Source organism: Chryseobacterium gambrini (assembly GCF_027920505.1).
GTDB classification, from domain to species: Bacteria; Bacteroidota; Bacteroidia; order Flavobacteriales; family Weeksellaceae; genus Chryseobacterium; species Chryseobacterium gambrini.
On sequence record NZ_CP115857.1, the window covers coordinates 288,357 to 403,699 of the forward strand.

95 protein-coding genes (1 of these 95 only partly in view) are annotated in these 115,343 nt (G+C 36.3%); 54 read left to right on the plus strand and 41 right to left on the minus strand.

What is annotated here, in order from left to right; translation table 11 throughout:
- Positions 1 to 414: 414 nt before the first annotated feature.
- The 3 genes from PFY09_RS01220 to PFY09_RS01230 all read right to left on the minus strand — a co-directional run bounded on the left by PFY09_RS01220 (position 415) and on the right by PFY09_RS01230 (position 5,910).
- Entirely contained in the window at positions 415 to 2,598 is a 2,184-nt protein-coding gene (locus PFY09_RS01220) for an outer membrane beta-barrel protein (protein WP_271161136.1), read from the minus strand.
- 159 nt (positions 2,599 to 2,757) lie between these two features.
- Positions 2,758 to 3,564 carry a DUF4249 domain-containing protein gene (locus PFY09_RS01225; protein ID WP_185205625.1) on the minus strand — a complete coding sequence of 269 codons (807 nt, stop codon included), beginning with the start codon at positions 3,562 to 3,564 and terminating at the stop codon, positions 2,758 to 2,760.
- 3 nt (positions 3,565 to 3,567) lie between these two features.
- On the minus strand, positions 3,568 to 5,910 hold the full coding sequence (locus tag PFY09_RS01230) for a TonB-dependent receptor (RefSeq protein ID WP_271161137.1): 2,343 nt from the start codon (positions 5,908 to 5,910) through the stop codon (positions 3,568 to 3,570).
- A gap of 749 nt (positions 5,911 to 6,659) precedes the next feature.
- On the opposite strand from PFY09_RS01230, the gene PFY09_RS01235 reads away from it, so the two are divergent.
- Both PFY09_RS01235 and PFY09_RS01240 read left to right on the plus strand, forming a co-directional pair.
- The gene (locus PFY09_RS01235) at positions 6,660 to 7,826 is read left to right on the plus strand and encodes a cytochrome-c peroxidase (protein WP_271161138.1); all 1,167 of its coding nucleotides are present in this window, start codon (positions 6,660 to 6,662) and stop codon (positions 7,824 to 7,826) included.
- 212 nt (positions 7,827 to 8,038) lie between these two features.
- Positions 8,039 to 8,257 (plus strand): hypothetical protein, encoded by a 219-nt coding sequence (locus PFY09_RS01240; RefSeq protein WP_139326077.1) that lies wholly within the window; start codon positions 8,039 to 8,041, stop codon positions 8,255 to 8,257.
- 403 nt (positions 8,258 to 8,660) lie between these two features.
- Here the strand turns inward: PFY09_RS01240 and PFY09_RS01245 are convergent, their stop codons facing one another.
- Positions 8,661 to 11,246 (minus strand): T9SS type A sorting domain-containing protein, encoded by a 2,586-nt coding sequence (locus PFY09_RS01245; protein ID WP_271161139.1) that lies wholly within the window; start codon positions 11,244 to 11,246, stop codon positions 8,661 to 8,663.
- Positions 11,247 to 11,284: 38 nt separating this feature from the next.
- Complete coding sequence (locus PFY09_RS01250; RefSeq protein WP_271161140.1) at positions 11,285 to 13,270, minus strand: T9SS type B sorting domain-containing protein; 1,986 nt, start codon at positions 13,268 to 13,270, stop codon at positions 11,285 to 11,287.
- 785 nt (positions 13,271 to 14,055) lie between these two features.
- Between PFY09_RS01250 and PFY09_RS01255 the strand changes: the two genes are divergently transcribed.
- Complete coding sequence (locus PFY09_RS01255; RefSeq protein ID WP_076390444.1) at positions 14,056 to 14,517, plus strand: Lrp/AsnC family transcriptional regulator; 462 nt, start codon at positions 14,056 to 14,058, stop codon at positions 14,515 to 14,517.
- Positions 14,518 to 14,589: 72 nt separating this feature from the next.
- Here the strand turns inward: PFY09_RS01255 and PFY09_RS01260 are convergent, their stop codons facing one another.
- From PFY09_RS01260 to PFY09_RS01280, 5 genes are all read right to left on the minus strand, one after another.
- Positions 14,590 to 15,627 carry a heme-binding protein gene (locus PFY09_RS01260; RefSeq protein WP_271161141.1) on the minus strand — a complete coding sequence of 346 codons (1,038 nt, stop codon included), beginning with the start codon at positions 15,625 to 15,627 and terminating at the stop codon, positions 14,590 to 14,592.
- Positions 15,628 to 15,664: 37 nt separating this feature from the next.
- On the minus strand, positions 15,665 to 16,471 hold the full coding sequence (locus PFY09_RS01265) for a hypothetical protein (protein WP_271161142.1): 807 nt from the start codon (positions 16,469 to 16,471) through the stop codon (positions 15,665 to 15,667).
- Between the two features lie 68 nt (positions 16,472 to 16,539).
- A complete protein-coding gene (locus tag PFY09_RS01270) occupies positions 16,540 to 18,030 on the minus strand; it encodes a ferritin-like domain-containing protein (RefSeq protein ID WP_271161143.1) in 1,491 nt (496 codons plus the stop codon).
- Between the two features lie 5 nt (positions 18,031 to 18,035).
- Positions 18,036 to 20,099 (minus strand): GMC oxidoreductase, encoded by a 2,064-nt coding sequence (locus PFY09_RS01275; RefSeq protein WP_271161144.1) that lies wholly within the window; start codon positions 20,097 to 20,099, stop codon positions 18,036 to 18,038.
- On the minus strand, positions 20,096 to 20,539 hold the full coding sequence (locus PFY09_RS01280) for a hypothetical protein (RefSeq protein ID WP_271161145.1): 444 nt from the start codon (positions 20,537 to 20,539) through the stop codon (positions 20,096 to 20,098). Before PFY09_RS01280 ends, PFY09_RS01275 begins: the two co-directional genes overlap by 4 nt.
- A gap of 293 nt (positions 20,540 to 20,832) precedes the next feature.
- Between PFY09_RS01280 and PFY09_RS01285 the strand changes: the two genes are divergently transcribed.
- The 6 genes from PFY09_RS01285 to PFY09_RS01310 all read left to right on the plus strand — a co-directional run bounded on the left by PFY09_RS01285 (position 20,833) and on the right by PFY09_RS01310 (position 28,172).
- Positions 20,833 to 21,633: a Cof-type HAD-IIB family hydrolase gene (locus PFY09_RS01285; RefSeq protein ID WP_271161146.1), complete on the plus strand. Its 801-nt coding sequence runs from the start codon at positions 20,833 to 20,835 to the stop codon at positions 21,631 to 21,633.
- Between the two features lie 283 nt (positions 21,634 to 21,916).
- Positions 21,917 to 23,959, plus strand: coding sequence for a CTQ-dependent lysine 6-oxidase LodA (gene lodA, locus PFY09_RS01290; RefSeq protein ID WP_271161147.1), 2,043 nt, complete (start codon positions 21,917 to 21,919; stop codon positions 23,957 to 23,959).
- Between the two features lies 1 nt (position 23,960).
- On the plus strand, positions 23,961 to 25,061 hold the full coding sequence (gene lodB, locus PFY09_RS01295; RefSeq protein ID WP_271161148.1) for a lysine-epsilon-oxidase maturase LodB: 1,101 nt from the start codon (positions 23,961 to 23,963) through the stop codon (positions 25,059 to 25,061).
- Positions 25,062 to 25,164: 103 nt separating this feature from the next.
- The gene (locus PFY09_RS01300; RefSeq protein ID WP_271161149.1) at positions 25,165 to 25,875 is read left to right on the plus strand and encodes a glycohydrolase toxin TNT-related protein; all 711 of its coding nucleotides are present in this window, start codon (positions 25,165 to 25,167) and stop codon (positions 25,873 to 25,875) included.
- 12 nt (positions 25,876 to 25,887) lie between these two features.
- Positions 25,888 to 26,304 (plus strand): hypothetical protein, encoded by a 417-nt coding sequence (locus PFY09_RS01305; protein WP_271161150.1) that lies wholly within the window; start codon positions 25,888 to 25,890, stop codon positions 26,302 to 26,304.
- Between the two features lie 143 nt (positions 26,305 to 26,447).
- Positions 26,448 to 28,172, plus strand: coding sequence for a DUF4041 domain-containing protein (locus tag PFY09_RS01310; RefSeq protein WP_271161151.1), 1,725 nt, complete (start codon positions 26,448 to 26,450; stop codon positions 28,170 to 28,172).
- A 53-nt stretch (positions 28,173 to 28,225) separates the two neighbouring features.
- On the opposite strand, the gene PFY09_RS01315 is transcribed toward PFY09_RS01310, so the two are convergent.
- Both PFY09_RS01315 and PFY09_RS01320 read right to left on the minus strand, forming a co-directional pair.
- Complete coding sequence (locus PFY09_RS01315) at positions 28,226 to 28,642, minus strand: hypothetical protein (RefSeq protein WP_256040698.1); 417 nt, start codon at positions 28,640 to 28,642, stop codon at positions 28,226 to 28,228.
- Between the two features lie 242 nt (positions 28,643 to 28,884).
- Positions 28,885 to 30,078: an MFS transporter gene (locus tag PFY09_RS01320; protein WP_271161152.1), complete on the minus strand. Its 1,194-nt coding sequence runs from the start codon at positions 30,076 to 30,078 to the stop codon at positions 28,885 to 28,887.
- Positions 30,079 to 30,416: 338 nt separating this feature from the next.
- On the opposite strand from PFY09_RS01320, the gene PFY09_RS01325 reads away from it, so the two are divergent.
- The gene (locus PFY09_RS01325; RefSeq protein ID WP_271161153.1) at positions 30,417 to 32,000 is read left to right on the plus strand and encodes a Na+/H+ antiporter; all 1,584 of its coding nucleotides are present in this window, start codon (positions 30,417 to 30,419) and stop codon (positions 31,998 to 32,000) included.
- Here the strand turns inward: PFY09_RS01325 and PFY09_RS01330 are convergent.
- Positions 31,986 to 32,318, minus strand: a complete 333-nt coding sequence (locus PFY09_RS01330) for a hypothetical protein (RefSeq protein WP_076390431.1) — start codon at positions 32,316 to 32,318, stop codon at positions 31,986 to 31,988. The genes PFY09_RS01325 and PFY09_RS01330 overlap by 15 nt on opposite strands.
- 4 nt (positions 32,319 to 32,322) lie before the next feature.
- Between PFY09_RS01330 and PFY09_RS01335 the strand changes: the two genes are divergently transcribed.
- From PFY09_RS01335 to dnaX, 4 genes are all read left to right on the plus strand, one after another.
- Positions 32,323 to 32,475 (plus strand): hypothetical protein, encoded by a 153-nt coding sequence (locus PFY09_RS01335; protein ID WP_175608775.1) that lies wholly within the window; start codon positions 32,323 to 32,325, stop codon positions 32,473 to 32,475.
- 689 nt (positions 32,476 to 33,164) lie between these two features.
- The gene (locus PFY09_RS01340) at positions 33,165 to 34,424 is read left to right on the plus strand and encodes an aminotransferase class I/II-fold pyridoxal phosphate-dependent enzyme (protein ID WP_076390430.1); all 1,260 of its coding nucleotides are present in this window, start codon (positions 33,165 to 33,167) and stop codon (positions 34,422 to 34,424) included.
- Positions 34,425 to 34,431: 7 nt separating this feature from the next.
- Entirely contained in the window at positions 34,432 to 35,061 is a 630-nt protein-coding gene (locus PFY09_RS01345) for a TetR/AcrR family transcriptional regulator (RefSeq protein ID WP_076390429.1), read from the plus strand.
- 98 nt (positions 35,062 to 35,159) lie between these two features.
- Positions 35,160 to 36,245, plus strand: a complete 1,086-nt coding sequence (gene dnaX / locus PFY09_RS01350; protein ID WP_271161154.1) for a DNA polymerase III subunit gamma/tau — start codon at positions 35,160 to 35,162, stop codon at positions 36,243 to 36,245.
- 61 nt (positions 36,246 to 36,306) lie between these two features.
- Here the strand turns inward: dnaX and PFY09_RS01355 are convergent, their stop codons facing one another.
- Entirely contained in the window at positions 36,307 to 36,483 is a 177-nt protein-coding gene (locus PFY09_RS01355; RefSeq protein WP_271161155.1) for a hypothetical protein, read from the minus strand.
- A gap of 121 nt (positions 36,484 to 36,604) precedes the next feature.
- On the opposite strand from PFY09_RS01355, the gene PFY09_RS01360 reads away from it, so the two are divergent.
- The 4 genes from PFY09_RS01360 to PFY09_RS01375 all read left to right on the plus strand — a co-directional run bounded on the left by PFY09_RS01360 (position 36,605) and on the right by PFY09_RS01375 (position 40,487).
- On the plus strand, positions 36,605 to 36,865 hold the full coding sequence (locus PFY09_RS01360; RefSeq protein WP_087709824.1) for a hypothetical protein: 261 nt from the start codon (positions 36,605 to 36,607) through the stop codon (positions 36,863 to 36,865).
- Positions 36,866 to 37,354: 489 nt separating this feature from the next.
- Positions 37,355 to 38,434 carry a chorismate mutase gene (locus PFY09_RS01365; protein ID WP_076390562.1) on the plus strand — a complete coding sequence of 360 codons (1,080 nt, stop codon included), beginning with the start codon at positions 37,355 to 37,357 and terminating at the stop codon, positions 38,432 to 38,434.
- A gap of 164 nt (positions 38,435 to 38,598) precedes the next feature.
- Positions 38,599 to 39,525 carry a ribosome small subunit-dependent GTPase A gene (gene rsgA / locus PFY09_RS01370; protein WP_087709826.1) on the plus strand — a complete coding sequence of 309 codons (927 nt, stop codon included), beginning with the start codon at positions 38,599 to 38,601 and terminating at the stop codon, positions 39,523 to 39,525.
- A 545-nt stretch (positions 39,526 to 40,070) separates the two neighbouring features.
- Positions 40,071 to 40,487, plus strand: coding sequence for a nucleoside-diphosphate kinase (locus tag PFY09_RS01375; protein ID WP_271161156.1), 417 nt, complete (start codon positions 40,071 to 40,073; stop codon positions 40,485 to 40,487).
- A 54-nt stretch (positions 40,488 to 40,541) separates the two neighbouring features.
- On the opposite strand, the gene PFY09_RS01380 is transcribed toward PFY09_RS01375, so the two are convergent.
- The 3 genes from PFY09_RS01380 to chrP form a co-directional block, all read right to left on the minus strand.
- The gene (locus PFY09_RS01380; RefSeq protein ID WP_271161157.1) at positions 40,542 to 42,383 is read right to left on the minus strand and encodes an alpha-L-fucosidase; all 1,842 of its coding nucleotides are present in this window, start codon (positions 42,381 to 42,383) and stop codon (positions 40,542 to 40,544) included.
- 296 nt (positions 42,384 to 42,679) lie between these two features.
- The gene (rpe, locus tag PFY09_RS01385) at positions 42,680 to 43,330 is read right to left on the minus strand and encodes a ribulose-phosphate 3-epimerase (RefSeq protein WP_076390423.1); all 651 of its coding nucleotides are present in this window, start codon (positions 43,328 to 43,330) and stop codon (positions 42,680 to 42,682) included.
- Between the two features lie 39 nt (positions 43,331 to 43,369).
- The gene (chrP, locus tag PFY09_RS01390) at positions 43,370 to 44,443 is read right to left on the minus strand and encodes a chryseobasin maturation metalloprotease ChrP (protein WP_256040689.1); all 1,074 of its coding nucleotides are present in this window, start codon (positions 44,441 to 44,443) and stop codon (positions 43,370 to 43,372) included.
- Between the two features lie 51 nt (positions 44,444 to 44,494).
- On the opposite strand from chrP, the gene PFY09_RS01395 reads away from it, so the two are divergent.
- Positions 44,495 to 45,199, plus strand: a complete 705-nt coding sequence (locus PFY09_RS01395; protein ID WP_271161158.1) for a DUF4294 domain-containing protein — start codon at positions 44,495 to 44,497, stop codon at positions 45,197 to 45,199.
- A gap of 30 nt (positions 45,200 to 45,229) precedes the next feature.
- On the opposite strand, the gene PFY09_RS01400 is transcribed toward PFY09_RS01395, so the two are convergent.
- Both PFY09_RS01400 and mnmD read right to left on the minus strand, forming a co-directional pair.
- Positions 45,230 to 45,646, minus strand: a complete 417-nt coding sequence (locus tag PFY09_RS01400; protein WP_076390420.1) for an NUDIX domain-containing protein — start codon at positions 45,644 to 45,646, stop codon at positions 45,230 to 45,232.
- A 195-nt stretch (positions 45,647 to 45,841) separates the two neighbouring features.
- The gene (mnmD, locus tag PFY09_RS01405; RefSeq protein WP_271161159.1) at positions 45,842 to 46,516 is read right to left on the minus strand and encodes a tRNA (5-methylaminomethyl-2-thiouridine)(34)-methyltransferase MnmD; all 675 of its coding nucleotides are present in this window, start codon (positions 46,514 to 46,516) and stop codon (positions 45,842 to 45,844) included.
- An 84-nt stretch (positions 46,517 to 46,600) separates the two neighbouring features.
- On the opposite strand from mnmD, the gene PFY09_RS01410 reads away from it, so the two are divergent.
- The 10 genes from PFY09_RS01410 (at position 46,601) to PFY09_RS01455 (ending at position 57,192) form a co-directional block, all read left to right on the plus strand.
- On the plus strand, positions 46,601 to 47,671 hold the full coding sequence (locus PFY09_RS01410; RefSeq protein ID WP_108408762.1) for a branched-chain amino acid aminotransferase: 1,071 nt from the start codon (positions 46,601 to 46,603) through the stop codon (positions 47,669 to 47,671).
- A 1,429-nt stretch (positions 47,672 to 49,100) separates the two neighbouring features.
- Entirely contained in the window at positions 49,101 to 49,610 is a 510-nt protein-coding gene (locus PFY09_RS01415; protein WP_185204388.1) for an FKBP-type peptidyl-prolyl cis-trans isomerase, read from the plus strand.
- A gap of 81 nt (positions 49,611 to 49,691) precedes the next feature.
- Positions 49,692 to 50,729 carry a peptidylprolyl isomerase gene (locus tag PFY09_RS01420; protein ID WP_228423085.1) on the plus strand — a complete coding sequence of 346 codons (1,038 nt, stop codon included), beginning with the start codon at positions 49,692 to 49,694 and terminating at the stop codon, positions 50,727 to 50,729.
- 152 nt (positions 50,730 to 50,881) lie between these two features.
- Positions 50,882 to 51,457, plus strand: coding sequence for a hypothetical protein (locus PFY09_RS01425; RefSeq protein ID WP_271161160.1), 576 nt, complete (start codon positions 50,882 to 50,884; stop codon positions 51,455 to 51,457).
- Between the two features lie 172 nt (positions 51,458 to 51,629).
- Positions 51,630 to 51,950 carry a hypothetical protein gene (locus PFY09_RS01430; protein ID WP_271161161.1) on the plus strand — a complete coding sequence of 107 codons (321 nt, stop codon included), beginning with the start codon at positions 51,630 to 51,632 and terminating at the stop codon, positions 51,948 to 51,950.
- Positions 51,947 to 53,137 carry a nucleoside 2-deoxyribosyltransferase gene (locus PFY09_RS01435; RefSeq protein ID WP_271161162.1) on the plus strand — a complete coding sequence of 397 codons (1,191 nt, stop codon included), beginning with the start codon at positions 51,947 to 51,949 and terminating at the stop codon, positions 53,135 to 53,137. Before PFY09_RS01430 ends, PFY09_RS01435 begins: the two co-directional genes overlap by 4 nt.
- A complete protein-coding gene (locus PFY09_RS01440; protein WP_271161163.1) occupies positions 53,125 to 53,724 on the plus strand; it encodes a 7-cyano-7-deazaguanine synthase in 600 nt (199 codons plus the stop codon). Before PFY09_RS01435 ends, PFY09_RS01440 begins: the two co-directional genes overlap by 13 nt.
- A 10-nt stretch (positions 53,725 to 53,734) precedes the next feature.
- Entirely contained in the window at positions 53,735 to 54,664 is a 930-nt protein-coding gene (locus PFY09_RS01445; protein ID WP_271161164.1) for a 5'-nucleotidase, read from the plus strand.
- Between the two features lie 83 nt (positions 54,665 to 54,747).
- Positions 54,748 to 55,314 carry a hypothetical protein gene (locus PFY09_RS01450; protein ID WP_271161165.1) on the plus strand — a complete coding sequence of 189 codons (567 nt, stop codon included), beginning with the start codon at positions 54,748 to 54,750 and terminating at the stop codon, positions 55,312 to 55,314.
- Positions 55,315 to 56,298: 984 nt separating this feature from the next.
- Positions 56,299 to 57,192 (plus strand): hypothetical protein, encoded by an 894-nt coding sequence (locus PFY09_RS01455; RefSeq protein ID WP_271161166.1) that lies wholly within the window; start codon positions 56,299 to 56,301, stop codon positions 57,190 to 57,192.
- A gap of 102 nt (positions 57,193 to 57,294) precedes the next feature.
- Here the strand turns inward: PFY09_RS01455 and PFY09_RS01460 are convergent, their stop codons facing one another.
- The 7 genes from PFY09_RS01460 to PFY09_RS01490 all read right to left on the minus strand — a co-directional run bounded on the left by PFY09_RS01460 (position 57,295) and on the right by PFY09_RS01490 (position 65,322).
- Complete coding sequence (locus tag PFY09_RS01460; protein ID WP_271161167.1) at positions 57,295 to 57,666, minus strand: hypothetical protein; 372 nt, start codon at positions 57,664 to 57,666, stop codon at positions 57,295 to 57,297.
- Positions 57,667 to 58,413: 747 nt separating this feature from the next.
- Positions 58,414 to 59,769, minus strand: a complete 1,356-nt coding sequence (locus PFY09_RS01465; RefSeq protein WP_271161168.1) for a M28 family peptidase — start codon at positions 59,767 to 59,769, stop codon at positions 58,414 to 58,416.
- A complete protein-coding gene (locus PFY09_RS01470) occupies positions 59,770 to 61,176 on the minus strand; it encodes a M20/M25/M40 family metallo-hydrolase (RefSeq protein ID WP_271161169.1) in 1,407 nt (468 codons plus the stop codon).
- A gap of 281 nt (positions 61,177 to 61,457) precedes the next feature.
- Complete coding sequence (locus tag PFY09_RS01475; protein WP_271161170.1) at positions 61,458 to 62,702, minus strand: DUF1015 domain-containing protein; 1,245 nt, start codon at positions 62,700 to 62,702, stop codon at positions 61,458 to 61,460.
- A 3-nt stretch (positions 62,703 to 62,705) separates the two neighbouring features.
- Positions 62,706 to 63,668: a D-2-hydroxyacid dehydrogenase gene (locus PFY09_RS01480; RefSeq protein WP_271161171.1), complete on the minus strand. Its 963-nt coding sequence runs from the start codon at positions 63,666 to 63,668 to the stop codon at positions 62,706 to 62,708.
- Between the two features lie 114 nt (positions 63,669 to 63,782).
- The gene (serC, locus tag PFY09_RS01485) at positions 63,783 to 64,847 is read right to left on the minus strand and encodes a 3-phosphoserine/phosphohydroxythreonine transaminase (protein WP_271161172.1); all 1,065 of its coding nucleotides are present in this window, start codon (positions 64,845 to 64,847) and stop codon (positions 63,783 to 63,785) included.
- Between the two features lie 124 nt (positions 64,848 to 64,971).
- On the minus strand, positions 64,972 to 65,322 hold the full coding sequence (locus PFY09_RS01490; protein ID WP_034682968.1) for a 4Fe-4S binding protein: 351 nt from the start codon (positions 65,320 to 65,322) through the stop codon (positions 64,972 to 64,974).
- Between the two features lie 59 nt (positions 65,323 to 65,381).
- Between PFY09_RS01490 and PFY09_RS01495 the strand changes: the two genes are divergently transcribed.
- From PFY09_RS01495 to PFY09_RS01515, 5 genes are all read left to right on the plus strand, one after another.
- Entirely contained in the window at positions 65,382 to 66,416 is a 1,035-nt protein-coding gene (locus tag PFY09_RS01495) for an acyl-CoA reductase (protein ID WP_271161173.1), read from the plus strand.
- Positions 66,417 to 66,451: 35 nt separating this feature from the next.
- Positions 66,452 to 66,898, plus strand: coding sequence for a peptidylprolyl isomerase (locus PFY09_RS01500; protein ID WP_271161174.1), 447 nt, complete (start codon positions 66,452 to 66,454; stop codon positions 66,896 to 66,898).
- Positions 66,899 to 66,965: 67 nt separating this feature from the next.
- Positions 66,966 to 67,442 carry a peptidylprolyl isomerase gene (locus PFY09_RS01505; protein ID WP_271161175.1) on the plus strand — a complete coding sequence of 159 codons (477 nt, stop codon included), beginning with the start codon at positions 66,966 to 66,968 and terminating at the stop codon, positions 67,440 to 67,442.
- A 26-nt stretch (positions 67,443 to 67,468) separates the two neighbouring features.
- The gene (locus PFY09_RS01510; protein WP_271161176.1) at positions 67,469 to 68,416 is read left to right on the plus strand and encodes a hypothetical protein; all 948 of its coding nucleotides are present in this window, start codon (positions 67,469 to 67,471) and stop codon (positions 68,414 to 68,416) included.
- 21 nt (positions 68,417 to 68,437) lie between these two features.
- Positions 68,438 to 69,124: a Bax inhibitor-1/YccA family protein gene (locus PFY09_RS01515; RefSeq protein ID WP_256039369.1), complete on the plus strand. Its 687-nt coding sequence runs from the start codon at positions 68,438 to 68,440 to the stop codon at positions 69,122 to 69,124.
- Positions 69,125 to 69,343: 219 nt separating this feature from the next.
- Here PFY09_RS01515 and PFY09_RS01520 read toward each other — a convergent pair whose 3' ends face one another.
- The 4 genes from PFY09_RS01520 to PFY09_RS01535 all read right to left on the minus strand — a co-directional run bounded on the left by PFY09_RS01520 (position 69,344) and on the right by PFY09_RS01535 (position 72,109).
- A complete protein-coding gene (locus PFY09_RS01520; RefSeq protein ID WP_271160456.1) occupies positions 69,344 to 70,273 on the minus strand; it encodes an IS256 family transposase, variant Zn-binding type in 930 nt (309 codons plus the stop codon).
- 528 nt (positions 70,274 to 70,801) lie between these two features.
- A complete protein-coding gene (locus tag PFY09_RS01525) occupies positions 70,802 to 71,050 on the minus strand; it encodes a DUF6952 family protein (protein ID WP_087709871.1) in 249 nt (82 codons plus the stop codon).
- Between the two features lie 2 nt (positions 71,051 to 71,052).
- On the minus strand, positions 71,053 to 71,358 hold the full coding sequence (locus tag PFY09_RS01530) for a thioredoxin family protein (RefSeq protein WP_271161177.1): 306 nt from the start codon (positions 71,356 to 71,358) through the stop codon (positions 71,053 to 71,055).
- A 118-nt stretch (positions 71,359 to 71,476) separates the two neighbouring features.
- Positions 71,477 to 72,109 carry a peroxiredoxin gene (locus tag PFY09_RS01535; protein WP_076390398.1) on the minus strand — a complete coding sequence of 211 codons (633 nt, stop codon included), beginning with the start codon at positions 72,107 to 72,109 and terminating at the stop codon, positions 71,477 to 71,479.
- Positions 72,110 to 72,321: 212 nt separating this feature from the next.
- On the opposite strand from PFY09_RS01535, the gene PFY09_RS01540 reads away from it, so the two are divergent.
- Positions 72,322 to 73,149, plus strand: coding sequence for a GLPGLI family protein (locus PFY09_RS01540; RefSeq protein ID WP_271161178.1), 828 nt, complete (start codon positions 72,322 to 72,324; stop codon positions 73,147 to 73,149).
- 31 nt (positions 73,150 to 73,180) lie between these two features.
- On the opposite strand, the gene PFY09_RS01545 is transcribed toward PFY09_RS01540, so the two are convergent.
- Entirely contained in the window at positions 73,181 to 76,120 is a 2,940-nt protein-coding gene (locus PFY09_RS01545) for a M16 family metallopeptidase (RefSeq protein WP_271161179.1), read from the minus strand.
- A 56-nt stretch (positions 76,121 to 76,176) separates the two neighbouring features.
- Positions 76,177 to 77,370 (minus strand): pyridoxal phosphate-dependent aminotransferase, encoded by a 1,194-nt coding sequence (locus PFY09_RS01550; RefSeq protein WP_076390392.1) that lies wholly within the window; start codon positions 77,368 to 77,370, stop codon positions 76,177 to 76,179.
- Positions 77,371 to 77,515: 145 nt separating this feature from the next.
- Between PFY09_RS01550 and PFY09_RS01555 the strand changes: the two genes are divergently transcribed.
- The 5 genes from PFY09_RS01555 to PFY09_RS01575 all read left to right on the plus strand — a co-directional run bounded on the left by PFY09_RS01555 (position 77,516) and on the right by PFY09_RS01575 (position 83,112).
- Positions 77,516 to 78,337, plus strand: coding sequence for a GLPGLI family protein (locus PFY09_RS01555; RefSeq protein WP_271161180.1), 822 nt, complete (start codon positions 77,516 to 77,518; stop codon positions 78,335 to 78,337).
- Between the two features lie 85 nt (positions 78,338 to 78,422).
- Positions 78,423 to 79,058, plus strand: a complete 636-nt coding sequence (rsmG, locus tag PFY09_RS01560) for a 16S rRNA (guanine(527)-N(7))-methyltransferase RsmG (RefSeq protein WP_271161181.1) — start codon at positions 78,423 to 78,425, stop codon at positions 79,056 to 79,058.
- Between the two features lie 413 nt (positions 79,059 to 79,471).
- Positions 79,472 to 79,879: a hypothetical protein gene (locus PFY09_RS01565; RefSeq protein WP_271161182.1), complete on the plus strand. Its 408-nt coding sequence runs from the start codon at positions 79,472 to 79,474 to the stop codon at positions 79,877 to 79,879.
- Positions 79,880 to 79,885: 6 nt separating this feature from the next.
- Positions 79,886 to 80,422 carry a DUF922 domain-containing protein gene (locus tag PFY09_RS01570; RefSeq protein ID WP_271161183.1) on the plus strand — a complete coding sequence of 179 codons (537 nt, stop codon included), beginning with the start codon at positions 79,886 to 79,888 and terminating at the stop codon, positions 80,420 to 80,422.
- Complete coding sequence (locus PFY09_RS01575; RefSeq protein WP_271161184.1) at positions 80,419 to 83,112, plus strand: PD-(D/E)XK nuclease family protein; 2,694 nt, start codon at positions 80,419 to 80,421, stop codon at positions 83,110 to 83,112. Before PFY09_RS01570 ends, PFY09_RS01575 begins: the two co-directional genes overlap by 4 nt.
- Before the next feature lie 54 nt (positions 83,113 to 83,166).
- On the opposite strand, the gene PFY09_RS01580 is transcribed toward PFY09_RS01575, so the two are convergent.
- The 4 genes from PFY09_RS01580 to PFY09_RS01595 all read right to left on the minus strand — a co-directional run bounded on the left by PFY09_RS01580 (position 83,167) and on the right by PFY09_RS01595 (position 88,574).
- Positions 83,167 to 85,113, minus strand: coding sequence for a T9SS type A sorting domain-containing protein (locus tag PFY09_RS01580; protein WP_271161185.1), 1,947 nt, complete (start codon positions 85,111 to 85,113; stop codon positions 83,167 to 83,169).
- A 162-nt stretch (positions 85,114 to 85,275) separates the two neighbouring features.
- A complete protein-coding gene (locus tag PFY09_RS01585; RefSeq protein ID WP_087709898.1) occupies positions 85,276 to 86,454 on the minus strand; it encodes an acyl-CoA dehydrogenase family protein in 1,179 nt (392 codons plus the stop codon).
- Positions 86,455 to 86,574: 120 nt separating this feature from the next.
- Entirely contained in the window at positions 86,575 to 87,363 is a 789-nt protein-coding gene (locus PFY09_RS01590) for an NUDIX hydrolase (protein WP_076390384.1), read from the minus strand.
- A gap of 23 nt (positions 87,364 to 87,386) precedes the next feature.
- On the minus strand, positions 87,387 to 88,574 hold the full coding sequence (locus PFY09_RS01595) for an MFS transporter (protein WP_271161186.1): 1,188 nt from the start codon (positions 88,572 to 88,574) through the stop codon (positions 87,387 to 87,389).
- A gap of 177 nt (positions 88,575 to 88,751) precedes the next feature.
- Here PFY09_RS01595 and PFY09_RS01600 point away from each other — a divergent pair, with 177 nt between their 5' ends.
- The 7 genes from PFY09_RS01600 (at position 88,752) to PFY09_RS01630 (ending at position 100,804) form a co-directional block, all read left to right on the plus strand.
- The gene (locus PFY09_RS01600) at positions 88,752 to 91,652 is read left to right on the plus strand and encodes a SusC/RagA family TonB-linked outer membrane protein (protein WP_271161187.1); all 2,901 of its coding nucleotides are present in this window, start codon (positions 88,752 to 88,754) and stop codon (positions 91,650 to 91,652) included.
- Between the two features lie 11 nt (positions 91,653 to 91,663).
- Positions 91,664 to 93,217 carry a RagB/SusD family nutrient uptake outer membrane protein gene (locus PFY09_RS01605; protein ID WP_271161188.1) on the plus strand — a complete coding sequence of 518 codons (1,554 nt, stop codon included), beginning with the start codon at positions 91,664 to 91,666 and terminating at the stop codon, positions 93,215 to 93,217.
- Between the two features lie 16 nt (positions 93,218 to 93,233).
- Positions 93,234 to 94,088, plus strand: coding sequence for a hypothetical protein (locus tag PFY09_RS01610; RefSeq protein ID WP_271161189.1), 855 nt, complete (start codon positions 93,234 to 93,236; stop codon positions 94,086 to 94,088).
- A gap of 21 nt (positions 94,089 to 94,109) precedes the next feature.
- The gene (locus tag PFY09_RS01615; protein WP_271161190.1) at positions 94,110 to 95,585 is read left to right on the plus strand and encodes a glycoside hydrolase family 30 protein; all 1,476 of its coding nucleotides are present in this window, start codon (positions 94,110 to 94,112) and stop codon (positions 95,583 to 95,585) included.
- A 125-nt stretch (positions 95,586 to 95,710) separates the two neighbouring features.
- Entirely contained in the window at positions 95,711 to 97,933 is a 2,223-nt protein-coding gene (bglX, locus tag PFY09_RS01620) for a beta-glucosidase BglX (RefSeq protein WP_271161191.1), read from the plus strand.
- A 520-nt stretch (positions 97,934 to 98,453) separates the two neighbouring features.
- Positions 98,454 to 99,263 carry a glycoside hydrolase family 16 protein gene (locus PFY09_RS01625; protein ID WP_271161192.1) on the plus strand — a complete coding sequence of 270 codons (810 nt, stop codon included), beginning with the start codon at positions 98,454 to 98,456 and terminating at the stop codon, positions 99,261 to 99,263.
- Between the two features lie 101 nt (positions 99,264 to 99,364).
- Entirely contained in the window at positions 99,365 to 100,804 is a 1,440-nt protein-coding gene (locus PFY09_RS01630) for a glycoside hydrolase family 30 protein (RefSeq protein WP_271161193.1), read from the plus strand.
- A 96-nt stretch (positions 100,805 to 100,900) separates the two neighbouring features.
- Here PFY09_RS01630 and PFY09_RS01635 read toward each other — a convergent pair whose 3' ends face one another.
- The 3 genes from PFY09_RS01635 to PFY09_RS01645 form a co-directional block, all read right to left on the minus strand.
- On the minus strand, positions 100,901 to 101,986 hold the full coding sequence (locus PFY09_RS01635) for a hypothetical protein (protein ID WP_271161194.1): 1,086 nt from the start codon (positions 101,984 to 101,986) through the stop codon (positions 100,901 to 100,903).
- 67 nt (positions 101,987 to 102,053) lie between these two features.
- Positions 102,054 to 102,863, minus strand: a complete 810-nt coding sequence (locus tag PFY09_RS01640) for an enoyl-ACP reductase FabI (RefSeq protein ID WP_047375319.1) — start codon at positions 102,861 to 102,863, stop codon at positions 102,054 to 102,056.
- Positions 102,864 to 102,983: 120 nt separating this feature from the next.
- Positions 102,984 to 103,283: a hypothetical protein gene (locus PFY09_RS01645; RefSeq protein ID WP_076390560.1), complete on the minus strand. Its 300-nt coding sequence runs from the start codon at positions 103,281 to 103,283 to the stop codon at positions 102,984 to 102,986.
- Between the two features lie 674 nt (positions 103,284 to 103,957).
- Between PFY09_RS01645 and PFY09_RS01650 the strand changes: the two genes are divergently transcribed.
- Complete coding sequence (locus PFY09_RS01650; protein ID WP_268053924.1) at positions 103,958 to 105,337, plus strand: hypothetical protein; 1,380 nt, start codon at positions 103,958 to 103,960, stop codon at positions 105,335 to 105,337.
- A gap of 133 nt (positions 105,338 to 105,470) precedes the next feature.
- Here the strand turns inward: PFY09_RS01650 and PFY09_RS01655 are convergent, their stop codons facing one another.
- A complete protein-coding gene (locus PFY09_RS01655; protein WP_256039392.1) occupies positions 105,471 to 106,325 on the minus strand; it encodes a nucleoside phosphorylase in 855 nt (284 codons plus the stop codon).
- A 255-nt stretch (positions 106,326 to 106,580) separates the two neighbouring features.
- Here PFY09_RS01655 and PFY09_RS01660 point away from each other — a divergent pair, with 255 nt between their 5' ends.
- The 4 genes from PFY09_RS01660 (at position 106,581) to PFY09_RS01675 (ending at position 112,765) form a co-directional block, all read left to right on the plus strand.
- Positions 106,581 to 108,407: a cytochrome-c peroxidase gene (locus PFY09_RS01660; RefSeq protein WP_271161195.1), complete on the plus strand. Its 1,827-nt coding sequence runs from the start codon at positions 106,581 to 106,583 to the stop codon at positions 108,405 to 108,407.
- A gap of 198 nt (positions 108,408 to 108,605) precedes the next feature.
- Positions 108,606 to 109,451 carry a tetratricopeptide repeat protein gene (locus tag PFY09_RS01665; protein ID WP_108408675.1) on the plus strand — a complete coding sequence of 282 codons (846 nt, stop codon included), beginning with the start codon at positions 108,606 to 108,608 and terminating at the stop codon, positions 109,449 to 109,451.
- A gap of 211 nt (positions 109,452 to 109,662) precedes the next feature.
- Positions 109,663 to 111,807 carry a PhoX family protein gene (locus PFY09_RS01670; RefSeq protein ID WP_271161196.1) on the plus strand — a complete coding sequence of 715 codons (2,145 nt, stop codon included), beginning with the start codon at positions 109,663 to 109,665 and terminating at the stop codon, positions 111,805 to 111,807.
- 58 nt (positions 111,808 to 111,865) lie between these two features.
- A complete protein-coding gene (locus PFY09_RS01675) occupies positions 111,866 to 112,765 on the plus strand; it encodes a leucine-rich repeat domain-containing protein (protein ID WP_271161197.1) in 900 nt (299 codons plus the stop codon).
- Between the two features lie 143 nt (positions 112,766 to 112,908).
- Here PFY09_RS01675 and PFY09_RS01680 read toward each other — a convergent pair whose 3' ends face one another.
- On the minus strand, positions 112,909 to 113,232 hold the full coding sequence (locus tag PFY09_RS01680; protein ID WP_076390370.1) for a translation initiation factor: 324 nt from the start codon (positions 113,230 to 113,232) through the stop codon (positions 112,909 to 112,911).
- Between the two features lie 236 nt (positions 113,233 to 113,468).
- On the opposite strand from PFY09_RS01680, the gene PFY09_RS01685 reads away from it, so the two are divergent.
- Positions 113,469 to 114,704, plus strand: coding sequence for a DUF2268 domain-containing putative Zn-dependent protease (locus PFY09_RS01685; RefSeq protein ID WP_271161198.1), 1,236 nt, complete (start codon positions 113,469 to 113,471; stop codon positions 114,702 to 114,704).
- A gap of 286 nt (positions 114,705 to 114,990) precedes the next feature.
- On the plus strand, positions 114,991 to 115,343 hold the beginning of the coding sequence (gene gpmI / locus PFY09_RS01690; protein WP_271161199.1) for a 2,3-bisphosphoglycerate-independent phosphoglycerate mutase. Its footprint extends 1,189 nt past the window's final position; 353 of the gene's 1,542 nt are visible here — the first part of the coding sequence; it begins with the start codon at positions 114,991 to 114,993; its stop codon lies beyond the right edge, outside the window.

Consider the following 115,343-nt stretch of genomic DNA (forward strand, 5'->3'; position numbering starts at 1 on the left):
GAATAACGTATCCAAACCATTATTTAACGTCTTCGAAAGAGTAGAGAACGTATCCGAAACCATACACAACGTATCCCGATATCAGAACATACAATTTGACGTTGGGAGCGTGAAAATTAGAGTAAATTAGAAGTTTATAATATTTGATAGCAACCATCGCAATGACGCAAAATATTCATTAAATACCGTCTTGTCTTAAAGCGCAAAGATTTTATCTGCGATAAAATTAAGCATCAATTTTTATTGAAAATCTTCGATTTTCTTGCGCCTTAAAGATTTGAGACGAATAAAAATCCTGCGTCTTTGCGTTTTCCAAAAAGAATATTTTTGTTTTAAAAAAGTTGAAATAAATTCAATAAAAAAAACGGACAATGAAAATTCATCCATCGTCCGTACTAAAATTTAACATTAAAATTATTTTCCGCCGCCGCCGTTTTTCTCAACATCGGTTTTGGTATTTTCTTTTACTTTCTGGTTTCCGAAACGTTTTACAAATGAAATAGATGCTCCGTACCAGTCCCATTTCGAAGCATTTCGGAAAGTTCCTCCCTGCACAAAAGTGGTTGCATCATAATTCGGTCTCTGGAAAATATTCATGAGCTGAAGGCTGACTTCCATCTGGGTTTTCGGGAATATCTTTGTGGCTGAAATATTATGAAAGACGTTTGCTTTGTTCGTCGTGGAATTTCCGTTGTTCTGGTTAGACACTTCTACCCATGCGCTCAGATTGATATTTTTATTAAACAGATTCGTATAGGTAAGGTTGGTGGAAGCACTCAGATAGCTGATGTAATTATTGGCATTTTCCAAACCGTTTTTCTTGTTAAAATCGCTGTTGTCAATATAATACCATCCTAAACCAAGATTCACCGTAAATTTATTTTTGAAAAAAGTCTGGTTCGTATTGGCAAAAACGTAATACTTATGCACTTTCCCGAAAAAGTTGGAGGGCTGCGTAATGGTGATGTTTTGAGGATTTCCGTTGATATCATTAATCGTTCCCGTTACATAATTGGTCCAGTAATCCTGATCGGTAAACATATATCTCGCAGAGATAAAGTATTTTTTATGAATGCCTAACTTCATATAAACCCTGTCGCTTGGGTTAGGTTCCAGATCGATGCTTCCACGGCTGTAGAATCCGTCGCTGTTCGGGATCATGAACGGATTGAATTCCGCATACCACGGTCTCCAGATATTTTTGTTATACGTTAAGCTTAAATCATAATTGTCTGAAAAAGAATATTTCAATAAAATATTGGGCAGCAGTTTTCCGTAAGAATCTCTTCTCGAAGTTCCTGCATTATCCTGACGTATTTTATAATCGATGTATTCATAACGGAGTCCGATCCTGGTTTCCAGCTTTTTGAAGAATGTTTTGCTGTAGTTGGCGTACAGGGAACTGATGTTGTCTTCATAGTGGAAAACATCTCCGGAACTTAGTCCTGTAAGCATATTGCCGTATAAGCTGTTTGGGATCACATTATTATTGAAATCGATCTTACCGCCGACTTCAAAATTTCCGCCTTCTTTTCCGATAGGCTGCGTGTAATCTACTTTCATGTAATAATTTCTGTTTTCGGTATCTGTAAGAACTCCTATTTCCTGTTTTTCATCCGGTTTGGATTTGTACACCATATTTTTTACAAAATAATCGTCGCTCGACTGTCCGTAATAATTGGAACCCAAATTAATGTCAAGGATTTTATTCTTTTCCTTATCATACCATTTATAAAAAATATTGGAGCCGAAGTTTCTGTTAAGTCCCGTAGAATTTTGGTTCTGAAGATAAGAATTTTCGAAGAGTCCGTTAACATTTCTCAATCCGTCTGCATCGGTATTGGAAGAAGAGTTGCTTTGGTAATATTCGAGAATTACTCCTACTGTATTTTTATTATTCAGTTCAAATTCTGAAGTTGAAGAAAGGGAAGGACTTTTGTATCTTCCTATGGTTTTAGAATTTCTGTAGGTTTCAGAATTTTCTGCATCCACTTTATAAAGACTGGAATTGCTCTGTACGTTGGTATTGTCGCTGTAGCTTCCGATGAAGGTCTGTGTAAAGCTTTTACGGTGATAATTTAAATTCAGGTTGGTATACTGAGAGTTTTTGGTGTTCTGTCTGTTGTTTAAGGTAACACTTCCTTTAATTCCTTCATCATCACGCTTTTTCAATACAATATTGATGACAGATCCTGTTGCTTCATATCGCGAAGACGGACTTGTAATCACCTCAATTTTCATCAGATTATCCGCAGGAATGGTTTTCAGGTATTCTTTCAGTTCCTTTCCTGTAAAAACAGACTTCCTGTCGTTGATGTAAACGGTTACGGTTTCTCCTTCAGCTTTTATGGCATCATTGTTATCAATACTTACCAGCGGAGTCATTCTCAAGACGTCCCAAGTCGTGTTTCCTGCGAGAATAGAGCTGTTGGAAACATTAAAAACGGTTCTGTCTACTTTGGATTCAATGGTTGGTTTTCTTACCGTTACGGTAACTCCTTCAATAGCCTTCTCCTTAGATTTTAGAGTATCCTTTTCAGCCTGTGCAAATGTAAATATGCCCGCTAAAAAGGCAATCGGTATCAAAATATTTTTCATGTAAAAAAACTATGTTTCCTACATAAGACACCGTAAAGAGAATATTTGTTACATCACATCGTATTAATTCTATAATAAATTTTTAAAGGCTGAAAGGTCAATTGTTTACAGAAGCTAAAAAAAGCTATCCGGAAAGTACAGATAGCTTTTATTTAATTTTTACTGAATAACAGCGGTTCTTGTTCTTACAGTATGTGCTGAAAAATAGCCCAAAGCGCCGTTGCTGATGTTGCTTGGCGGATTGGCGGGAGTAATTCCTCCGCCGGGACCGCTTCCTGAAAGCTGTAGAAGGGCAGAATAATAGGTATACACTTTATCATCAATACACTGCATTTCTACATGGATCACATCTCCTGCAACCACTTTAATATCATTCGCGTTGCTGTCATCGTTAGGAAGCAGAAGAGGTCTCTGGTTCGGTAATCCGTTGTTCACATTATCGGAAAATTCGGAGAAGAATTTTTTCGGATTGCTGTTTACGGTATACACAAACAGATAACGATTTCCTAAAGTTGCCGGATCTGTGAAAAGCGGCAGAAGCGTATAGCTCGTCTGTCCTGCCACAAGGAAAGAATCCTGCTCCAGACCGTCAAAAGAAACAGCCTGCGGCATTGTACTCTGTGCGGTATATTGTTTTCCTTCTGCATTAATGGTTAACGTATAAATTCTTCCGGGCTGTCCCACAAAGGTGGACGTTTTATAATTTCCGTTTCCGGCATACTGAAGTGTTTCCGTCTGTCCGGTATTGTCACTCAAAACAACCTGCGCATTCGTCACAGCAGGATATTGGTTCGCCTGTGTAAAGGCTACGGATTTGGTAATCTTTACAAAATAAGGTCCTGCCTGATCGGTAATGTTTCCTTCGATCACAATCTGTCCGCTCTGATCTTCGAGATCAAGATCTATTTCTTTTTCGCAGGAAGTGACTAAAAATAAAGACAGTATGATTAAAAATATATTTTTCATGAATTAAAATTTGAAATTATACGTAATGTTTGGAACCCATCTGAACAGGGCAGTCTGCATTGCGCGCGTTGTTCCCGGCTTATCCGGATTGTCTTCAAAAGTGATGGTGTAAGCATTTTCTCTGCCGTAAATATTATAAATTCCGAAAGACCATGATCCTTTAAAGCGTTTGTTGTTTACAGGTTCGTACGTTGCATTAAAATCCAGTCTGTGGTAAGCAGGCATTCTGTCTGCATTTCTGCTGCTGTACTGGAAAACCGTCTGTCCGTTCAGTTCATACTTTCCGGTCGGGAATGTAACTGCATTTCCGGTGCTGTACACAAAAAGCCCTGAAAAAGTCCATTTCGGATTCAGCTGATAAGTGGCAACAACTGAAAGATCATGCGTTTTATCCTGTCTCGCGTTGTACCATTCATTATTATTGATTCCGTCGATTTTTCTCTCCGTTTTGGATAAGGTATAGGAAATCCATCCGGTTAATCTTCCGCTTTTCTTTTTGGCGATGATTTCAAATCCGTAGGCTCTTCCTTTTCCGAACAGCAGTTCGCTTTCTACATCTGCCGCTGTATCGAAAGTAATCTGGGCTCCGTTTTTATAATCGATCTGATTCTGAAGAGACTTGTAGTAGATTTCAGTATTGATTTCATAATTGTTGTTGCTGAAATTTCGGCTGTAGCCCAAACTTACCTGATCTGCAATTTCAGGCTTTACCGTAAAGCTGCTTCCAATCCACTGATCCGTAGGATTTCCGCTTCCGCTGTTGCTTAAAAGGTGTAAATTCTGAGTATTTCTGGAATAGCCTCCTTTAATACTGCTTACTTCGTTAATTCTGTAGTTTGCCGTAATTCTCGGTTCTACATTAACGTATGTTTTCCCGAATTTTCCTTTTTCAACAAATTCAGAATCTGTAAGAACTCCGTTTTCATAGGTGTTAAACACATCACCTCCCAAAACGCTGAACAGGGAAAGTCTGGCTCCGTAGTTGATCGTCAGTTTTTCGGTAGCTTTAAAATCATCATTAATATAGAAAGCATTTTCCCAGGAATATCTCGGATTTCTTGGATAGCTGCTCACACTTGTTCCGGAAGCACTGCTTGGTGTAATCGTATGATAAATAGACTGCAAACCAAACTTCACCGAATGCTTATTCCCAGCAAACCATGAAAAATCCTGTTTCAGGTTCCAGTCTTCAATCTTGGAACTCAGTCCGAAAGTATTGTTATTGCTGCTTAAGCTGACGTTATAATTGTAGTTGCTGTAAATTAATGAAGTATTGGAGAATAATTTGCTGCTGATGATGCTGTTCCATCTTAGGGTAGCCGTCGTATTTCCCCAGTCGCTTGAAAAAGTATCGCCTAATCCCAAAACATCACGTCCGAAATAACCGGATAAATACAAGCGGTTGTTTTCATTGATCTGATAATTGGCTTTTAAGTTCAGATCATAAAAATATAATTTGCTGTCTTTGAAATCGTCTGTTGCTTTTAGAAAAACATCGGCATACGTTCTTCTTCCCGAAACAATGAAAGAAGATCTTTCCTTCTGAATAGGACCTTCCACGCTCAGTCGGCTGCTGATTAATCCCAATCCTCCGTTTAAATTGTATTCTTTATTGTTTCCGTCCTTCATTTTCACATCCAGAACCGAAGAAAGTCTTCCTCCGTATTGAGCAGGACTGTTTCCTTTGATGATGCTTGCATCTTTCAGCGCATCGCTGTTGAACGTACTGAAAAATCCGAGCAAATGGGACGCATTATAAACGGCTGCTTCATCCAGTAAGATCAGATTCTGATCTGTCGCACCGCCTCTTACACTGAATCCGCTGTTTCCTTCGCCGTTGCTTTTGATTCCGGGAAGAAGCTGTATGGTTTTCAGAACATCTTTTTCTCCAAACAGAACGGGAAGTTTTTCAATATTTTTAATGCTTAAGGTTTCGGTTCCCATCTGTGCAGAAGTAAGATTTTTATCTTTTTTTACCCCTGAAATTACCACCTCATCTATTTTTCCGGTTCTTTCTTCCGCTTCGTTTTCTCCGGAACTCAGTTCCAGATCCTGCTTGATATTATCTTCTACGGTAATACTTTTCGTAAAATCTTTAAACCCGGGATTAGAGATCATCAAAGTATAATTTCCTTTGGGAAGAGAAAGCGAGTAGAAACCGTAATCATTGGCTACCACAGCAATCGTAGGATCTTCAGCAACTTTCACCGTAACGCCAATCAGAAGCTCTCCGTTTTTCTTATCTTTCACAGTACCGCTCACAGAATATTTCTGCTGGGCAAAAACTGCCGTACTGAAACAAATTGCTGCTGCGGTAGTGGCAATTTTAAATGATAATGTCTGCATGTAAGTTTGTTTATTATTTGAATAATTCGTTAAATATAAATTATTACATCTCCTGTATGTGAAGAGAGTATAAAATTAATGCTTTAATCTGAACTTTGGCAACGTTCGGTAAAAGTTCATGTGAAAAACGGATTTTAAAGATTTTTATTGGCTTAAAATTTTTAAGAAAACATGATTTTTTTGAAATTTAAATAAAATGGTTTAGACTTTTAAGTTGTTTAAAGTAAAGATTTTTCATAGAATTGATATCTGTAATACAATGTCTTTTATAAAGATAGCGTTCCTACGGAACGCCGAACATACGCTCAATATGATTTCTACACAGATAAAACTCCATAGAGTTTTTTAGCATTTTATTTTAAATTACTTTTTTGTATTCTAATTGAATCTGTGCGGACTTTTTTAAAGAAAGACTTTACAAAAGATTTCAAAGTAAAAATTTTAAATGTTGAGTTTGTTTAAACTTTTTAAAATAAAAATAGTCTTATTGGAAAACGCAAACGCGCAGGATTTTTATTAGTCTCAAATCTTTAAGGCGCAAGAAAATCAAAGATTTTCAATAAGGATTGATGCTTAATTTTTATCGCAGATAAAATCTTTGTACCTTAAGACAATACCGTATTTAATGAATATTTTTCGTCGTTGCTGTGATTATTGCTATTAAGGTAAACAAGTTTGTTTTGTAGATGAATTTAAAGTATTCTAAAAAACAATTAAATATCCTATTTTTGCTAAAACTCCGGATAATCGTGAAGAATATTTTAAGTTGGATTTTGATCTTATTTCTTTTGGTTTCGCTTTTAAACAACTGCTTAAACAGTAAGGTTCAAAAAGAAATCAATCAGAAAAACACATTCTTGGATAATCTGAGAAAACTATATTCTTCAGGTGATTCTTCACAATGGCCAAAACCTGTTCTTGATCCCGAATCTGCCCCAACTTTTGTGGAAATCGGACATTTACCGGAGGTGGAATTTCCAAAAGATAATCCCTATTCTTCCGAAAAAGAACTCTTGGGAAAAACGCTTTTTTTCGATCCCAGACTTTCAAAATCCAATCAGATTGCGTGTGCTTCCTGTCACGATCTGGAATTGGGATGGGGCGACAGCAGAACGGTTTCTTTCGGGCACGACAGACAGCTCGGAACCCGAAACGCAATGACCATTCTGAATGCCGCCTTTGCAAGATCTCTATTTTGGGACGGAAGAGCAAAATCTCTGGAAGAACAGTCGCAGATGCCGATTCAGGATCAGAGAGAAATGAGTGAACATATTGATATTGCGGCAGGAAAAATTGCAAAGATAAAAGGCTATGAGATTTTATTTGAAAAAGCTTTTGGCGATAAAACTGTTACCAAAGACCGCATTTCCAAAGCCATTGCCACGTTTGAAAGAACGATAAAAAGTTCTCCAAGTAAGTTTGATGCGTTTATCGACGGAAAGCCGGAAGTATATACCAATGATGAATTGATGGGGCTTCATCTTTTCAGAACAAAAGCGCAGTGTATCAACTGCCACAATTCGGGATATTTTTCAAATAACCGTTTTGAAAATGTGGGAACTTCTTTACTGGGCGAAAAAGGAGAGGATCTTGGAAGGTATGCACTGACAAAAGTTGCGGATGATGCAGGGAAATTCAGGGTTCCGGGCTTAAGAGAGGTTTCCAAAACTGCACCTTATTTGCACAACGGTTCTATGACAAGTTTAAAAGAAGTAATTGAATTTTACAGCAAAGGAAATCCCGAATATTCTCAGAAAAGATCTACCATTTATGAAGGAATTACTTTGCATTCTCAAAAATCGGGTATGGTGAGAATGCTTGAGCTGTCGGATGAAGAAATTTCACAGTTGGAAGCATTTTTAAAAACTTTATCCTCTAAAACGGAAAAAATAACACTGCCTGAACTTCCAAAATAAAACCTCCGGAAATTCCGAAGGTTCTGGAAGCAGATGCATTTTTACATACCTCTGCGAAAGTAAATATTAATAATTAATTTTTGGTAATTATAAGTTACTTTATACAAACATATTTAAAAACTAATGCTTCCTTTTGGTCGATAAATATTTCTCTAGATATACGAAATGTAAATGGTTTATTTGTATATTTGATGACTAAAAAACATAAAATTATGACTAAATTTATCGAGCTTGATGGCTTTAATGGAAAAGCTATCATTAATACAGCTAGTGTTTCATCAGTACACGAAGAATCTCGTGGTAGAGCAAACTATATAACTGTAAAACTTACAGATGGTTCTACAATATCTGTTGAAATGAAAATTGAAGACTTTCATAAATTGTTAACCGAAGGGGAGACTTCTGAACCTCTCAATGACTGCTTCAAGTAGGATTTCTGAAGTTTTTAAGTCCTCTATCTTTTAAAATATTTATAATTTGTTCAACATCTTTACCGAACTTCTTTTTAAAAATAGTTTCGTTTTGATTTTCCATTTCGTAAAATTTTAAATTAATAAAAAATACCAACTGTCATCGTTGGTATTTATATTAAACTTGTCTAAACTTTTTTTACCGCAAAAGATGCATAAGATTTTAACACTTAAGTTTTTTAAGTTTAATACTTAAATGGAAAAAAGAGCACACAAGTTAAAAAAAAACAAAGATTTTTTCTCTTTGCAGACTTTTGAAATACTTTAAATAAATCCCATAAAGTCTTTTGTCTCTTTTGCGGTTAAATTTAAAATGAGTTTATACAACTTATTTTTAGGTTTGTTTAAGGTAGCGTATAGTTGCCTAATTTTTTACTGCTTTTACGGTATATTGAGAACCGTCTTTCAATCGGATAATCAACAGGTATAATCCTGAATTTAATGTGCTTACATTAATTTCTTTTGAAGGGTTTTCAACAGTTTTAATTATTCTTCCCGAAATATCGCTGATGCTCACGGATTTTACTTTTTCAATATCTGAAATGCTTACGGTATCTTTGAAAGGATTCGGATATACTTTAACTGCATTTTTAGCCGCTGAAACTTCGCCTGTAGCCAAAACAGGGTTCTGTTTTACCTCAACATTGTCCAGTAATACATCATCATAAAAATAACCGTTGCCATTTACATTTTTATCTACCGTAAATCTCACCTGAATGGTTGTCCCGATGTAAGATGAAGGCAAAGGAATTCCTACAGGTCTCCATTGGTTGGAATTGGAGGTATCGCTCCATAGAGAAACCCATCCGCTTCCGCTGTTTACTTCTACTGTAAGTTTGTTGTTATCATAGGTTGAAGGACTCACTGTAGTACTTGTAGAGGTAGAATGATTTTTAAACCATTCAAATGAAATATAAGGAGACGTTAATCCTGCTAAATTTATAGAAGGAGTAACCAGTTGTACTGTATTGGCTCCCGTTCCGCTGTAAGGAGAACTTGCGTCTACCCATGCATAAGTTCCTGCTGCTCTTCCGTTATTGGCAAGATTGGCTCCATAATCGGCACTTCCTGAAAATTTCCATAAAAGATTCGCTGTGGTACTTCCCGGATTGGTATTCGTCCAGCAATTCGGTACGGCTGCATTGTCAAAAGTCTGGGTAAATGGCGCAGATAATGTGGCACATGCCGTTGTAACAGAGATAGGTCCCCACCAGGTGCTTTTATTTGAGCTGCTGCATGCAGATCTTATCCAGATGTTGTAAGTTGTAGCCGGAGCAAGCCCGTTGATGGTTGTTGAAGTAGCTGTACTGGTTCCAGATGCAGTGGTTGCTGCCGTTGGTGCAGTGCTGTTTGTAGAGTAATAATATTCATATCCGCCCGCCGGAGCAGAAGCCGGAGCCGTCCATGAAATTCCTGCGCTGTTTGCCAAAACATTAGACGAAGTTAATGCAGAAGGAGCAAAACATGACGGAAGAGGTTCCCAGTAGACATCATCGTAATAGTAAGATTTTCCGTCTGCTGTATTTCTGATCGCCAGTCTTGCGTTGGAAGGAACTGAAGAAGGAACGATCACTGAATATTCGCTTGTTGAACCGTAGGTAGTGTTGCTGATGCTTAAAGCCTGTAATAATACAAATGTTGAGCTGTTTGCCGGATCCGTAACGTATCCAACATTCAGCGTTCCTGTCGCTGTGCTTACTCTTGCTTTTAATCTTAACCAATGTGTTCCTGCATTAATATTGCTGAACTGAGGAAGAACAACTGTTGTTGGATTTTGCGTTGTTGTACTGTACTGATAAATGTTTCTTACACCTGAAGCCGGCGTTGTGGTTGTAATGGTCTGGGTTCCGTTGGTGTCAATAATTCTTGCCCAGCAATCCGGTACAATGTTTCCTGTGGCATAAGATTCAAAATCCTCAAACATAGAAGTCATGGCTCCGCATAATGTCTTGAATGTACCTGAAAAAGACCACGCACTCTGGCTTGCTGCACCGCTGCAGTTTGCTCTTACCCAATAATAATAGGTGGTATTAGGATTTAAACCCGGAATTGTAGTTGAGGTTCCCGAAACTCCCGGAAGATTAGGTGTTGCTCCCGCAGCCGGAGGCGTATTGGTTGTGCTGTAGTAAATATCATACGTGGTAGCCGTCGTTCCCGTTGCAGGTGTCCATGAAACCGCTGCAGAATTTGCCGTAAGAGTTCCTACCGCATTCAATGTAGGAGGCGCACAAGTGGAATAAGCATCTGCTGAAAATGCAAAAACATTAGTGTAACCCTGTGCGGTTGATGTTTTGGTAATTGTAATGCTTTGGATGGGCTTTGTCTGATTGGCAGCATCTAACGTCAGCAATGTCTGGTACAATCTCGGATTGGTTCCGCTCCCTGATTCCAAAGTGTCGTTTGTTCTGTTGATTCTTCCGAATCCCTGTATTGCGAATCCGGTTCCGTTATACCAGTCTGAAACCGCAACTCCCGTAAAGGTTTGTGAAGTATTATCTGTAAAATTAACGGTTACCGTAACGGTAGAAGCACCGCTTCCGCTGGTTGCAAGCATATATAATTTAAATGCTGCCATCGGCGTTGAGAAAGTTATTGTGCCGGAGTCATTCTGGTTAGCCAGCTTCAGGGAATTGTTTGCACTGTAACTGGCTAATTTATAAGATAATCCCGGAGTTGTGGAAACTACACTGTTTACAATGCCGTCATTCGGTAAACCGTAAGTAAGGGGAGTACTGGAAGAAGTCAGTTGAAAATCTCTCGATACAAAAGCGAATGAAACGCCGTCTACATCGGTGGAGGTAGTTACTGCGGAAGATCCGACTCCGTTTGCAATAACATCGGAATTAAGCCCGGATGAAATGAGCATTGGCTGGAAATTTTGAGCTGCTGCCGTAGAAGCTGCCAAGACGGCTCCCGCATACATTGCTCTTGAAAGTAATTTTAAATTCATGCTAAAAAAATTATAAGGTAATGTTTGTTTTAAATTATTTAGTCACGGTTTTTTACAAGAATCCATCCTGAATATTTTACAGGAGTGTTTTTCTTGTCATTTTCATTCCATGATACGGAGTACCAGTAGTTTCCGGTAGATATTTTTCTTCCGTTTGCGGTTCCGTCCCATTTGTATTTATTAGACTTGTCGGCTTTATGAATCTGTGCACCATATCTGTCGAAAATATTGAAAACAAGATTTTGTTTTCCGGCGAGTGCAGAATAATCAATAAAATCATTTATTCCGTCTCCGTTAGGCGTAATAACATTAATCAGATTTGGAACCAATATATTTACAGTAATAGGATCGCAGTCATAAGCATCTTTTACAAAAATTTTAATGTCGCCTCTCGGTATATTTTTAAACTCGTTAGAATCCTGCCATTTGATCCCGTCTAATGAATACTGATAAGGAACCGTACCGCCGATTGCATGAACCGTAACTTCATTATTTTTAATATCAATACTGGAAATCACGGGCTGTTCCGATGCATATACTTTTACTTCCTGCAATGCCACGCACTGTCCTGTTTTAAGTTTTACCCAATATGTTCCCACGCCCACATTACTGATGGATTGGGTGGTTGCTCCTGTACTCCATAAATAGCCTGTGAATCCGGGACCTGCATCCAAGTTTGTTTTATCTTCCATGCAAATAATTTTATCTTCCAGAACATTGGAAAATACAGGCGGAATGACTTCAAGAGTCACCTTTGCGATGTCATAACAGCCGAAAGAATTGCTTACTCTGATGAATACAACTCCGTTTGGCGCAATATAATTTACAGGATCTGAAATTTCATTGGTCTGATTTTCAGCGTCGGTTAAAGACGGATAGTAATTTTTAATAATACCTGATGTATTGATGACTGAGGCTGTTGTTAAATTAAATAACCCAGTTGCCGGATTGTTTTCCAGAAAGCAGGTTCTCAAAGATGCATCGTTGGTGGTAACGGTAGGAGCAACTTTTAAAGCAATCGTAGCATCGTTGTTGTCGCAAAGAACCTGTGAAGGATCTTTAATTACCACCGATACATTGGTATCTGCACTGTATTGAAAATTGGTAGGATTGGTGATAGGAGAGCCACCTGTATAATAGGCAAAAGTATAGTTATTCGGATTGGTAGTAAGCTGAGAATTTAAAGAAGTTAAGTCCACGGTTGCCATTCCGGTAACATCCGGACATATATTTTTCGTAATAGCTCCCTGTAATAAAGGGATCTTGTCTACATAAACCTTTACATTTTTAATGGAATGTCTGGATCTGTTTCCTCCTGTGGAAGCCGAAAAACCAAAATATCCGACCGTCATTGCAGCAGCAGTTCCGGAAGGAGCAAAAGACTGGTTACAGATGAGGTTTCCGTTGATGGTAATTTTCACAATCCAGTTTGCCGGAGCTGCCGGATCTACCTGTGCGGTCACTTCTACGTGTTTGTAAGACGTTCCCTGAAACGGAAGCGTGGTATTCATATCCGGAGAATGAAAAGAGCTTCCCGGAACATTGAAAAATTCAACATTGTTGGTGTCTGTTGTGTTGACGATCTGTCCGTAACCGACGTGAACTTTGCTCATTACGGCAGTAGTGGTATTGTTATAGGTATCAAATCCTACCACAAATCCTACTGCATTCTGAGAAACGCCAAGACCGGAACCCAGTACACTTGCTACTGGAGGATTGGCAAGATACCAGAAAGCGATACCATCCCCATTTGCGGTCTGGTTAGAATCCATTCTGAAATCGAATTCTATCCTCCATTTATCGCAGTATTTCAGGTTAATGGGCTGATTCAGACGGATGGAACCTGACTGGTTATTGGTATCCGGAGTTAACTGGATAAAATCTGTATTCACAGAAGTAGGCGCTACCATTGTCCATCCGGTGGTATTAACAGGATTTCCTGTAAGCTGATAGGTCTGTGAAAAAAGGAGATTGGAAAATGAAGATAAAATAGTAAATAACAAAAATGAGTAGCTTTTTTTCATGCGCTAAAAGTTTATATAATCTGTGAATAATAATTACAGAGATAACTTTAATTTCATTTTGTGTACAGTTCCCGGATATCATTTTTTAAATTCTAAACAGGAAATGGAATATTTAAAATATAAAAAAGAAATATATATTATATTTTTCTTATAAATTTATGGACAATAGATGTGTTTGTGGTAATTTTGTGATAAATAAGTAAATTAATCTTAATTTTTAATTATAAAAAGTGAAAATTTCTTTAATGTTAATAAAATTTAATTATTCATAGAATAATATTCTTTTTAATACCGAAATTTTAGTGTATGTGAAGTATCTTAATGATTTTGATAATTCCCTTAAAGCTGTACTGAGAAGTTTTATAAGCCGGAAATTTTATTAAAATTAGCGAAATAAAAAACAGTTGCACGATTTGTACAACTGTAGTCCCTAAGATTATTTTAACTAAAAACGTATATTTTTAATTGAAATATTTTTTATAATATTAGCAGATAAATGTATATTTATTGGTTGAAAGAGTAAAAACCGAGGGTTACAAAACGAGACCACTCCCTAATCAGAGTGATCTCGCTATAAAATATTCCCTTTTACTTGTATGTCGTTGTCATTATATTTTGTAACAGTATCTTCATTCTTGGTGTTTGGTTTGAGTAAAAATAGATATTAAGAATAAAATAACAATCAATATCGTATAATTAAGTAAAATAAACTTTAAAATTGTAATTATGTAGAATATAATTCTTTATATTTGGAGAAATAATAACCTCTAAAAGAATAATATTCTATGGAACATCTCGATAGTAAAGACTTACAGTTACTCAGATTACTCCAAAGTGATGCAAAATTAACCGTGAAAGAACTGGCAAAAGAAGTTAACCTTTCTCCTTCTCCTGTTTTTGAACGGGTAAAACGATTAGAACAGGAAGGATATGTAAAGAAATATGCCGCCATTCTGGATGCTGAAAAGCTTAATTTAGGATTTACCGTATACTGCCAGTTAAAATTAAAAAGCAACGACAGTTATCTGGCGGTAGAATTTGAAAGAGAAATTATGGAAATCGAAGAAGTAGCTGAATGTTACAGTATTTCCGGAGATTTTGATTTTCTGCTAAAAGTCTATGTAAAAGATATGAAACAATACCAGAACTTTGTTTTTAATATTCTCGGAGCCGTTCCGTCCATCGGAAGCACGCACAGTACTTTTGTAATGGCTCAGGTGAAAAATACACATGGATTAACCATTTAATTCTTAAGCTGTCTCAGCGTAAAAATAAAACCTCCAGATTTCTCCGGAGGTTTTTTTATGGAATGACAAAATTTAAATTTCGCTTGGAGTAAGTCCTGCCGTAGGATCAAAAGCTTCATTTTCATCCATGCTTCTGAACTGCATCTCTGTTTCTGGTCTTTTTCTCATCGTATTAACCGTTACGTGAGGCCAGTTAATCGGCTGTGCAGAACCTGTCGCCGGAAATACAAGATTGATGGTTTGCGAATACTGAAGAATCTGATCTGCATTTCCATTACTGTCCGTAATATCTTCAATCCAGAAGGTAGCATCCATTTTGGTCGCATTTACATTCATCTGGATGAAAGGGATGTTTAAAATTCCTCCATTAGCGTCCGGAGTGCTTGTAGACATCTCGATTACCGTCATGTTGGTTACTCCTCCTGTAGAACCTACCAGACTTTCCAGAGTAGACTGAAGAAAAGCGTTTGGGTTTACCTGATTAAATTCCGCAAACTGAGGATTTCCGATGATGGGATCCGAATATCCCAGTTGAGTAATTGGTCCTCCATTCAGCATCGTAGGAATGGATGAAGCGGGATCAAAAAAACTTGTTCCCGGATTTTCTGTATCAAAAGAACTTCCCAGAGCCAATAAAGAATTTCCGTGAGGAATGGTCGACATTCTTGCAATCGTATAACCTCCGTTCGGTTGCCCGATGTTTAAAAACAAACCTGTTTCTACGTGTATGGTTGAACCTTTCGGAAAGCCTCTGTCGTTACAGAAGCTTGTTTCGCAAGCACTTACGATCTGCTGTTCGTACAATAATCCGAAAATTAGCTGCTCAACCTGCTGTCCTTTTACAACAGGGCCTCTGTTTCCTGCCTGTACGACTACCGGATTAAAGGTTAAGGTTTCTGTATATGGGATGACCTCGAAAACAAAACCCGTGTCCTGTCCCGGTACGGAAATGGTGTTCCAGCCCGAAGGAGCCTCACTTCCCGGAATCTGAATGTTTTCCCAGACACCGACAAGAGGAGCCAGAGCTCCCAAATCTGATGATGCGACTTTGTGTAACGGAAGAACCTGTGCTCCCAAAGTTAAGCCTCTTACTTTACTTTCTAAATTCATAATAATGGGTTTTTATGGTTAAAGTTTTTTGTTTTCATTAAATATAATATGCTCTTGTCTGAATGGCTGCCGGAGCAGACATGCTTGTTCTTACTGCAAAAGCGGGAGTATTTCCGATAAGGATTTCCATATCTTTTTTCATCGGATGTTCGGAGTTTCCATATTCCATGCTTACACGCTTGCTGCTTTCTTCGGCATTTAAGAAATATAAATTGGTAGGCTGCAGAATATTCCAACGGCAGCCAATCAGTTTTCCTTCATTCTGTCCGTATTCTGTGATGGGCGAAAAAGCCGACATTTCAGGAATAAGATCTGCGACATCTGCTTTACAGGTGAAAATAGTTTCTTCGCTGTTTTCAGGATCGTTGCAGGTTACTGTCCATGTATTTTGTCCCGGAACGTTAAGGGAAGGAATATTGATGGTAAAAGTTGTTTTGAATTTCGGCTCTCCGAACAGTTCTATTCCGGCCTGTATCGCCATATCTGCATCGCAGGGAACATGAACGCGTTTATGTCCCATTAATTTTGTTTGTTCTTCCCCTCTAAGATATTCTTCTGCGGTAACAAAAGCCACGGTATCTTTTTGAGATTCAGGATAGCAGACAATATTCAATTCTATTTCCTGAGTTGTGCTTGCTCCGTTAGGAAATTGCCCTGTATAATTTTGAAAATTAAAACTCACGATAGCTTTTCCGTCAAAATTCGAAGCGGTAAGCCCTGTATTTTCAAGGTATTTTAAAACTTTTTCGCGGTCAACAAGAAAGGCAACTTCGAAATTAAAAAGTGTTGCGTAATAGAAGGGAAGTCCGAATCCTTTCGGAATTGGAGGTAATTGATTGCTCATGGTAAATTGGTTATTAAAATTTTATTGAAAAGCCCATTTATAAAAAACGGGCTTTTTGTTTTCATTTTTTAGTTCGCAGGATACTCAAAAGTTGGTCCTGCATTATATTGGGAAGTCAATGGCTGACTCATCAATCCGATTGCCTGCTCTTTTAATGCATACATATACATGATGGATTTTGCCAGTTCTTCAGAATGTCCTTCTACGGCAGCCTGAATCGCATCCAATAACTTTTTATACGTAACATTAAATTGTTTTCCCTGTTCAAATAACTGCGGATTCGACTGGTAATCTGACATTTTAGGATTCGGTTTCATCGGATACGCTGCGTTCCAGTCAACAGGAAGCGGTTTTCCAACCGGTGGAGTGGTTACAGGCATCATTCCGTTTTCGTCGGTGAACGGTCTGTAATCTCCCCCTAAATAAAAATGTTCATGGAAAATTTCCTTAAATCTGAAATAATGAGCCAGTTCCGCACCTTCCTCAAACTGTGAAGGATCTACATCGAAAATAGAATCATCCGCGCCTTCTCCTTGTCCTTTAATTTCCTGAAAAACAAGAATAACACCTTCTAATGCATCAACAGGATACAGTTTTCCACCGCTTCCGTAGTATTGTTCCGGACGGATCTGTTTTGCGGGATCTCCAGTAAAAATTCCGCCTTTATTTAATTCTTCAAAAGTCTGCGGTAGTTTTCCGTTTGCTTTATAATAAGCAATAATCTGGAATACAACAATGTAAAAGAACACTACATCATAATATTCTCCAATCGTATGAACATTTTTCATGATGAAATCCTTCATGTTTTCCAAGGTCCATAAATTATTTTCCTGAACGGCGCCTCTTGAAAGCATGGCTTCCGGTTGTGCGTCATAATCATATTTCGGTGCTTTTACTAAAGGATTGCTCGGACTTTCGATGGCAATAAAGGTTGCAATGCTGTTGGATGAGAATGTTTCCAGACCTACGTAGAAATCCACATTCAATGGCAGTTTCATCGGGTAATTAGGATAATTCTGCGGTCTGTTTACCGAAGGCTGAATGCTTACTGCGTTCATCACGTTGCAAACCATAATCATATGAAGCATTTCTTCAACCGCTACACTTCGGATGATCTGTGAAGGAAGAATATTCGTTCCGTCTTTAATAGAATATAAAGCCGTTAAATACGGAGGAATTGTGGAATGCTCGATTAAAATCGCAGTCTGAAGCAAATCCTGTAAAATTGGGCGGTAATCCAGATTCTCTAATCCTTTTTTTACCTGAAACGCCTTTTCTCCGGAGAAATCTGCGGTCGGATTAATTTCCGGAACTTCACCGCCAAATTGTGATCTAAGATACCCATTAAACGCATCAATCTGGTTGTTAAGCAAAAGATTGGTTACATTTTTACTGTGGTATTTTATTCCTTCAATCCAGTTTTCTTTGCTGTTTGTGTTGTCGAATAATAACGACTGTAAAGAAATGGCTTCGTCTACAATGGTATTTTTTTCTGAAGAACTTCTTAGAAGGCTGCTGTTTTCCTGAGGTTCTGTTTTATTGATTAGTCTTTGTCTCATGTTTTCTATTTTAATATGTTTTCCAGATCTTTCAGAATAGATTCTACGGAACGGATGGTGAATGCGGATAAAGTAAGAGTAGGGTTGGAAGTTCCCAAAGTTGTCATATTTCCGGCTCCTACAATGTATAGATTCGGATGATCCCACGATTTGCAATAGCTGTTTGTTACAGAGTCGTCCGGATTGTCGCCCATTCTGTGGGTTCCTACAATATGTCCGGCTCCGTTATATGAATATCTTACATTATTATATACAAAAGTATTATTATCTGTCGCATTGTATTTGGTGAAATCTTCAATACCCAGTCTTGCAAACATTTGGTCGGAAGCTAATTTTGCCTGTTCCATTGCTCTCATTTCGTATTCTGTAAGCCCGTAATTGATAACAGGACGCGGAATTCCCAATACATCCAGATACTGGTCGTTAATAGTTACTCTGTTATCCGGATTCGGAAGCTGCTCGATCTCAAAATGGAAAAGCACCTGTCTGGAAAGTCTGTGCGTTAATGCATCTTTTAGTTCTTCTCCAAAAAGCCCGTCATTTAAAAAATCTGAAAGATCTGATCCTGGAGAAGAAGCCGGCCAGCTCCATCCCCAGTTGTCAAGAGGAGAGATCCAGGCAGAAAATTCGCTTCTGAAATTTCCGTCACGGAAAGACGAAATGTTGGTTGTGGAACCGGGACCTCTGTAAGAATAAACAGGATCCGGGAATAATCCCCAAGTAAGCATTACCATATGATCCATCAGGTTTCTTCCCACCTGATCGCTTCTGTTGGCAACAGTTTTTTCAACATTTTGCCCGTTTTCGAAAACAGTGTATTTTGAATTTAAAAGAATTTTCGGGTTTTCAAAAGCATTGGCAGCAAGAATAACGATCGTTTCGTTCGTATCTATAACTTCTTCTACAAACTCTGTTTTCTCTCTTGAAATATATCTTCGGATGTGAACTTTAGAGATTTTTTCCTGATCTGCCACATCTACACTCAGTTTGTACACCACGCTTTGTGCCTGAACCTGAATATTATGATTTCTCTGAAGATTCTGGTTTTTATTAACTTTATATAAAGCTTTTTTCAGCGTTTTCAGAGCGTTGTATTTTGCCTGAACGGGACAGATCGGAACGCAGGATGCATTTCCTTCACAGCGTTCTCCCATATAAGGATTCCATACAGCTCCTAAAGCTTTGTATTCTTCGCTCTCAATATTTTTTAAAGTTAAAGTATATCCCGATTCTGATGCTTCAGCTTTCACTATTTTGGATGTTCCGTAAGCAATATTCGGGGTAGAATTTCTTCCCTGCGGAGACGGAACAAGCATTATCGGATATTCTTCAAAGTTAAGCTGAACCGAAGTTCCTGTCAATCCGTTAATAATCTGATGATCCATATAACTCTGCGGAATTTCTTCCATCGGAAAAACATAATTTTTACCGTAATATTCTTCCATACTTTCCTTAATAGGATATTCCTGCGCTGCAACGTTTCCGGAAACACCGATCTCAAATTCAGCCATTTCATAATAAGGCTTTAACGTCTCATAATCAATCGGCCAGTCCATGGCTCTGCCGTATTGTTCCTTCAGTCGGAAATCGTTCGGAAGCATTCTTGGGGTAGTTCCGAGCCAGTGAAGTGTGGTTCCGCCTCCTACGCGAATGGCATCACTTGCAAAAGGCATCGGACCGAACTGTACCAGATAACCTTTTTTATCCGGAAACGGCGGAACAATCGGCTCTATATCCAGAACATTCGGAGAGGGAGCCTGTTTCAGATTCGGATACGGTGAATTCGGAACTTTGGCTTCTTCTATGTAAAACTTACGGATGTAATCGTTGTAAGTAACCATTGAAGTGGCAGAATCGAGTTCTATTCCGGCTTCAAGCCCCGCTTCATACATCAGAATCGATAGTTCTTTATACGTTTTGGAGTCGTCCGTTTCGGAACGGTGGATCATTTTTTTTGCATCGGCATCAAAAACGTGATCTGTTAAAAGTTTGGCAATCAAAGATCCGGCGATTCCTGTTCCTACGATGATTACATCTTTCTTTTGCTGAGGTTTTTCTGTCTGATTCATGAGTTGCTGTTTACAGGTTTTGTTTCCCAAGATTTAAAGCCCGGCTGTTTTGCTCCCGGCGGATGCGCATGCATTACCGTCCATACAAGACCTTCTTTGTAAGATCTGTCGTTTACGTAAGCGCCCTCCCAGGTTCCCATATACCAAAGGGTAATTAAACTCTGGGCAATTTCCTGAGTTGCAGGATTGGCAATAATTTCTGCGGTGATCGCAATTTTCAGCTGATCCTGACTTGCCGAATTTTCCAGAACATTTTTAGAAATATTCAGAAATTCAATAAAAGTGGCAGTTTCAATCTGGTTGAGAATGTACTTGTAATAAATCTCGGCTAAGCCTGTAGATTGGAGCTCGTTCACGGAAAATCCGGTGAGGGATTCTGAAATCGCCATGAACACGTCGTAATAATAATCGTCGACGTTGAAGATTTTGTTGATAATCATCTCGTTGAATTTATGGTTAAAGTTTTAGATAATTTTTTTCCGGTAAATTGGTTTATCTAATTTCTGATGATAAAGTTATATATTTTTCACATTAGTTAGAATAAATGATATTTATTTAGAATCTTTCAAAAGTAAATGTTTTGTTTTGATGATTGTTGTAAAATAAACGATTTTATCAATCGAAATTTATCAATATGATTTTCTGTTAACCATTTCGTAAAATTGAGAACCTGTAATTTAAAACAATAGCAATATCTTTGTATTATAAATTAGAATTACAGTAAAATATTTTTATGAATGATATTAAAATGATTGTGACAGATATGGACGGAACGTTCCTGAATTCTTCCCATGAAGTAAGTCCGGAATTTCCGAAAATATATGAAGAGCTGAAAAAAAGAAATATTTTATTTGTTCCTGCGAGCGGAAGACAGATGTTGGGAATTACTAAATATTTTGGGGAAATCGAAAATGAAATGGCTTTCATAGCAGAAAATGGGGGTTACGTCATTTATAAGAACGAGGAGCTTTTTGCGGATAAACTTGATCCAAAATACATTATGGAAATTATCGCGGAGATCAGAACAATTCCCGGAGCAACGGCAGTTTTGTCGGGGAAGAAAAAAGCATATTTTGAAACCGAGAATCAGGATTTTATTGATTATGTTTCCCAGTTTTATACAGATAACGAGCGGAGAGAAGATCTTACGCAGGAAATTGATGACAGTATTTTTAAAGTTGCGGTATATCATTCCGGTGGTTCGGAATTAAACGTTTATCCTGTATTAAAAGATTTTGAAAAATATGATTTGGAGGTAGTGGTTTCCGGTCAGTATTGGCTGGATATCATGAACAAGAATATCAATAAAGGAATGGCACTGGAAAAACTGCAGAAAGCTTTGGATATTACTCCACAGCAGACTATGGCTTTTGGAGATTATATGAATGATATTCAGATGCTTGAAAATTCAAAATATTCTTATGCGATGCAGAATGCGCATCCTCTGGTAAAAAAAGCGGCAAGTTTTGAAGCCGGTTCTAATGATCATTTTGGAGTCCTGAAAGTAATTAAAGACTATTTAAACATCAATTAAAACTTTCATTTATAATAATTTAGACCTTCAGATTTTATATCCGAAGGTTTTTTGCTTATTAAACGTTTAATTAATAATGTTAAACTGTTTATGATTGTTGTTAATTTAAAGTTTTCAATTTATTTATAATAATTTCACCAATATATGAGAAAAATATTTTAAATTTATCATCGAAATAATTGCTCGTTTTAGGAGTGATATTTTAAACAAAACTGAACAACCATTTATAAAAGGCGGAACCGAAAAGCCAATAACAGAGTAGGGAAAACTAAATAATTAAACCATGAATCTATCAATTCACCCATCAGTAGGTGTTGCCCGATTAGGGAATAGCACAACTGAAATCTGCCTGTCTCCGGACACCATCGGTGGTTTGCCGTTTGATGCCGATAACAACGGGAATTCCTTAGGTCCAATTACTTCCTTTAAAGATGCTGCAGGTCTTATCAAAAGACAGGGACAGCCTTTTAAAATCCTTTCAGACACAGGAGAAGAAATCACCCTAGACACTCCGAATGTAGCTTCTATCGAATGGACGGTGCATTTGGCAAACAAAAAAGCAGCGTGGTATCAGTACAGCGAGCTTCAGGGAAATCTGTTGTACGGTCAGGAAAACAGCTACGAAAATCAGAAAATTCCTTTTAGAAATCCTGATGTGCCGCAGAATGACAGACAAACTTTAATCGTAGATCCGGGACCCAGAACCATTTCCGGTAAACAAAGTTCGATAGGATTCGATCAGAACAATGTTCCTGCAGGTTATCCTGCGCAATATCCTCCACAGAAAGTTTTATACGGAGTTCCGGTGGTTACGTTGGGAGATCTTCTCACGGATAATTCGGGAAGACTGGTTGTTTTGGGAGGTTTTGGTCATGCGGGCGGAAATTTACCTCTAACAAGTTATGGTGGTTCCAGTACATGGCACGACGATATTTCGGACGGACCTGTTTACTGTACGGTAAACTTTAATGACGGAACGCCTTCGGTTTCTCTCACGGCATGGGTTGTGATCGGATCACCGGATTTCGCACCGGAAATTGTGAATATTTCAAATTTAAGCGATACGATGTTCGATGTTGGGGTAAGAAATTTCAATCTGGTTCCTGAAATGTACAGCAACGGAAATTATAATCCGAACTTTCAGGCAAATTTCCAGAGAGATATTTTACCGATTATCAACAGAATCAGCAAATATCAATGGGTTGCCAATGTACAGTCGATGATGGCTTTTACCAGCAATATTTTTGATTTTACAGACAATTCTGAGGCAAACCGCCAAAACAGGCAGAATTATTTTTCATATTTCAGACAAAATGATGCTCAGCCATCGGTTCCTCCTAATTTACCTCAGGAGCAGCTTCTGAAAGAAAACGGAACCGATATTTTCCCGATGATGCCTTTAAATTCAGGAAGCAACTCGGTGAGCAATATTAATATCATGAAATTCATGGCACTGGATGAAACACAGCTTTTCCTGATGCAGCAGTGGGCGGACGGAAATTTTGTAAGCGATCCGAATTACGAACAATATCCTGTAAATGCTATGGATGCAGCAAGTGTAGGAAATTGTGTAGGACTTCCGATGTGTCCGGGAATTGAAGTAACATGGAATTTACAGAATCCTATTATTTATGCAAATCCTTATAGAATTTTACAGTACGGAAACGAACAGCAATATGCAGCGCAGGGTTTAACGCCTTCTCGTGATGAGTGCGAAGGCGGAGGCTGCGAACCGGGAGATCTTACCAAAAGAATGGCTTGTCCTTGGCAGGCGGATTTCTTCCAGTGTACGATTCAGCTAATCAACTTTACAGATCCGTCTGTGAATAAAGCGGGTTCTCCGGCAGCGCCGCTTCCTCCTACGTACTATTCTTACTGGTGGCCGCCTCAAAGTCCGTGGGATGTTCTGGTTGGCGAATTTACGGCTGAAGGTCAGTCGGCGACCAATGTTCCTGCAGGACAGCAGATGAATTATGCGCGTGGAATCAACAGTTTTACGCAGATGGTTCAGTACTGGTACGCGCTAGGATTTATCAGAGATAAAAATTCTCACAGCGCCGGTTTCCCATTCTTTGTGGAAACTGAAAGAAATAACGAAATATTTACATATGAAAATGTTCCTGTAAGTGAGATCAGCGGAAACGAAGAGGATGATGAGACCACAATTCCGGTTTTCTATATCGAAAAGAAAACGCAGGTGGTTACCGAAAGAAGTGAAAAAGGAAGAATGATGATGGAACATCTGGAAGAGGTAGGATTTAAAGAGATTGCTGTTGCAGCAGACCGTATGCCTTTACCTCGTTCCGGAACGCGAAACAGAAGATAAAATGCAAAACTTGTTAGAAACTAATGTATTAATTGTCGGTGGAGGTCCAGCTGGGACTTCCGCCGCTTTAAGTCTGCTTAAATATTCTGACCTGAAAATAGTTATTGTAGAAGAAACCGATCTGGAATCTGTAAAAATCGGGGAACAGGTGAACTCAAGTATTTTTGATCTTCTCAGCTATATGGGAATCGAAAAAACAGCTTTCGATCAGAATAATTTTATTCAGGGACACAGCAGTACGGCAGCTTGGGGAAGCGAAAGACTGATGGTTCGTGATTCTATCTTTAATACCGAAACCGAAAGTTTTCAGCTGAACCGGGAGGAATTCGATTATCTGCTTCTGAAAAATGTTTCTGAAAAGGGAGGAATTATTTTTCCGAGAACGAAATGTCTGTCTTTTGATCAGGATGAAAACCATCACTGGACGGTAGATGTAAAACATGAAACCAAAGGAAATTTCACCATAAAAGCAGATTATCTGATTGACGCGACCGGAAGAATGGGAAGTGTATGCCGGAAAATAGGAGTTCAGTCACAACGATATGACGAACTTGCTGCGATCGGAAGATTTTTTTATTTTGATGAATATCAGACGATTGAACAGAATATCATTATAGAATCTATTGAAGACGGTTGGTGGTACTGTGCTTCTCTGCCGAATCATAAAATGACGCTTACTTTTTTTTCCGACGCACAGATTATTAAAGAAAAAAGCTCGAAAATACTGAAAACTGGAGTATTATTATCAAAGACAAAACATATTCAGCATAAAATCTCGAAGGCTGCTTCCGAAGGAAAACCCTGGGTGAAAAATGCATTTTCGCAGATTGCAGACATCAGTTCAAGCAAAAATTTTCTGGCGGTGGGAGATGCAGCGGCTTCATTTGATCCTATTTCATCAATGGGAATCGGGTTTGCCATAAGTTCTGCATGTCATGCCGCAAAAGCAATTATTGATGCAGATTCCGGACACGACAATACTTTTTTAAGTTATCAGGAAAACATTAATAGCATTTATCATAATTATCTCAGAACAAAGACATTTTTTTATCAGAAAGAACAGCGCTGGAGCGATTCTGTGTTTTGGAAAAAAAGAATTTAAAGAGGTTGGGATATGAAATTAAATTAGTAATGGACAGCCTCATAAAGATCTGTGAGGCTGTTTTTTGCTTTTACATTTTTAAAATTAATAATTATTGAAATATATGAAAAAACTACTCAATTACATTTCGTTTCTGTCGGTTGTCCTGTTTTCTGTAGCGTGCAGTTCTTCAACTATTGAAGATGAAAATGCACCCAGTGAAGTAACCACGGTGTTTTATAAAAATGCAGATGAACTCGCCGCCACTTACGATCCTTCGAATACGGTAAACCAGACTTTAAGAAATCAGATTTACGATTTATACAGGCAGGGAAAATGGAGCGAACTGGAATCTGTTTTTAAAGCGAATAATCTGAACGGAGGTTGGCCGCCTGCAAACGGAGGTTATAATATTGTGGATAATACAGATTTCACCACTGGACAAAAATACGACCGCTACAGCGGAGCAATAGGAACGTACAGCGGAACCGGAGCGCCGACTCTGGGAGGGAATTTTACCAGTCCGATCATCAATGGCTATGTTTACACTTTTGCTCAACGCGCCCTTAACAAACCGGAAAACGCCTATGATTTCTATTATGAAATAGAAGTTTTGAATAATTTGCTACCTTTCAAGGGACAAACGGCAGACATTATTCCGTGGTTCGGGCAGGTTGGAAAAGGGAAACAGACGATGTGGAAAATTCCTCTTGATCCTTCAACCGGATATACAAAAACATGGAATAAGCTTGCGCAGGAAGGTTATATTAAGATAACGATAAAGAAAAGTCCGAGCGGAAATTATCCTTCAGCGGTTGGAATGGTGATTCAATAAATTTAACTGAAAATGTACGCAATAACGAAGAAAATACAGATCGTAAATAAGGCAATTATTCCGAAAGATACGTTTATCAATGATGAAATCAGTCCGTCTGCGGAACTGAAATTCATCTGCTGCAACTGTACTCATGAAAATCTAGTGAACATTACTCCTTACGAATCAGGGTTTCCGGTTTTTCAACTCTATCATGAAAATAAAATTCTATCTATCAATAATTTACTTAAGGATTCAATGATAAAAGAGACACAAAAGAATATGCTTCATGCCGGAGAATTTACATTTAATGATTTACCGACGTTGTACTTCGGGACAGACTGCGAATCCTGTGCTACAAAATATATCGGAATTTTCAGTTATGGCGAAAAACAACCGGGACTGGAAATACTTTCTGTTTCCGGAATATGGGAATATGCGGAGGCATAATATTTTTTTTAGATGGTGTGTTTCGGCTTCAAATCGAAGATTTGAAGCCTAACTTTTTTATGGAATTATGGAAAACCGTAAGGAACAGCCATTCTAAAGATGTATTATTGCTCCATCTGATAATCAAAAATTCATTTAATTATATGGAAATTTTAATCATCATTATTTTATTGGGTCTGCTGATTTTTGCATTCAGCAAATCAGGTAAGAATAAAAAACAGGCTTCCGAGAAAGAAGCTCAAATTGTAAATCTTAAGAAAGAAATCAATCAGCTCAGAAATGAGATTTCAAACCTCAATTCAGACAAAAAATCTTTGCAGGACAAAATCCAGAGAATAAGAGCCGATTTTTCTAATCTGCAGATTGAAAAACGTTCGGTGGATGAAAAGAATATTCAATTAAAGAATCAAAACGATGCTTTAAGCAAATATCAGGATATTATTAACGTTCAGGTAGAATGCGAATATCTTCTGAAAAGAGCAGAAAGGGACAGTTTAAAATTAAAAGAAAGAGCACAGGCGGAACTGGATAACGCGCAGCTTCAGGCGAAGGAGTCGAGAAGAATGGCAAAGGAACTTGTAGAAAAAAGAACTAGAGAAGTTGAACTGCTGTATGAAAATGCAGTAAGAGAATCCAAAAGAATTATCGATAATGCTGAAGACAAAGCACTTGCCATCGGAGGTGATGCTTACAGAAGTTTACGAGAAGCCAATGAAATTGCCGACAGAATAAAAGCAATGAAAAATGTAATAAAAGGCTACGGAAACGAATATATCGTACCTTCTTACACTTTGCTGGATGATCTTGCCGAAGAATTCAGCCACAAAGAAGCCGGAGAAAATCTTAAAAAGCTTCGACAGAATAACAAATTAATGATCACAAGCCGACAAGCCGGAATCTGCGAATATATGGATGAATTCAGAAGAAATATCGCCATAGACTTTGTAATCGATGCTTACAACGGAAAAGTTGAAACCATTTTAAATTCAGTAAAAAAAGACAATTACGGAATTCTTAAACAGAAAATTGATGATGCTTTTCAGTTGGTTAATTTTAACGGAGAAGCGTTCAGAAAAGCCAGAATTTCGGTAGAATACCACGAAGCCCGTCTTGAAGAACTGAAATGGGCGGTTATTGCTCAGGAGCTGAAATGGCAGGAACAGGAAGAGCAAAGACAGATCAGGGAACAGATGAGGGAGGAAGAAAAAGCAAGAAGAGAATATGAAAAAGCCATAAAAGATGCCGAAAAAGAAGAATTAACGTTGAAAAGACTGATTGAAAAAGCCGAATCGCAGGTTGCAAAAGCTAATGAAGAGCAAAGACTGATCTTCCAGCAGAAACTCGAAGAACTTCAGGGTAAATTAATGGTTGCGGAAGAAAAAAATCAAAGAGCAATTTCTATGGCTCAGCAAACGCGTTCCGGAAATGTTTATATTATTTCAAATGTAGGATCATTTGGAGAGGATGTTTATAAAATCGGGATGACAAGACGTCTGGAACCGCTGGATCGTGTTCGTGAACTTGGCGATGCAAGTGTGCCGTTTGAATTTGATGTTCATGCGATGATTTATTCCGATGATGCTCCGGCTTTGGAAAGACAGCTTCACAAAAAGTTTTTAAAGAATCAGCTTAATAAAATCAATCCGCGGAAAGAATTTTTCAGACTTGGAATTAACGATATTAAAAATTATCTGGAAGATACCGGAATTATCTGCAAATGGACTCTTACCGCAGAAGCCAGACAATATCGCGAAACATTAAAACTTGAAGAGGAAATGAAAACCAATAAGCAGCTCGAAAAAGAGTGGGAGCAATATCAGGAAGAAGCAGATCCTGTAGCTTTGGAAGAAGTATTGGAAGAGGAATAAAAAGACAAAACCACAACCCGAAAGTTGTGGTTTTTTAATGAAAGTATATATTATTAAGATTCGGTGTGCATCAGTCCATAACTTATGGAAGTGGGTTCTTTGCCGAAAAGACAAGAAAAAATATTCTGAAATTCATGGATGTACTTACATCTGATAGAATTCCCGTAGATTTTCAGACCTTCTACAATTTTTCTGGAACTTAGATCAAAATCATATTTAATGAAGGTTTCCGGTCTTTCATAACGAATACGCTGTTCAGAGCTGTAAGTTCTTGAAAATCCGAATTTTTCCAGCCATTCTTCAGTAATCTGAATGGGTTTGATTGATTTTGCCGGAACAGAAAAACTGTGAAAATCATTTTCAATCTGTACAAAATAATCTTTTTCATCATTCTGGAATATTTCAGTAATGGTATAAATCTGATTTTTATATTCCACTAGATTTTTAATTTTTAAATCTGCAACGTTCATAATATTTTGTGGGTGTTTATGTTATTATTCTAAGGTTAGTGAATGCCTTGTGTAAGAAGTTTTGCAAATACTATGCCTTATGTTTGGAATAATAATTAAACTATTGTTAAGAATGATTTTTATTTTTATTGTAAATAATTGATAATCAATTTTTTAAATTAAATTAAAAATTTTAAACAATATTTCAGAAAGTTAAATTTGTGGTATTTGTGTGGTATATTATGTTAAATCGAAAAATTTAATTATTCAGTTTTCAGAGATTTATGTTCAATAGTTAATGCGAATGCGATCATAATGACTGAAATTAATACACCAATAAAAACATTCCATGAAGTAGAGTGGAGCAGATATCCGGTTCCGCTTCCCAGAAAACTCGACCCGAAATAATAGAAAAGCCAGTAGATGGAAGTTGCGGAAGATTTTCCTTCTTTCGCATGCAGCGCCGTCATCTGGCTTGCCATAGTATGGGCAGCAAAAAAGCATAAAGTAAACAATCCCAGTCCGAAAACAACGATATAAATGTTTTCAGAAAGAAGAAGAACAAGTCCCGCTAATAAAAAGAAAATCGAACCCTTCAGAATGTATCTCTTTTCAAATCTTGCAGACAGTCTGCTGGTTATCATGGTTCCCAAAACTCCGAAAGTATACATCAGGAAAATAAATGCAATAAAAACATGACTTAAAGAAAACGGTTCAGATTCTAAACGGAACGTCATATAATTATAGACACTCACAAAAGTTCCCATTAATAAAGCGGCAATGAAATACAAACGCAATATATAAGAATCACGGATCAGTCTTTTCATCTGCTTCATTTTCAAATGATAATCTGTTTTCTGAGGCTTGAAAAATTTTGAATCCGGAAAAAGCTTCCAAAACACCAGTCCCAAAATCAGACTTTGAATCCCGATCATTAAAACAGCATTTCTCCATCCGAATTCTCCTGCGAGAAGAGTTGCCAAAATCCTTCCGCTCATGCCGCCGATGGTGTTTCCGCTGAGATACATACTGATTGCCAAAGCCACCACAGAGATTTCAACTTCCTCCGTAAGATAAGCCAGAGCCACCGAAGAAACACCGGAAATTACAAAACCTTTTACCATTCCAATAATGATAAGGAGTGGTAGACTCGGAATCCATGTTGAAATGATGGTTAAAATTGCCGATACAATCAGAGAAAAAACCATCAGTTTCTTTCGCGAAAAACTGTCTGCGCGGAATGCAAAAAAGAAAAGCCCCAAAGCCATTCCGATCGTTGAAGAAGAAACCAACAGAGAGCTGTCTCCAACCGTCGTATGGAAATGTTCCGCAACCATTGGTAATAACGGCTGAAAAAGATAAAGCTGCGCAAATACCGAAAGTCCCGATAAAAATATACACAGTTTGATGTAGTAAAACCGTCTGCTTTTCCTGTCTGCTTTTTCTGAAATATTCATGATGTGCTTAAAAAATCAAGCAAAAAATTATGGAGTTATTTTTATCTGCTAATTTGATGAAATTTTTTAAATCTTTAAAACGTTCGTTTTTTTATGGGATTGAGCGCAATTTATCATAAATGTAAAAAATAGGTTTCTTTATTGAGTCAAACGCATTTGCGAACTTAAAAAGCTTTTAGCATAAAAAAAACGTGCTGCTTTACAGTAAAATCAAGCATGATGAATAATAAAGGATATTCAATTTTTAATTGATTTTGTTTGAATTTTAGATTAAACTACCATTTTTTCATTTAAAATTTTCACTTTAATACGTACCTTTAGTATTGAAAAAATTTAGAATGCTTGAAAACTTTCCTTATTATCTCTCCTTAATCATTGCCATTGTTTTTATCATTATGATTGCCAACAAAATCAGGGTAGCCTATCCTGTATTGCTGGTTGTGGCAGGATTGTTAATCAGTTTTATTCCCAACGTTCCGGTCATCAGAATAGATCCCGAACTTATCTTTATTATCTTTCTTCCACCCTTGCTGTATGAAGCAGCGTGGGCAATTTCATGGAAAGAGCTCTGGAAATGGAGGCGGATTATAGGAAGTTTTGCCTTTGTTGTTGTATTTCTTACCGCAACGACGGTTGCTTTTGTAGCCAATCATTTTATTCCCGGATTTTCACTGGCTTTAGGATTTTTACTCGGAGGAATTGTGTCCCCGCCCGATGCGGTAAGTGCAGGAGCGATTCTGAAATTTGTAAAAGTCCAGAAAAGGCTGTCCTCTATTCTGGAAGGAGAAAGTCTTCTGAATGATGCATCTTCCTTAATCATTTTCCGTTTTGCGATGATTGCGGTTGCAACCGGACAGTTCATTTGGCAGGATGCGGTTTTCAGCTTTTCGTGGATGCTGATTGGCGGAATCGGAATCGGGTTAATCATCGGCTGGCTGTTCATGAAAGGACATAAACTGCTTCCTACAGATGCCAATATGGACACAATTCTTACCATTGTTGCACCTTATTTGATGTATATTGCAGCGGAAGAAGCGCACAGCTCAGGCGTTTTAGCCGTTGTAAGCGGAGGGTTGCTGCTTTCCAATAACCGTCATAGCTTTCTCAGTACATCGTCGCGTTTACGGGGGCTGAATGTCTGGGAAAGTCTGTCTTTCGTACTCAACGGTCTGGTTTTTATTCTTATTGGTCTGGATCTTCCGGAAATTACTTCAGGTTTGGGAGAAGTAAGTATTTACGCTGCGGTAGGATACGGATTGCTTATAACTGCGGTTTTGATCGTGGTAAGAATTCTGTCGGCTTACGGAGCAGTAGTGGTCACTTTAATTGCCAGAAACTTCATTACCGTTGCAGACAACAGAAGTCCCGGATTTAAAGCTCCGATTCTGTTGGGCTGGACCGGAATGAGGGGAGTGGTGTCTTTGGCAGCAGCGCTTTCAATTCCCGTAAAACTCTATCCCGATGGCCCGGATTTTCCTCAGCGGAATTTAATTTTGTTCATTACTTTTATTGTCATTTTAACAACATTGCTGGTTCAGGGACTTACGCTTCCTTATCTCATTAGAAAAATGGAAATACCTTCCTACAACGATCACCTTCCTGAAGACGAAGCGGAAGAGCTGATCCGTCGTGAAATGGCGAAAATGACTTTAGAGCATCTCAGAAAAAATCATAGCGAATTACTGGAAAAGAGTATGTTTTTGCAGCAGATTCATGAAAAATGGAGAGGAAAAGTGGAAAAAGAGCCCGATATTAAACTATCCTCCGAAATCAAAGACGCTTATCTGGATATTCTCAATGCGCAAAGAGCATGGCTGATTGAGCAAAACTACGACAAAAAGCAGCATTTTGATGAAGATCTTATCCGGAGACATCTCGTAAAAATTGATCTGGAGGAAGAAAGACTCTCACTGATTCACTAAAAAAGTTAAAACTTTCTGCAGATATTCATCCTCTTTTAACACTTTTTCATACGACTGTCTTGCGTACACAGGCGAAAGCTCATAATTCTCCGGTTTTGAATTAATATCTTCATTTTCAATATATTGATTAAGGTGATGCGTGTATTCTTTAATCAGTTTATTGATGGTTTTTCTTTTTATTTTACAGATCGTATTGTTTTTAATCTTTTGCAAAGAATTAAGAATAAAAGATTTATCTCCGTGAAAATTGATCACATTTTTTACATAGGAAAGATTGTGGTTATCCTGCAATACAGAATGGTTTTCTTCAAAAATCATGATAGTGGAAGTTTTTTTAATTGAAAATAGTTTCGGAACACCTGATGATGATAATTGCAGATCAATTGACGGGTATGGTAAAAGACTTTCTCATCATACCGATGATGTAGTCTGTAAGAAAAGAGTACTGAATAATCATAATAATTACTTTAAGTGAATAGGTGAACAATAGCGTTGGCTGTTAATTTTTACCATTCAAATATCTAACCAATTTTTATCGCTTCGTTAAATGTATTGAAAATTTGTAATAAAATACTGAATATGTGTAATATTTTGTTGAGTTTATTGTTTATCGTTGATAATATTGTGGTACGTTCAAATTATTTTTCTTAAAATAATATTTAGAAATCTTAATTTATGTTAAAAAAATATTTATATTTGTTATAATTCCATTAAGGGTGAATTTGATTGAAAGATTAAAATTTTTCTTTTAATGAAATCTTTTAAAGACTAAATTAAATGATTTAGCTTTAAAATAAGTGGACGGTACATTCTAAAAGGACAAATGTTAAGAAAGGCTGACTCTAATGTTCCCAAAAAAATAGATCTCAGCCTTTTTTTATTTCTGATTTTCAATGACAATTTGCTGTAAAAGTTGTAAATTTTCTTTACCAAATCATTACCAAACACACATAATTATTAATTGCTTAATTTTTAAGTGATTGTGAAACTTTTTGTTTTATTCTTTTTTTGTTAATATTTCAATTATTTTATAGATATGAATGTTTTTTAAGATTATTTAATACAAATATTTTATGCATAATAAATTTTAATAGAAAATAAATTTATACTTTTTTAAAATAATACTATATTTGTTTTAACATTAAACAGCTAACAAAATTAAGGATGGACATTAACTTTTCAACAGCAACTTTCAAGGATTTCGAAAATATTCCGGGCTTCGATATGATGGAGCGTGCAGACATTTACTACGACTTTCTGGAATACATGAAATCAAACGGACGGCATCACTACAGATTGCAGAATAACACAGGATGCAGTTCTGTGATGAATGTAGGGACTCACAACGTAACCAGAGAATTTGTAAGCTTCGTTACAAGTGATTATTTAGGGTTTACGCAGCACCCGAAAGTAAAGCAGGCAGCTATTGAAGGAGTGGAAAAATACGGAACCGGAACGGCGGCAACACCACTTATCGGAGGGTATTATTCTTACCACAACGATTTGGAGGCTAAAATTGCGTCTTTTTTTGGACGTTCTCAGGACGAAGCCGTAATTTTTACAACAGGATACACTACAAATAGTGCAACTTTACAAATCCTGCTGCAGAAAGAAGATATTGCGATTGTAGACATGGCAGTTCATGCAAGTGTATATGAAGGATGTATTCTTACCAACAGAAAAACATTCCCGCATAACAATCTGGAGGCTTTGGAACAGATTTTGAAAACATCGGAAAAGCAGTTTCGTACAAAGCTCGTTGTAATAGACGGTGTCTATTCTCAGGATGGCGATACGGCTCCAATTGAAGAAATTTATAAATTAGTAAAAAAATATAACGCCTACCTGATGATTGATGATGTTCACGGGGTAGGCATTTTAGGAAAAACAGGAAGAGGAACCATTGAAGATACGGGACTTCTGGACAAAGTAGATATTATTACCGGAACATTCAGCAAGACATTCGGTAATCTTGGTGGATACGTTATTGCGAATAAAAGTCTTACCAATTTTATAAGATTCCAGTCCAGACAGCAGATATTTTCAGCTACCACACCTCCTTCCACGGCTACAGGAATTATAAAAGCCATTGAGCTGATTGATGAAGAGCCACACTGGAGAGAAAAACTCTGGGAAAACATCAATTACTTTAAAAAAGGACTTAATGATCTGGGACTGGATACCGGAACTACGTGTTCTGCAGTTGTTCCGGTAAAGATCGGAGATCCGCATATCACGGGCGACGTAGGACGAATGCTTCTCGAACACGGAGTATATACAAATCCTATTATTTATCCTGCTGTAGCCAGAAAAGATGCCCGTATCAGGATGAGTGTAACGGCAACACATGATAAAGAACATCTTGATAAAACCCTCAATGCCTTTGAGGATATCAATAAAAAGTTGCATATTGCAAAAAAATAAATAACAAATGCCAAGAAAAGTTGTACAGGGCCCTATACGGGACAAAGAAAAAACAAAACAAAAATTGCTTGCTGCTGTTGGAAAAATTCTGAGAACCAAAGGGTATTCAGGATTGAAAGTGAGTAAAATAGCAGCAGTGGCAGGCTTTGATAAAAAATTAATTTACGAATACTTCGGAAGCACCGAAAAGCTTATCGACGAATACATCAGATCTCAGGATTACTGGAGCAAAATGAACCAGGATAATATCCATGTGGATTTTTCAGACGGAGGTAAAGAACTTTCTAAAGTTGCCATTCTTAATCAGTTTGAGCACATCAAGAAAAACAAAGAACTTCAGAAGATTATTCTTTGGGGATTATCTGAAAGCAAACCGATCCTGAAAAAAGTAGCCGATGAGAGAGAAGAAATGGGAGAAATGCTTTTCACGAATATTGTAGATCCGCATTTTAAGGATAAAGCTACAAGATATCGTGCCATCGCAGCACTTCTGGTTTCCGGAGCTTATTACCTTAACCTTTATACAGCACACAATGCAAGTGTATTCTGCGGAATAGACCTGAAAAGTGATGAAGGAAGAAAGGAAATAGAAAAGGCGATTACCGAAATCATCGATTTTGCTTACGAAGAAAGATAATATGGGAAAAATTTACTGTTGCCAGAATAGAGTTATTTTAAAAGTAATTTAAAAGGATTTCATTTTTAAATTACAACAATATTTCTTATTTTTGACCAATGGAAAATTTTATCGTATCTGCACGAAAATATCGCCCGCAGCAGTTTGATACTGTTGTTGGGCAGTCTCATATTACGGATACTTTAGAACACGCTATTGAAGAAAATCAATTGGCTCAGGCTCTGTTGTTCTGTGGTCCTCGAGGAGTAGGGAAAACTACCTGTGCCAGAATTCTGGCGAGGAAGATCAATGAAAAGGACGGATCTGTTTCGGAAGACGGTTTTGCCTACAACATCTATGAGTTGGATGCTGCATCGAATAATTCTGTGGACGATATCAGAGAATTGATCGATCAGGTACGTTTTGCGCCTCAGGTTGGTAAATATAAAGTGTATATTATCGATGAGGTTCATATGTTGTCTTCTGCAGCCTTCAATGCTTTCCTTAAAACACTTGAGGAACCGCCTGCTCATGCGATTTTTATCTTGGCGACTACCGAAAAGCATAAAATTATTCCTACCATTTTATCCCGCTGTCAGATCTATGATTTCAAAAGAATCGTAATTGAAGACATTCAGGGACATCTTAGAAATATCGCTCAGAAAGAGAATATTCAGTATGAAGATGATGCGTTGTATCTTATTGCCCAGAAAGCAGACGGAGCTTTAAGAGATGCACTTTCCATCTTCGACAGGCTCTCTACTTTTTCCCAGAAGAATATTACTTTGGCAAAAGCTGCAGAAGTTTTAAATATTCTGGATTACGACCAGTACTTAAAAATTGTAGATTTAGCAAAAGAAAATAAAATTCCCGAAGTTCTTTCCGCTTTCAATGAAATTGTGAAAAAAGGATTTGATCCTCATATTTTTATTGCAGGATTGGGAAGTCATTTCAGAGATCTGATGATGGCGCAGAATACTTCAACAATTGATCTGATAGAAGTAGGAGAACAGACCAAGACAAAGTTTGTTGAACAGGCCCAGAAATGGAATCCTCAACAGCTCATCGATGCTATTGAGATTTGCAATCATGCAGACGTCAATTATAAAAATTCCAAAAATCCAAGACTTACGGTAGAAATTGCTTTAATGCAATTGGCTTCTTTGACGGCTAATTCAGACGTTGCTAAAAAAAAAAGTTTATAATTCTGGCTCCGTTTCTCAATGAGAAGCAGGAAGTAAAAATCCCCGTAAAACCTACGGAAACTCAGGAACAGAAACCTAAACAGGAGCAACCTTCTGAAAGTCCGGAACTTCCCGTTGTCACAGAAATCAAAAAAACCTCGAAACCTTTATCGAGACCCGGAATTTCTTCAGGTTTCAGCATCAGTTCTTTTTTAAACAAAGAAGAAACAACTGTTGTAGAAGAAAAAGTTGTAGCCAAAACAGAACAGCTTCCCCAAAATCACTTTACTGAAACAGATCTTCAGGCAGAGTGGAATTTACTGCTCAAGCAGCTCCAGAGAAAAGAAGCCATTATTTTCAATGCCATTAAATCTTTCAAAATGATAAAATCCGGAGAAAATGAAATTACCGTTCTGTTTCCTTCGGATTCTGCAAAAGCTGAGTTTGATAAAGTAAGCCGTGAATTTTTTAATCATTTTAAAACGAAAGTTCACAATCATTCCATTCAGGTTGCATATAAAAGAGATGCCGAAAATCTGAAAGTAGAAGTAATGACTCCAAGAAAGAAGTTCGAAAAGTTTGTTAAATTAAATCCTTTGCTGAAAGATCTTGATGATCTGATGAAATTCGATTTAACATAATTCTTGTTCCTTAATAATTTTTTCCTGCAGAAAAATCTTTAAGAAAAAGTTTCACAATTTTTATTTTAAAAAAATAGGGTACATGAAACTCTTTTTTAAATAAAATTTATATATTTGTCAGATAATTGAAAAACAAAACGAAGCTTTTTCAGTTAAAATGTAAACCGAAAATCTAGAAATAGATAGTTTATTTTGGAAAAATTAATAAAGTCATATCAATCTGTATTTGCTCCTGCTGAATTCTTTAGCGGGCAATTTGGCTTTTCTTTTCCGTATTTTAGAAATTTCAGAACGTATTATCGATTTTATTATTGGTACTGCTAGTATAAATTTCTTTCAAAAAAATCTACAGGAATTATAGATTTCTACTTATTTCCTGATTCCTTTAAAAAATTTTAACGGCATTTTTTAGAAAGAATTATAAAGTAATTTTATAATGCTTTTTTGTGTTTGAATATGAACAATAACGATAATAGTAAAATTAAAAATATGAATTTAAAAGACTTAAAAAACGAATGGATTAATGAATTCCAGCAGCCCATGATGATTGCGGGACCATGCAGTGCAGAAAGTGAAGCACAGATGCTGGAAATTGCAAAAAGAATCAGGGAAACCAATGCCAATGTTCCGGTTTTCCGTGCAGGAATCTGGAAGCCGCGTACAAAACCGAACGGATTTGAAGGAGTAGGAGTAATCGGTCTGAACTGGCTGAAAAAAGTGAAGGAAGAATACGGTTTCAAAACAGCGACGGAAGTTGCCAATGCACACCACGTTTTTGCAGCTTTGGAAGCAGATGTAGATATTCTTTGGATCGGGGCGCGTTCTACGGTAAATCCTTTTACCGTTCAGGAAATTGCACAGGCATTGAGAGGAACAGACAAAACCGTGTTGGTGAAAAATCCTGTAAATCCGGATCTTGCTTTGTGGATCGGAGCTTTGGAAAGACTTTTAGGTCAGGGAATTACCAATTTAGGAGTTATTCACAGAGGGTTTTCTACATACCAGAAAACAAAGTACAGAAACAATCCGAACTGGCAAATTGCCTTAGATTTTAAAAGTCAGTTCCCGAATATCCCGATGCTGATCGACCCTTCACACATTTGCGGAAACAGAACAGGTTTGGCGGACATTACACAGGAAGCTTTAAACGTAGGTTACCAAGGAGCCATTATAGAAACACATAGCAATCCGGATGAAGCTTGGAGTGATGCTGCACAACAGATTACACCGGAGGTTCTGGCAGAATTAATCGGGAACTTAAAAGTGAGAAATTCCGGATTGGCAGGATTTGAAGGAGAAATGGGAAGACACAGAACGTTAATTTCTGATATCGATTTTCAACTGATTGAAATGCTTGCGCAGAGAATGAAAATTTCTGAAAAAATCGGAAAGCTTAAAAAAGAAAATGATATTGCCATCTTCCAGCCGGAGCGTTGGAAAGAAATTACAGAATACGCAACTCAAAAAGCTGTTGAGACCGGAATGACGAAAGAATTCATAGAAAAAGTATTCAAAGCGATCCACGAAGAGTCTATCGAGGTTCAGAACAGTATTATGATTAACAGGTAATCTGGTTTTAGAGTGAGAGAGTTTTAGAGTGGGAGAGTTTTGGAGTAGGAGAGTATTAGAGTTGGAGAGTGAAAAAGTAATTGGATGACTTTTATAAAAGCTCTCCGGCTCTAAAACTTTAAAACACTCAAACTAAATTTCCTATATTTGCAGCATCTTACAGTATGAAAGGAAAAATCATTAAATCTACAGGAAGCTGGTATCAGGTTTTGGAAATGGAAACCGGGAAAATCTTCGAAGCAAGAATTCGCGGAAAATTTAAATTGATTAAAACAAGGCTGACCAATCCGCTTGCTGTGGGAGATTTTGTGGAATTTCAACTGGAACAGGATGATATTGCATGGATTACGAAGATCGAACCCCGCAGAAACTATCTCATCCGAAAATCTGTAAACCTTTCAAAAGAAGCACACATCATTGCTTCAAATATCGATCTTGCCTGTTTTATTTTCACATTAAAACATCCTGAAACCTCCCTTGGATTTCTAGACCGTTTTTTGGCGTGTTGCGAAGCCTACAATATTACTCCGCTGATTTTATTCAATAAAATTGATGTTCTTCATGAAGAAGAAATTGAGATCGTAAAAGATATTGAATTTCTTTACAATGAAATCGGCTATGATGCTCTGGAAATTTCTTCCTATTCAAAATTAAATCTGGAACAGCTTCAGGAATTGCTGAAAGATAAAACATCTGTTTTCTTCGGACATTCAGGCTGTGGAAAGTCTACTTTGGTGAATGCTTTGCAGCCGGGACTTAACCTGAAAACTTCTGAAATTTCCGATACGCATTTAAAAGGTAAACACACCACAACTTTTGCACAGATGCATTTCTGGGATTTTGGCGGAAACGTAATCGATACACCCGGAGTTCGTGAATTTGCCATGATCGACATCGAAAAAGAAGAAGTTCAGCATTATTTTCCGGAGATTTTCAAAAAAAGAGAAGAATGCAAATACCACAACTGTCTTCATATCAACGAGCCGAAATGCGCGGTAATTGACGGTCTGGAAACCGGAGAAATTCAGCATTCAAGATATTCTACCTATATTAAATTAATGGAAGAGGCGGAAGAAGCTTCTCAAAAATAATTTCTATTTTCCGGAAATTTCTTTATTAATTAAAGTAAACTTGTCTAAACTTTTTACCGTAACAAAGCAGCCGTGTCATCTTTGCTAAACCTTTGTGAATCTATGCATAAAATTAAGCATTATGATTAATGAAGGACAATCAGGAGTTTTAATAATGAATTTCAATTTCTCTTGTGCAAAAATTTCTTACTCACAGAATAAGTTTTCGAACTATTTTAACCCTGCATTAAATTCCAAATTCCGGATGAACAAAGTTTAATATTTGGAATGAAAAATTTAAATTGCCGTTTAATTCTTATACAATGGTGAAGTTAGGCGTAGTTTTTGGGGAATTACGGGCAATAAAAAACCCAGCCGAAGCTGGGTAAAAACTAATAACCATGAAAACTCAAATTAAACATGAGAATCATAATAGAATCAACAATTACTGTGCCAAAGTTTCGTTCATAAAACCTTAACAAATGTTATTTTTATGTTAAAAATATTTTAAAATTAAAATCAAAAGAATTTTTTGTATTTTTGCGCCATTAAAAAAATATACATTTATGTCTAACATTACATTCACTATGATTAAGCCAGATGCAGTTGCAGACGGACATATCGGTGCTATATTAGGAAAGATCGCAGAAGGTGGTTTCAAAATCAAAGCAATGAAATTGACTCAACTTACTGTTGCAGATGCAAAAAAATTCTATGAAGTTCACGCTGAAAGACCATTCTACGGAGAATTGGTAGATTTCATGAGCTCCGGACCTATCGTTGCTGCTGTTCTTGAAAAAGAGAATGCAGTAGAAGATTTCAGAACTTTAATCGGTTCTACTAATCCTGCTGAAGCTGCAGAAGGAACAATCAGAAAAATGTTTGCAAGAAGCATCGGAGAAAACGCTGTTCACGGTTCTGACTCTGACGAAAACGCTCTTATCGAAGCAAAATTCCATTTTTCAGGAAGAGAAATTTTCTAAGAAAAATCATTTCAAAATAAAAAATCCGGAGAAACTTTCTTCGGATTTTGTTTTTTACAGATTACTTTCAATTGCGCCAACTTTTTCACGGTATAATTCGAGCGGTTTATCAAGAAGAACCGCAATAACTGTTAGGTTTTTATCCAGTTTTTCTTTGGGTACATCAATATAAATAATTCCCGGAACCTTACTCCAGTAAAGCTTATTGTATATTTCATGGCTTAATAAAGTTCCTTCACCCACGATACGGATTCGGGCAATTTCGTTTTTAATACCTTTTAAAGCGATCGGTCCGGTTGGAATTCCTTCCACAAAAAGATAAAGGGTCTGTCTGTCTTTGGAAAGTCCGGAGTTTCCTGAAAAATGACCTTCTGGAAGCCCTTTTTCGGTTTCATAAAGTGCTTCTGAATGTTTGCTGATCCAGTTTAGAATTTCGGGATTGGTTTTGCCGGTTTTGGGAAGTTTTATTTCCATTCCGTCCTCTGTTAAACCTGAATTTTTGAAGATGTTGTTTCCCGAATGAAGCTGTTCTGCAATTTCATAGACTGCTAGTTTCGTATTTTTATTTTCTAAAGATTCAGGAAGAGATAAATTGGGCTTATCATTTTGTACTTTGATCATAGGTTCGTCAATTGATATTTCAACAACAGTTACGTCCTGATCAAATTTTACATGGGAAAAATTGAAAGTGAAATCTCCATTACCTTTACTTTTAATATCAATCTTCGCTTTATCGTCATCAAGAATTCTGGCAGAAATAGTATTGGTCATTAAACCGTATATTTTTACAAAGTCTTTGGCTTCTTCGAGATAGAGAAATATTTTTTTCCGGTCTTTAGAAAATGCAGATTTTCCTTTGTAATTGTCGAATGGCAAACCTCGTGTTGTTTCATAAATGGCTTCGGAATTTTTTGTTGTCCATCTTGCCAAATTCTTTAAAATTTCAACCTGCTGTTCCGGAATGGTTCCGTCTTCTTTCGGAGCGATATCCAACAGTAGATTTCCGCCCATATTAATTACATCCGCCAAAGTTCTTACAATCATATTCGGAGTTTTATAATGATTGTCGAAAGGCTGAAATCCCCATGAATCATTCATGGTGTAGCAAAGTTCCCAGTAATTGCTTTGAGGTTTTATCACAGGAATTCCCTGTTCCGGAGTTTCGTAGTCCCCATGATTTTTCAGTCTGGAATTAACGATAATGTCCGGATTGAATTTTTTCAGATTTTCCAGAGTTTTTGGAGCGCGCCATTCTTCTGATGAGTGTTCCCAATCTCCGTCGAACCACAGAAGATCAGGTTTCAATTGTGAAGAAAGTTCATTTAATTGATTCTGATAATAGGTGACAAAATTTTCCCAGCGTTTCGGATCATTTTTAATTTCGTAACGTTTTTTTGTCCGGGTATTGATGTCGTAATAAGGATGACTCCAGTCGGGAAGGGAATAGTAAAGTCCGGTTTTCAGTCCGGAATTTTTTAATGCAGAGATAAACGGAGAAAGTACGTCTTTTTGGGCTAAGGAATTTTTAGGAATGGTGGTCGATTTTTCAGCTTTTGAATCCCAAAGTGCGACGCCATCATGATGTTTTGAGGTAATCACGGCATATTTTGCGCCGGAATTTTTAATCAGTTTTACCCATTCATCAGGTTTGTATTTTGCAGCCGAAAAACCATTGAGCTGTTTCATGTAATTTTCATGGCTGATGTAATTATTGAAAAAAGCCCATGATTCCGGAATTCCGTTTACAGAATAAATTCCCCAATGAATAAAAATTCCGAGTTTGGCATCCTGAAACCATTCCATTTTTTGATTTTCCTGTGACTGATTCTGCGCAGGATATTTTCCTGAAGATAAAACCAGACCTAAAGACAATATGCCGATTAATTTCCCTTTCACGTTTTTTCTTTTTATGATCTAAAAATACTTAAAAAGAACTTTATAGAGCTCCAGTATTTATTATTGAATGATTTAAACCTTCCTGTTTTTCGGGGTTAGGTAAAAATACCGAGATTAAAATTCCGTGTTTTTACGGATGTTTTTGTCCTCATTTATTGCCATCTTTACATCAGCATTAGAGAAGGAAAATTTAAGCATTAAACTCTTCAAAAACTAATAACCATTAAAGGCTCAGATTTTCATTAAGAAGAAAGGCAACTCAACGGAGTTGCCTTTTTGTTTGTATTTAAATGAAATTAAATTTTCAGTAATTCGATCGTTCTTTCCGGATTTTCTGCTGAGAAAACTGCATTTCCTGCAACCAGAACATCGGCTCCGGCTTCGAAAAGTTTAGAAGCGTTGTCGATATTTACACCACCGTCAATTTCAATTAATGCTGTTGAATTGTTGCTTAAGATCAGGTCTTTCGTTTCAGCAATCTTCTTGTAAGTATTTTCGATGAATTTCTGTCCTCCGAATCCCGGATTTACACTCATCAGCAAAACAAGATCTACGTCTGCAATAATATCTTCCAGCATCAGAACCGGAGTGGAAGGATTTAAAACAACACCGGCTTTTGCACCCAGACTCTGAATATGATGAATCGTTCTGTGAAGGTGAGTACACGCTTCGTAATGTACCGATACAAGATCTGCTCCGTGATTAATGAATTCTTCCACATATTTTTCAGGTTCTACAATCATCAGATGCACATCTACAAATTTTTTGGCGTGCTGCTGAACGGTTTTCATTACCGGAAATCCGAACGAAATATTCGGAACAAATCTTCCGTCCATTACATCTACGTGAAACCAGTCTGCCTGAGAATTGTTCAGCATTTCGATGTCTCTTTGCAGATTCCCGAAGTCTGCGGATAAAAGGGATGGAGCAATAAGCTTCGTTTTCATTTTTACTTTTTACTTTTAACTTGTCTCTTTTTACTTCTGTTAATGATACTTCAGTTTCATTTCCGGCTGAATTCTCAGAAGTGTTTCGTAGATCAGTTGGATCACATTTCCTACGTCTTCTTTGGAAACCATTTCCACTGTGGTATGCATATAACGCAAAGGTAAAGAAATTAATGCACTCGGAACGCCGCCGTTAGAATGCGCGAAAGCGTCGGTGTCTGTTCCGGTTGCGCGGCTTGCTGCTGCTCTCTGGAAAGGAATTTTCTTCGTTTTTGCGGTGTCGATAATCAATTCTCTGATGGTGTGATGAATGCTTGGTGCGAAGAAAACCACCGGTCCGTCTCCACATTTCTGGTCGCCTTCTTTTTTCTTTTCGATCATCGGAGTGGTGGTATCGTGCGTAACGTCTGTAACGATGGCAATGTTGGGTTTAATGGTGTCTGCAATCATATCTGCTCCATATAAACCTACTTCTTCCTGAACAGAATTGGTAATATACAATCCGAACGGAATTGTTTTTTTATTTTCCTTTAAAAGTCTTGCCACTTCAGCAATCATAAAACCACCGATTCTGTTGTCTAAAGCTCTGCAAACGAAATAACGGTCATTCATTTCGAAGAATTCATCGGGGTAGGTAATCATGCATCCTACATAAATTCCCATTTCTTCCACTTCTTTTTTGGAAGTTGCACCACAATCGATGAAGATGTTTTCAATTTTTGGAGTAGGCTCATTCTGGTTGACTCTTGTGTGGATTGCAGGCCATCCGAAAACGCCTTTTACAATTCCGTTTTCACCGTGAATATGGACCACTTTGGACGGAGCGATTGTCTGATCAGAACCTCCGTTTCGGATCACGTAGATCAATCCGTCGTCTGTAATATAATTTACATACCAAGAAATTTCATCTGCATGTGCTTCAATCACTACTTTAAATTCCGCTTCAGGATTTATGATTCCGTAGCAGGTTCCGTAATGATCCACTTCAATTTTGTCTACATAAGGCTTAATGTAATCCATCCAGATCTTCTGTCCCTCGTGTTCGTAACCAGTCGGAGATGAAGTGTTTAAATATTTTTCTAAAAATTTTAAAGATTTCTTTTCAAATTTCATAAAAAGGAATGATTTTTGCGTTCAATTTTTGTTCTAATACGCGTAAAAATAATGAATTTTAGTAAGATTATTTGTCTTTTTCTCTTCTTTTTTGGAGTCAGTATTTCGGCTCAGAGGGATTCCGTCATTGCGAAACCTTTAAGTCAGTACCCTACGGAACTTTTGAAAACAGACGAATTCGGCAATAAATATTTCTATGATGAAAGGCAGAAAGCAAGAATCTATGAAATCAACGGGGAAACTGTGGTGGTAATGGATGAGCTTGTTTTGCTGAATAAACCGAAATTCAATAATCAGCTGGATCGGAACTATTATTATTTCTTAAATAAAAAGCTTTACAGAGTATATCCGTTGTTTTTAACCGCTTTACAGCAATACAGAGATATTCAGGGGGAAATGACGAATATGGACAGTAAGGCAAAACGAAAATACATAAGAGACCGACAGAATATTCTTGCCGATCAGTATGAAAAACAGCTCAGAGATCTTACGACAACAGAAGGACAGGTTTTTGCCAAACTGATGAACAGAGCAACCGGAAAAAATGTCTATGAAATCATTAAAGAATTAAGAGGAGGATGGAGTGCTTTCTGGTGGAATGTAAAAGGAAAAATGGCAGATATTGATCTTAAAGATCCTTACGATCCGCACAAAAACAGAACAGACGAATATCTGGAATCCCTGCTTCAATCTAATTGGAATTCAGGTTATCTTCAGCCTTATTCCGGAGCGAGCAGCTTTAAAGTCTACAAATAATAGCAATCATAAAAAATTCCTGTAAGATCGTTACAGGAATTTTTCTTTTAATTTATCAAAAACAATCTTGTCGATGGGCAACGGAAACGGATTGTCCGGTCTGTCGATCTCGATCCATTCTGTTTTTTCAATGCAGGGATCAAGAATCAGGAAATCGCCTTCGTTAATGATGTTTACAATATAATATATGGTAAGTAACTGCTCATTTTCTCTGAAACGCGAAACCAGAAAATCTTCCTGCGTATAAAAATGTTCAACAACTTCTATTTTTACATTCAGTTCTTCATCGAATTCTCGATGCAGACAATCTATTAATCCTTCTCCAAACTCCAGTCCGCCACCCGGAAATTTCATTAAAGGTTCACCTGCATATTCTTCAAATAAAGTAAGAACTTTTTTATCTTTTACTGCACAGGCGTAAACTCTAATGTTGATCTTATCTATCATATATAATAATTTGTTAAAGCTAATTTAAGGAAATTTGTCGGATGCCGGAAGACAGTATCTGGAAGTTTACGACTGATTTTAATTTTTTTTAAAGCTATTTCCCGCTTAATAAGGTATAAACTCAGAACTTTGCAGACCATAAAACACCCAGTAATAGACCTCCATCTTCCAGCCTTAAACTTCCATCTTCCTTCCTTACAACTTCACCGCGTTAATCATCTCTCTTTTTCCCGGAGGTCCCTGTTTTTTTTCAACATTAAAATTCAGTTCCTGAAGAATTCTTCTTACGCTTCCTTTCGAAGAGTAGGTTGTTAATAATCCGTTAACAGCCATTTTATCCGAAACCATTTCAAAAAGGGGCTTTTCCCAGAGATCGGGCTGTACTCTTGCGCCGAAACAATCGTAATATACCAGATTTATTGCGGGTAAATCGATATTCTTCAGATCAAAAAAATCACATTCTATCTTTTTTAAGTTGAAACCACTAATGATTTCTTCTGATTTTTCCCATTCTGCCAGATGAATTTTTTGATAAATATTTCTGAATTCGGAGTTATCGAAGAGTTCAAAATAGGCTAAATCGTTAATTTCCGATTCATTTATGGGGTATTTTTCAAGGGTAAAATAGTTGATGATATGATTTTTGTCAGTTTTTAAATATTCATTAATTGTTACCAAAACATTCAAACCTGTTCCAAAACCGAGTTCTAAAATATTAATTTCGTAATCATTTATCAGATTTAATCCATTTTTGATAAACACGTGTTCGGCTTCCTGTAATGCACCATGGTGTGAATGATAGTTTTCATTTAAATCATTGATAAACAGTGTTTTGCTGCCGTCTTTTGTGGTCTTAATTTCTCTTTTCAAGCTATTTTTTTACAAATTTACTCTAAAATTTTTATATTTAGAAAATTATGTTAAATTTGTAGAACCTCATAAAAAATTTTAGAAATGATAATTCAAAAAACTGAAAACTCAAGAATTTCTACATTCGACCCAAACAATTTTTCATTCGGAAATACTTTTATCGATCATATGATCATCTGTGAGTACGAAAACGGAAAATGGGGTGATGTAAAATTGGTTCCTTATGGTCCTTTGGCATTTACACCGGCAATGATGGGTGTAAATTACGGACAGGCTTGTTTTGAAGGCATGAAAGCCTATAAAGACAAAGACGGACAGGTTTTCCTTTTCAGGCCCGAAAAGAATTTTGAACGTATCAATAAGTCGGCAAAACGTCTTGCCATGCCGGAAATAACGGAAGAAATGTTTTTGGACGGACTGAAAGCATTGGTGGATATCGACAGAGAATGGATCCCTTCCGGTGAAGGTATGTCTTTGTACATCAGACCATTGATTTTCGCTACAGAAGAAGCATTGAAGGCGAGAGTTGCCAATAAATATATGTTCGCGATCGTTGCAACTCCTGCAAAGATGTATTATACAGAACCTGTTTCTGTAAAAATTTCAGACCATTATTCAAGAGCGGCAAGCGGTGGAGTAGGTTCTGCGAAAGCTGCCGGAAACTATGCGGCTTCTTTCTACCCGACTCAGTTGGCAATTGAAGAAGGATATGAGCAGATTATCTGGACGGATGATGCTACTCACGAATATTTCGAAGAAAGTGGTACGATGAACGTTTTCGTAAGAATCAACGATACCATTTATACACCTCCGACTTCCGAAAAAATCCTTGACGGAGTTACCAGAGACAGCTTTATTCAGTTGGCGAAGAAAAGAGGAATTGAAGTAAAAATAGAACCGATTAAAGTTCTGGATGTTGTGGAAGCTCAGAAAAACGGAACTTTAAAAGAAGTTTGGGGAGTAGGAACAGCGGTGGTTACTACCGTTTTTCAGGCTTTAGGTTACAAAGGAGAAAAGCTTGAATTGCCAAGATTATCAGACGAAGAAAGCTTCGCCGTTACTTTGAAAAATGACCTTGTGAATCTTCAGACAAACCTTTCAGACGATCCTTTCGGATGGAGAGTTTTAGTAGACCACGTATTGGAAACAGTTTAATTTTTTTAAACGTTAGATATTGTAAAGCCGGGAATTTTTTCCGGCTTTTTTTGTTACAAAGACTCTGTTGAGTGGAAAGGCTATTGACAATTCGCCGTTATTTCATTTTCATTTAGTATTCGCGGTGTCACTCTGAGCCTGCCGAAGAGTCTCTTATTCAAGATGTTTTATTCATAATTGTTTTTAAAATTCATATATTATACTTTGCTTAGATCCTTTCAGGATGACAATCTGCATGATTATCATCTCTCGCAGATTTTGCAAATTTAGCAGATGATTAAGTAGAAAAAATCCGCACAATCGGCTAAATCTGCGAGAAACCAAAAAATAAAATAACTTTCAGAACAATTGAAGGGTGATTTATTTGCAGTATGTTTGTCATGCTGAAAGCATCTGAACAAAGTTTTCAATGTATCGTTGAAAGCCTTGGATGACAAAAATGCAGTTAAAACATTTAAAAAAGGATAAACAATTTTACATTGAAAAAAATCTGCGTAATCTGCTAAATCTGCGGGAGATAATTCAAAAGATTCTTTATTTCATAATGCTTCGCAAAATTTCAATCAGAATGACATGGGATTGTTAAATATTTTGGGAGATAAAAAAAATTGTTAAAAATTATTCATTGTTTTGTCTTTCGTTTAGTATTCGCGGTGTCACTCTGAGCCTGTCGAAGAGCTTGTTTTCGAGCTTTTTATTTATAGATTGCTGTTCTTCTTTAATGTCCTCTGTTTAGATCCTTTCAGGATGACAATCTGCATGATTATCATCTCTCGCAGATTTTCCAAATTTAGCAGATGATTAAGCAGAAAAAATCCGCACAATCTGCGAGAAACCAAAAAGTAAAATAGCTTTCAGAACAATTGAAGGGTGATTTATTTGCAGTATGTTTGTCATGCTGAAAGCATCTGAACAAAGTTGTCAATGTATCGTTGAAAGCCTTTCAGGATGACAAAAATGCAGTTAAAACATTTAAAAAAGGATAAACAATTTTACATTGAAAAAAATCTGCGTAATCTGCATAATCTGCGGTAGATAATTTAAAAGATTCTTCATTCCATATTGCTTCGCAAAATTTCAATCAGAATGACATGATTCGTTAAAGTTTTTAATAAAATAACAAGCTGTACTTGTTTAGCTATTGTAAGGAATGTCTGCAATCCTAGCCGGGATTGGAGCAATTGTCTGAGCTCATTTTCTTAGTTTACGGCGCGGCGAAGCCGCGCCGTAAACTAAAGAAATAGCGAGTGCGGAAAGCGCGATAAAGCTCCTGAAAAATAAAAATCCTTTCAAAAGCAGTGGAAATTTACATCATAATCCTTCGATTGTTTCACACTCAGGAAGACAACGAGATTGTCACAGTTTTTAATTCAATAAGTTCCTGAAGTTTTGTAATTGATTCCCGAAATGTGTATTTTCGCAAAAGTTTATGAAAAAAATACTCTTCATATCGATACTGGGTTTACTGAGCTGCAGCAAAAATGCGCAGACTCATCCTCCCGTTGGCGGCGTTCTCAGCAAGAACGATCTGGATGTTTCCAAAAACAGGATGAAAAATCTGAATGCACAGGAAAGATACCATATTCAGGAATGGATTGGCAATCAGCCGGTAAAATTTTATCCTACGCAGCTTAATTACTGGACGAATACGGAAGGTTTTGACCAAAGGCAGAGAAGACAGGACAATACGCTGATTTCCTATTCTTACGACCTGTACGACTTCGATCAGACGAAAATCTACGATCAGCCGATCGCAAGAAGAGATGCCAAATTCGGTCATTTTGATGAGCTGAAAGCGGTAGAAGATGCTTTGCGTTTTATACACGACGGTGAAGAAGTAACGCTTCTGGTTCCGTCTGCACTGGCGTATGGAACGTACGGAGATGAGAAGAAAATAGATAATGACATCCCATTAATCATAAAATTAAAAGCATTATAATCCATGAAATTGTTTAACAAGAATATAATTCTGGCGGCGGCAAGTGTTTCGCTGATGAGTTGTACACCAATTTATAAAAAAATGAACGTAGACAAAGAAACTTACGAAGGTCTTAATGACGGACTTTATGCGAATCTTCAGACGACAAAAGGTAATTTGATCGTAAAATTCGAGGATAAAAAAGCACCGGTAACTGTGGCTAATTTTATTGGTCTTGCAGAAGGAAAAATCGATAACAAAGCGAAAGCGAAAGGCGTTCCTTATTACGACGGAACGATTTTCCACAGAGTGATTAAAGATTTCATGATTCAGGGAGGAGATCCTCAGGGAACTGGAATGGGAGATCCGGGATATAAATTCGAGGACGAAAGAAACGATCTTAAGCATACCGGAAAAGGAGTGCTTTCTATGGCGAATTCGGGGCCGAATACTAATGGTTCTCAGTTCTTCATCACGGAAGTGGCTACACCTTGGTTAGACGGAAGACACACGATCTTCGGGAAAGTGGTAAAAGGAGAGGATGTAATCGATGCGATTGCGAATGTAGAAAAAGGAGCGCAGGATAAGCCTAAAACAGACATCGTTTTGGAAAAAGTTTCCGTTTTCAGCAAAGGAGACGAGTACAAAAACTACGATGCAGCAAAAACCTTCACGGAAGGAAAAGCTAAAATTGCAGAAAACAACAAAGCGTTTTTAGCAAAAGAAGAAGCTGAAAAAGCTAAAAAAGAAGCCGAATTCAAAGCCAATCAGGAGAAAATGGTTGAAGATCTGAAAGCCGGAATGCAGAAAACAGAATCCGGTCTTTACTATAAAATCACGAAAACAACAGAAGGAAAGGCTCCGAAAGCAGGGGATAACGTTTCTGTACACTATGCAGGAAAACTTGTAGACGGATCGGAATTCGATTCTTCTTTCAAAAGAAATGAGCCGATTGAAATTCCTATCGGAATGGGAAGAGTAATTAAAGGCTGGGACGAAGGAATCCTTTTGTTAAAAGAAGGTGAAACGGCTACTTTACTGATTCCGCCGGCAATGGGTTACGGAGAAAGAGGAGCAGGAGGAGTAATTCCGCCAAATGCATGGCTGATCTTCGATGTTGAGCTTGTAAAAGTAAAATAATCTGAATCTTACAATATTTGAAAGCCGTCCGAAAGGATGGCTTTTTTCGTTGCCGTTTGTTTGTAACGATTCGTCGCACTTCTGCGACAGATTTAAGAAAAGAAGAAACAATCGTCTTCTTTGAAAATCGTAACAACTGTCTATTTAAAATTATGAAAATCAAATCATTCCTGTTTCTGTTCATGTTCCTGTCGTTGATGTCTTTTGCTCAGACCAAGGCAAATCCGGAAGATGCAGCTATTAAACAATCATTGTCGTATTTCGTGAATACCATTAAAACAAAGAAAATCGATCAGTCGGTGAACTGCATTTATCCGAAATTTTTCACGGTGATTCCGAAAGATCAGATGACGCAGATTCTGAACATTACCTACAACAATCCGTTTATGAAGATTGAAGTCCAGGATTTTAAGTTTGGGAATATTGAAAAGCCGGAACAGATTGACAAAGAATATTTCTCCATCGTCAATTATTTTCTCAAGCTGAAATGCAATGTCGGTTCCCTGAATGAAGACATGAAAAAGAAAATCCATGCGATGCTGATTCAGAAATATGGGAAAAACAATGTACAGTATGCTGCAAAGGAAAATTCTTACCTCATCAACGCCAATATGAAAGCGTGTGCGGTTTCCAAGGACAAAAAATACTGGAAGTTTGTGATCCTCGAAAATGAATACAAATCTCAGTTGGTAAAAGTGCTGCCGAAGAAGATTTTGGATAAAATTTAATTTTTTTGATTTTATTTATTGAAAACCATCCGAAAGGGTGGTTTTTCCGTAGAAATACGGAATAAAAATAGAGTTTTTTAGTGTAATTTTCTAAAATTAAATACGGTTTTCCGTAATTTATATATAAAATCAAAGCATACTTTTGAAAATTAAATAATAAAAAATAATAATTATGAGCGGAAGTAATAATGGCCCTTATGTACCACCTGAAAGGTCTAAATTTGATTGTAAAACAAGTCAAATTAGAACAAATATAGCCTCAATAGATTTATTAGTTTTAGCTAAATTGAGGATAGGAGAAATTTTAGAGATACAAGTTGTTGATGGAAAAGTTCTTGTTTATAATGCTAATGGAGAATTTGTTGGAGTTATAGTGCATCCAAATACTTTAGATTTAATAAAGTGTATTAAGGCTGGAAATAACTATAAAGCCACTGTAATTGGTATTCAAGCTCCTCAATGTACTATTTTAATTGAAGGTGACAATTTATGATTTCTGTAATTGGAGGAACCTATAAAGAGGTTAATTTAGATGATTTATCAAATAATATTTTTGGATCAGGATTAAGATGTGTCCACTTTCTGTTAGAAAATGAAACTGAAGTTAATTTTTATACAGCAGGAAATAATGAAGTGAAAGACTATTTAGATGTTTATAAAAATTCATATAATAATTTTTCATACGATTGTAAATTTACAAACGACTTTATAACATTTAAATATTATTTTGCTTTGGATAGTCCCAATGTTTATCCTAACTCTTCTAAAATAAGTAGATCTGAAATTATAAGTGTTGATGATAAAAATATTATTTGTTTTGGAATGTTAGAATCCAATTTTGAAATTAATGGAGATTATGTAATTTATGATCCCCAAACATCATCTAATCCATATAAATTTAGTGATTTTGGAAAAGCAAATAAGTTAATATATATTGTAAACTTTAACGAAGCAAAATCTATATCTCAAAAAGATGAGATTAGTAATATTGTCGATTTTTTCTTTAATGAAGAAAAAGTATTTGCTTTAATAATTAAAAATGGTCCACATGGGGCAAAACTCTTTACAAAAAAAGATAATGACGGTTATTTAATACCTTCTTATATTACACAAAACGTTTTTAAAATTGGCTCTGGAGATATTTTTACTACAAGTTTTTCTTATTATTTATTAGAAAAGAAATTTTCCTTGGAAAAATCGGCTTTTTTGGCTTCTAAAACAACTGCTTTATATTGTGATAAGCAAATTGTAAAAGTTAATAGTTTAGATAATTATATTTATGAAGAATTCAAAAATAATTTGAATAACAAACAAATATACTTAGCATCTCCGATATTTTCTTTATCAGATTTAGTACTTGTAGATAAGATAAGAGAAATATTTTTAGATTTTGGAGTAAAAGTTTTTTCTCCATTTCATGATATTGGTTTAAGTAATGACGAGGAAATTGCGAAAAAAGATTTAGAAGGTTTAAATCAATCCGATATAATTTTTAGTATTGTTGATGGATTAGACTCAGGTACTCTTATCGAATTAGGTTATGGAATGGCAAAAAATAAAAAAATAGTCTCTTATCACAGAACTAATGATGAAGGATCTTTAATTATGTTAAAGCCTTCAAATATAAAAGTCTTTAATAATTTAACTTCTGCAATATACAATACAATATGGAATTTGTAAAAAAAGCTGTTTTATTATCTGGAGGAATTGATTCTATATGTTTAACCTATGGAATTAAACCAAGTATTGCATATACGGTTGACTATGGTCAAATTGTTGCGGAAAGAGAAATATTTGTTTCAAAATATATATGTAAAACTTTAAATATTGAGCATAAGGTCATAAAAGTAAATTGCAAAAATTTAGGTTCAGGAGATCTTGTTAATCAACAGAGTCTTAATTTATCACCCTCTACTGAATGGTGGCCCTATAGAAATCAATTAATAATTACTTTATCATTAATGCAGGCAATTAAAGATAATGTGTCTGAATTGCATTTAGCATCCGTGAAGTCAGATAGTTTCCACACAGACGGCACAGATCAATTTTATCAGTTAATAAATAAATTATCGAGTTATCAAGAAGGAAATATTAAAGTTCTTTGTGAGACAATTAATTTTTATAGTCATGAATTAGCTGAGAAATATAAAGTACCATTAAATTTGTTAACGTTAGCACATTCATGTCATAAATCTAATATTGCTTGCGGTACTTGTTCAGGTTGTCTTAAACAACAGCGAGTAAGATTTGAACTAAATATTGAATAAAATTTTTTATATGCCATATCCGATTGATAGAAAATTAGTTGTTGGAGTTTCGTCGAATGCATTATTTAACCTTGAAGAAGAAGATGAAATTTTTTTGAATGAAGGAGTTGAAAAGTATAGACAATATCAAATTGAAAATAAGAATAAGTCGTTAAATGGTGGTATTGCAATGCCTTTTATAAAAAGATTTTTAAATATAAATAATGTTTATATTGAAGAATTACCAGTTGAAGTTGTTCTTCTCTCAAAAAATAGTCCCGAAACAGGCATTAGAATATTTAATGCAATAAAGGAACATAATCTGAGTATTTCTCGTGCTGCTTTTACATCGGGTAATTCTCCTTACAGATATATTCCAGCATATAACGTATCATTATTTTTGTCTACAAATGAAGGAGATGTTATTAATGCAATAAACTCAAACTACGGAGCAGGTAGAATACTTAAAACAAATATTAATGATGATGATGAAGATATGGAATTGAGAGTTGCATTCGACTTTGATGGGGTAATTGCTGATGATCAAGCTGAAAAAATATTCAAAGAAACAGATCAATTAGATTTATTTCATCAGCATGAACTAACTCATATTGAAGAACCTCATAACCCTGGACCTTTAGCCAGCTTTTTTAGAAAACTTTCTTTTTTTCAGCAACTTGAAACTAAAAAAGAAATTGAAGATAAGAATTATAAAAAGATTGTAAAAACAGCAATTGTGACAGCAAGAAATGCACCGTCTCATGAAAGAGCTATTAAAACATTACAAGATTGGGGAGTTACTGTTGATGAAATGTTTCTCTTAGGAGGTATAGAAAAAGCTAGAATTTTAGATATAATAAAACCACATCTATTTTTCGATGATCAAATATCACATTTAGATCCAAAGTTAGAAAATATACCGTTAGTACATATTCCATTTGGAGTTGCAAATAAAAAATAAATTTTAAAAAGTAAAACCCTTATTTTCCCACAAAACTACCCCATGAAAAACTCACTCCACAATTTCCGCTCAATCTAAAAACCATGTTAGAAAGAAACCATCTTGAACCTTGCGGAAGCAGTTCGAGCCATAGAAGTCTCGACAGCTTTGTGAAAATCATGAAAGCATTCATGGGAGAGGTGTATGCAGAACTGTATTTTCTGGAAATTCCCTCTTTCGATACCGAAAGAATTCTTTTTGTGGAAAGAAAAAAAGGAATCGAAAACTACCGCATCGTTTACAAAATAGCAGAACGTGCGATCCGTCTTTCGGAAAGTAACGAAGCAGAAAGAATTTTAGAATATCAAAGAAAGTTGCCACCGGATTCCTATAAAATACTGCAACAGTTGTTTGAAAGTGCGCTTTATCAGACTAGATATTCTAAAGAGCGGCGTATTGTTCTCGACGGAGTACAGTATTATTTCTCCAACATTTTGAAAATGGGGAAAATCTCATCACCCGAAGAGAACTCTTTAATCGGAAAACTCATAGACATCTGCGAAAAAATAAAAAGTATGATTCAGTCCGACAACAGACCATTGGTTTTTGAGGATGATTTCAGAGGTGAAATAGAAGCTTTAATCAGGGAAATTAATGGTGATTTAGAATAGTAATGAATGGCCTTCTTTTCATTCTGAAGAAGAATTCCAGACAGACACCGTCTGATTTTTTATAAAGACTCTTCGACAGGCTCAGAGTGACACCTCTAATACTAACTGTAATATTTATACAATGAAGGATTGTTAAAGACGATTTTAATGTATAAAATTATTAATAATCCTATGTCATTCTGACGAAGGAAGAATCTGAAAATATACGATTGCACTAAATAATGACAGAGGCTCTTCGGCAGACTCAGAGTGACATCTCTAATACTAACTGTAATATTTAAACAATGAAAAATTGTTTGAGTTGTTTCTTTGATAAAGTGATTAAAACAAACGTGTCATTCTGATTGAAATTTTGCGAAGCATTATGGAAGGAAGAATCTTTTGAATTATCGCCCGCAGATTTTGCAGATTACGCAGATTTTTTCTACTTAATCATCTGCTAAATTTGCTAAATCTGCGAGAGATGATAATCATGCAGTTTTTCATCCTGAAAGGATCTAAACAATGACTTAAAAGAAAGAACAGAGATCATAAATAAAACATTCAGAAACGAGCTCTTCGACAGGCTCAGAGTGACACCGCGAATACTAACTGTACTATTTAAACAATGAAAGATTGTTTTAGTGAAACCTTTAACGCTACATTGTCATTCTGACACAGCCTGAAGGGATGCGAACGAAGTTCAAAGAATCTCTTTTTTAATTAATCTCCTGCAGATTTTGCAGATTTTTTTCAATTTAAAATTGTTTATACGTTCTCAAATGTATTAACAGCAGTTTAACGTTACCTTGTCATTCTGACGAAGGAAGAATCTCAAAAATACTAAATGATGATAGAGACTCTTCGGCAGGCTCAGAATGATACCGCGAATACTAACTGCAATATTTCTGAATTTTGCGAAACATTAAACTACCCGAAATAAGTATTCCGTAAATAAAAGGGAAGTCTTACCTTAGCAGTACACTAAATTTAAAACTTATAACGATGGCTTACGATTTTAAAATCCGCTCAGCAGTTACTTCCACAGGAAAAACAGCCTATTATGCAAAGACAACCGGTCTTACTGATCCGGAATTTTTCGTAGCATACAAGACGAAGTATGAAGAAAGATTTGGACTTTACAATGTTTCGGTTTCTAATAATCTCGTGTACAATGCCGCCGATTATGTGAATGAATTCGGTTTTTGGGCATACTTTATCGAGGCAACCGCGAAAGTGGAAAGTCAGGGTTCTTTTCTCTGCCTGAATACATATGACAGAGCCTACTTTACGTTCGGTTTTATGCAGTTTGCAGCGCACGTTCCGAATGGAGATTTTGTAAGGTTTTTAAGAAAGTTGCTTACTTTACCGAATGCTTTGGAATACTTTCCGAGACTTCGCCTGATCGATGACAGAATCTGTTATAAAAATGATACAGGAGCGACCTCACAGCTTGAGAACGACAGCAGCTCCCAAAAGCTGATGGAATATCTGAATCCCACCACCAACGAAGTGGAACAGCAGGAACTCATCTGCTCGGCAAGATTTATCCATTGGGCTTCCAACGACCCGAAACACAGAAGAGTACAGGTGGAACATTCCATCAGTCTGTATAAGGAAAACATGAAAAAGTACAGCAAAAGGCTGAACCTGAATGGTTATCCTGCAAAAGTGTGCTTTATGATCTGCGATATTCTGCATCAGGGAAGAGGAACGTATGACAGGATCAGTTATGCGCTGGACACCGACAGTCACGAAAAAGCATTCCAGAATCTGTGTACGATAGGAAACACCCACTATCCGACAAGAATCAACGGACTGAAAGCACATCTGAAAAAGCTGGAACAGGCAGGATTGTTCAACAAAAAGTATAAAGCTGATACGAATGAGTTTGTGTAGAAATCAGCTTAAAGAAATATAAAAATAGACGGTACAAATGAATGTAATGTACCGTCTGTTTTTTTAGTGAATAAGAATTTTACAGATTGTTGGGAATTGTCACTATTTCAGGATTGATCCACAGTTAACACCCACGGTTTCCATTTTCTTTCTGATCCCCATTTTTTCTGCTTTTTTCGCAAGTTCTTCCTTTTCTTTTTTGTCTTTCATCGCATTCAGCTTGTCCAGCATTTTAAGCTCGTCAGTGGTTAATTTTGCTCCAAGATCTTTAGTAAGACAGTCTGCAAATTTTTCAGCCTTTTCTTTAGGGGTTCCTTCTTTTACCATGCTTTCAGAAATGTCTTTATACATTGCTTTTAAGATGGATTCTTTGGAATTCGTAGTCTGTACTTTTGTTTTGGTTTTAGACTGTGCCATTACGATTTGGCTGCTGCATAAAAGGATCATGCAGAATGCAAAAATGAGTTTCTTCATGTTTATTATTTTAAAGGCTAAAAGTAGGGTAATTTTTTGAGAGTTGAGATACGGAATAAAATTTATTTTTAAAGTGCTTCAGTGGATGAAAAAGGATTAACAATTATTCATTGTTTTAAAATCTTGCATTTAGTATTCGCGGTGTCACTCTGAGCCTGCCGAAGAGTGTCTTTTTTCTAAGATTTTGTTCATCGCTGAACTGTTCTTTAAATCAATCGTTATAATTTGGTTAGATGCTTTCAGGATGACAAGCTGTATGAATGATTATTATCTCCCGCAGATTTTGCAAATTTAGCAGATGGTTAGGTTAAAAAAATCTGCATAATCTGCTCAATCAGCGAGAAAAAATAAATATAAAACTGCTCAAACATGACTTTCATAACAATGGAATGATACTGAGAGTATTTAAATAAAATTTTCAATAGATCGTTGAGATTCTTTCAGGATGACAAAAAGACTGTGAATACATTGAGAAAGTACAAACAATTTTTAAAAAAATCTTCGTAATCTGCACAATCTGCGGGAGATCATTCAAAAAGATTCTTCTTTCCATCATGCTTCGCAAAATTTCAATCAGAATAACACGATTACGTTAATGATTTTATCAAAGAAAATAACGAAACAATTTTTCATTGTTTAAATGTCGCAGTAAGTATTTGCGGTGTCACTCTGAGCCTGTCGAAGATTCTCTTCTTCAGAATTTTAAACAAAAAAACCGCCCTTAAAAGAGCGGTTGTGTATGATATTTTACCAGTTCTTATCAATCATATAAATAATCTGCGTTAGAGTACTCGCGCCGAGCAGAAGTTCCCTCCGGTTTACCTTTTCAAAAGTATCTTCCTCAGTGTGATGAATGTCGAAATACCTTTGAGAATCGGGAACCAGTTCCGCTGTCGGAATTCCTAAATCGTGAAGCGGATAAAGATCTGTTCCGGAATAGGTATTTTTAAAATCATAAACTCCGTAAGGTAAAAACAGGTCTGCCCAACTCTGGATCTGCTTTCTTTTTTCGTTATCCATATCAAGGGAAATTCCTCTTGGAGTAAATCCTCCTGCGTCCGTCTCTATGGCAAAAAGATGCTTTTCATTGTTTTCTTTCACGGTTTTACCGTACATAACGCCGCCTTTCACACCGTTTTCTTCATTGGCAAAACAAACCACACGGATGGTGTGATTATTCTGAATGCCTAAATTTTTAAAAGTCCTCAGAACTTCAATGCTCTGCACGATTCCGGAACCGTCGTCATGGGCGCCTTCACCTACGTCCCACGAATCCAGATGTCCGCCGACAACGATTACGCTTTTATCTTTCTTTCCGGTAATTTCTCCGATCACGGAGTGGGAGAGCTTTTCGCCTTTCATTCCGCAGTTGGAGTTGAGTTTAGCGGTAATTTTCTGTGATTTTAAAAGTTCTGCCAGTTCATCCGCCGTCGTGCTTCCGACCGCAACGGCAGGAATTTTTTTATCATCCTGATAACGCATGGAACCTGTATGCGGAACATCATCAAAGGCAGAGGAAAGAGAACGGATAATCGCAAATTTTCCACCTTTTTTAGCCGTTAATGAAGCAGCGGTAGATCTGTATTTTGCAGCATCACCATATCCTCTGAACGTTTCTATATACGTCTGGCTGAAAGGATAATTGAAGAACACGATCTTATCTTTTACCTGTTCCGGCGAAAGTTTATCGTATTCTTCCATGGATCTCACCATGATAATTTCTCCTGAAACATCTTTTCCTCCTGTTCCTTCAGAATTTCCCAGAGAAAGCATTTTTAAGCTTTTCCATTTTCCGTTGGAGGTTTTGATGTGTAAAGATTCTTTTCCGCGAACCCACACCGGAACCATTACTTCCTGTAGCCAGACTTTATCGGCTCCAGCATCACGAAGCTTTTGTTCTGCCCATGTTACGGCTTTTTCGTAGGATGCTGAACCGCTGAGACGATGACCGATATTTTTGGTTAATTCTCTCAGCTCGTTGTATGCTTTTCCTTTATTTAATATTTCCGTAGAAATTTTTGCAAATTGTATGGAGTCTTCTTTTGCCTGACCAAAAACCGCCAAGCCCAGAAGCGTTAAAGTTGTTCCTAATATCTTTTTCATTTACCAGTTTTTATCAATCATAAAAATCATTTGCGTCATCGCCACCGCACCGAGAAGAAGCTCTCTTTTGTTCACTTTATCAAAAGTATCCAGTTCGGAATGATGATAATCGAAATATCTTTGGGTGTCTACAACAAGCTCAGCCAAAGGAATATCCATTTTCTTTAAAGGAGAAATATCCTGAATGGCTTCTGTCTGGTCAAAATCGTAAACGCCGTAAGGAAGGAAATAATTTTTCCATTCGAAAATCTGTTTTCTTCTCTGCGGAGACATATCCAGAGAAAATCCTCTCGGAGAATAGCCTCCTGCATCGGTTCCCAGTGCAAAAATGTGCTTTTCATCTTTCTTCTTCACATACGCTGCATACATTTCGCGTCCCTGTCCGCCATTTTCACTGTTTGCGTAGAAAACAACGCGTATCGTATGGTTATTTTCAAGACCTAAAGCTTTGAATGTTCTTAAAACTTCAATACACTGGGCAACTCCGGTTCCGTCATCAATTGCTCCTTCTCCGAAATCCCATGAGTCGAGCTGCGCACCCAGAACAATTACCTTAGAATCTTTTTTACCCTGAATTTCAGCAATAATATTCGGATTGGTGGTGTCGCCTTTGGATTGGACAGTCATATTCAGTTTGGCGGTAACTTTCTGGCTTTTTAATAATTTTTCCAGTTCATCAGCCGATTTTACTCCGATGGATAAAGCGGGAATTCTTATTTTATCATCCGGTTCGTAATATACCATTTTTGCGTGTGGCGTATCGTCTGAAGCCGTGGTTAATGATCTTATAATTAATGCTTTCGCTCCGGTTTTAGCAATGACAGAAGCGGAAATAAGTTTGGATTTTGCAGTGATTAAATAAGAATCGCTTGTATTGATGATCTTTGGATCCATCGGAAGATTCACAAAAACGATTTTATCTTTCAGTTGTCCGACCGACATGGCGTTAAGTTCTGAGGTAGAATTGATGAGTACAATTTCACCGGTAAGATCTTTTCCGCCCGTTCCTTCAGAATTTCCGAAAGAAAGCATTCTGATGTTTTTCCAGTCTCCATTGGCGGTTTTTATCTGCAGAGATTCTTTTCCTCTGATCCAGACCGGAGCTTTGGCTTCCATTCTCCAGATCATATCGATTCCGATTTCTTTAAGTTTTTTTTCTGCCCAGTCTACAGCCCTCATGTAACCCGGCGTTGCACTGAAACGCGGCCCGATTCCTTTGGTAAGCTGTCCCAGATTTTCGTACGCCGTTCCGTTGGTCATGATTTCGTCGGAAATCTTTTTAAATTCATCGTGATAATTGAATTTTTCGCCGACAGCAGTTTTCTTAACCGGCTTTTTAAGAGGTTTTTTTTGAGAAAATAAAAATCCACCCAAAAAGAGTGGAATGATAATGAATATTTTTTTCATTTTTTATTTACCTTTTCTTTTCCGCAGATAAAAGTAGGGAAAAAATAGTAATATAATCTAAATTCGGATTAAGAAACCCGCAGTTAACTATTTTTAACGCAATAAACACGAGGATTTTTTAGGTATACCTTTGATTATCCGTTCGCAAGGGCGTATAACTCAGCAAAGGCTTCATTTGCTGAACGAAGTGCCTTTGCGAACGGAATATGTTTCAAAATTTTGAATACCTCTTTGCAATCTTAGCGTTAATCGAAAGAATTATATTGAATAAAGTTAACTGATTAAGGTTTCATATCGTACATTAATAACGCAGTAACCAATTTAGGCTCAATGAATGTACATTTCGGAGGCATGCTGAGTTTCAGGTCTGAAATTTTAATCATATCATTAAAACTTACAGGGTAGATTCCGAATCCTGCTTTACCTTCTCCGTTGTCCACTTTTTCTTTAAGATGATTGATTCCCTCAATATTGGAAGTTCCTTTTACGTAAGAAATTTTCTCCGAGCTGTCCGGATCTTCAATTTTTAAAATATCTTTAAAGATGTATTTGTCTAAAAGATGATGATCCAGATTATCCAGAGACATTTCCTGAGAACGAAGGTCGTGCTTTACGTGAAGCGAATAAAATTTACCGTCCATATACATCGAAATGTGGAATTTCTGCGAAGGAAAATATGCCGTTTCTCCTTTTTCGTGGATCAGGAAATATTTTTCCAGTTCCTTTAAAAATTCTTCGTTCGAAAGACCGTTAAGATCGGTTAAGATTCTGTTGTAATCGTGGATTTTAATCGACTGGTTGGAAACGATAAAGCTGTACACGAAATTGTAATGTTCCGTTCCGTTATGTCTTTTGTTTTTTTCTTTCTGATGTTTGGCGTTCAGTGCAGTGGAACCAATTCTGTGGTGTCCGTCTGCAATGTAAAAAGAATCGATCTGATCGATCACTTCCTTAAACTGCTGCAATTTTAAACGGTTATCGATTCTCCAGATTTTATGACGGATTCCTTTGGTATCCACATGATTGAAGATCGGAACGTTTTTCTCCTCATGGTTCATCAGCAATTCGATTTTCGAATTTGCAGGATAGGTAAGAAGTACAGGTTCTGCCTGAAGATTCACTTTTTCAAGATAATGAGCCAGTTTTTCCTTTTTCTGGGGAATGGTGCTTTCGTGTCTCTTGATTTTTCCGTTCCAGAAATCTTCGATGCTTGCTAAACCGAGAAGCCCTCTGAAAACCTGTTTGTTGGGATAAATCTGTTCATAAAGATAGTACGCAGAATTGTCCTGAACGAGTTTTTTCTCTTCCATCAATTCTTCAAAAGTCGACCGGATCTTCCTTAAATTCCTGTCGATATCTTTGGATTTACTTACGACATAAGGCTTTATCATGTTGATGTAAGTGTCTTCCACCTGAGCTTTTTCCGCGATCTCTTCCTGCGTAAAATTGTCCAGAGGATGAGTAGGGAAGGTGCTCTCATAGTCTTTATGAGGTCTTATTCCACGAAAAGGTTTAAAAATAGGCATATTTTAGTTTATAGTTTCTTTAATCTTAATAATCTGTTCTGCAAGCTCGAGTCCGATTTTTTCCTGTGCATCCACCGTATTTCCGCCTACGTGCGGAGAAAGGGAAAGCGAAGGATTCATCAGCAGAAGCACTTCCGGAGTGGGTTCTTTTTCAAAAACATCCAGTGCGGCTCCGGCAACTTTTCCGGATTCGATGAAGTCTATCAGGGAAACTTCATTCATCACACCTCCTCTTGCAGTATTTACAATGTAGACTCCGTCTTTCATTTTTTCAAATTGTGGCGTGTCTATTATATATTCGTTTGTTTTCGGCGTATTGAGACTGATGAAATCTGTATCTTTTAAGAATTCATCCATATCGTTGGTGGAAGTAATTTCGAAATTAACAGTTTGCCCGTCGAAAAATTCCAGTGAAAGGACTTTTGTTTTAGGTTTTCTGGTAAGCACTTTCACTTTCATTCCCAGAGAAATTCCCATTTTTACAACTTCCTGCCCGATACTTCCAAAGCCGATAACCCCCAATGTTTTTCCTGAAAGTTCGTATGCTTTCGAGAAGGATTTTTTCATGGCGTTGAAGTGGGTTTCTCCCTCCAAAGGCATTAACCTGTTGGATTCATGAAGAAATCTTGCCAGTGAAAAGAAATGTGCAAACACCAATTCTGCAACCGATTTAGAGGATGCAGTCGGCGTATTGATGATGTAGATTCCTTTATCAATAGCGTATTCCACGTCGATATTATCCATCCCGATTCCGCCTCTTCCGATAATTTTAAGACTAGGACAGGCATCAATGAGATCCTGTCTTACTTTGGTAGCGCTTCTTACCAAAAGAACATCCACGTTATTCTCGTTGATGAAATTAATGACGTGATCCTGTGCAACTCTGTTGTCCAGAACTTCAATTCCGGCATCTTTAAGTGCCTGTTCTCCTGCTTTCGAAATTCCGTCGTTGGCTAAAACTTTCATGGTTTTATTTTGACTTAAATATTTAATGGTTCAAAATTTAAACAGTCTCGCAAATTAAGAAAATTTAAAATAACATTAAATATTTGTTAAGTATTTGAATTTTAATAATTTATATTATTTTATGGATTTCATAACATCTACTAAAACCTGTACGCTTTCAATCGGTAAAGCATTGTACAAACTTGCTCTGTAACCTCCCAGACTTCTGTGTCCGTTCAGTCCGCTGATTCCCGCAGCTTTCCATGCCGCATCAAATTCTTCTTTTTTGCTCTCGTCTGTAATTTTGAAAGATACATTCATTAAAGAACGGTCTTCTTTTACGCAGAATGTTTCAAATAAAGGATTGCTGTCGATCTCATCGTATAGCAGTTTTGCTTTTGCTTTGTTTCTGGCTTCTGCTGCGGCAATTCCACCATTGTTTTCCAGATGCTGTAACGTTAACAGAGAAGCATAAACAGGGAAAACCGGCGGTGTGTTGTACATGGATTCTTTAGAAATATGCTGAGCATAATCCAGAATAGAGAACATATTCTCTCTTCCTGTTTTTCCTAAAATTTCTTTTTTAATTACCACCAAAGTTACTCCTGCAGGTCCCATATTTTTCTGAGCTCCGGCATAAATTAAATCAAATTTTGAAAAATCTAATTGTCTTGAGAAAATATCAGAACTCATGTCGCAAACCATCAAAGTATCTACTTCAGGGAAAGACTTCATCTGAGTTCCATAGATCGTATTATTGGAAGTGCAGTGGAAATAATCATATTCTGAACCTACGGTGTAATCTTTCGGAATAAAAGAGTAATTTTCTTCTTTTGAAGATCCTAGAACGTCTACTGTTCCTACTTTTTTAGCTTCTTTAATAGCTCCTGCAGCCCATGTTCCGGTATCCAGATAAGCTGCTTTTCCGCCTACTTTCATCAGGTTGTAAGGAACCATCGCAAACTGCAGACTTGCACCGCCTCCTAAATATAAAACTTCGTAATCATCTCCTAAATTCATCAGTCTTTTTACGATAGCGCGTGCTTCATCCATTACCGCTACGAAATCTTTGCTTCTGTGCGAAATTTCAAGCAGGGAAAGTCCGATTCCGTTGAAATCTAAAACCGCCTGTGCAGATTTTTCGAAAACTTCCTGTGGTAAAATACATGGTCCTGCGCTAAAGTTGTGCTTTTTGCTCATATTATTATTTTTTGGGATTTTCTGTAAAAATTTCTTCTTACAGATTCATTTATAGTTTCTTATTAAATTATTCTGAGTTTTTGTATATAAAAAACCGCCTCATGATTGATGAGACGGCAGTTTTTTATTCTCCGTGTAAGAATGCTTTTTTATTAAGCAGTGCTTCTTCAGATTCTACATGATCTTCATCCGGAACACAGCAGTCTACCGGACAAACGGCTGCACACTGTGGCTCTTCGTGGAATCCTTTACATTCCGTACATTTATCTGTTACAATGAAATAAACATCATCACTTACAGGTTCCTGCGGCGCATCTGCATCCACTGTAAGACCTGATGGTAATGTTACGGTACCTTTTAATTCTGTACCTTCTGAAGCTTTCCAGTCTACTGCTCCTTCATAAATTGCATTGTTTGGACATTCCGGTTCACAGGCTCCGCAGTTAATGCATTCATCAGTTATTTTAATAGCCATCGCTAATTTTTTTTAAATTTGCACAAAATTACAAAATATTCCCCAATTTTAAAGCAATTATGAATACCGAAAATCAAGTTTTAGGACTTACGAGACTAAGCCAATATATAAAAGACTTTTTAAATAAAAATCATGAGGATTATAATGATAACGATTCAGACTTTGAATTGTTACTGAAACGATCTGAAATTGAAAATCCGTGGTTTACCATTGAAAACCAGAAGTTTGCTTTGAAACAGTGGACGGATCTTCTTACGGAAGAAAATATTGCCGACTGGCTGAAAGAATATCAGATTTCAAAGACCACAAAAAGAGTAGGGCTTATTCTTGCCGGAAATATTCCTCTGGTGGGTTTTCATGATGTAATTTCTGTGGTGCTGAGCAATCATATTCCGGTGATCAAGCTTTCTTCAAAAGATAAATACATGATTCCGTTTTTATTAAAGAAATGGAATGAATTTTCGGAAGGAAATGTCTCGTTTGAATTTGTAGAAAAACTGGAGAATTTTGATGCGGTAATTGCTACAGGAAGCAACAATACAGCAAGATATCTGGAATATTATTTTAAAAACCACCTGAATATCATCAGAAAAAACAGGACTTCCATTGCTGTTTTAAAAGGGGATGAAACAGAGGAGGAACTTAAACTTCTGGCGGAAGATATTTTCCGTTATTTCGGTTTGGGATGCAGAAATGTTACCCGGCTTTTTATTCCTCAGGATTTTGTTCTCGACAGATTATTTGAAAGTTTTCTGGATTTTCAGGAGATCATCAATCATAATAAATATGCCAATAATTACGATTACAACAGGGCGGTTTATCTTTTAAATCAGGATAAATTCTGGGATAATAATTTTGTAATGCTGAAGGAAGATGAAAAATTATTCAGTCCGCTTTCTGTGATCAATTTCAGCAGATATTCTTCTCTGGATGAAGTGAAAAGTTTTATTGAGGAAAACGAAGAAAATATTCAGTGTGTGGTGGCGAAAGAGGAGCTTGGTTTGGATTCCATTAAATTGGGAGAAGCTCAAAATCCGGGGTTGAATACGTATGCAGATAATGTAGATACGATGAAATTTTTATCCGTAATATAATTCTTTGTATCTTGCTGTCAGCAAATCATTTTATTATGAAAAAAATACTTCTGATTGTTGCGGCTTTAGCTTTTCAGGCAGGTTTTTCGCAGGAAAGCAAAATTAAAGTTGTTGAAAGCAGGAAAATAGAACTTACTTCGGAATTGAGTAAAGATAAAATCGACTTTTATCATCCGTATTTTCTGAAGTTTGTGGATGCATTAAAAAGATCGGATAAAGAAGCCGTCAATAATCTGATTTCAGATAAAGTGAAAAGTATTGTTTCATATAATGTCATTCAGAAATTATCGGGAGGAATCAGCTTTGAACGTACATTTGAAGTGTATAAATCCGGCTATCAAAAACTGCTGGATAACGAAACTTATCCAACGATTCAGTATAAATATAAAGACGATACGCTTTCTCCTCCAAGAGATCTGGTTACCGTAGTTTTTGAAAATAACGGTAAAATCTTAGGAGTTATGCCGGATTACAGCAGGTAATTTATAAGTGATAAGCAATACAGAATCGTGTATTCCGTTTATTGTTTATTGAAACAGTTTAAGCATAATGAAAAAAATACTTTTAGTTCTTTCCGTTTTGTCGGCGCCGTTTTTTCTTTCACAAAAGACGAAAAATGTGAAACCGGAAACAAAAAAGAACACGAACACAAATGTAGCCACCGATGTAAAACCCTCTTTAAGTCTTAGCAAGGAGGAGATTGAACTCTACAACGGAAAATTTCTGAAATTTATCGCAGCCCTGAAAATTGCTGACCGCAAAGCCATGGATGAACTTTTATCTGAAAAAGCTAAAAAGATGGTAACGGATGTTGTTTACCAAAAGCTTGCCGCAGATATTAAGACTGATAAAACTTTTCAGATTATCAAAGCCAGTTATAAGCCTCTGATCGACGGAAGCAGTCTGCCAATGATTCAGTATAAATATTCTGATGATAAAGCCGCTGAACCGAAAGAAGTAATTACGGCAGTTTTTGAAGCAGACGGAAAGATTATGGGAATAAAACCGTATAAGATGATGAAATAATTTAGAAAATTTTTTTATAAAACACGATGAAAATTAAAATGTTAGGTATTCTCCTGATCAGTCAGTTTTGTTATTCTCAAAATATAATTCAGACTGATATTCAAGGGAAAAAACTGAATGATTTTATTCAGTTGGAAAATAAGTTAGGAAGCAAAGTTGTTAAGACAGATGAAGAGTACATTTCTTTCGAGCCCGTTCTTCAGCCTGTTATTTTTGAAAGAAAAGAAAAGGAAATCCCAAATCTTCGGGTATTTTATAAAGCCTATAAAACCGATTCTGTTATCGCGGAAATTCTTTATGAATGGGATGTTTACAATTTTAATAAAGGCGAAAATGTGAAGAAACCGATCAGCTTTAATAAAGCCATGATAAAGAAATATGAAGAGCTTATCAGTGAGGTTTCGAAAAAATATGGCAAAAGTACACAGAGAGGCGATTTAAAGAAACTGGAATTAATTAATTCTGACGACGGACTTGAAAGAAGCGATGAATGGAATGTTAATAATTCTCTAAACATCAATTCCGATATCATTTTATCTGAATATTATGAAAAAAACGGAATGGTTACCACTACTCCCACTCATAAGATTAGATTGTATGTAAAAAATGAACGAAAAAAAGATGATGAAAATGCGTTAGGAAAAGAGAAGATAGATTTATACACTATTGAATTCCTTAAATTTCTTGAAAAGCTTAAAATTTCTGATTTTGCCGGAGCAAAAGATTTGCTTTCAGAAAAAATTGCTTATTCCACAACGGATGATATGCTTAAAAAGTTAGCTGAAAATATTCATTTAGATAAACAGATTGATGTTTTTATGACGGGATTTCAGTTGGTAAATGACGGAAGCCGATATTCAATGGTTCAGTTTAAATATAAAGAAGAAGTTTCCCCACCCAAAGAAATGATCACCGTTCTTTTTGAGGATAGCGGAAAAATTATAGGAATAAAGCCTATGAAAAGATTAGAATAACATATTAAAAAATAAAAAACTATGATGACAGATGTTTTAGTGGCGCATGCCAAAGAAGTGGAAAAAGCAGAATTTTATAAAAAAACGTATTTGCACGTTGCTTTGGCAATTCTTGCTTTTATTGGAGTGGAAACCGTATTGTTAAAAACCGTTCCGCCGGAAGTTATCGGATTAATGTTTCAGGGAAAATTTACCTGGTTATTAATTATCGGAGTATTTTGGCTGGCTTCTGTATTAGCGAATAAATGGTCTCTTTCGCAAAGCAGATCAGTCCAGTATATGGGACTTGGATTTTATATTTTGCTTGAAGCGTTAATTTTTATGCCGATGATCTACATTGCAGTAGTGAATGTTGGCGGATCGATCATTTATCAGGCAGCAATGTTAACCATTGCGATGTTTGCAGGGATTTCTTTTGTAGCGTTTACTTCAAAAAGAGATTTTTCTTTCCTTAGAAATATTATTGTAATCGGAGGATTTATATCACTTGGATTAATCGTTGGCGGAATGATTTTCGGATTCGATCTTGGTCTTTGGTTTTCGGTAGGAATGGTAATTCTGGCTTCTGCAACGATTTTGTATCAGACAAGCAAACTGAAAGATTCTTACACCACAGATCAGTATGTTGGAGCTTCTTTACAGCTTTTTGCTTCTATTATGCTTTTGTTCTGGTATATTTTGAGAATTTTAATGAGCAGAAGAAGCTAATTCAATAATAGAAATTTTATGGTAATGTGGTCAAAAATAGTTGGTGTTTTTGTCAGAAATAATTCGTAATATTTTGCGGTTGATTGGAAGAGGAAGTGAGCAATGCTGAGGAGCAACTTACCAGCAATACAATCAACGCTGTAAACAATAGTTTAGAGGATGGTTTTTACCATCCTTTTTTTGTAAATTATTGGAACAGCTCTATGGCTAAAAAAACCTTTATGGTTTTAGATTTCTATAAAAAAGATACCACTGGATAAACTTTTTCCTCCGACTTTTTGTAAGCCCCCGATGAATATTTAGATGACCTTTTAAATGACCAAAAAAAGATTCTATTCCATTGGTTGTTTTCGGGATTTTAGGATCCTGCAGGAACGAAAACATATTTGGCAAAGCTTTTTTGATAACCGAAAAACATCTTCTCACCATTTTGTGCGTGTACCAATATCTTCCGGTTTCCTGGCTGTATGATTTTTCATTCAAAAATTCTTTATGCTTTTCAGACCAATCCAAAAACTCTTTGATCCAATACTGCTTTTTAACTTCGTTGTCAATAAAATGAATTTTACAGACAATTTCACGCAACTCAAAACCTGCTACAGATTTCGGATAGGCGGAAAGCCATATTTTGCACATCCTTTGAATATGAACCAGACATCTCTGAACAGGAACTTTAGGACAAACTTTTCGGATGGCTTTCAGTAGAGATTTATCGCCATCACAGGTTATCCCGCCAATTTTTATTCCTAAATTCAAGATGTTTTCCAAATCCTCTTTGAGTTCTTCATAATGCTCACCGTCAGTAATTCTGTAAAGCTGGGTTTGCTTAAAAACATTATCTCTGTAAACCACCAAACAGATTTCATTGGAGAAATAAGTGCCGTCAATCAGTAAATAAACCTCCTTGTTCTGGTTGTAACTGAGTTTTGGAGCTTTACTAAGCATCACGTTAAAATACCGTTGAAGAGTACTTACCGAATATCCAGATTCTGCTGAAATCTGCTCATAAGTCTGTTTCCCAACAATCCATTTTTTGAACCAAATTTCTTTGTTTTTTAGGCCCACAGATTTATTCTCCGAAGTAAAATGAATGCCACAGTTTTTACATTTAAAACGACGCTTTCCGTTTTGCTTTCCCCAAGAAATCACATCCAGACTTTTGCAACTCCAACAACGATTTTTTTTGAATTTCCAGCCATAAAAAAAGTTTATTGAAACAAAGTTCAATAAACTTTATGTATCATCAGTAACAATCGACAATGCAAAGAATTTTACCAACTATTTTTGACTATTAAACCAATTTTATAAACCCAAAAAATCCTGATGTCTTTTCATCGGGATTTTATTTTTGGTTTGATCTAAACACAAACGGCACAATTTTTAAAAGGTATTCGTGTTTAAATGAAAACACAAATGGCACTAATTTTACACGAATGACACAATTTTTAAAAATATTTGTGCTTATTCGTGAAAGAATATTTGTGAAATTCGTGTTTAAACTAAAACACAAATGGCACTAATTTTACACGAATGACACAGTTTTTAAAAATATTCGTGCTTATTCGTGAAAGAATATTCGTGATATTCGTGTTTGAACTAAAACACAAATGACACAATTTTAAAAATATTCGTGTTTATTCGTGAAAGAATATTTGTGAAATTCGTGTTTAATAAAAACTATCTGTCAATCGATCCTAAAACCTTCTGAGCAAAAGAATTTAAAGCATCTTTCTCGCTCATTCCGTTTTGTACGTTGGCGTGAACTTCTAAAGCTCCGCAGATATTCGTAATTAATTCTCCTGCAACGTTCATATCTTCTTCGGTAGTTCCTCTGAATTCTGTAAAGCTTTCTAAAACTTCTAATGTTTTTTCAAGATTTTCAGGAGTCTGGTTCTGATAAAACTGTCTGATGATCGGTAACTTCATGATTATAATTCGTTGAATAAATTAATTAAACTTTCTGCCTGATTAGACTGTACCTGATTCACCAATTCCCCGTTTCTGAAGATTGCAAAAGTCGGAAGATTATTCACTGTCGCTAATTTTCTGCTTTCCGGTAATTTTTCTGCATCTACGTAAAGGAAAGGAATGCTTTCGTTCTCCGATGCCAGTTTTTTGAATTTCGGCTTCATGATTCTGCAGTTTCCGCACCATGTTGCACCGTATTGTACTACAACCTTTTCATTTTCGCTTACAATATTCTGAAGCGTATCTTCTGTTAATTCTGTATACATAATTTTAATTTGGGAATTTATTAATTTGAAAATGCTGAAAAATAGAAAATGAGATAATTCTTAAATAATCAATGTGATCAATTTTCAAATTATCTCATTTTCAAATTAGCACATTATCTTAGTTTTTCGCTAAATACTCTGCCGTAGAAGTTCTGTCTGCTTTCATCGCTTCTTTTCCTTCTTCCCAGTTTGCAGGGCAAACTTCACCGTGCTTCTGTACGTGCGTGTAAGCATCGATTAATCTTAAATATTCTTTTACGTTTCTGCCAAGAGGCATATCGTTTACAGACTCGTGGAAAATTTTTCCGGTCTCGTCGATAAGGTAAGTTGCTCTGTACGTAACGTTAGAACCCGTGAAAACTTCTTCACCTTCGTCATTGTATTCGAAATCCTGATCTACAATTCCTAAAATATTAGCCAACTGTCTGTGAGTATCTGCTAAAAGCGGATAAGTTACCCCTTCAATACCTCCGTTGTCTTTTGAAACATTTAACCATGCGAAGTGTACTTCGTTCGTATCACAAGAAGCACCGATTACTTTAGTGTTTCTTTTTTCAAATTCAGGCAAAGCTTCCTGAAAAGCGTGAAGTTCAGTCGGGCAAACAAAAGTGAAATCTTTCGGGTACCAGAATAAAAGAACTTTCTGTTGGTTTTCTGTAGCTTCCTGGAAGATGTTGATTCTAAGATCATCACCCATTTCAGACATTGCATCTACTGTTACATTCGGGAATTTTTTTCCTACTAAAGACATAATTTTCCTGTTTTTTTATTTTAAATTTTCTGGTGCAAATATAGAAATATTTCGTCTATCGAACAATTTGCTTTTGATAAATAAAATCTATAATTATTTTTGATCTGATAGAAATAAAAAAGCCTTTGAATAGGATGTTTTCATCATTCAATCCTATTTTATGACAGATAAATTTTAATAAATCTTATTTTAGCTGTAAAATTTAGATAACCATGATTTTACAATTATTCATGAAAAAAGTATTCATTATTTGGGGATGCATACTTTCAGCAATGATGCTTTCACAAAAAATGACCTTTGTTTATGATCTTAAATTTAAGCCTAATCCCAATAAACCCGATCTAACTACCGAAACCTATTACTTAGATATTTTAGAAAAAGAATCTGCTTTTCGTTGTGAGCGCGAAAGAGTTTCCGATTCCATGATCCAAAGAAAGGGACTTGGTTTAGGCAGAAGTCCGGTTTTTAATTCTCAGATTTATGTTGTAAAAAATCTTGAGACAGCCAATGTTCAAAAGGTTATTTTCATGAGCTTTTTTAATGACAAATATTTCATAAATATAGATGAAAATCTGAACTGGAAAATCTTATCCGACAAAAAGAAAATAGAGGATTTTGAATGCCAGAAAGCAACGGTAGAGTACGGCGGAAGAAGCTGGATCGCATGGTTTACGCAAAGTATTCCTATTCCTGAAGGTCCATATATTTTTAATGGTCTTCCCGGAATTATTGTCAACATTTCGGACGATCAGGAAAACTATAGTTTTAATTTAATAAAGATTAAAAAACTGGAAAAGGATAATCTGTTTTTCTCAAAGAAAGGAACGACGATAAGTTGGGAAGATTTTCAGAAAATTCAATCCGATTATTATGCAGATCCTTTTGCAGAGCTGAAAGCCAGAAATATAAAAATACAATCGGGAGATGAAAAAGGAAATCTTCTCCCGACCGATCTTAATAAGATGACAAAACAGCTTAAAAAGCAAATAAAGGAAAATAATAACCCCATAGAACTGAATCGCAGGATTGATTATCAATAAAAAAGCCCTGAATTTCAGGGCTTTTTCATTATTAATAACCAAAAATCTCAGTCAAATTCAGTTTCTTCACTTCACCAAGTTTCTGCATATCAGCTTCACTTACTTTATCCTGCGAAGCAACGAGACAGTAGGTGTAGCTTTTACCTTTCATTTCCTTATCGTGGAAACTATTGATGTCTGCAAATGTCAGTTTTGGAGCCTGTTCGTAAGTGTTTTTTCGGATATCCGTATTATTTCCAAGCTTTTGGGCTCTCAGATACGTAAAGATAATTCCGTCCTGCGTAATTCTTTCGGAGGCAATCGTTTTCTTCAGTCCGCTTTTTGCCGTTTCAAATAACTGATCAGATTTTGGAAGCGTTGTCAGAAGCTCATTCATCGCTGTGGTAGATTCATTGAATTTATCTGCCTGAGTTCCTACATAAGCCATGATCATATCTTTATCCTCTTTTTTGCCCGGAAGAGAGAAGTAAGAATAGGTAGAATAAGCCAAAGCTTTAGATTCCCTGATCGTCTGGAAAACCACAGAACCCATTCCGCCACCGAAATAATTATTGAACAAATTCACGGTCGGAGTAATGCTTACATTATAAGGATCGCTGTTTCTTACCCAGAAAATTTCTGCCTGTACCATATCGTAATGGGCAAACAATACTTTATTCTTATCCGTAGGAATCTGGGTAAATGTTTTAGACTTCGGCATCTCTTTCAGCGAAGCCGAAACTTTATGGATCTGCGTTAAAGAAGAAGCAACTTCGTTGGCTGATTTCGGACCGTAATGAAGAATTTTATGCTTAAAGTTAAATAAATCATGCAGAATATTCACCAGATCTTCTGCTTTGAGTGCATCTAATTCTGCGTCGCTCAATACATTATTGAATGGGTTTTGCGGACCATACTGTGCATAGCTTCTCAATCCGCTCATGATGGAACCTTTATTCTGTTTCGCATTGGCTCTTGATTTTTTCAGCCTCACTTTGTAAGAATCCAAAGCTTTCTGATCAGCCACACAGTTTTTAATTAAATCTTCGAACAGAGCCGCAGTTTTATCGAAATTTTCATTCAGGCCTTCCAGTGTAACATAGGTTTCTTCATTTCCTGCGCTTACATTGAAACTTGAAGCCAGTTTGTAAAATTCTTTACTGATGTCTTCCGAAGATTTATTTTTTGTTCCTAAATATTGCAGATATTCTGCTGCTAAAGGAAGAATTTTATTATTCCATTTTCCGGCATCGAAATAATAATATAATCTGAAAAGATCATTGTCTGTATTTTTTACAGAAAGCACATCCACCGATTTTACTTTGCTTTTGGCAATATCTTTTTCAAAATTCAGCCATACCGGAGAAATCGGAGCTTCCGGCATTTCGTCGATCTTTTTCAAGAACGGCGACTGGTCTTCTCTGTTTACGGAAACCGGAGTAATCGTAGGTTTGTCTACTTTTACGATGTTTTTGTCTTCTCCTTTTCTTTTGTAAACCGCAACATAATTATTGTCTTTAAGATATTTAGATGCGAAATCCATAATATCTTTTTTAGTAAGCTTTGAAATTTCTTCAATATACTGAAGTTGGGTTTTATGGTCTACTTCGGAAGTAAATTCATCCATCAGAGATTCTGCTCTCGAAGTGTATTTTTCATACTTCTGGATCACATTTTTCTTCTCATTATTCACGATCGACTGGATCAGATCATCAGAAAATTCTCCCTTTCTTAGCTTATCGATTTCCTGAAGCAATAAATTCTTCACATCATCCAAAGACTGTCCTTCCGTAGGATTTCCCTGTAACAAAAGCGCCGAATAATCTTTCAGAACATACGGAAACGCATAAGCACCCAGTAATTTCTGCTTTTTAACAAGATCAAGGTCAATTAATCCTGCCTGTCCGTTCGTAAGCATACTTCCGATAAAATTCAGCATTCTTGCATCTTTTGTCGTAGCACCCGGAAAACGGAATCCGATCATGATATTTTCAGGATTTGGCCCGTAAACTTCCCGGGTAATCGGAGCCATAATCGGACTTTCCTGTCCTGGATTGTATGCCGGAACCGGTTTGTTTTTCATGTAAGAAAAAGCTTTGTCGATCTTGGCAATCATTTCATCCGGATTAAAATCTCCCGACATGATGATCCCCATATTATTCGGAACGTAATAATTATTGTAATATTCCCTGATCGCCTTTAAAGAAGGATTTTTCAGGTGTTCAATCGTTCCGATGGTCGTTTGCTTTCCGTAATTGTTATTTGGGAACATTGCGGCAAACATAGATTCTAGAACCTTTCTTCCGTCATTATCCAGACCTCTGTTTTTTTCTTCGTAAACCGCTTCCAATTCTGTATGGAAAAGTCTTAAAATCGGCTGTCTGAAACGTTCTGCCTGTAATGCTAAAAATTTATCCGTTACATTCGCGGGAATATCTTCTGTGTAAACTGTCTGTTCGTACGAAGTAAAAGCGTTGGTTCCGTCTGCGCCCATTCCCGACATCATTTTGTCGTATTCGTTGGCGATGGCATATTTCGCTGCTTCTCCCGAAACTTTATCGATTTCTTTATAAATTTCCTTTCTCTTTGCTTCGTCCGTTGTCGAATTGTACTTTTCGTAAAGAGCATCGATCTGGTCAAGAAGCGGCTTTTCTTTTGCCCAGTCTTTAGATCCGAATTGATCCGTCCCTTTAAAAAGCATATGCTCGAGATAATGCGCCAAACCGGTATGATCTGCCGGATCCGTTTTGCTTCCTGCTTTCGTTGCAATAAAAGTCTGGATTCTTGGGTCTTTTTTCGTTGGGCTCAGAATAACGGTTAATCCGTTTTTCAGCGTGTAATATCTTGCTGAGGTAGGGTCGTTGGTTACATATTTATAGGTGTAGCCATTCGACTGTGCTTCTTTCCACTGGAAATCCTGTCCGTAAGCGTATCCGCAGTAACTTGCTGCTGCAATACTGGTTACAATGGTGATTCTCTTTAAAAAATTCATGTTAATTGATGTTGGAATATGTTTGATTATTATTTAAAAAAATGCTTAAATTATTCTTAGTTAAATTTATCAAGTAAATCTTTAATTCTTCTCATGGCTTCTTTTAAATCTTCCTCCGAAGCCGCATAAGAAAATCTGATGCATTCAGGACTTCCGAAAGAAACTCCGCCAACGCAGCCTACATGAGCATTTTCGAGAAGGAACATCGCGAAATCATCAGAATCTTTAATTTCTGTTCCGTCTAATGTTTTTCCGATGTAATGCGATACATCCGGGAAGAAATAAAACGCTGCTTTAGGTAAAACTACTTTAAAACCTGGGATTTCTTTAATTAAATCATAAACCAGATCCCTTCTTTTTTTGAAAGCATCAATCATGTATTTATACTCCGAAGGATCGGTCTGTAAAGCTGTGATAGACGCTCTCTGAGCCATTGTATTCGCTCCGCTCGTCATTTGTCCCTGAATTTTTTCGCACGCTTTAGCCAGCCATTCCGGACACGCAGAATATCCGATTCTCCATCCTGTCATCGCGAACGCTTTAGACATTCCGTTAATAACGGCAGTCTGTTCGTAAACTTCAGGAAACTGGGCAATCGAAGTTGTTTTTGTTTCGTAGTTGATGAATTCGTAGATTTCGTCTGAAATTACCGTTACATGAGGATATTTGGCAATCACTTTTGCCAGAGATTTCAGTTCATCATACGTGTAATATCCGCCTGAAGGGTTGCACGGTGAGCTGAACAGGACAGCCTTTGTCTTATCTGTGATGGCTTCTTCAAGCTGTTCCGCAGTGATTTTAAAATCCGTTACATATGAAGTCGGAAGCATCACAGAAACTCCGCCCATCATTTTTACCATTTCATCATAGCTTACCCAATAAGGATTCGGAAGAATTACTTCATCTCCATCGTTAAGAAGAGCAGCCAGAACATTTAAAATTGCCTGTTTTGCACCATTGGAAACGCAGATCTGCGTTGGTTTATATTCTAAATTATTATCTCGTTTTAATTTGTGAGCAATCGCTTCACGAAGTTCTAAAAATCCGGGAACAGGAGAGTAGTGACTGTAATTTTGGTTAATGGCATCAAAAGCAGCCTGTTTGATATTGTCCGGAACATCGAAATCGGGTTCCCCTAAAGTAAGGCTTATAACATCTATTCCGCTGGCTTTCATTTCTCTAGCCTTATTCGACATAACAAAAGTTTGTGAGTAACCAAGTCTTTGTACTCTATCTGAAAGTTTCTCCATGTAATTATTTCTATTTTAACAAATATAATAAAAAGTATTTCTTCAGAAATTAAAATACAGCCGGAGTAAGCTTTTTTGTCTGCGTTAGTGTTTTATCACTATATTTGTAGTTATTCAATATAAAATTAAAACACCAGTCACCATTATGTACAAATTTCTGTTTCTTTTTATCGTTTCACTGGCTTCGGCTCAGAATTACCGCTTTGTGTACGAATACAGGATGAAGCCGGATCTCAATAAAAAAGATTCCATCATTACAGATTATATGAATCTGGATACGGACGGTAAGAAATCCTATTTTTATAACGCGGTGAAATACGAAAGAGATTCTGCTTATGCGGCTACAAAAAGTTATAAGGATTTGCTTTCGTCTAAAAACTATGACCAGAATCTCAGCTATATCATTGAAAAAGATTATGCTAAAAAAACAATTAACTTTTATGATAAGTTTAAGACTGTCAATCTGTTAATTCCGGATAATGAAATTCCGAAATGGAAAATTGAAAAAGAATTTTTAAAAATTAATAATATAGATTGCCAGAAAGCTACGGCAAATTTTAAAGGAAGAAACTGGGAAGCGTGGTTCAGCAAAGATTATCCGGTTAACGACGGACCGTACAGATTTTCTGGACTTCCCGGACTGGTGGTAAGCCTTAAAGATTCTGAAAATGATCACGTTTTTAATTTAATTCAGATTAAAAAAATCAACGGAATTTTTTCGCTTGTCCCAAAATCTACAAAGCAAATGACTTTTGCAGAGTATAAAAAGGCGATGGGAAACTTTAGTTTCAGCAACGACGATGTGGAAAGTATAAGCATCAATAAACAGATAGGGAAAGTTGATATCCAATTGAAAGACGGTTACATAGCAAAGCTCGGAACTGATGATATGAAATCCGGAAAACTGGATGAGAAAATTTCAAAATTACTGAAAAGAACCAACAATTATATCGAAAAAGAGGTGTAAAGAAATTTCTGAAAGGTAAATCTTGGTTTTGATAATTTGAATAAAGCTGATAAAAAACTTATTTTTGCCGTTTATAATAATTTATATGTCTACAACGTTACTACTAAAATACTTTCCGGATCTTACAGAGACACAGATCGATCAGTTCAGTAAACTGGAGGTTTTATATCATGAATGGAACGAAAAAATCAATGTGATCTCAAGAAAAGATATGGAATCTCTGTACGAAAAGCATATTTTACATTCTTTGGGAATTGCAAAAGTGATGGAATTTGCTCCCGGAACAAGAGTTTTGGACATTGGAACAGGCGGTGGTTTTCCCGGAATTCCTCTTGCAATTTTGTTTCCTGAAACCAAATTTACTTTAATTGATTCTATCGGAAAGAAAATAACGGTGGTAAATGCTGTTGCAGAAGGAGCCGGATTAAAAAACGTAACCGCAATCCACGGAAGAGCGGAAAAATTAAAGGAAAAATTCCATTTTGTAGTAAGCCGTGCTGTAACACAGATGCCTGAATTTTTAAGATGGCTGAAAGGTAAATTCGAGAAAGAACAATTTAATACAAAGCACAATGGTGTTCTGTATCTGAAAGGAGGGGATCTTGCTGAAGAATTAGCCGGACTGAAATGTGAAATTTTCAGCCTGAAAAGTTATTTTGACGAAGAATTTTACGATACAAAAAAAGTAGTGTATCTTTCTAAAGGTAATTTTAATTCTTAATTTTGTATTTAATGTTTAAACTAATTTTGAAAATTAACCGCAAAAGTCACAAAAGATCAGCACAATGCGACATTAAAATATTTAAAGCTCCCAAAAGAATAAAAATCAAAGATTTTTAAAAACTATTGTGATCTTTTTTATTTATAATTATTAACTTTAAATAAAACGTTTAATGAATGTCCGTAATTTATTATCATTGAAAAACCTTTGAGTTCTTTGCTGAGTGAATAGTTTATGCTGAGTTTATCGAAGTACCTTTGCGAACTTAAAAGCAGTTGGTATATAAAAGAATCTTAGCGATTCTTTGCGTTAAAAAGCAATATGATTAATACAACGGATAATCAAAAAGTTTAAACACATTTTATTAAATAATAAATTCTGATATTTTTAATAATAATCTAAATTTTGTAGCTATGAAAAAGTTTCTCCATTTTGGGTTTTCTGCATTAGTTTTAGGATTATTTTTTACATCTTGTAACAATGATGATGACTATAATACCATAGAATCTGTTGACAAAATTAAAATTGACAGTGTGAGAATTGTTAATGATACGATGGATGTCTTTTCGGTTCAGAGTATTAAGACTTATTCTACTTATCCTTCTCATTGTCAGGGTTTTTATGGATATGATTATGTGCATAATGATAATTTAACCAGAACCGTTACGGCTTATAAATACATTACGAACGGACCGTGTACGGAAAAAACATACACTTCTGCCAATCAGATCAATTTCAGTCCGCAACAGATTGGTACGTATATTTTTAAATTCTGGAATGGTGGCAACAACTGGATCACCAAAACAATAGTAGTTCAATAAAAATAAATGAAAGGAGTTTTTGTGGCTTGTTTTCTGATTTCCAATATTCTATTCGGTCAGAAAATAAATTGGGAAGAGGGAAAAAAATTGAATTGGAGCAATTTTAAAAGCAAAGTCAATAACCAGCGTGGAGACAATGTCGTGGCTTACACGAACTGTGGATGGACGTATTCCTACGTAAAATCTTCAAACCCGAAAGCTCCGGTAAAAATCACGATTCAGACAATTTTTAACGAAAACCAATCGTGGAAAGACGTTAAAAGAATCAATGATTATGTGCTGCTTCATGAGCAGAAACATTTTGATGTTGCCGAAGTTTTTGCCCGCAAACTGAGAAAAGAAGTGGCGGAAAAGATTAAAAACGGAGCCGATTTCGACAGGTATTTTAAAACCATTTACAATACAATCCTCAAAGAATATCAGGATTTCCAGAAAACTTATGACGGCGAAACAAGGAACGGAATGGTAGAGGAAAAGCAGGCAGAATACAACCGTATTATTGCTGAACAACTGGAAAATTACAAAAACTATAAAACCTCTTGAAATTCCTCAATAAAATCATCAGCGAATTATTAACCCAGAATTCCGATTTATCTGAATTTAACATCGTTCTGCCCGGAAAACGTCCCATTGTTTTCATCAGACGAATTCTTGAGGAAAACAATTACTCCGGATTTTTGCCGAACTTTTTTACAATTGAAGAACTGATTGATAAAATTGCCGACAAACAGCAGATTCAGGGAATTGCACTCTGGCTTTTCGCCTTCGATGTCTATAAAAGCTTAAATCTGATTCCGAATGACGATTTTGCAGAATTTCTGAAATGGTTTCCCACGTTGCAGAAAGACTGGGACGACATCCTGAAATTCTCCGAAAGTGATGAAGCCGTTTTACAGTATATGTTTGATGAAGAGCGGATTAAAGAATGGGCACAAGATTTGGGAGAAGACGATGAAGGACCGCGAAAAAAATTCCTTAATTTCTGGAAAAACATGAATGTCTTTCTTCCCGTTCTCAAGAAAAAGCTGAAGGAGAAAAACTGGGCAACTTCCGGAATGATCAACGAAACGGCAAAAGCAAAAATTGATGAGTTTGCCAAAAATACCAGTGAAAAATTCGTGTTCTGCGGCTTCAATGCCTTTACTCCGGCGGAAGAGAAGCTCGTAAGAAGTCTTCTGCAATGGGACAAAGGACAGTGCTTTTTTCAGGCAGATCATTATTATTTTGATGATGAAAGACAGGAAGCCGGAAAGTTTTTAAGAAATCATAAAACGTGGAAGGAATTTGATGATCACCGTCTTTTTCAATGGATTGAAGACGACTTTAATCAGCCTAAGAACATAAAAGTTTACGAAGTTTCAGGAAATATTACCCAGACGAAAATTTTACCGGAAATTTTCAAAGAAATAGAAAATAAAACCTATTCCGATACTGCGGTCGTTTTGCTGGATGAAAATCTGCTTCCTGCAAGTCTGGATGTGATGCACGGCGTTCCCAATCTGAATATAACGATGGGTTTTCCTCTGAAAAACCTTTCCTTTTCGAATGCCGTAAAACAGCTTTTCTATCTTCAGAAACAACTCGAGAAAAACAAATCGTCATACTATTACCGCGATATTTTCCCGATTCTGGAAGAATTGCCGAAATCTGCTGAAGATGAACTGGTGATCAATAATTTTAAAGCGAAAATCGAAGAACGCAATATCGTTTACATTTCCAAAAAGCTTTTTCACGAATTGTTACATGAACTTTCATACTATAATTTATTGAAAAAAGCAGACTCTACGACTGTTTATTTAGATTCTTTAATTGAATTCTGTAAGCAGATCAAATGGCTGGAAATTGATGATATTCAGTACGAAAACGTTTCCCATTTCGAAAATGCTTTCAGAATTATCAAAAATCAGTTGTCTCCTTATCAGTTTGAAATTAAAATGGAAACGCTGGAAATTCTGATTAATCAGCATATTAATTCAGAAAGTATTGATTTTCAGGGGGAGCCTTTGAGGGGGTTACAGATTATGGGACTTCTGGAAACCCGTCTCCTGAATTTCGAAAACGTGATTATGCTTTCTGTAAACGAAGGGAAATTACCGCTCGGAAATTCACAGAATACGTATATTCCTTTTGATATCAGAAGATTTTTTGATCTTCATACTTTTTTGGAAAACGACAGTATTTATGCCTATCATTTTTACCGGTTGATTCAGGATTCTAAAAATGTACATTTATTGTTTAATGCCTTAAGTTCCGGAGTGAATACGGGAGAAAAAAGCCGTTTCATCACCCAGATCGAAATGGAAAGTTCTCACAATATCGAACATCTCATCATTGAAAATTCTTCCGAACCGATTATTACGCAGCCTATCGAAATTTCAAAAACCGAAATTGTTCTTCAACGGTTGGAAAAATGGAAGGAAAAAGTTTCGGCTTCTCACCTTACAAGTTATCTGTACAATCCGATTGATTTTTATCTTTCCAAGATTTTAAAGACCTCGGAAAGTGATGAAATTGAAGAAGAACTGTCTGTAAAAAACTACGGAAATCTGGTGCATTATACCCTTCAAGAAATTTATGAAGTATTAAAAGGTAAAATATTAAAAGAAAACGATTTAAAAGAATCAGTTAAAGCTATAGATCAATATATAGAAGTGGCTATTGAAAAGCTGAAACATCAGCCGGAATTTTATGAAAAAGGAATGAATTTCATTCATAAAACCATTGCTAAAAAAGTAATTGAAAATATTTTAAATCATGATTTGGAACTGGTAAAAAGCGGAAACGTACTGGAAATTTTAGACATTGAAAAACGTTTTGAAAATGTAGATTTTTATCTTGATGAAAAAGACAAAGTTTCTTTTTTCGGCTTCATCGACAGGATCGACCGGCTTAACGGAACGTTGAGAATTATCGATTATAAAACGGCAAAAATTAAAAATCTTATCGTAAAAATCGACGAATCCAATGTAGACGAATATTTCCATAACAGCGACCGAAAACAGGCTTTGCAGCTCTGTATTTATCAGTATGTTGTACAAAATCTTCCTGAGTTTTGGGGACTTCCGATTGAGACGGGAATCTGGAGTTTTGCGGAAGCTAAAAAAGGCGTTGTTTCTCTTCAATTTGAAAAAGGAGATATTGATGACGCCATGAAATCCATTAAAAGCCTGATTGAAGAAATTCTGAATCCGGATCTTGCATTCATCGAAAACATAAAACCTTATTCTGTATAAAAAGAGTGCATCTGAAACGGATGCACTCTTTGAAGGATTGTATGAAGAAAATTACTATAATTTCACTTTTTTATTGAAGGTTTTTCCGTCATTCTGAATTACCCGAACCAAATAAACTCCTGTTTTGATGGTATTTGATTCGAATTGAGAACTGTTTACTTCCTGATTCTGGATCAAATCTCCTGAAATACTGTAAATACTGATATTTTTAATACCGCTTTTAGCTTTTACAATAATCTGATTATTTTGAGCAATAACTGAAATAGGATCTTCCGCTTTCACTTCACTGATTTGCTTTTTAAACTGTAAATTATAAAAACGGGTAGTAATTTCAAAAGTAAGATTTTGAGAATCAATAGTATTGAGATTTATTCCTCCGTCTTTAATATACTGTTCCTGAGAAACCGATTTAATAAGATTTTTATTGTCATCAAAAATATTGACGGCCAAAATTTCTTCCTGATTGATTTTTAAATTCAGAATATTATTGATCTCAGATTTTACAATATCCTTTTCTTCTACAGTTTCCGGATTGTTTTTAATGTACGGAATGAGTTTTTCCGAATTGTTTTCAGAGACTTTTAATAAATACACTCCATCCTGTAAGGAAGCTAAATTATTGTTGCTCACTGTTTTTCGTTCAGCTTTTTCTTTATTGAAATCGGTTACTTCAAGAAGTTCCATATTCTGAAGATCAGGTTTTATCTGGGAAGTATAAAGAGCGCTGATTGCGGGCTGACTGTTTTGTGCTTGTTTAGAAGTCAGCATCGCCCATTCATTAAAAAGTCCGCCGCTTCTTAATGTGTTGAATTTGGCATTGGATGCCAGAACAAAAGGTACAATTCCTCCGATATGTCCTAAAGGTCCCCAATAAAATGCCTCCAGTTTGTATTTATTCAGATCCCACCAGGAATAATAACCTCTCTGAACCTCAATGGTTTTAGAAGTATTATCCGGATGAATGGCGAGATCAACCGTAGAATGTCCTAAAGTCATGGGTGTTTTATTATACCAGTCGTATACGTCATTTGATTTCAGACATTGTCTCAATTTGTTATTCTGATTATTCGTAACATCATTTACGAAATTATTGGTAAAAAGTGTTCTCCAAACCAAAGGACCCCAAAGAAGACCTCCGTTATCCTGAACAACATGATAATTGTAGCGATCCAGATATTCTGAAGAGATTACTTCCGAAATATTGCTGTTATACATTTGGTACCCTGTTTTATTGCAGGTATTAACAACATTGGCGATAAAAGAAGTAAACGGATAAACCTGTTTTTCCAGAACGCCTTTCTGCAAAGTAACGCCTGAGAAATCATAAGGTCCGTCTCCCATATAAGCATACTTAAAAGACAGATTGTTAGGATTCGAAATACTTAATTTCTTTAAAGTAGACATTGCTGCATGAGCGCCCTGCGAATAACCCGCTAAAAAATATTCATCGTAGCGTTTTACATTTTGCTGGGCAAGAACTTTATTGGCTGCCGTTACAAAATCAATGGTCGCAGAAGCTTCGGTAGGATAGTGTACATACGGATGAACTCCGTCTCCGCTTCCCATCCCTACATAATCGGGAGCCATTAAAATATATCCGTTCAGGACATAGGAAAGCTCCACTACAAATCCTGCATACAGAACTCCTTTAAGATTAGAAGGTACATTTTGGCGGCTGTCGGTGGTTCCGTGATCCGAAACTACCGTAGAAAGCTTGTAATTCGCTTTTGGATACATCAGAAGTCCGGTTGCCTTTACGAGATTATTTTTCTCGTTTTTTGTATAATATGTTATTTTATAGGCTTTTAATCCTACATTAAAACTGTTGAGATAATTTATAAAATCAGGAGAATTCTGTTCGCCAAGATTGTTTGAGATAAAACCCGCCACCGCTTGCGGAGTAAGATCAAGTTTTGGTTCAACACTGAAAACGTCTCCGGCTTGTTGTGCAAAATAAAAGGAAGCAGTAAGTCCCAGAAAAAGAGTAATTGATTTTTTCATTATTGTCAATTTTTATTGATGTTTAAGTTAAAATTTTAAAATAAAACAGCGGTAATTTTATCATATCAATAATTATTCAGTGAATATCAATTTTTTTTAAAAGAAAAAGTCTGACCAAAAACTGGTCAGACTCTGTATTATTTTATTACAAAATTTTCTCTCTTAGAAGGCGTTAATTCCCGTAATATCAAGACCTGTAATCAATAAATGAACGTCGTGCGTTCCTTCATAAGTAATCACAGATTCTAGGTTTGCGGCGTGGCGCATCATCGGGAATTCACCCATAATTCCCATTCCTCCAAGAATCTGACGGGATTCTCTTGCAATATCAATCGCCATTTTCACGTTGTTTCTTTTTGCCATGGAAATCTGGGCAGGAGTTGCTTTATGATCATTCTTAAGATTTCCTAACTGAAGACAAAGTAACTGTGCCTTCGTAATTTCCGTTAGAAATTCAGCTAATTTCTTCTGTTGCAACTGGTAAGATCCGATAGGTTTTCCAAACTGCTTTCTTTCTTTAGAATACTGAACAGCAGTGCAGTAGCAATCAATAGCCGCTCCGATTACCCCCCATGAAATACCATATCTTGCTGAATTTAAACAAGATAAAGGTCCTTTCAATCCTGTAACTCCCGGAAGAAGATTTTCTTTCGGAACTTTTACATCATTAAAAACCAGTTCTCCAGTTTTTGAAGCTCTTAAGCTCCATTTATTGTGAGTTTCGGGCGTTGTAAAACCTTCCATTCCTCTTTCAACAATCAATCCCTGAACTTTTCCTTCTTCGTTTTTCGCCCAGACTACGGCAATATCGCAAAGAGGAGAGTTGGTGATCCACATTTTAGCCCCATTCAGAAGATAATGATCTCCCATGTCTTTAAAATGCGTTTCCATAGAACCCGGATCGGAACCATGATTAGGCTCCGTTAAACCGAAAGAACCGATCATTTCTCCGGCAGCTAATTTGGGTAAATATTTTCTTTTCTGTTCTTCCGAACCGAATTCATTAATAGGGAACATCACCAAAGAACTCTGCACAGAGGCAGCAGAACGCACCGCAGAATCACCTCTTTCAAGCTCCTGCATAATCAGACCGTAAGAAATCTGATCCAGTCCGGAACCGCCATATTCAACAGGAATATAAGGTCCTAAAGCCCCGATTTGTCCCAATTCTTTCATTAAATTCGGGATGTCGGTGTGGTTTTGGGCAGCATGATCAATCTGTGGCATTACAAAACTTTCCACCCAGTCTCTTACAGACTGTCGGATAAGTTTATGTTCTTCAGTAAGTAAAGCATCGATCCCATAATAATCGGGGATGCTCGTAAGGGAATAATATGACATTATATTTTAATTTTCCTAAAAATAAGACTTTTCACTATTTCAGAGAAATTTTTTTTAAATGACTTTTATCTGTTGATTTTTAGATATTTAAACTGAATTTTAAATACAAAACATCAAAAATTAATTTTCCGCTTCGTTTGAAATAGGGTACTGGTTTGTCGGATTGTAGATTCTGGTTTTAAACTTGTACAAATACGGAGCTTTATTGGCAGAACCGTCGTACAGTTTTTCGAGGCGGTCTAAAATATTAAGACTTAAAATTTTACGCTGAAAATTATTCCTTCTGAATTTTTCACCCAAAATTGTTTCATACAGACATTGCAGATCTTTCATGGTGAATTTTTCCGGAAGAAGATTACTTGCCGCAACTTCCGTATTGATGTTCATTCTGAGATATTCCAGTCCGGTTTCGATAATTCTGTCGTGGTCAAATGCCATTTTGGGCAGTTTGTCTACCTCAAACCATTCGCAGCTTTCGTTGAAGGCATCCGGAAAAGTATTTGCCATCGAAAAATCAATCAGACTGCAGTATCCTACCGTAATGAAACGCTGGAAGATCCAGTGATCTTTAGGCACTTCAACGCCTTTGTTTTTAAGCAAAATTTGGTGAACATTATTTTCTGTCCTGTCGATTCTTCCAAAAGTATGAAACTGTTTCAGGAAAATATTCTGAAGATGTGTTCTTTCGTATAAAACACGTTCCGCCGCTTCGCGAAGATCTTCATCATTAAAGACAAAACCGCCGGGAAGAGACCATAAATCGAGGTCGTGGTATTTTAAGAGTAAAACCTTCAGGATATTGTTATGAAAACCAAATATCGTGCAGTCTACAGATACGTGTGCTACAAAATCTTTTGTATCAATAAGTTCCTGAAGTGTTTCCTTGCTTTTTTCGTTCTTGATTTTCATGGGAGTAAAAATAAAATTATTTTCTAAATTTTTTTATCTGCAAATCTAAAATAAATTAAACTAATTGTAAACAACAGAATAACAGCAGATAAAATATACACAGAATAGTAATTCAGAAGCTGATTTCCGAATAAAACCGACATGATGATCGAACTTACAGAGCTTCCCAATGATGAAAAAATAACAATCAGCGAGGTGAAAACATTGGCTTTCGACTTATCGATTGTGGCAATCATCTTAGAATTGATGACCGGATAAAGCGGAGATAAAAACAATCCGATAACAGGGAAGAGAAACAGCAGGATCTTAGAATCGTCCATTCCTGAAAATTGTATTCCGATAATGATTAAAAGTACTATAACAATGGATGATAAGCACAGAATATAATATTTCGGCAAAGAAAATCTCTGGATAACATTAGCCGTAACTGTTCTTCCAATATAAGAAAACAGAGCTAAAAACGAAGATGCCTGAAGCGCAAAAAAAGAATTTACCTTTAAATGATTCTTGTAAAAAGACGGCAGCCACGAATTAAAGCTTTGCTCTATAAAAACAATCGAAAAGACTACCCCTAAAAATATAATAATTAAAGGATTGGCAACTCCGGCAACTTCTTTAAAAATATTTTCATTCTTCATTTTTTCAGGCTCCGAAACAGGAAGTTTTGAAAATAAAAAAATCGTTATTGCCGATAATACAGAGATGGATAAAAATCCGAATTTCCAGAATTCTGAAAACTGACTGGAAATGACCCACCCAAACCCGATATTAACCACGAAGATTCCGATCATGAAGGAGGCTTCTACACTATTCATGGTTTTGGCTAAAGATTTTTCATCCGAAATATTGTTTCTGATGATTCCGAAAACGCAGATTTTTCCGATCGCGAAACACGCTCCGATAATGGCAAACCATACTTTATAAAACCAGAATACTTCTACGAAAGGTAAAATAAGGGAACATATCCCAACAATTGTTAAAGCTAAAATTAAGGATTTTTTTGTTCCGGTTTTGCTGATAAAATTAACAGCAAAAAGTGAAATAAAAGCAATGGGAAGATCTTTAAAAGACTCTAAAAAACCAAGCTTATCATAGGTGATTTTGGCTTCCGAAAGTTGAAGAATTACAATGCCCATGCAGTTTAGCACCATGGAGAAAATTAGAAATGTAAGCTTGAGCGGAAGTGAAATTTTAGAGTGCTTGGTCGTCATTTTGGGGATTGATTTTATCTGTTTTTTGGAAATATTTATGGTTTTCGAAGAAAAATTTATGCCTTCAAATGCCCAAAAATACTGGAAATATTAAAATAGTTATTAATAAAATGTTAAATAATTAAAAAAAAATATATTTTTATTGTCTCAATTTGAGAATTAAAAAACTAACTGTATATGAATGTAAGAATATCTAGAAGTTTAGGCATGGTTGCGGTGCTTTATTTCACTGCAAATTTTAATGCCCAAAACACAAAGACCGACACCCTTCCAAAAGAACAGAAAATTGAGGAAGTAGTCATGATTGGTTATGGTACTCAGAAAAAGAGTAATGTGACGGGAGCCATCTCGAGTATCAAAGCAAGTGACATCGAAGCGATCCCTGCCGGAAAACCGGAGCAGGTTCTTCAGGGTAGAGCCGCAGGTGTTAACGTAATTTCTAACTCCGGTCAACCGGGATCCAGTGCAACAATTCGTGTAAGAGGGGTTACCAGTTATTCCTCTAACAATGATCCTCTTTGGGTTGTCGACGGAATTGTGGTAGACGGAATTGGATGGTTAAGCCAAAGCGATATTGAAAGTATTGAAGTATTGAAAGATGGTGCTTCTTCTGCTATTTATGGAGTTTCTGCAGCTAGAGGAGTTATTTTGGTGACTACTAAAAAGGGAAAAAAAGGAAAACTTACCTTATCCTACAACGGTTTCTTCGGGGTGAGCAATGCCGCAAGAAAACTGGATCTTTTAGATGCTACACAATATGCTACCGTTATTAATGAAGGTTTTGCCAATGACGGACAAGCTGTAAGATTTCAGAATCCGGCATCATTTGGAAAAGGAACGGATTGGCAGAATGAGATTTTCGGAACCGGAGCAAGACAGAACCACGAGATCAGTATACAAGGTGGAAACGAAAAATCTACTTATTTTGCGTCATTTGGATATTACGATCAGACTGGTATCGTAATGAGTGATATTTCTTATTATAAAAGATTAACAGGACGTTTAAACTCAACTCATAAAGTAACAGATTGGCTTACTGTGGGGCAAACTTTTGCCTACACCAACCAAAAAAATCAAGGGATTAATGCTAATGGTGAGTTTGGTGGTCCTCTAAGTTCTGCGGTGAATTTGGACCCCATCACTCCTGTTGTAGTAACAGATTGGTCACAGGTAAATCCTGCTTTATATACCAATGAACATATTTTGAGAGATGAAAATGGAAATCCATACGGAATTTCGCCTTATGTAAATCAGGAAATGTCTAACCCAAGAGCCTTTAGATATACACAATTAGGAAACACTAACTGGTCAGACGATTTTATTGCTAATGTTTTTGCAGAAGTAAAATTTTTAAATCATTTTACATTTAAATCTTCATTAAATGGTAAAAAGGCATATTGGGGAAGTCAGAACTTTACTCCACTTTTCTATCTAAGTGCTACGTACAGCAATTTACTTCTAAACAGTTTAAGCCGTACGACTCAAAAGAAATTTGAATGGAGTTTTGAAAACACATTGAATTACCAAAATAAATTTGGAGATCATAGCTTGAATGTACTTTTGGGAACAGGATACTATGATTATAATATTGGAAATGGACAAACCGTTACTCATAAAGGTCTATCGATTAGTAGCTATGAAGAAGCTTCCTTCAACTTTGAAGTTCCTTTGGCAAACCAAACTTCCTCAGCGTGGGATAATCAGGAATGGAACAAAGCTTCTTATTTCGGACGTTTAATTTATGATTTTAAAAATAAATACTTATTTACTGGTACATTAAGATATGATGGTTCTTCGTTGTTTGGGGCAAATCACCATTGGGGTGTATTTCCTTCATTCTCTTTAGGATGGAATGTGGATAAAGAAAACTTCTGGCCGGAAAATAATGTGGTAAATAGTTTAAAATTCCGTGGAGGTTACGGAACTTTAGGTAATGATGGTATTGAAGCGTATAAATTTTCAAAATTCTACATCTCCGGAGCTAACTACACCAGTGGATCAGGAGGTGTATTAATTGGATATTTGCAAAATGGTCTCGAAAATAAAGATTTGAAATGGGAAACAACCACTCAGACAAATATTGCGGCAGATTTACGACTTTTCAAAAACTTCACTTTAACAGTTGATGTTTATGATAAAAAAACTTCAGATATTCTACGACCGGTTCAAATTCCGGGTTATGTAGGAGTTACAGGATCTTATATTGCCAATATTGGAGATATGAGTAATAAAGGGATTGAAGTAGAATTAGGCTACAAAAAAAACTGGAATGATTTTACAGTTTCTGTAAATACTAATTTTGCTTACAATAAAAACGAAGTTTTATCGCTTGAACAGGGAACAAAATTTTTGGATGGAGCAGGTTTCCAATCTATGGGATCGATCCAAAGAATTGTAGTAGGTGATGCCTATAATTCTTTCTACGGATTTAAAACTTTGGGTGTTTTCCAAAATCAGGCGCAGATTGATGCTTATGTAAATTCTAAAGGACAATTACTTCAAACAGAGGCAAAGCCTGGAGATTTTATTTGGGCAGATTCTAATGGCGATGGGGTAATCAATGATTTGGATAAAGTGAATTTGGGAAGTTCAATTCCTAAATATAATTATGGAGCTACTTTAAATGTAAGCTATAAAAACTGGGATTTTATGGTATTCGGACAGGGTGCCGGAGGAAACAAAATCTTTCAGGGTTTAAGAAGATTGGATATGTTAGATGCTAATTATCAGACAAAAATCTTAGACAGATGGACGGGAGAAGGTTCTACTAATGAAAATCCTAGATTAACACGAGCAGATGCAAATAAAAATTATTCAAGACTATCTGACTGGTATCTGCAAAAAGGGGATTATTTCAGAATTAAATTGATTCAGTTAGGCTATACACTTCCTCAAGATGTTACACAAAACTTTGGAGTTAACAAACTACGCTTTTATGTAACTGCTGAAAACCTAGTTACTTTTACAAAATATACTGGATACGATCCGGAAATTGCAGCTGGAGACTCTTTTGGTATAGATAGAGCATTTTATCCGCAGGCAAGAACTTTCATGTTGGGAGCTAATATAACTTTCTAATTTTTATTACAATGAAAAACAAATTTTTAAAAATATCAATAGCAGCTTCATTTTTAGTGAGTGTATCTACTCTTAATGTAGCCTGTAACAACGACACTTTAGAAGAAAAAGAATACAAAGGTGCATTTGCCGGAGATAACTTTTTCAGAAATGAGCAGGAATGTTTTTTTGGTCTTGTGGGGACGTACGACGTAATGAGAAAATATGCAGGTGGGTTTGAAAATATGGTAACTTTTTTCAATGCAGCTTCAGATGATTTCTATGCAGGAGGTGGTAGTGCTACAGACGGAGCTGGTATTCAGGGAGCATCAAGTTTTCAGATTAACCCAACTACAATGCCTGCAAGTTATTGGAGAGATTATTACCAGGGTATTGCAAGAGCTAATGCCCTTATTTTAAATGCTCCCAATGCATCAATGGATGAAACTTTGAAGCAACGCTTCATTTCGGAAGCAAAAACTCTTCGGGCAATGTATTATTTTGATTTGTTGAGGGTTTTTGGAAATATTCCCCTTATTTTAAAACCTTTTGAAGCAACAGACGATTTTTATAATGTTCCGCAAGTTGCAGCTGCACAAGTTTATGCTCAAATAGAAAAAGATTTGACCGAAGCTTTGCCAAATCTTCCTATGACGGTAAGTGGAGAGCAAAAAGGTAGATTAACGCAAGGCGCGGCAAAAGCTCTTTTAGGTAAAGTGTATTTATATCAAAATAAAAAAGCCCAGGCTGCCGCACAATTTGCAGATGTAAACGGAACTCCGGGAGGAACCAGTCAATATGGATATAAACTGTTGACAAGTTATGATGATCTTTGGAAAGCGGGAGTAGCACTAGGCGGGACTGCAGATCCTTATGAGTTTACATCAGAATCTATTATTGAAGCATCCCATAGCGACCAGGGAAAATCCGATTGGGGCTTTTGGGGACAAGGCAAGGATGAAGGAAATTCTATTTGCGTAATGAGTGCACCAAGATCTTATAACAGAATTAGTCAGACAAATCCTGCTAATAATGCTCCGGATATCGTCTCAGGTTGGGCATTTAATACAGTTACAACAGATCTGTTTAACTTTATGCAGAGTGATCCGCGTGTAAATGCTACTATTCTAAATATGAATGCGTTAAAAGCGCAAGGTAAGGCAGATTATGCATATAAGGATACGGGATATTTTCTTAATAAATTTATGCCTACATCTGATAAAAAATCAACTTTAGGTGTTACCGAACTGAATTATCGTCAAAATTATATGGTGATAAGATTGGCAGATACCTATTTAATGGAGGCAGAAGCACTTAACGGTACAGGATCCAGAGCTCAGGCATTACTGGATGCAGTGAGAGCTAGAGTTGGTTTGGCATCAGTTCCTGTTTCTATGCAGGCAATTAAAGACGAGAGAAGAAGAGAACTTGCAGGTGAAGGACATCGGTTTTTTGATCTTGTAAGATGGGGAGAGGCTTCTACAAAATTGGCTTCCAAAGGTTTTGTAGCAGGGAAAAATGAAATTATGCCAATACCTCTTGGTGAACTTACGGGAACCATTTTGAAACAAAATCCTGGGTATTAATTTAAACATTAACAACATGATAACTAAATATATTAATAAAAACCTTTTATTAGCCTCGTCAGTTTTTTTCTTGGCAAGCTGTACACCGGATAGCGTAGATGGTGATGGAAACGGTATCTCTCAAGGAGCTTTAGACGCTTCTTTTAAAGTTACAAAAACATCGGAGAATCATTACTTGTTGAAAAGAAATTACAATAATTATATTAATTCCAGCTGGAATATAGATGATGACGGTTATAATAATGGAAAAGGCGAACAGAATCTTTTCCTGCCGGATGCAGGAACTTATGTGGTTCAGCATCAGGCGGTAGGTATGGGTGGAGTTATCGGAGGTACAGCCAGTGAAACAATTGTTGTCCCTACTTCAGATCCGATTTCCGGAAATATGATTCAGGGAGGAAGATTCGATACACCTGATGAAGTTTCAAAATGGTCTGTTCACAAAATCAGCGCTTCAGGAGCTCAATGGGTTTTTGCTAACGGTAAAGCTACAATTGTTGCAAGTGGAAGCAGTCAGCAGGGTATTTATCAGGCTGTAAATGTTGTGGCAGGACAGAAATATTCCATCGATATGGTAGCTTCTTCAGATACACCTTTAGTAAATACATGGTTTGAGGTTTATGTTCTAAATACGGCTCCGGTAACGGGACAGGATGTAGGTGGAACGGTTTACAGAAATATCAATACCTGGGACGGTTGCGGAACGGGCAAATTCAAAGGAAAAGTTTCGTCTGTCGGATGCAACGGATCGAAAAATGGCGGAATTTATACAGCTACAACAACAGGAACCGTTTATTTGGAAATTAAGTGTGGAGGAGGTACTGTTAATAGCTTAAGTATTGACAAAGTTGAATTCCGTAGAACTCAATAATCTTCACACAATTAAATTGATATGAAATTACAATATTCATATAGTTTCGTACTTAGAAGTGCTGCACTTTGCGGTGTAGCGCTTCTTTCTTTTTTAAACTGCAGCAGTACCTCTTCGGATTTATCTAATAACGCAGATAATTCAGGAAACAACGGAAACGGAAGCGGAAACACTTCAGGAGATCCGGTACAGGTGTGGTTAACGAAAGGAGATCAGACGGTGAAACTACAACAGCAGGGAACCTCTTATTTTTCAGGAACTTCAGCAGCAGGAACCACCATTGAAGTAGATGGCTCACAAATGTTTCAGACGATAGATGGATTCGGATATACGCTTACAGGAGGAAGTGTACAGGTAATCAATCAGCTGAGTGCGACAAAAAAACAGGAATTGTTAAATGATCTGTTCAGCGCTTCAGGGATTGGGGTAAGCTGTTTGAGAATCAGCATTGGTGCTTCGGATCTCAACAGCGAAGTTTTTTCGTATGACGATATGCCGACAGGACAGACTGATCCTACATTGGCTCAATTCAGCTTAACCAAAGATCAGGCTTTGATCCAGATGCTAAAAGATATTCTGATCATTAATCCGAATATTAAAATTTTAGCAACACCTTGGTCGCCACCTGTTTGGATGAAAGACAACGGAAATACGATGGGAGGAAGTCTGAAACCAGAATATTATGGGGTTTATGCTCAGTATTTCGTAAAATACATTCAGGCAATGCAGGCTCAGGGAATCAGAATTGATGCCATCACCCCGCAAAACGAACCTTTACATCCGGGAAATAATCCGAGTATGTATATGTCAGCAGGAGATCAGGCAACTTTTATCAAAAATAATTTAGGTCCCGCTTTTCAGACGGCAAATATTTCTACCAAGATCATAGCTTACGATCACAATTGCGACAATCCGGCGTATCCTTTGGCGGTATTAAATGATACAGCGGCAAATCCTTATGTAGACGGATCGGCGTTCCATTTGTATGCAGGAGATATTTCGGCTTTGGGAACAGTACATAATCTATTCCCGAATAAAAACGTCTATTTTACAGAACAGTGGACCAGTTCTACCGGTGCTTTTTCAGGAGATTTGGATTGGCATATGAAAAATGTTATTATCGGATCCATGAGAAACTGGAGCAGAAATGCTTTAGAGTGGAATGTAGCCAATGATGCTTCATTCGGGCCTCATACACCGGGAGGATGTACCCAATGCAAAGGGGCAATTACCGTAAACGGAAGTACGGGTTACGACAAAAATGTTGCCTATTATATTATTGCTCACGCTTCAAAATTTGTTCCGGCAAACTCTCAGAGAATTGCTTCTACACAGGCAGATAACCTTTCCACGGTAGCTTTTAAAACTCCGGCAGGAAAAACAGTATTAATTGTTCAGAACAGCAACTCTACAGATAAAGCATTCAACATAAAATATAATCAGAAGACAGCTTCGGTAACTATGCCGGGAATTTCTACAGCGACTTATATTTTTTAAGACAAATATATCTGTTAAAATTTGTAATGATTGAAAACTTTTTTATTCTTTGTTAAATAAATTCATCCTGAACTTCAGGTTAAGAAAAATAGTACAAAAGGACAGATAATTAAAATTAGATTAAAATGAAGAGAGTTTATTTCTTATTGGCAGTTACAGCATTTGGAATCAATACATTCGCACAAAAGACAATTGATCAGAAAGTTTCAGAACTTTTGTCGAAAATGACGTTAGAAGAAAAAGTGGGACAGCTCGTTCAGTATTCAGGATTTGAATACGCAACAGGTCCGCAAAATTCCAATTCTGCAAGTGTTCTAAATGAAATAAAACAGGGAAAAGTAGGTTCAATGCTTAATGTGGCAGGAGCCGAAGAAACCAGAAAATTTCAGGAATTAGCGTTAAAATCGAGATTGAGAATTCCTTTATTATTCGGACAGGATGTCATTCACGGATATCGAACAACCTTTCCTGTAAATTTAGGTCAGGCAGCGAGCTGGGATTTAAAACTAATTGAAAAATCCGAAAGAATTGCCGCAACAGAAGCTTCGGCTTATGGAATTCACTGGACGTTTGCACCGATGGTCGACATTGCAAGAGATCCGAGATGGGGAAGAGTAATGGAAGGTTCTGGAGAAGATACCTATCTTGGAACACAGATCGGTCTTGCCAGAATTCGTGGTTTTCAGGGAAAAGGTCTTGGAAATCTGGATGCTATTATGGCTTGTGCAAAACATTTTGCAGCCTATGGAGCAGCAGTGGGCGGAAGAGACTACAATTCTGTTGATATGAGTTTAAGACAATTGAACGAAACCTATCTTCCTCCTTTCAAAGCAGCGGCTGAAGCCGGAGTAGCAACATTCATGAACTCTTTTAATGACATCAACGGAATTCCGGCAACGGCAAATAAATACATTTTAAGAGATTTATTAAAGGGGAAATGGAATTATAAAGGTTTCGTGGTTTCAGACTGGGGAAGTATTGGTGAAATGGTTCCTCACGGTTACGCAAAAGACAATAAAGAAGCGGCGGAAAAAGCAATAAATGCAGGAAGCGACATGGATATGGAAAGCCGCGCTTATATGGCAGAACTTCCCAATCTGGTTAAAGAAGGAAAAGTAGATCCGAAGCTGATTGATGATGCCGCAAAAAGAATTTTGGTTAAAAAATTCGAGATGGGATTGTTTGACGATCCTTATCGGTTCAGCAGTGAAAAAAGACAGGAAGAACAGACCAATAATCAGGAAAACAGAAAATTCGGAAGAGAATTTGGATCAAAAAGCATTGTTTTGCTTAAAAATGAGAAAAATATTCTGCCTCTTTCCAGATCTGTAAAAACGGTTGCTTTAATTGGACCTTTCGGAAAAGAAACTTCTGCCAACCACGGATTTTGGTCGGTTGCTTTTAAAGATGACAACCAGAGAATTGTAACGCAGTTTGACGGAATTAAAAATCAATTGGATAAAAATTCCACTTTACTTTATGCAAAAGGCGCAAATGTAGATGATCAGGACAGATCCATGTTTGCTGAAGCGGTGGAAACAGCGAAAAAAGCAGATGTCGTGATCATGACTTTAGGAGAAGGTCACGCGATGAGCGGTGAAGCAAAAAGCAGAAGCAACATCCATTTTTCCGGAGTTCAGGAAGATCTTTTGAAAGAAATTGCCAAAACAGGAAAGCCGATTGTTTTGATGATTAATGCAGGAAGACCTCTTGTCTTTGATTGGGCGGCAGACAATATTCCGGCAATCATGTACACTTGGTGGCTGGGAACGGAAGCCGGAAACTCCATTGCCGATGTTCTTTTCGGAACGGTAAATCCGGGCGGAAAACTCCCGATGACTTTCCCTAGAACGGAGGGACAAATTCCGGTTTATTATAATCATTACAACACCGGAAGACCGGCAAAAAACAATACCGATAGAAACTACGTTTCAGCGTACATTGATCTTGATAATGATCCGAAATTTCCGTTTGGTTACGGTTTAAGTTATACGCAGTTTAAATATTCTGATATGAATTTAAGCTCAAATAATCTTAAAGGAAATCAGACTTTAAACATCAGCGTAAATGTTACCAACAGTGGAAATTACGATGGGGAAGAAGTAGTGCAGTTGTACATCAGGGATTTATTCGGAAAAGTGGTAAGACCTGTAAAGGAACTGAAAGGTTTCCAGAAAGTATTCATTAAAAAAGGAGAAACAAAAACCATCAGTTTTACGTTAACTCCCGAAAATCTGAAGTTCTATGACGATCAGTTGAATTACGACTGGGAAGGCGGAGAATTCGATATTATGGTCGGAACCGATTCTAAAAATGTTCAGACAAAAAGAATTAATTGGACAAAATAATATTATTTTTTACTTACTAAGAGCGGGATAAAACCCGCTTTTGGCGGTAGAAGGCTGAACAGTTTTTAGAATGGTATCAGTTAAACACAAAATTTGTCATTCTGAAAGAATCTACATAATACTTTAGAGATGCTTCCAGCATGACAGACTTTGAAAATAATTAAATTAATTTTTAAACATATTGTTGTCATTCAGAACATAGACAGAAAGTCTACGAACGCAGTTCAGAAGCGGAGTGAAGAATCTACCAAACAGTATTTGAGATTCTTCCTTCGTCAGAATGACAAGTGTTGAGAATAAATTAAATAATAATTAAATCTTAATCTGGAATTTTTAACGCAAAGATTAAGAAAACGAATTATTGATTTTAAGGAGGCAAAGAAGAATCAACAAAGTTGATTTGATGAAGCTAACGTTTATTATAATGCTTTATCAGCGACAGGTCGCAATATTTGCTCACTAAAATTTTGTTTAATAAAATAAATCTTTGCATTAAAATATAAATCTAAAACATTAAACTTTGAAAATAAAACTTCAACATATTTTTCATTTCATCATCGGAGGAACTCTGGTTTTTTCAACAGTACATTGTGCTTCTAACAAGCCTGATTCCCGCAGGAAATTGATCTGGAGCGATGAGTTTAATTACAAAGGCTTACCCGATTCCTCAAAATGGAATTATGATGTCGGCGGAGACGGTTATGGCAATAATGAAGCTCAGTTTTACACAAAAAACCGTCCGGAAAATGCAAGAGCGGAAAACGGAAATCTTATCATTGAAGCTAGAAAAGAAAATTGGGAAAAGAATAAATACACTTCCGCAAGATTACTGACAAGGGGTAAATTTTCCTTTCAGTACGGAACTGTTGAAGTTCGTGCTAAACTTCCTAAAGGTCGCGGAACATGGCCTGCCATCTGGATGATGAGTGAAAACATGAAAAAATGGCCCGATGACGGGGAGCTGGATATTATGGAACACGTCGGATTTAATCAGGGGTACATTCATGCTTCGGTTCATACAAAAAAGTATAACCACATCATCGGAACACAGAAAACGGATACTTTGATTGTAAAAGATGCAAGTGAAAAGTTTCATATTTACAAAGCAGACTGGACACCGGAAAAAATTGATGTTTATATTGATAATCAGAAATTTTTCACCTATGAAAACAAAGAGAAAACGTACGAAGCATGGCCTTTTGACCAGCCGTATTTCATCATACTGAATCTTGCAGTCGGCGGCTTCTGGGGTGGAAAAGAAGGCATTGATGATACCATTTTTCCTCAGAAATATGAGATCGATTATGTAAGGGTTTATCAAAGTAAATAAAATAAAGGACTCCAAATTCCCCTTCTTTGGAGGGGTGGATAAATTTTCAAAGAAAATTGAGACGGGGTGGTTTAATATAAAAAAAATAAGAAAAGATAATAATGAAGAGATTAATTGTAAGTTGCTTGGTTGTCGGTTTGGCTTTCAATGCAAATGCACAAAATTACTGGAAGAAAAATACAGGAAAAACGGCAAAAGTTTTTCTTACCAACTCGGCAGCCAACGAAAAGATGGTTGACAAAGGCACGGTAAAATTCGAAAAATTTGGTCAGCCCAAAGAAACGGATGCCTGTATTTTTGTAGATCCGGACTTTAAATATCAGAAGTTAATAGGAATCGGCGGTGCAATTACAGATGCTTCCGCAGAAACTTTTTATAAACTTCCGAAAGATAAGCAGAAAGAAATTATTGAAGCCTACTACGGAAAAAACGGTTTGGGGTATACGGTTGTCCGTACCAATATGAACTCCTGTGATTTTTCGAGTGATTCCTATACCTACGTTCAGGAAAATGACAATACTTTAAAATCATTTAATGTTGCACATGATGAAAAGTATAAAATTCCGATGATCAAAGAAGCACAAAAATTAATTGGAAAAGATTTTACCTTCTATTTCTCCCCTTGGAGTCCGCCTGCATGGATGAAATCAAATAAAAATATGTTGAAAGGAGGAAGGCTGGAAAACGCGTTTTACCAGACGTGGGCAGATTATTATGTAAAGTTCATTAAAGAATATGAAAAAAGAGGAATCAATGTTTGGGGACTTACCGTTCAGAACGAACCGATGGCAACGCAAAGCTGGGAATCGTGTATTTATTCGGCGGAAGAAGAAGGGGAGTTCCTTAAAAATAATTTAGGTCCTGCTTTATGGAAAAATGGTTTCAAAGATAAAAAAGTAATGATCTGGGATCATAACCGTGATTTGATTTACCAGAGAGCAACCACCACACTCAGCGATCCTGAAACTTCTAAATATGCTTCAGGAATCGGCTATCACTGGTACGAAACATGGAACAACAAAACCCAGCTTTTCGATAATCTGACGGAAACCCAAAGAGCATTTCCGGATAAGTTTTTAGCTTTTACGGAAGGTTGCAAAGAGCAGTTTGATATGTCTAAGATTTACGAAGTGAGTTTAGGCGAATTATACGGAAGGAATATGATTAACGATTTCAACAAAGGCATGGCTTTATGGACAGACTGGAATGTTCTTCTGGACGAAACAGGCGGACCAAACCATGTAGGAAATTTCTGTTTTGCGCCGATCATTGCAGATACCAAAACCGGAGAACTGCATTATACGTATGAATATTATTATGTAGGACACGTTTCGAAATTTGTAAAGCCCAATGCAAGAAGAATAGGAACCTCTTCAAACAGAGCTGCTTTAACCTCAACCACTTTTATGAATGAAAACGGACAGTTGGTAACCGTAATCATGAACGATACAGACAATGCCATCGATACGAATCTCTGGATTGAAGGAATGACTGCAAAATTATCTGCTCCTGCACATTCTATACAGACTGTAATTTTATAGACTTCATATTAACATTTTATTATTTAGAATCGGCGGCATCGAAGATGCCGCCGATTTTGTTTTTCCAAAATTCTAATAATTTATTCCGAAATGAGCCTATTCTTTTTCCAATAAAATCCATTCGTTGAAAGTTGCTTCACCTCCAACTCCTTTTATATAATATTTTGCTCCTTCTTTCTTAATATAAAAAACAGAAGAATCAGACTTACACTCTTCTTCAGTATCATTATAATATAACTCTAAAATATTGTTGTTTTCTTTTATAACATATTTTCCGTTACATCGTATAGATTCATGATACGTATTTGTTTTCAATATAGCTTCTTTGTCTTTTATTGTAAATGAATAACTTATTGAGGCCATACCTGTAGAGGTGGCTTCTGTTTCAATATAGATATTATAATTCCCATCAATGTTTGATATATTGGAACTTTTATTATTAGTAAATGATAAATTTGCTTTATAATATTTGAACGTTTTTGAGTCATCATCGGTTACTTTTATTCCAATATAATCGTCACCCAACCATACTATTTCTTTAATATCAAAATAATCTGAAGAAAAGCTCCGATATTCAATAAATGTTTGATTATTGTTAATTTTCAGAATACCCAAAAAACTTTTATTTTTATTATAAATATAATTGTAACAATATGCTAAATATTTTGTATTAGGAGAAATAACAGGATTTTCCACTGTATCATCGCCAGGTGATACAATGCTGTATACATAGGAATTCGTTGCATTAATCAGATTAAGTTCACTAAAGCCTAAACCATCACCTATGCTATTTGCTGAAAAAGCATATATATTTAAAGACGGATAAAATCCTAAATATTTATACTGTGTTTCTCCTTCTTTTAATGTATTGGCTAATGACCTTAGTTGCAAGATTCTATTATTTATTTCCAAAACATAATTATCATCTTTTTCATGCAATGGAGAATTTGTGATTGTATTTGCTGTGCTTTTCAGGTTTTTGTATTCCTCTATAGTTATTTCTGTAAAATCCAACAATGGTAGCTTTTCAAAATTCTCAGTGAGACCGACTTCGATATGTTTTAGCATTTTAATATCAATTACCTTTTTCTGGACGGGAAGTTCTTTTTTTATTTCCTTTTCTTTTGTACAGCTAAAAAGAATAATAGATAATACAATAAATGTTTGTGCAATATTTTTCATTATAATTTACAATACAAAAAAACCAAAGTAAGTAATACTTTGGTTTATATTTAAATAAGTTCAATCTTTATTCAGTATCATATTTACTGATCACTCTCTGAGTAACCCCCGAACTGCTGAAACCTCCGTCATGGAAAAGATTCTGCATCGTTACTTTTTTCGTAAGATCAGAGAATAACGTTACACAGTAGTCTGCACATTCAAGAGCCGTAGCATTTCCTAATGGAGACATATCTTCTGCATATCCAAGGAAACCTCCGAAACCTTTCACGCCGCTTCCCGCTGTCGTCATTGTAGGAGACTGAGAAACCGTGTTTACACGTACTTTTCTTTCACCCCAGTAATTTCCGAATGTTCTTGCGATACTTTCAAGATAGGCTTTGTTATCAGACATATCATTATAATCTGGGAATGTTCTCTGAGCCGCAATATAAGTAAGCGCCAAAATACTTCCCCATTCGTTCATACAGTCTTTTTCCCAAGCCACTCTCATTACTTTGTGGAAAGAAACCGCAGAGATATCCCAGCCTTTTTCCAACCAGTCGTAGTTCATTTCTGTATAATGTTTTCCTTTTCTCACGTTGATGGACATTCCGATAGAGTGAAGGATGAAATCGATTTTACCGAATTTGGCAACAGCAGCATCAAAAAGTTTTTCAAGATCCTCAATAGAAGTAGCATCTGCACCAATTACTTCAGATCCTGTTTTCTCTGCTAAACCGTTAAGTTCTCCCATTCTCAAAGCAATAGGAGCATTAGACAAAATAAATTCAGCACCTTCTTCATGACATCTTTCTGCAACTTTCCATGCGATCGATTGTTCATTAAGGGCTCCAAAAATAATTCCCTTTTTGCCTTTAAGTAAACCGTATGACATAATTTTTTAATGTTTATTATTATACAAATGTAGCAATATTTGTGTTTAGTACATAATAAAAAACGGAGCCTTCTGTAAAAAGACTCCGTTTTTCTTGAAAATATTTATATGACTGAAATTTTAATTCGTTTTCTTGTTCCATTCTGCTTTTACATCTTCAGCAGCATCCTTCGTTTTTTCCCACGCATCATTGGCTTTATCTTTAACATCATCCCATGCATCAGCAAAATTATTTTTTACTCTGTCCAGCCAGTCTTCTTGTTTTGCTTCTTCATCACTGTTTCTTTTTTCATTGATATAATCTTTGGCTCTGTCTGCCAATTCTTCTACCTTCCATTTTGCATTGTCTGCCGCATCTTTTAACGAGTTTTTTGTGTTATCTACTGCGTTTTCTGCTTTGTTGTATTCTGAATTGTTCATAATGTGATATTTTGTTTGTGTGATTATGATTAAACAAGAACTATTCCTAAATTTTTTTCTGATTGTTAAAATTTTCATAAACTTTTATTTTAAGAATAAACTGGTTTCAGATTCTGTTTGGCACTTTACTTTATACGATGTTGAAGATCTTTTATGATGATCATATAATTGTCAGAAATGAGGAGCTTAAAAAAGGAAAAGCTATTTATATATAATGTCCCCATAAATTTTTATTGTAATGAATTTATAATTTAATAGTAAATAATTGTTGTTATTAAGTTCATAAATAATTAATATTTATATTTTCTATTATGTTGTAATTATTGTATTTTACAGCGTTATAAGCGCCTGAAACCATCAGTATTTGCGCGCATTTTTCTTCAACACAGTGTGATAAATTGTGTTTTATTCATTTTTTTGTGATGTTTTTTATTAAAAGACGAATTTTATAAAAATTCAGAAAAAATTAAAATCATTGTTTTATTGCTGTTTAAAGCCGATTTTCTATAGAATAAATTCTATATTTTTCTTCATTAAGAAGTGATTAAAAGGTATATTATGTCCTGATTATTCACTCTTTGGTGTTAAAATATGAAATAATCAAAAAAAATGATGTTTTATTAAAAAATATTATATTTGCATTATCAAACTGATAGCTATTTAATAAACCAGAAATGCAAAAACAGACGAAACTTCAAATCTTATTTACAGCTTTATTTTTTCTTAATTTTAATTTCTCATCAGCTCAGGTTGGGATAGGCACGTCTTCTCCTAATCCTTCTGCCATGCTCGAAATTCATTCTGCCAATAAAGGGGTGCTTTTTCCGAGTGTTGCTTTAGATTCTCAAACCGATAATATTACCATTCCTTCGCCTTCCGACGGACTTATTGTCTGGAATAACGGACAGGCAGGATTAGTGGAAACAGGGTTCTTTTACTGGAACAATGCAAAATGGAATATGCTTTCCGTAGAAGGAAGTCAGATAAACCCGGTTATTCCCGGAGGAAATGGAGGAAACGGATGGAATGATTCCGCAACGAACAGTGGAACCAATGCAGGAGCAAATACCAATCTTGCTCTAGGAACCAATACCTACGATGACCTTATTTTTAAAGTAAATTCTGTAAAAATGGGAAGACTGGGAGTCGATAATTCCGTAAGTTTTGGACCGATGGCAAACGCCGGACAGAACGGAATATCTATAGGAACTTCAAGTTCTGCTTTTCAGGGAGTTTCTATCGGAAACGAAGCTTCAGTAACGGCAAATGACGGTTTGGCAGTAGGAAATAAAGCTACGGCAGCCGCTTTTAAATCGAATGCGATCGGCTATAATGCCAAAACCAATAAAAACGAATCCACAGCAATCGGAAATAATTCTCTGGCAGACGGATTTCAGTCTACAGCAATCGGATATAACTCCAAAACCACGGCCAACGAATCTTCTGCATTCGGAAACAATTCTTTCGCGGCAGGATTTCAGTCAGTGGCATTAGGATACAATGCAAAAACAAACTCCAACAGCGAGACAGCAGTTGGATTCAATACCGTTACCAACGGACAGAATTCCACAGCAATAGGTTCCGGAGCTTCTGCAACAGGGCAGAATTCTACAGCAATTGGTTACAACACCACCACAAGCCAGTATAATGCAATTGCCATCGGAAACAGCAGTGCAAACGTAGGAATAGGAACAAGCACTCCGAATACAACAGCAAGATTAGACGTAAACGGACAGTACAAATTGGGAAGCAAAGGAACGGTAAATAAAAACCAGATCAGTTTTGAGGTTTGGCCAAGTGTTTCTATTAATAACCTGCCATCAGGAAAATCTACAACTATGGATATTGCTATTCCTGCGACAATGCTTCCAAGCTCTACCAGAGCGACAATTGTGGTAACTCCGGCTTCGGATTTTGCAGGAAATGCATCATTTTCTATCTCGAACCCGAGAATGACTTCCACATCAAATATCACAATTAATCTTACCAATATTTCAGGAAATGCAGAAAGTTTATACTCTTCACATTTCTACGTAACGATTAACGAATTTTAATAGAATTGAATAAATAATACGATGCATCACTTCAAATAGATTAATCAATCTTCAAGAAGTTTTAATTTAATGGTTATAAAGAAAGGATCTCGCTTATGAGATCCTTTTGATTTTATTAATGTTGAATGTATAATTATTTGATGACTCTTTCTAAAACCCACTCGATAAGATTTTTTTCCGAAGCATGATGATCGGCGGAGAATTCTCCACGTCTTCTGTTGGCAATCACGTTGTTTACGGTAATTGCTTTATGACCTAAAAGTCTGGATAAAGCATAAATGGCGGAAGTTTCCATTTCAAAATTGGTTACGCCAAGATCATTCAGCTTTTCTAAAAACTGATCGTCCACAGCTTTTAAACGCAGTTGTCTTCCCTGTGGAGCATAAAAGCCCGGGAAAGTAGCTGTGTTTCCGTGATATTTTGCGTCTTTGTACAATTCTCCCAATTCTTCCGCCCAGTCTGCAAAATAAAGCATCGGTTTAATTTTCGGGTAAGGGAATTTTTCCATAAAATTTCTGGAAAATTCGTTTTCAAACTCGTAATCCTGATAAAAATGCATTAATCCATCTAGTCCTACAACATTCTGCGTAACCAGCATATTATCCACCTGAACATCAGGATTCACACTTCCGCAGGTTCCCATTCTGAATAACTGTAAGGCAGAATGTTCCGTTTTAAACTCTTTATTTTTAAGATCGATATTTACCAGCGCATCAAGCTCATTCATCACAATGTCAATATTCTCTGTCCCGATTCCGGTAGACATTACTGTGATTCTTTCGCCTCTTAATGTTCCTGTATGCGTGTAAAATTCTCTTTTATTTTTCTTTACTTCTACTTTGTCAAAATATTTTGAAACCTTCGCAACACGATCAGGATCGCCTACAAGAATAATTTTTTCGGCAATATCTTCAGGTAAAAGGTTCAGGTGATAAACACTTCCGTCTTCGTTCAGAACAAGTTCTGAAGCAGCAAGTTTATTCAGCATAAATTCGTTTTTATAGTTTAATACATTGAAATTGTGATCGGTTTCCGCCAATCTTTAAAAATCCTCTCCCAAGATCCTCATCATTATTTTTAGAATGTCAATATCTGAAATTGACTGCTCGGTAATGAATTTGATTTCGGGGTTTAAAATTAATAAAAAATACCCGAATAGAGATGTAAACATTATTTAATTCAGATTTAAAATTGTGGTAACGTCCGAATTGTGCGCTATTAATAGATTTGCGCAAAAAATTTTATGAGATTTTATCCCTTTGCTGCGGTACTTTTTCTGCTTGTCTTTTCTGCAATGTCTTTCAATCTGGTTGATAAAGGAGTGAAAAGTGAAGATACATTCGTCAACAAAGGTTTGTCGGAATTCAAAAATAAACTTGAAAACTTAAAATCGGATGCCAAAAGTTTTTCGGAAGATAAAATTTCCATTGAAGAACTTCAGCAGTCATTAAAAAATACCAGAAATTCTTTCAAGGAAATCGAGTTTTACGTCGCGTATCACTATCCTGAATTTACAAAAACCCACCTCAACGCAGCACCGCTTTTTCACATTGAAGCAGCGGGAACTTCCGCTTATACACTTCCTCCGGAAGGATTACAGGTTTTGGACGAAATGATATTCTCGGATGAAGCACTCGAAAAGAAGGATGATATTAAAATAATTGCAGATTTTTTATATAACAGCTACGCGAGTTTTTATTTAAGTACCGTAAAAAACGGTTTAAGCAAAGGAAACAATAAAACATTACCGTTAAGAATTGAACTCATCAGAATCTACAGTTTAGGCGTTACAGGTTTCGATACTCCGGGTTCGCTGAATGTTTCCGATGAAACCGTTCATGCTTTTTCAGGGATGCAAAAATATCTTCATGATGATCTTTACTTTAAAAATTATAATATTCAGAAAGCCGATGCCATTTTAAAGGAAGGAATTAATTATCTCACAAAAAATACAGATTTTGAAACGTTCGACAGGATTGAGTTTTATAAAAAATACATTCAGCCTTTATACGAAGAATTCGGAAGCTGGGACGGAAGAAGCGATGATCTGAAAGAATTTTCGGGTTGGAATGTGGGGAATAAAAACTTTTTCAGCAGCGATTTTCTGAATCCCTATTTTTATACATTATTAAAAAAAGACGAAGATAACGGAGATTTAAGAAAATTAGGAAAAGAAATTTTTTATGACCGGAACGTGAGTAACAGCGGAAAAATGAGTTGTGCAACCTGCCATTTACCGGAAAATGCGTTCACCGATTTAAAAGCAAAGTCTCCGAGTAACGTAGAGGGAAAAACCGTGCTGAGAAATTCTCCGTCTTTGTATAACGCGGTTTTTGCCAAAAGATTTTTCTATGATTTGAGGGCTTTTTACCTTGAACAACAGGCAGAACACGTCATTTATAATAAAGATGAATTCAATACAAGCTATGAAAGCATCATTAAAAAATTAAAAACCAAACCGGAATACAGAAAAGCCTTTAAAGCTGCTTTTAAGAATGGTGAAATCAATAAAGAAAACTTTTCCAAAGCTTTGAGTTCCTATGTGGCTTCATTGTATTCTTATGAAAGTGATTTTGATCAGTTCATGAGAAACGAAAAAGAAATTTCATCGGATGCGAAGAAAGGATTTAATCTTTTTATGGGAAAAGCAAACTGTGCAACCTGCCATTTTGCGCCGAACTTTTCAGGTTTGGTTCCGCCGTTCTTTAATGAAAACGAATCTGAAGTTTTAGGAATTACGGCAAAACCAATCAGCCAGAAACCTTTGGAATTAGATGCAGATCAGGGAAGAATCAACAGTCCAGTGAAAAAGGAAAATTCATGGATCTATGAAAATTCTTTCAAAACAGTAACGGTAAGAAATGCGGCTTTAACGAAACCTTATTTTCACAACGGTGCTTTCAATACTCTGGAGGAAGTTATGGATTTTTACAACGAAGGGGGAGGAGAAGGTCTTGGTTTAAAGGTGAAAAACCAGACGCTGGCTTCGGATAAGCTGAATTTAACCCAAACAGAGATTAAACAGATTATTGCATTTTTGAATGCTCTGACGGATGTAAGCAGGAAATAGATAACAATAAATGAAATATCCAACAGTTTAAGTACCACAATTATAAAATTTGTAGGTAAACTTTTATTAAAATGACTATATTGCGCCGATAATAAAAACGTATAAAAGTTAGTCTTACCAATATCTGTATAGCAGAGCAGATTATTCAGGCTAAAAATAATACGATTAATAAACTATTTACCTTAAAAACTTAAATTTATGAAGTACGTTATCATTTTTGCAGCGATTCTTGCTGTGCTTATTATTTACACGGTAATTTCCAGCCGTAAAAGTTTAAAAAATGCTCCCGGAAGATTAATCAATGCCAGAAAACTGTATGCTGATGGAGATTACAATGCCGCTTTAAAAGAATTAAGAGAGGCATTTGTTCTTCCATTCGGAGACAAAGTAACCCTTGAATACAGAACCCATGTATTGGGCGTTTTAGATCTTTTAACAGAAATTTTAAACGGAATGAATGTTAAGGGCGATAAATTAACGGCTAAATTGTACAAGCGACTGAATGAGGCAACCGGAACGATTCAGATTGAGGAATATCTGCTGAAACCAATCAATGATTTTTTTGATAATACGGAATCTGATGAAAAACTGGCGGAGTTTTTGAAAAAAGCGGTTATGTCGGGTGAGATTGGTGTTGTTTACAGTGACGATAATTCCGGACCGGATATCAGTAACAGAACCAATGAATTTATCAACCGCGGCGGGAAATTTTTAATGAAGGGAGAGTATCAGAATGCGATTGATGTTTATAATGAAGCGCTTACCCAAAGCTGGGATCAGCAGGATGAAGCTTTTCTGTACGATCAGTTGGCGTCATGTCATTTTATGAATAAAGATATAGTTTCAGCGGAAGCAAATTACCAGAAAAGTATTAGTATCAAACCGTACTATACCAATGTGTGGAACTATTGCGACTTTTTGATTTATAACAAGCGAAAAGCAGATGCGGAAACACAAATGTCTAATCTCGCTACACTGATTAAGACGAAATCGGATCAGAAAGAATACGATAGTCTGTTCAAAAAATGGTACAGCCTGTCTTAAAAACCTAACCCCAATTGAATACAATTAAAAGTCATATATTTTTATATGGCTTTTTTTGGTTCTTATAAGTTCCGGCTTAACATAAAATTCATGTAATTAACATTCGGTTTTCCATTAATTAATATTTCTCAAGATTTATTTAAAATCCTATTAACAGGGGCTTCACAGCAATCTGATAGTTTTGCACTGTCTAATAAATCGAAATTTTAAAATGAAAAGAAAACTACTAACAGTTGCAGCTCTTGCAATGGTCACGGGTTCGTTACTGAACGCACAGACTTTTATTTTTAACAAAAATTCCGCATGGAAATACAACGATAGCAATACTGCTTTGGCATCCCAATGGAAAACAGCAACTTATGATGTTTCCACATGGTCTCAGGGAAACGGACCTCTTGGTTATGGTGATCCTGTAACGACCACAACGGCTACAGGACTTATCACGGCTTATTTTGCAAAAGATTTTACCGTAAACTTAAACGATCTTTCTTCCACTATGGAATTAGGGGTAATGAGAGACGACGGAATCGTAGTTTATCTTAATGGAGAAGAAGTCGTAAGAGACAATATGCCTTCCGGAACAATCGATTTCAATACACTATCAAGTACAACAATCGATGGAGCGGCAGAAAGTGTTTATAATGTTTTTTCTATTCCAAAATCCAAATTCGTTAACGGAAACAACAGAATCTCCGTCGAATTGCACAACAGAGGCGCTTCGAGTTCAGACTTAAGAATTGATGCTTATCTTAAAACAACTTCAACCGTAACTCCGGTTCCTTGTAACGCCAATCACATCAGTTGTTTTACTTCCATCGTTCCTACCGCACAGACGAATAAACTAATCATTCCAACAGAACATAAATATCAGCTTATCCTTAAAGAAGGTGACAATTATACAGAAGGAGGTGGTTTAGTAGGAGGACAGAACGATTTCACAGCTTATGTTCCGAAAAATGCAAGCAGCACCAACGGATATCTTTCTGTAAACCACGAGACAAATCCGGGAGGAGTTACCATGGCGGAAATTAATTATAATGCTACTACAAAACTTTGGCAGTTGTCCAGATCAAGAGCAGTGAGCTTTTCGGCTCCGAGTCTGGTTCAGACCATCAGAAACTGTTCGGGAGGCGTTACTCCGTGGGGAACGGTGGTAACTGCGGAAGAGCAGACCACTTCAAGCGACGTTAATGCAGACGGAATGAAAGATTACGGATGGCTGGTAGAAATAGATCCGGCAACCGCTCAGGTCATTTCCCAGAATACAGACGGATCTAAAGGAAAACTTTGGCAGATGGGAATCATGAATCACGAAAATGTAGTGATTAATAATACAGGAACAATCGCTTATTACGGTGAAGACGGCGGAACACACATGGTTTACAAATATGTGATGGATACTCCGAATAATCTTTCTTCCGGAAATCTGTATGTGCTGAAACTGGATCAGGGATTAAGCGGAGGAGATCCTGTTGCAACAACCGCAACGTGGATTCAGGTTCCTAATAAAACAAAAGCAGATCAGAATAACACTACCTCTTTGGCCCAGTCTCTTGGCGGAACGTCTTTCAACGGAATCGAAGATGTGGATATCAGTCCGCTTGACGGGAAAATCTATTTTACGGCAAAAGGTCTTAATAAAGTGTACCGATTAAAAGATGACGGAGCCACAGCTTCTCAGGTGGAAACTTTCGTAGGAGGTCTTACGACGAACTATTCTTTCGACACAGCGCAAGGAACAAAAACCGAAGCTTGGGGAGACGGAAACGACAACCTTACGTTCGATGAACTTGGAAATCTTTGGGTGCTTCAGGATGGTGGTAAAAACTACATCTGGGTAATCGCTCCGGATCATACTCAGGCAAATCCTAAAGTGAAACTATTCGCTTCCATGCCTGCAGGATCGGAGCCGACCGGACTTACTTTCACGCCGGATCACAAATTCGGATTCTTCTCCGTACAGCATCCGGATTCTACGATTTCAACTGATATTGATGCGACAGGAAATACCATTGATTACAGAGGAAAATCGGCAACTGTTGTTATCGCTCTTAAAAACAATTTAGGAACTACAGGTTCATTAGGAACAATTGATGCTCAGACAGAAAATACAGTAACTGTTGCTCCGAACCCGACTTCAGGATTGGTGAAAATCAATTCTCCGAAAGGGTTGAAAAATATTATGGTAACAGCGTACAGTATTGATGGGAAGATTGTTTTCACCCAGAAATATTCAGGACTGAATAAAGTTTTAGACTTAGATTTTACAAGACAGCTTGAATCTTCAAGAGTACTGGTTTTAAACATCGAAGCAGAAGGCGGATTCCAGCACACGGTAAAATTGCTTAAAAAATAAATTATTAATATTTACATAACTGCTTATGATGATATATTGCTTGTAGTTTTTTATTTGTATGAAAAAGCTCTTTTTTTCTATTTCATTTTTAATACTTTCACAGGCAAAAGCACAGATTGATCCTGTAAAATATCCGACGTATACCAATGTGGATGACGCAATAAAAAGCGGACAAACCATTTACAGCATGAGTTTCAGAGGAAAAACCATGTTCAATCTTCCGGTTGAAATCCAAAAGTTAAAATCCATCTTTTTCCTGAATTTAATGGAAAACAGGTTTGAGAAAATGGATGAGTCAATTTTCAAGTTGAAAGAACTTACCATTTTAAACTTAAACGAAAACAGCATCAAATATATTCCTGACGAAATCGCAGAACTTCAGAAACTGGAAAGTTTTTCCATTAATTTAAATAATTTAACGAAGATAAATCCGAATTTGGCAAAACTTCAGAAATTAAAGGTGATCCATCTTGATGCCAATAATCTGAACGTTTTTCCGGAAGCTTTACTAAAGATTCCAAGTCTGGAGGAAATTAATTTGCAGGGAAATCAGATCAGTTTTATTGCTAAAGATTTAGATCAGATTAAAAAGCTGAAATCATTAAATTTGGCTTCCAATCAGATTAACGATTTGGGAGATTTAGTATTTCCTAAAGAATTAAAATACATAGAATTACAGCAGAATTCAATTTCAAAACTTCCCGATGGATTATTTCAATCCGGGAATCTGGAGTTTTTAAACGTAAGCCAAAACCATATCAAAGAAATTCCGTCCAAAGTAAAAGGACTGAAAAATATAGTAAGCATGAATTTAGCAAACAATCAGCTAAAAGACCTTCCCTCCGAGTTTTCTCAACTGAAGAATCTTAAAACACTGATCTTAACAGGCAATCCGATGGAAAAAACAACCATTGAAAAACTGAAAATAATGATGCCGCAAACGCAGATCTATTTTTAAAAATCTTAAAATTATTTTAACGGAACATTTGCAAGGCTTCCGCTATCATTTGCTGAACGAAGTGCCGTTGCGAACGAGAATATTTTCAGGTAAGATTAGAAAACTTTCGCGGTCATAGCGTTTGAAGAATTTAAAATTAAAAACTATCCGCCAACTCTCTTGGTTTTATAGCCCATTTCTTTAAGGATATTCATAATCTTATCACGGTTATCTCCCTGAATGATAATTGTTCCATCCTTTTCAGAACCACCGATTCCCAGTGTGGTTTTTATCTTTTTTGAAATGTTTTTAAGTTCTTCCTCGCTTCCTTCCCAGCCTTCAACAATCGTTACTGGCTTTCCGTTTCTGCCTTTTTTCTCAAATTTACACACCAAAGGTTCCTTTTGCCTGAACTGTTCTTCAGGCATCTCAAAATCCTGCTCTTCATGATCAGGAAAAAGGTTTTTCAGTTGATCTCTTAAATCCATACAGCAAAATTAATAAAATATTTACTTTTTCTATTTATAAATCACAAACTAAACGATTTCAGCATATTTTTAAAGCTCCAAACTTTATAAAAATCAACATATTGAGTGTTAAAAACATAATTAGAAGATATTTAAAAATTCATGTATTTGTGATTTATATACAAAAAATAAAATCATTGACAACATTTTTTTATTTTTGATCGTTAATAACAAAAAATATTTTATTTGCACCAAATATGAAACTATTAGCCAGGCATTTTATTGCAACTTTTTTACTTGTTTTCGGAACCGCAAATGCTCAACTAACGGAAGATCCTCTGAAAGCTGTCATAGAAACAAAAGACGCTCAAAACTTCTGGGAAGCTTTCGATAAAATGGAAACTTCCAAAACCAATCCTTTTACAGAATATATAGACAAAGGTTCACCCGGAGTACAATCCTTTATTAAATACCGCATCATTAACGCCGATTCTCTGTATGCAACAGTGAAAAAAAATAAAGAACAATATTTACAGACGAGAAATACATTAAAAGCAATTAATTCAATTGATAAAAAGTTAAAATCATCATACAGTGCTTTAAAATATTGGTATCCGGAAGCGAAATTCCAGACTGTATATTTTGTGTACGGAAGAATGACAACCGGAGGAAACTCTTCACCAGATGGAATTTCCATTGGAACAGAATTATTCAAAAATCTGAATGGTGTTGTTGCGCTTATCGTTCATGAAATGATTCATTTTCAACAAAATAATAAAGGGGGAAATAATCTTTTGAAACAGGCAGTTACGGAAGGTGGAGCGGATTTTATAGGAGAGCTTGTTTCAGGAGAAAAGATGAATACCATACCTTTTGAATATGGAGAAGCACATCTGGATCAACTCTGTAAAGAATTTGTGACACGCTATAAAAGCAATGATTTCGACGATTGGTTTTACGGAACTACCAAAAAAGATGACAGACCTAATGATTTGGGATATTGGATCGGATACAGAATTTGTGAAGCGTATTTTAATAAGCAGACAGACAAGCATAAAGCTGTACATGACATTTTAAATATTGAGGATCCTTTTTTGTTTTTAAAAGAAAGTGGTTTTCTGGATTCCTACATTCAGCAATATGCAAAAGAAAAGAATTTAAAATATGAAGATTTTTTCAGTGAATTTTCTGGAGAACCTTCCGAAATTACTTTTACGGTAAATGTTCCCGATAAAAATGATGAGGTCTATATTGTTGGAAATCAGAAAGAATTAGGAAACTGGAACGCTTCATCCGTAAAAATGAATAGAAAAAGTGATTTCGAACGTACACTCACTTTAAAATTACACTTCCCTGCGCAGTTGAAATTTACAAAAGGAACTTGGGATCAGGAAGCCGATGTAAAAGGTTTTGAAAAAGGAAGCAATATTATTTTAGATAAGCCAAAATCAAAAAAAATATCATATAAAATAAACAATTGGTTTAAAAATTAAGAAGCTGGAAGTGTGAAACTTGATGATGGAAGTTTATAGTTTTCTATTTTAAAGATTAGGCAAACTCTTTGTGAGCTTTGCTATGTGAAACGCCTTTGCGAACTTAAAGAATAGCAGTCAAAAATAATCTTGGCGAACCTTTGCGTTTAAAAAAATCTAAAAAATCCGCTAGAGAAAAAATTTTGTAAGATTTCAGTATTTATTATATTTTAAACAAAATTTAAGTCCGTCAATTGTTGATTTCATTTCAAAATAAATAAATTTGTAGGACAAAAGTTTATACAAAATGTCGAAAAAAGCAATATTAGCGATCCTTGACGGATGGGGATTGGGAATGAATCCGGACGTTTCAGCCATAGATAAAGCAAACACTCCTTTTATAGATAACTGCCTTAGAAATTTTCCGCATACAACACTCGAAGCGAGTGGTTTGGCAGTTGGACTTCCTGCAGGACAGATGGGGAATTCCGAAGTTGGACACATGAATTTAGGAGCGGGAAGAGTAGTGTACCAGAATCTGGTAAAGCTGAACATGGCAGTCGACAACGGATCTTTAGGTCAGCAGAAAGTCATTCAGGATGCTTTTGATTATGCTAAAAAAGAAAATAAAAAAATACATTTCATCGGTTTGGTTTCCAA

Excerpts from the sequence above, each read along its gene's own strand:
- PFY09_RS01220 (WP_271161136.1), bottom strand. The coding sequence starts at position 2,598 with ATGAAAAATATTTTGATACCGATTGCCTTTTTAGCGGGCATATTTACA.
- PFY09_RS01225 (WP_185205625.1), bottom strand. The coding sequence starts at position 3,564 with ATGAAAAATATATTTTTAATCATACTGTCTTTATTTTTAGTCACTTCC.
- PFY09_RS01230 (WP_271161137.1), bottom strand. The coding sequence starts at position 5,910 with ATGCAGACATTATCATTTAAAATTGCCACTACCGCAGCAGCAATTTGT.
- PFY09_RS01240 (WP_139326077.1), top strand. The coding sequence starts at position 8,039 with ATGACTAAATTTATCGAGCTTGATGGCTTTAATGGAAAAGCTATCATT.
- PFY09_RS01245 (WP_271161139.1), bottom strand. The coding sequence starts at position 11,246 with ATGAATTTAAAATTACTTTCAAGAGCAATGTATGCGGGAGCCGTCTTG.
- PFY09_RS01250 (WP_271161140.1), bottom strand. The coding sequence starts at position 13,270 with ATGAAAAAAAGCTACTCATTTTTGTTATTTACTATTTTATCTTCATTT.
- PFY09_RS01255 (WP_076390444.1), top strand. The coding sequence starts at position 14,056 with ATGGAACATCTCGATAGTAAAGACTTACAGTTACTCAGATTACTCCAA.
- PFY09_RS01260 (WP_271161141.1), bottom strand. The coding sequence starts at position 15,627 with ATGAATTTAGAAAGTAAAGTAAGAGGCTTAACTTTGGGAGCACAGGTT.
- PFY09_RS01265 (WP_271161142.1), bottom strand. The coding sequence starts at position 16,471 with ATGAGCAATCAATTACCTCCAATTCCGAAAGGATTCGGACTTCCCTTC.
- PFY09_RS01270 (WP_271161143.1), bottom strand. The coding sequence starts at position 18,030 with ATGAGACAAAGACTAATCAATAAAACAGAACCTCAGGAAAACAGCAGC.
- PFY09_RS01275 (WP_271161144.1), bottom strand. The coding sequence starts at position 20,099 with ATGAATCAGACAGAAAAACCTCAGCAAAAGAAAGATGTAATCATCGTA.
- PFY09_RS01280 (WP_271161145.1), bottom strand. The coding sequence starts at position 20,539 with ATGATTATCAACAAAATCTTCAACGTCGACGATTATTATTACGACGTG.
- PFY09_RS01285 (WP_271161146.1), top strand. The coding sequence starts at position 20,833 with ATGAATGATATTAAAATGATTGTGACAGATATGGACGGAACGTTCCTG.
- lodA (WP_271161147.1), top strand. The coding sequence starts at position 21,917 with ATGAATCTATCAATTCACCCATCAGTAGGTGTTGCCCGATTAGGGAAT.
- lodB (WP_271161148.1), top strand. The coding sequence starts at position 23,961 with ATGCAAAACTTGTTAGAAACTAATGTATTAATTGTCGGTGGAGGTCCA.
- PFY09_RS01300 (WP_271161149.1), top strand. The coding sequence starts at position 25,165 with ATGAAAAAACTACTCAATTACATTTCGTTTCTGTCGGTTGTCCTGTTT.
- PFY09_RS01305 (WP_271161150.1), top strand. The coding sequence starts at position 25,888 with ATGTACGCAATAACGAAGAAAATACAGATCGTAAATAAGGCAATTATT.
- PFY09_RS01310 (WP_271161151.1), top strand. The coding sequence starts at position 26,448 with ATGGAAATTTTAATCATCATTATTTTATTGGGTCTGCTGATTTTTGCA.
- PFY09_RS01315 (WP_256040698.1), bottom strand. The coding sequence starts at position 28,642 with ATGAACGTTGCAGATTTAAAAATTAAAAATCTAGTGGAATATAAAAAT.
- PFY09_RS01320 (WP_271161152.1), bottom strand. The coding sequence starts at position 30,078 with ATGAATATTTCAGAAAAAGCAGACAGGAAAAGCAGACGGTTTTACTAC.
- PFY09_RS01325 (WP_271161153.1), top strand. The coding sequence starts at position 30,417 with ATGCTTGAAAACTTTCCTTATTATCTCTCCTTAATCATTGCCATTGTT.
- PFY09_RS01330 (WP_076390431.1), bottom strand. The coding sequence starts at position 32,318 with ATGATTTTTGAAGAAAACCATTCTGTATTGCAGGATAACCACAATCTT.
- PFY09_RS01340 (WP_076390430.1), top strand. The coding sequence starts at position 33,165 with ATGGACATTAACTTTTCAACAGCAACTTTCAAGGATTTCGAAAATATT.
- PFY09_RS01345 (WP_076390429.1), top strand. The coding sequence starts at position 34,432 with ATGCCAAGAAAAGTTGTACAGGGCCCTATACGGGACAAAGAAAAAACA.
- dnaX (WP_271161154.1), top strand. The coding sequence starts at position 35,160 with ATGGAAAATTTTATCGTATCTGCACGAAAATATCGCCCGCAGCAGTTT.
- PFY09_RS01360 (WP_087709824.1), top strand. The coding sequence starts at position 36,605 with ATGATAAAATCCGGAGAAAATGAAATTACCGTTCTGTTTCCTTCGGAT.
- PFY09_RS01365 (WP_076390562.1), top strand. The coding sequence starts at position 37,355 with ATGAATTTAAAAGACTTAAAAAACGAATGGATTAATGAATTCCAGCAG.
- rsgA (WP_087709826.1), top strand. The coding sequence starts at position 38,599 with ATGAAAGGAAAAATCATTAAATCTACAGGAAGCTGGTATCAGGTTTTG.
- PFY09_RS01375 (WP_271161156.1), top strand. The coding sequence starts at position 40,071 with ATGTCTAACATTACATTCACTATGATTAAGCCAGATGCAGTTGCAGAC.
- rpe (WP_076390423.1), bottom strand. The coding sequence starts at position 43,330 with ATGAAAACGAAGCTTATTGCTCCATCCCTTTTATCCGCAGACTTCGGG.
- chrP (WP_256040689.1), bottom strand. The coding sequence starts at position 44,443 with ATGAAATTTGAAAAGAAATCTTTAAAATTTTTAGAAAAATATTTAAAC.
- PFY09_RS01395 (WP_271161158.1), top strand. The coding sequence starts at position 44,495 with ATGAATTTTAGTAAGATTATTTGTCTTTTTCTCTTCTTTTTTGGAGTC.
- PFY09_RS01400 (WP_076390420.1), bottom strand. The coding sequence starts at position 45,646 with ATGATAGATAAGATCAACATTAGAGTTTACGCCTGTGCAGTAAAAGAT.
- PFY09_RS01410 (WP_108408762.1), top strand. The coding sequence starts at position 46,601 with ATGATAATTCAAAAAACTGAAAACTCAAGAATTTCTACATTCGACCCA.
- PFY09_RS01415 (WP_185204388.1), top strand. The coding sequence starts at position 49,101 with ATGAAAAAAATACTCTTCATATCGATACTGGGTTTACTGAGCTGCAGC.
- PFY09_RS01420 (WP_228423085.1), top strand. The coding sequence starts at position 49,692 with ATGAACGTAGACAAAGAAACTTACGAAGGTCTTAATGACGGACTTTAT.
- PFY09_RS01425 (WP_271161160.1), top strand. The coding sequence starts at position 50,882 with ATGAAAATCAAATCATTCCTGTTTCTGTTCATGTTCCTGTCGTTGATG.
- PFY09_RS01430 (WP_271161161.1), top strand. The coding sequence starts at position 51,630 with ATGAGCGGAAGTAATAATGGCCCTTATGTACCACCTGAAAGGTCTAAA.
- PFY09_RS01435 (WP_271161162.1), top strand. The coding sequence starts at position 51,947 with ATGATTTCTGTAATTGGAGGAACCTATAAAGAGGTTAATTTAGATGAT.
- PFY09_RS01440 (WP_271161163.1), top strand. The coding sequence starts at position 53,125 with ATGGAATTTGTAAAAAAAGCTGTTTTATTATCTGGAGGAATTGATTCT.
- PFY09_RS01445 (WP_271161164.1), top strand. The coding sequence starts at position 53,735 with ATGCCATATCCGATTGATAGAAAATTAGTTGTTGGAGTTTCGTCGAAT.
- PFY09_RS01450 (WP_271161165.1), top strand. The coding sequence starts at position 54,748 with ATGTTAGAAAGAAACCATCTTGAACCTTGCGGAAGCAGTTCGAGCCAT.
- PFY09_RS01455 (WP_271161166.1), top strand. The coding sequence starts at position 56,299 with ATGGCTTACGATTTTAAAATCCGCTCAGCAGTTACTTCCACAGGAAAA.
- PFY09_RS01460 (WP_271161167.1), bottom strand. The coding sequence starts at position 57,666 with ATGAAGAAACTCATTTTTGCATTCTGCATGATCCTTTTATGCAGCAGC.
- PFY09_RS01465 (WP_271161168.1), bottom strand. The coding sequence starts at position 59,769 with ATGAAAAAGATATTAGGAACAACTTTAACGCTTCTGGGCTTGGCGGTT.
- PFY09_RS01470 (WP_271161169.1), bottom strand. The coding sequence starts at position 61,176 with ATGAAAAAAATATTCATTATCATTCCACTCTTTTTGGGTGGATTTTTA.
- PFY09_RS01475 (WP_271161170.1), bottom strand. The coding sequence starts at position 62,702 with ATGCCTATTTTTAAACCTTTTCGTGGAATAAGACCTCATAAAGACTAT.
- PFY09_RS01480 (WP_271161171.1), bottom strand. The coding sequence starts at position 63,668 with ATGAAAGTTTTAGCCAACGACGGAATTTCGAAAGCAGGAGAACAGGCA.
- serC (WP_271161172.1), bottom strand. The coding sequence starts at position 64,847 with ATGAGCAAAAAGCACAACTTTAGCGCAGGACCATGTATTTTACCACAG.
- PFY09_RS01490 (WP_034682968.1), bottom strand. The coding sequence starts at position 65,322 with ATGGCTATTAAAATAACTGATGAATGCATTAACTGCGGAGCCTGTGAA.
- PFY09_RS01495 (WP_271161173.1), top strand. The coding sequence starts at position 65,382 with ATGAATACCGAAAATCAAGTTTTAGGACTTACGAGACTAAGCCAATAT.
- PFY09_RS01500 (WP_271161174.1), top strand. The coding sequence starts at position 66,452 with ATGAAAAAAATACTTCTGATTGTTGCGGCTTTAGCTTTTCAGGCAGGT.
- PFY09_RS01505 (WP_271161175.1), top strand. The coding sequence starts at position 66,966 with ATGAAAAAAATACTTTTAGTTCTTTCCGTTTTGTCGGCGCCGTTTTTT.
- PFY09_RS01510 (WP_271161176.1), top strand. The coding sequence starts at position 67,469 with ATGAAAATTAAAATGTTAGGTATTCTCCTGATCAGTCAGTTTTGTTAT.
- PFY09_RS01515 (WP_256039369.1), top strand. The coding sequence starts at position 68,438 with ATGATGACAGATGTTTTAGTGGCGCATGCCAAAGAAGTGGAAAAAGCA.
- PFY09_RS01525 (WP_087709871.1), bottom strand. The coding sequence starts at position 71,050 with ATGAAGTTACCGATCATCAGACAGTTTTATCAGAACCAGACTCCTGAA.
- PFY09_RS01530 (WP_271161177.1), bottom strand. The coding sequence starts at position 71,358 with ATGTATACAGAATTAACAGAAGATACGCTTCAGAATATTGTAAGCGAA.
- PFY09_RS01535 (WP_076390398.1), bottom strand. The coding sequence starts at position 72,109 with ATGTCTTTAGTAGGAAAAAAATTCCCGAATGTAACAGTAGATGCAATG.
- PFY09_RS01540 (WP_271161178.1), top strand. The coding sequence starts at position 72,322 with ATGATTTTACAATTATTCATGAAAAAAGTATTCATTATTTGGGGATGC.
- PFY09_RS01545 (WP_271161179.1), bottom strand. The coding sequence starts at position 76,120 with ATGAATTTTTTAAAGAGAATCACCATTGTAACCAGTATTGCAGCAGCA.
- PFY09_RS01550 (WP_076390392.1), bottom strand. The coding sequence starts at position 77,370 with ATGGAGAAACTTTCAGATAGAGTACAAAGACTTGGTTACTCACAAACT.
- PFY09_RS01555 (WP_271161180.1), top strand. The coding sequence starts at position 77,516 with ATGTACAAATTTCTGTTTCTTTTTATCGTTTCACTGGCTTCGGCTCAG.
- rsmG (WP_271161181.1), top strand. The coding sequence starts at position 78,423 with ATGTCTACAACGTTACTACTAAAATACTTTCCGGATCTTACAGAGACA.
- PFY09_RS01565 (WP_271161182.1), top strand. The coding sequence starts at position 79,472 with ATGAAAAAGTTTCTCCATTTTGGGTTTTCTGCATTAGTTTTAGGATTA.
- PFY09_RS01570 (WP_271161183.1), top strand. The coding sequence starts at position 79,886 with ATGAAAGGAGTTTTTGTGGCTTGTTTTCTGATTTCCAATATTCTATTC.
- PFY09_RS01580 (WP_271161185.1), bottom strand. The coding sequence starts at position 85,113 with ATGAAAAAATCAATTACTCTTTTTCTGGGACTTACTGCTTCCTTTTAT.
- PFY09_RS01585 (WP_087709898.1), bottom strand. The coding sequence starts at position 86,454 with ATGTCATATTATTCCCTTACGAGCATCCCCGATTATTATGGGATCGAT.
- PFY09_RS01590 (WP_076390384.1), bottom strand. The coding sequence starts at position 87,363 with ATGAAAATCAAGAACGAAAAAAGCAAGGAAACACTTCAGGAACTTATT.
- PFY09_RS01595 (WP_271161186.1), bottom strand. The coding sequence starts at position 88,574 with ATGACGACCAAGCACTCTAAAATTTCACTTCCGCTCAAGCTTACATTT.
- PFY09_RS01600 (WP_271161187.1), top strand. The coding sequence starts at position 88,752 with ATGAATGTAAGAATATCTAGAAGTTTAGGCATGGTTGCGGTGCTTTAT.
- PFY09_RS01605 (WP_271161188.1), top strand. The coding sequence starts at position 91,664 with ATGAAAAACAAATTTTTAAAAATATCAATAGCAGCTTCATTTTTAGTG.
- PFY09_RS01610 (WP_271161189.1), top strand. The coding sequence starts at position 93,234 with ATGATAACTAAATATATTAATAAAAACCTTTTATTAGCCTCGTCAGTT.
- PFY09_RS01615 (WP_271161190.1), top strand. The coding sequence starts at position 94,110 with ATGAAATTACAATATTCATATAGTTTCGTACTTAGAAGTGCTGCACTT.
- bglX (WP_271161191.1), top strand. The coding sequence starts at position 95,711 with ATGAAGAGAGTTTATTTCTTATTGGCAGTTACAGCATTTGGAATCAAT.
- PFY09_RS01630 (WP_271161193.1), top strand. The coding sequence starts at position 99,365 with ATGAAGAGATTAATTGTAAGTTGCTTGGTTGTCGGTTTGGCTTTCAAT.
- PFY09_RS01635 (WP_271161194.1), bottom strand. The coding sequence starts at position 101,986 with ATGAAAAATATTGCACAAACATTTATTGTATTATCTATTATTCTTTTT.
- PFY09_RS01640 (WP_047375319.1), bottom strand. The coding sequence starts at position 102,863 with ATGTCATACGGTTTACTTAAAGGCAAAAAGGGAATTATTTTTGGAGCC.
- PFY09_RS01645 (WP_076390560.1), bottom strand. The coding sequence starts at position 103,283 with ATGAACAATTCAGAATACAACAAAGCAGAAAACGCAGTAGATAACACA.
- PFY09_RS01650 (WP_268053924.1), top strand. The coding sequence starts at position 103,958 with ATGCAAAAACAGACGAAACTTCAAATCTTATTTACAGCTTTATTTTTT.
- PFY09_RS01655 (WP_256039392.1), bottom strand. The coding sequence starts at position 106,325 with ATGCTGAATAAACTTGCTGCTTCAGAACTTGTTCTGAACGAAGACGGA.
- PFY09_RS01660 (WP_271161195.1), top strand. The coding sequence starts at position 106,581 with ATGAGATTTTATCCCTTTGCTGCGGTACTTTTTCTGCTTGTCTTTTCT.
- PFY09_RS01665 (WP_108408675.1), top strand. The coding sequence starts at position 108,606 with ATGAAGTACGTTATCATTTTTGCAGCGATTCTTGCTGTGCTTATTATT.
- PFY09_RS01670 (WP_271161196.1), top strand. The coding sequence starts at position 109,663 with ATGAAAAGAAAACTACTAACAGTTGCAGCTCTTGCAATGGTCACGGGT.
- PFY09_RS01675 (WP_271161197.1), top strand. The coding sequence starts at position 111,866 with ATGAAAAAGCTCTTTTTTTCTATTTCATTTTTAATACTTTCACAGGCA.
- PFY09_RS01680 (WP_076390370.1), bottom strand. The coding sequence starts at position 113,232 with ATGGATTTAAGAGATCAACTGAAAAACCTTTTTCCTGATCATGAAGAG.
- PFY09_RS01685 (WP_271161198.1), top strand. The coding sequence starts at position 113,469 with ATGAAACTATTAGCCAGGCATTTTATTGCAACTTTTTTACTTGTTTTC.